The organism is Lachnospira sp. CLA-JM-H23, from assembly GCF_040096425.1.
In the GTDB taxonomy this organism is placed as follows: Bacteria; Bacillota; Clostridia; order Lachnospirales; family Lachnospiraceae; genus Lachnospira; species Lachnospira rogosae.
Genome location: NZ_JBBMET010000010.1, coordinates 1 through 115,343, shown reverse-complemented (window position 1 = coordinate 115,343; position 115,343 = coordinate 1). Strand labels below are relative to the sequence as shown.

The following is a 115,343-nucleotide window of genomic DNA, read 5'->3' as shown; positions in this document are numbered from 1 at the left end:
GCTATATGCCTTCTTCGTTCCCTCTTCAAGCCTTATCATCTGTTCGTCAGTTAGTCTTATATCTCTCTGTTCAAGTCTTGCATCTGCATGTTTAGTGAATTTAAGCCCATATGCTACACCTGAAGTTCTGTCTGCGACAAGCTCATCAATTGACTGCTGACGACTTAATATTTCAGTAAATGAAGGGCCATCATACGTGGCATTAACATCCTGTTTCTTTCTCTTACTGATAACCTCTGCCATTCTTTCAATTGAAGTAACGCTGCCATTGAGTATATTATTCATAGACATCTCCCATCTTACATCAATTAAATTAAAGCATTATGTACATTCAATCCCTTTCCTGTACGAATTCTATTCTTCTGACCCAGCTGCTTCTGACTTATCAGTAGAATCTGTGCTGTCCTTTTTATCATCTGTTGAATCAGTACTGCCTGTTGTGCTGTCTGTACTTCCAGATGAACTATTAGAACCATTAGATGCATTCCATTTTTCATAGTAATCTTTGTCAATCACCTGATCAACATCATTAATATCATAAAGACCGCCGTTAATACCAAGATATATTATACCATCAATCTCCTGCCAGCCATTAACCACACCACCAGCATAGCCAGATGTATTCATATCTGTCTTTACAATAACAGCTTTACCAATAAGATTAGATGCTGTCTGGCTAAGCACTTTTTCATTCATCTCTGTTGTAGCTTCTACCTGTGAGAATGTTGCCATCTGAGCCATATAATCTGAATTACTTGTTGGTTCAAGCGGATCCTGATTCTGCATTTCTGCTACTAAAAGGCTCAAGAAGTTCTCCATATTAAGTGTGTTAGACTTCTTAGTATTCGTTGTCTTAGATGTAGAACTGATAATCTGGCTTTGCGATACTGCATTAGATGAATCTACTGCCATATGTGTTCTCCTTTCTTTATTCAATTAAAATAGTAATTTAATACATGTCTTTGTTCTATGCAAGATATTCAACACTGCTTCCCTCTGCCTTAGGTGCTGGAGCTGTACTCTCTAAATCTTCTTCTAATTCATCATCAAATGAAGAAAGATCAAGCTTTCTATGCACCTTGCTTTCGCCCTGCTTTCTTTCAGATTCACTCTGTCCGAAATTCTGGCCTGCTTCAAAGCTATGTGCCATAACTGTAATCTCCACAGCATCAACTTTAAGTCCCTGACTTTCAAACTGCTCCCTTAATGTAACCATCTGGTTCTCAAGTGCTGTCTTTACCTGCTCATTCTGAGCTGCAATCTGTGCAGAGACAATTCCGTTGCGGGCTGTAACTGTAATGTGCACGCTTCCAAGATGTTCTGGATTAAGCATAACTTCCATACTTGTAAGTTCTCTTGATGCCATAAGCTTTACACTGTCTATAACCTGATTGACGATGTCGGCTTCTTTAACCGTTGAAATATCTTCTGTTATAATGTCAGCAAATGTATCTGTAATATTAGATATCATATTATCCGCAACATCAGCATATGTAACTTTGTTGTTGGCTTCGTTAGACTCCGACATATTATTCTTTGCCTTGCCATCGCTTTCTGTTGTAATCTTCTTAGCAAGAACTTCACTTAAGCTTTCCTGATTATCTACTGTCTGGTTAATATTATCATCTGCATTCTTAGCATCTGATTCTTTAACATTATCCTGCTTAGCTGTATCTTCTGAATTAACTACAGGTGCTATATCGTTCTGTCCAAGAACAATTCCAACTTCTTCCGTCTTAACTCCAAGCATACCTGCTATATCAGCATTAGCTTCATCCACAACATTGATAATGTTATTAAAGCTCTGCATCATATCCTCATTAGTTATTAGTGTAAGTGCATCTGTTCCTGTAAGCTGTTCAATAAGCTCTGCTACTTTGGCAGTTGAAAGAAGATCCAGTGCTGTAAGCCCAAGTAACTCCATAGCCACTTTGATGTCTTCATCTGATACATCGAATTCTTCTTTAATAGCATCTTTAATATCTTCGCACACTTCTTTTACTGTATCTGTGACATCTTTATTATCTGCCTTGGAATTAACATCTGATATACTAGATGTATCAGCATTCTTAGCCGAACCTGTAACACTGCTCTTATCTTCTGATGTATTATTCTTTGCAGATATCTTATTAGTGTTAGTATTCTGAACATTAATAAGGTTATCTTTGATATTAGTCTTGCCAATATTACCATTAGTTGCCCCATTTGCAAGAGAATCTGCCATCACTGACTTGAAATCGCCCGATTTCTTAGCTGATGCCTTAGTCTGTGCAGTTCCAGACACCTTATTGGTGCTGCCTGTTCCAACTACTGCTGGACTAACCATATGTATTCCTCCTTTCTTGTAATGATTATATGTAATAAGACATTATGTCTGATTACCAAAATATTATGGATGAGTAATCTTTGTAATCTTAGCTGCATATACCGGATCCATCTCTGCAAGTACAGCTGCTCTCTGCTTAGATGTCATACACTGTAATATCTGTGATACAAGGTTCGTATCACCTGTCATCTCTTCAAGAATTGCAGCGGCACTGGCTGCATCCATCTTAGCATATGCCTCTGCCCAGTCCTTAATCTTCTGAGAATACTCAAGATCTTTTATAACCTGCTTATATAATTCTGCCGCATTATCTGCATCTATAGACTCATACCACGATTTGTAATTGGATATATCTGGTGCATTATCTGTGTAGACAACTTCCCTGTCGAACTTATCCTTTAAATCCTGATAATACTGTGCGTTATCTTCAAATACTTTTAATCTGGCAATCTCTGCCTGTAAATCAGCAATTGTTGATGAATCAGCTGTTCCTGCATCCTTATACTGTGCAAGTTCTGCTTCGAGTTCATTAATTCTGTCTATTGCCTCAGCAAGATTCTTATACTTGCTTCCTGTCTCTTCAGCTATCTCTTCATCTGTTGCCTCTGGAAGAATTCTGTTGATAACTGGAACATTCTTAAGGAATGGTCTTAGCATACTTCCTATTCCACCGACATTCATCTTTATCAACAAGCCAAATATGACAAGCCATATAGCAATTACAACCACTACAATAAATGCGTTAAGAAGCTTATTGCCGCCTGAACTTTCTTCTTCATCATTCAGATCTAAGCTGTCATCAATATCTAATTCTTCCTTGGATTTCTTCTTTGCCATAGTAATCTGCTCTCCGTTTATTCGTCTTCTTCTCTATCATTATAATTAAAGCTTACAACTTCATCAATCTCTTTCATCTCCTGTGCATTAAGCTCCTGTAGGAACTGCTCAAAAGCCTTTTCTTTCAGCTTTTCCTGAACTTTTCTTTCCTTAACTGCATCTGCAAGACGCTTCATTGAAGCCTCAACATTTCTTTCCGCCAGCTTAACCATTACAGCCTGGTTCTTTGCCATATCTTCTGTAATCTTAATAGCTTCATTACATCTTCTGATCTTAGCTATATCAAGCTTTCCTATAGATAGCTGCGAAGCCTGTACCTTATACGAATTAAGTGTTGACATAATATTGTGCATCTTCACTTCCTCATCATGAAGTGCTCCAAGCATCTGGGCATATTCTGTCTTAGCCTGCGTCTCCATTCTTTCTTTTATGTTAAGTACATTCTGCATACTATATATGAATTTTGCCATATTATATCAGCCCTCATACCTGTTATATTTTATCACAACTTATCGATAATTGGTATATATTTACATTAGATATATTAAGATTTCAACATTTATCGTCTTGCCTGTGCTCTCTGTGGTGCTTTTGGCTGTTCGCCAAGCTTCAGGCTTCCATTCTCAAAATCCTCATAATCACTGAACAAATCATATAAAGCATTCAATTCTTCATCCAGTGAGAACTTCTCATCTGTCTGCTGCATAAGAAATCTGTTAACAGCATCTATCTTGGATATCGCATAATCAATATTCCTGTTCGAGCCGCTCTTATAAGCCCCAATATTAATAAGGTCTTCCGCTTCATTATATGTAGCAAGCACTGTCTTTAACCTGCCTGCTGCTTTCTTATGTTCCTTGGATACTATCTGGCTCATACATCTTGATATACTTTGAAGCACATCAATAGCAGGATAATGATTCTTATGTCCTAACTTTCTTGAAAGCATTATATGACCATCAAGGATACTTCTTGCCGTATCTGTAATAGGTTCATTAAAATCATCACCATCAACAAGAACTGTATACAGACCTGTAATTGAGCCTTTATCTGACATACCTGCTCTCTCAAGCAGCTTAGGCATCTCACTATATACACTCGGTGGATAACCTCTTGTAACAGGTGGTTCACCAGATGCAAGTCCAATCTCTCTTTGTGCCATAGAGAAACGTGTCAATGAATCCATCATAAGAAGAACATCTTTTCCCTGATCCCTGAAATATTCTGCAATAGCTGTCGCTGTCTTAGCAGCCTTATTTCTTATAAGTGCCGGTTTATCTGATGTAGCAACTACAAGAACACTTCGTTTCATACCTTCAGGACCTAAATCCCTCTCAACAAATTCTCTTACTTCCCTGCCTCGCTCGCCTATAAGTGCAATAACATTAATATCTGCCTTTGTATTTCTTGCAAACATACCTAGCAATGTACTCTTACCTACACCACTACCTGCAAATATGCCAATTCTCTGTCCTTTACCTACTGTAAGCAGACCATCAACTGCCTTAACTCCAAGTGGAAGAATTTCACTGATAATCTCTCTTTCCATAGGATCTGGTGGTGCAGCTTCTACCGAATAAGCACTCTCAAGGTTAAGCTCTGCACCGTCTGTAGGATTGCCAAGTCCATCTAAAGTATGTCCTAAAATATCATCTCCAACCTTAACCTCTAATGGTTTTTCAGTATTCTCAACAATACTTCCAGGTCCAATTCCATCAACAACATCAAATGGCATAAGAAGAACTCTAGAGTCCTTAAATCCTACCACCTCTGCAAATAACACCTGACTTCTGTCAGCTGAGTAAATTTTACATAAATCATTAAGCTTGGCATCCGGCCCTATTGACTCTATTGTAAGACCTACAATCTTAGTAACCTTTCCAAGCTTCTTATAGAAAGATTTCTCTGTCAAAGAATAATATTTATCTATATTTAGTAGTGACAAATCTTCTTCCTCCCTGTATCTGTATAACAATATGCCAGAGTACCTGCCATATAATTATCATTTTATATAGCTTTATAACTTACATACAGCTTAACAACTTAATATCCTTAATAAGATTGTTAAGTTCTATATCAAGGCTACAGTCAAATACACCTGCATCTGTCTCTATTATACATTCATTCTTCTTCATTGTTGTATCTGCAACAATATCAAGATTAATCTCTTTAGATACCGCACAATATATCTTGCCCTGATTATTTGTTAAGAACTTATAATCTTCTGGTGAAACCTTAATAACAAAATCATTGCTTGTCTCTGCATTCTTAAGGACATTACCGATAAGGCCAAGTATTATATCCTGATTATCATCAGATACAACTCTTGTAACTTTTCTGAATACATCAGTTATTGTATTAACAAGCTCTGGCTCAATAGCTGCTTTAAGCTGTTCATATTCATTTGTTAACTGTTCAGCCTTTGCTTCATAATCTCTTGCAAGCTGAGCCGCCTTATCTTCGTATTCCTGTCTTGCACCTTCTGCACCTTGTTGGTATCCTTGCTTCTTAGCTTCTTGTAAAAGCCTGTCCGCCTCCATATGTGCCTGTGCAAGAATTTCATTAGCCTCATCCTTGATACTCTGTGCTTCGTTGCTGGCATTCTCTATTATTGAAGCAGCTTGTGCTTCATAACTGGCATCAGTTGCCGCTTCTTCATTCATATCGTCTTCTGAACCTGTGAGCAGCTGTTCTACAACATCTGCCTTAAGTCCATTAACAAAACCGTCTGCATCAACATTATCTTTGTTATTCTGAATTTCTATAATATGCTTTAACTTACTTTTAACAAGGTCGTTATAATCTATAACTCTCTCATCACTACTTACTGTAGTGCCTCTTTTTAACAGATTAGACAATTATCTCGTCACCTCCGCCTCTTGCAATAACAATCTCTGCTGAATCTTCAAGCTTTCTTATAATATTAACAATCTTCTGCTGTGCCTCTTCAACATCCTTCATACGAACAGGTCCCATATATTCCATATCTTCCTTTATCATAACAGCAAGACGCTTTGAAAGATTATTAAGAATAACATTCTGAACTTCTTCTGCAGCTCCCTTAAGGGCAAGAGCAAGATCTCCATTATCAACATCTCTAAGAACTCTCTGGATTGCTCTGTCATCAAGCGAAAGAATATCTTCAAATACGAACATTTTCTTACGGATTTCATCAGCAAGCTCTGGCTCTTCGACTTCGAGAGTTTCCATAATATGTCTTTCTGTTCCTCTGTCAACAGAATTGAGGATTTCAACAATGGCATCTACACCACCAACAATTGTGTAATCCTGATTTACTAAAGAAGCAAGCTTCTTCTCAAGTACCTTTTCAACCTGCTTGATAACATCTGGTGATGTTCTATCCATCTGGGCTATTCTCCTTGCAACATCTGCCTGCTTTTCAGGTGGCAAAGATGATATAACTGCCGATGCCTGTGAAGGTGGAAGGTATGATAATATAAGAGCAATAGTCTGTGGATGCTCATCCTGTATAAAGTTGAGCAGCTGTGAAGAATCTGTTCTTCTGATAAATTCGAATGGACGTACCTGAAGGCTTGCTGTAAGTTTTCCTATAACAGCCTTTGCCTTTTCTTCTCCTAAAGACTTCTCAAGAAGCTCTTTAGCGTATCCGATACCACCTTCTGCAATATACTGCTGTGCAAGACACACTTCATAGAAATCATTGAGCACCTGCTCTTTTGTCTGTGGAGATACACTGCTAGTATTAGCAATTTCAAGTGTAAGCTGTTCTATTTCGTCTTCTTTAAGATGCTTGAAAATCTGTGCTGATTTCTCAGGTCCAAGTGCTATAAGAAGTATCGCAGCCTTTTCAACTCCATCCATATTTTTTTCGCCGTTAGCGTTCTGTCGTGCCATTTATCCTCACTCCCAAATCAAATCATTAATTCCAATCTTCATTAAGCCAGTTACGCAATAGCAATGCAACAGCTTCTGGATTCTCGTCCACGAACTTCTCGATTGCCTTTCTCGTCTCTGACTTCTCCTGTAAGTCAATATCGTCAACTGATGGCTGGTTCTCTCTCGTAGAAGCAAGCATTTCCTCAACAGAAAGCTCTGGTTCTTTTTCTTCCACTGTAAGAGGTCTTGCACTTCTAATAATCACAAGCACAAGGATTCCAAGTATTGCAGCTGCAAGTACAATCTGTACCCAGAACGATGCCTTGCTTAATATATTGCTTGAAGCCTTATCCTGGAATGAATTCTTCTGGTAAGCCACTACTGATATATTAGCCGGGTCAATACCTGTACCCTTTGATATAATATCCACCCACGAATTATCAACATTAAGTGTTACTGGTTCAGAATTCTCACTCTTAAATGTATCCCAGTCTTTTCCATCAAGATAACCAAGCTTCTTAGCCTGTGTCTCTTCATATGTAACATTCTTAATAAGTGTTACAGCTATAGATGAACCATTTTTCACTATAGCACCTGGGTCTGTATTAGTTGTTGTTACAAGCTCGTTAGGAAGATAATCATATTCCTTAACAGTATATGTAGATGTTGATGTTGTACCATCTGTAATATCATATGTTGTTCCACTGTTACTTGTTGTACCAGGTGTACCACTTGCACCATTAGTACCTACAGACTCCTGTTCATAAGAATGACTGTATAACCCTTCTTCTCTTCCTTCCTGTGCTGTATATTCTTTTGCAATTGTATTAACTGTATTCCAGTCAAGTTCATAATTAAGTGTTATAACAGCATCATCATATAATCCTGTTGAAACAATATTTCTAAGAAGCGAACTGCTTGTTGTAGCTTCAATCTGTGATTTGTACTTTAACTTGCTGTTCATTCCCACACCTGATGTTGAATTATTACCAGCAGCTCCATTAAATAATGTATTACCTTTGTTATCTATAATAGTAATGCTCTTAGTTGAATCATTGCCAACCGCCATAGCAAGAAGCGAAGCCATACTCTCAGCTGCATCTTCATTAATATCCTTTGTTGTAACGAGTTTAACTGCTACTGTAGCATCTGATGCTGCCTGATAAAATGAATTAGTCTTCTCAGGCATATTAATTGTAACGGAAGCATCCTTAACTCCGTCCATATCCTTAAGATCGCCCTCTAGCTTAGTCTCAAGATAATGGGCATACTGCTTGGTACTGTCCGAATCTGTTGTTGTAAAGCTTCTCTTCATAGCATCTTCAAATGTATAGCCATCTGACTGTATATTCTGGCTTGCAAGAAGCATTTTACAGGCTGTAAGCTCTTTGGAATTAACACTTACTACCATATTATTAATTTTATATTTGTGATTATTGTCCGTAAGCAGTGTAGTTACCGAATTCATCTCTGTATAATCTTCACACGTTACAAGTACCTCATACTTAGGTCTTGTAAGCACAATTGCCACTATGCTCACAACCGCTATAAAAGCAACGATTGAACCTATTATTAATACTCTTTGTTTTACTGACCAACTCTTCCAGATGTCTAATAACTTCTGAGGGATCTGTTTCAATTTATCTGCCATTATTAACTCCTAAGTAATTATATCTGCATATTCATTATTTCTTTATATGCCTCAAGTGCTTTATCTCTTATTGCAACTGTATATTGCAGGGCAATATTAGCTTTCTGCTGATACACTCCTAACTCGTGTGTATTAGTCATATTACCAAGTGCATAATCAACTTCCGCCTGCTGCGCCTGCTGAATATATGAATTGGTACTATCCAATAGTCCCGAAACAGCATTAAATACTGAATCAAATGATGAGTCATCTGTTGTGCCTGAAGCTGTATTAGTCTTATTAGTTAAAAGGTCAGACACCTTATTAACATAATCACTCCCAAGCGAATTAACTGCTGTTGTTAAATCCATATCACAATTCCTCCATCCAATCTATATTAATTAATCTTTTATCTGATGATATAATTCAATCCCTGAATTATGACTGTCCGATAGTAAGTCCCTTTGATGCCATATCTTTACTTGAGTTAAATGCTGAAATATTAGCTTCATATGACCTTGATGCATCTATAAGGTCTGTCATCTCCTGAACAACATTAACATTAGGATATGTAACATATCCATTCTCATCTGCATCCGGATGAGATGGGTCATATACCATATTCATATCTGTAGAAGTATCATCATATATAGATGTAACTTTAACACCGCTGCCCACTACTCCACCATTAGCTGCTCTTAACGCATCTGCAAATGTTGTTCCTGATGATGAATAAACTGACCTTCCAGCCATACCTGATGTAACAGTCTTTTCTGTAAATACAACCGACTTCTTAACATATGCTGTTCCGTCACTTGTTCTTGTAGTATTAGCATTAGCTATATTCTGTGAAATAACATCTGTTCTTAACTGCTGTGCTGTCATTCCTGATGCACTTATATTAAATGCCGCAAACATTGACATATCAATAATCCTCCAATCCCGCTTTAAATAAATATTAACTTCTTTAGTAAACTAACCAGTCTTATTACTTAAGTACCGCTTTAAAACGTGTAAATTCATTATTCATACTGTCAATCAAGCCATTATAATTAAGCTGTTCTGATGCAAGTTCAACATTCTCTGTTGATAAATCCACATTATTACCATCTAATCTGTATGATAAAGTAGAATTATCAGTATAAGTTCTCATAGTAACATCATTATAATTAATATTGTTAACTCTGTTAGTAAGAGATGTTGAATCTCCTCCTGAACGGCTCAATGCAGACTTTAAATAAGTAGTAAATTCCACATCCTGTCTTTTGTAATTAGGTGTATCAACATTAGCTATATTATTAGTCAATACTTCCTCTCTCGCCCAGCTTGCATCAGCTGCGGTCTTTAATACATCTACATAACCAAACATTCCCGAGCTCATATATACCCCTTTCCAATTATGGACATTAAACATAATTACACTAACTACCATTATAATAATTTACGACAAAAAAACAAGTTTTTTTTAATCTTTTTGAATATTTTGCTGTATTTTTACAAAAACACTTAATATTTTATTACTAAAATAAAAAAGAAAGAGCTGACAACAGCTCTCTCCCTCTATAACCATACAAACAATCCATTAATAATTGCTTTATATATGCAATTACCCATCCGCATATATCATAAATAATTAATCATCAAGTTTAGAAAGCTCTTCAAACACATATTCATTAACGACTTTTATATATGTTCCTTTCATTCCTGATGACTTGCAGTCAATAACACCCGCACTCTCAAATTTTCTTAAAGCATTGACAATTACTGATCTTGTTATGCCGACATTATCAGCAATCTTACTTGCGACAAGCGTTCCTTCATTGCCATCAAGTTCTTTAAATATACTCTTAATAGCATCAAGTTCAGATGTTGACAGTGTATCAATAGCTGATCTTACTATCTTCTTCTTTCTGCTTTCTTCTGCAGTCTCTTCATTAACTGAACGCATCATCTCAAGTCCAACTACTGTCGTGCCATACTCGCTTAAAATAATATCGTCTATTTCATATGAGCTGTCACTCTTATACATAAATAATGTTCCAAGCCTCTCTCCAGCTATCTCCACAGGAGCAATTAACGCCTGAAACTTCTTTACATTCTCAATTGTAAATCCTAATGTTGAAAGATTAACATTCTCCTTGGTTGACAATACACTTAACAATCTTTCGTTAAGCATCTCATCAACAAAGCCGCCTACCTTATCATATACAAGCTCACTGATTACTTCAACACCCTCATAGTATCCAGTGCCAAGGACTTTACCTTTTCTGCTTATAACAAGAATATTAGACTCAAGTATACCGCTTAACACTGCACACATATCATTGAATTCAACTCTTGCAGAATGATTGTTATGCAGAAGCTTGTTAATTTTTCTTGTCTTATCCAAAAGTTGTACACTCATCTTTTATTCCTCCATATATTAAATTACACCGATAAACATCTGTATAATCAAATACTATCACACAACTTTTGAATTTTCAACTAATTTACCACATTTTATCTGACAATTCTCTGTAAAACATACCCAAATTGTTCATTATCACTTTTTAATTTGATATATGTTACATATCAATTATCATTTTTAGCAGTATCTAATATATAACCGCACTCTTCATTGGCACATACAAGCTTGTTGCCTTTTATTAGCATTATGCCACCGCACTTAGGACACTTCTTATCCGATGGTCTCTGCCAGCTCATAAAATCACATTCCGGATATCCCTCACAACCATAGAACATCCTTCCTTTCTTAGTCTTCTTAAGAATTATATCCTTACCACACTTTGGGCAGGCAACACCAATCTTTTCAAGATATGGCTTGGTATTGTGGCACTCTGGAAATCCAGGACACCCTAAGAACTTGCCATGTGGACCATATTTTATAACCATATTACGTCCACATTGGTCACATATTACATCTGTAACTTCATCTTCTATCTTTACATTTTCAAGATCCTTTTCTGCCTTATCAACAGACTCCTTTAAATCTGGATAGAAATTCTTTATAAGCTCTTTCCACTTAACATCTCCGTCAGCAACTCCATCAAGAAGCGACTCCATATTAGCTGTAAAGTTGACATCAACTATCTGCGGAAATGCTTTCATCATTGAGTCATTAACAGCCTTTCCAAGCTCTGTTACATAAAGATTTTTCTGTTCCTTAGCGATGTAATGTCTTGCAATTATAGTTGATATTGTAGGAGCATAAGTACTTGGTCTTCCTATTCCAAGCTCCTCAAGAGCCTTTACTAATGAAGCTTCCGTAAAATGTGCTGGTGGCTGTGTAAAATGCTGTACTTCCTTAAGTTCTTCCAAAGAAAGCTTTGAATTCTCATCAATACCTTTTACTAAAGCATTAGCCTCTTCCTTGTCATCATCACTCTTGTATACAGACATAAAACCATCAAATGAGAGCTTTGAAGCTGATATATTAAAGCGGTAATCACCAGCAGCTATCTTAACAGAAGTTGTCTCATATACAGCCTGTGCCATCTGGCTTGCAACAAATCTTTTCCATATAAGCTGATATAATCTGAACTGATCCCTTGACAACGACTCTTTAATAACAACTGGAGTAAGTGTAATATCAGTTGGTCTTATCGCTTCATGGGCATCCTGTATCTTTTTATCTTCTTTTTTCTTAAGGTCATCTTTCATAAGATACTCTGCACCATAATTAGCTTCAATATATTCCTTTGAAGCTGCCTGTGCTTCCTCTGCAACTCTTGTAGAATCAGTTCTTAAATATGTTATGACACCAATAGTCCCCTTGCCGGCAATATCAACGCCTTCATATAACTGCTGTGCAATACGCATAGTCTTGGCTGTAGCAAAGTTAAGTGTCTTTGAAGCCTCCTGCTGTAATGTACTTGTTGTAAATGGAAGTGGGGACTTCTTAATCTTCTCCCCTCTCTTTATGCTGTCAACGCTATACTCACAGCCTTCAAGCTTTTTCTTGATATCTTCCATCTGTTCTTTATTCTTGATATCAATCTTTCCATTGACATCACCATAGAACTTGGCAGTTACTGGCTTTTTCTCTCCCTCTACGTCTAAGACTGCATCCATTGTCCAGTATTCTTCTGGAATAAAAGCATCTATTTCATTCTCCCTGTCACATATTATTCTCAATGCCACAGACTGTACTCGTCCTGCACTAAGACCTCTCTTTATTTTAGCCCAGAGTACAGGGCTTATACTGTAGCCAACAACTCTGTCAAGAGCCCTTCTTGCCTGCTGTGCATCAACAAGATTCATATCTATCTTTCTTGCATCTTTTATAGCTGCTTTAACTGCTGTCTTAGTAATTTCGTTAAATGTTATTCTGTATATATCCTTATCTTCCAACTTTAACGCCTTAGACAAATGCCACGATATAGCTTCCCCCTCTCTATCGGGATCGGTTGCAAGATATACTTTATCAGCCTTCTTGGCTTCCTTACGAAGTGCGGCAAGTATCTCGCCTTTACCACGGATTGTAATATATTTAGGCTCAAAATCATTATCCACATCTATTCCCATCTGGCTTTTCGGAAGATCTCTTACATGCCCTTGAGATGCCATAACTTCATAATTAGAACCCAAAAACTTTTTAATTGTCTTCACCTTTGCTGGTGATTCCACTATTACAAGATACTTTGCCATTAATATTAACTCCTTTAATATATGCTACCACAATGCCTAATCTCTAACAAAACAATATATTCTACTGTCTTTTAGTATTAACCAAAAGCTACACTCTTGCATAACAATTATGTGCAGTCTCTTTGATTTTACCCTCTAATTCCAATTCAACTAAGGCACCGCTTACTGTCTGTAATGATAATCCTGTCTTATTAATTAGTTCATTAATACCCACTGGATACAAATCCACACAACTATACACCATATTTTTAGGTGTTGCAAGTTCAAATTGTGATACAGATTCCAACTTTTGCAGATATTCCGGTATACCGTTAATGCCTGACAGCTTATTTTTTATCCTGTCACACTCTAATATATCCTCAGCTTTAGTCATTATATAAGCTCCTGATTTTATAAGTTCATTACAGCCCTCACTTAATGAATCTCCAACTCTCCCCGGTATAACATATACATCCTTATTCTGCTCTAACGCCTGGTCTACAGTTATTAACGAACCACTCTTTGCCCTTGCCTCAACAACTACAACTGCATCAGACAGACCGCTTATTAATCTGTTTCTTTCCGGAAACTGTCCACAGACCGGTTTTACTCCTGCCGGATATTCTGACATTACACCACCAGTCTTTTTTATATCAGTAAACAGCCCTATATTACAAGCTGGATAACAAATGTCAACTCCACTTCCTAATACTGCACAAGTATATCCTGAATTATCAAGTGTTCCTTTATGTGCGGCAGTATCTATCCCAACAGCCATGCCACTTATAATCTGTATTCCATATGAAGACATCTCATATGCCAGCCTGGCCGCTACCATCATTCCATATTGACTTGCCTGCCTCGAACCTACAATTGCCACTGAAGGCTTATCACTGTCAGGAAGCTTTCCATTATAATATAGTCCATATGGATAATCATATATTTCCATAAGCTGTGCAGGATAGTCCGCTTTCCCCGGATGTGTGAATTTAATACTGCTTTTCACTAAGGCATTATAATCCCTATATATCTGTTCATCTTTAACTGAGCTGATTATATTTTCTGCATCTTTGCAAGACAATCCGCAGCATTTTAAATATTCTGAGCCAGCGTTATATATTTCCTTAGGGGAATCGAATCTTTTCAACAGCTTACTAATCTTTCTTCTTCCTATGTTTCTAATATTATTAAGCCAATACCAGTAATATTCTTCAAGAAATTCATCATATTTTATCAACTTTTCACCTCACAGTTCTTATAGAATAATGCTTCCGTAAGGTGCTCTTTTTCTATATTAACACTTCCCTTCAGATCAGCGATTGTCCTTGCTGTCTTTAGAACTTTATTATATGCCCTGGCACTCATATTGTGCTGCTTATACATTCTCTCCATAAGCTCATTGCACTCCACATTCAATGTACAGTATTTATGTATTTCCCTCACTCCCATCTGCGAATTATAATTAATATCAAGCTTTTTGAATCTGTCCTTTTGCATTTGTCTTGCGGCTTCAACTTTATTTTTCATATCGGTAGAATTATATATAGTATCCACATTTCCCTTATTCCTCATAACTTCATAGGATACCTCATCAACCTTAACACACATATCAAATCTGTCCCACATAGGATTGCTTATTCTTCCTATATATCTTCTTATGTCATATTCCGAACAATGACACCTGTTCCTGTCAGGATAATAGCCGCATTTACACGGATTGATAGCTGCTGCAAGCATAAAATGTGCTGGATATGTATACGCTGCATTAACCCTTACAAGCGTTATAACCTTATCCTCCAAAGGCTGTCTTAACGCTTCCATAATAACCTGATTAAATTCCGTCATCTCATCCAAAAATAATACGCCACCCTCCGATAACGTTATTTCTCCCGGTCTTGGCACAGCTCCTCCTCCAAGCAACGCCGCCTGTGTTATTGTATGGTGTGGATTTCTAAATGGTCTTTTTACCATAATTCCACACTCACTATCCAGCAGTCCTGCGACACTATATATCTTCGTAAGCCTTAACTGCTCCTCATAATCCATATCCGGCATTATTGTCGGTATTCTCTGGGCAAGCATTGTCTTGCCGCTCCCTGGTGGACCTATATACATTATATTATGCATACCTGATACAGCTATCATCGTTGCACGCTTTGCAGCTTCCTGCCCTGATATATCACTATAATCAATATTATAACTGCACGAGTGATTATTATTTTTCACTTCTGAACCATATGTAAACTTAACCCGCGAGCGTTCCAATACATTATAAGTATCATTATTAATGTTGCCATCTGACTTATTACATTCACCAGATTTCACATCAGCCTGCTTTATATTCTTTCTACTTCCATCTATTACGGCTATATTCTTTAATATCTCTATAGTCTGGCTTAGCGTTTCAACTCCATATATATTAATATTATTGATAATTCTGCCCTCTGCTATATTAGCCTTCGGAATTATGCAGTTGTCAATTCCTGCCTCTTTAGCCGCACATACCATAGGAAGCACTCCTTTAACCGGATTAATGCTTCCGTCAAGACTTACCTCGCCTATAATCAATACATTTTCCAATATCTTTAAATCAAAACAGCCATTTGCCGCCAGTATCCCTATTGCAATTGGAAGGTCGTATATTGTGCCCTCCTTTCTTATATTGGCTGGCGATATATTAATAACTATCTTCTGCGGTGTAAGTTCAATACCCGAATTCTTAATCGCCACCCTGACCCTGTCTTTCGCCTCTCTTACCTTAGACCCAAGTGCTCCACTCATATCAAATGTCGGAAGTCCAAAACCAACATCTGTTTCTACATTAACAATATATGCATCAATTCCGTATACAGCCGCACTTATCACTCTGCTAAACACATCTCACCCTTTTCCTTTCTCAAACTTATCACTACAACTATAACTAAAGCTATAGCCATAACTAAAACGATTATAATAACTACAATAATCATAAGTCCCTGCAATACTATTTAGTTGTAACATTTTAAATAATTGGGAATGTAATATTATAGAGCATAATATTACCAAAGAATATTCATTAATAACTGCTCAGCAATTATTAACAACAACTCACTAATCATCAATATCAGCCTGTTAATTGTTAATATTAACTAATTATTCATTAACGATAACTCACTAATCTTAAGACATACTGCCTAAGATTACTAATATTGAAATATTATTATTATCGACTGGCATAATATGTATTTCAATATATTATATATATCATATGTATACATATTATGCAAGTCTTTTTTATTATTTATTTACTTTATTAACTTCTGACATAAATCTGTTTTTTATGATTTCTCTTATGCCTGCGGCATCTTTTCTTTCTAACTTATCATAGCTTATAAAACCACCAGCCATATGCTCGTGTCCGCCACCATTACCTATATCACATAATGCTTTATTAGATATTCTTCCCGAATCGTAGCTTCCATTACTTCTTATTGACAGCTTTATACCCTCTTCTTTAGCCGAATATACTATTGCAAGATTAACACCATCCAAAGACATTATAAAATCGCATATAGAGGCAATCAATGACTCCTTGCAGTTGTCCCCTGCACTGGCAAAACAGATGTCATTCTGTATATCAACATTGGCAATTGCATAGGCATAAGCTTTTAAATCGTCATACTGTCTTACGCTTGTGTCAAGATTATTAAGAACTTTATGGTCTGCACGGTTGTAAAGATAATAGAACATATCAAGATCCAGCTTTGTAACACCACGCTTCATATCTGCTGTATCAACCTTTATTCCATAGAGCAGTGCCGTTGCCATATGAATATCAATAACAACATCATTTTCTATATAATACGAAGCTATGATTGAAGCACATGCCCCGACATCTGGTCTTATGTCCTTAAATACATATTTGCTGTCATTATATACTGGGTGATGGTCTATACAGATTGTCTTGTCTGAGTGCATATCTATTATGTTGGCATTGCCATTCTGTGCATCAACAATAATAACTTCTCTGTTACAATCCAGTTCCCAGGCACTTTTTACTTCAAGAATATCAATATTAAGAAGCTTTACCATCTTTGCGGTAACTGTATTTTCAATACTGCCCTTATATACAATCTGTGCATCTATCCCTTCTGCTCTTAAAAGATACTTCATACCATATGCACTTGCTATAGCATCAGGATCTGGAAAATTGTGCATCTGTACATACACACTGTTTCCTTTAATACAAGATATTATTTCTTCAAGCTTTGTCATCTTAACCCTCATTTTCTTAATTAATCTTTAATATCTCAAAAGAAGCCTTTATGCCATATTTATCCTGTTGTATTAACTTCTGTGACACAACCATTTTTAAGACTTCCTTAAGCTGTGTATTTATCTTCTCTTTCTCTGAAGGAGGAAATTCATCAATAATGCTCTGAATTATATCTTTAGTACCAGCGACATCAACAGCAGCAATAACAAAACTTCCTGCTTTAGCCGCTTTTATTACTGCTTTAACCGTATCTGGCTCACTCATTCTTCCAACCTGAATCACATCTACATCTTCTCTTATTGCAAGCTTAAGCCCCTCATCATAAGAAGCCACATCTATGCCTACCTCACGCTGGTTCACAATAGCATTTTTATGGGTGTGTACATACTCAATAGGGTCTTCCAATGTCAGTATATGAACACATTTATTCTCATTAATATAATCAATAATCGAGGCAATTGTCGTAGATTTACCGCTTCCTGCCACTCCGCCAAGAATAACAAGTCCGCTTTCGCTATCACATATGTCAATCAACTCTTTAGGAACACCTATATCCCCTGGTGCTGATACACTGTCTGTTACAAGTCGTATTGCACAGGCAGGAAGCCCTTTTTGCATAAATGCACTGACTCTGTATCTTCCTGCCTTAGGCACTGACAATGCAAATTCAATCTGCTTATTATCCCTGAACATTTCTATCTGCCTGTCATCCATTATACTGTATATTATCTTACTACAATCTGTCTCTGACAAGCTTGGATAATCAAGATTAGCAATTCGTCCGTTCACTCTCATTCTTGGAGGCACACCAACTGTAATATGCACATCTGACGCGCCTTCTTCCCTCGCTGTCATCAAAAGTTGTTCTACTGTTATCAATTCAACTTCCTCCCACTGTATCCATAATTACTATCTGTTCTTAGATTACTTTTATTAATTCTTCTGCACACTATAACAGCAGATATTAATTATTATCTATTCTTCGACTGCTTCTATTAATTTCTCTGTATGCTGTAACGCCAGCTATTAATTATTATCTATTCTGTCTATGCTGTAATTATCTGAAAGGGCGCCTATATACTCCTCATACAGTACCCCTCTGTCTGTTCCGCATATAAAACGCTTATTCTGGTTATCGTGTCCTACATTAAAATCACCATCAACTGTGATATACGCATTAGCATATCTGAATACATAGCTGACAGGCTCACTGCTCTCATTATCACTTACAACAGCCGATGCCTGAACGATAATATAATTATCCGCTTCCTGTCCTGCTGCCAAAGCCTTAAGGAAATACGCCGCATCAATATTGACATCAGATACATTTTCTTCATTAAGATGATACAGGTAATCTGTGTTGCCTGTTGCCACATACAACATTCTGTAGGTTGCATCTTCTGTTTCTTTAGTGATAGTTTCCTTAATCTCTTTATATATGTCAGCCATAACATCTTTATTAACTTTAGTATAATCATCGCAGTAAGCAGCAAGTTTATCTGCTGTATAAGTCATCTCACAGGCTTTGGCAAGTATGCCGTGCCTTGCCATATCTTCATAAGATACATCACAGCTTACCTTAATACTGTCATTAAGCTTAATTGAAGATGCCTTGTCCGCAGTAAATGTAAGTGTCTTAAGATAATCATCATCCCAGTCATTGTCTATTATAACTCTGGCATCAGGGCTTATTCCTGAAAATGTTACATCAACCCCGCTGTATATATCTATCTTTGCACCTGCATTAATGCCTTTAGCCTTATAAGTATACTGCTTCTTATTAATATCAACACCTGCATTATCTGCATAAGTATCATTAAATTCTATCTCGCAGTGGACTTTATCACCATTTTTAATATCGGTATCTGTTGTGTATACATTTATTGATTCAATGAACTTTCTAACATAATATTTCTTATCGTCATCAGCTTTCTTTCCTAAAAGCTTATTAGACAGTGCATCTTCATCTACAACAAATGTCACCGAAGCATATCCGTCAGCACCTGTATACACAGGCTTTATATAATCTCTTATGTCAAATTCATTAACCTTTATAAATACTGCAACTATCAATATCACTGCAAGGACTATTCCACCAACAGCAAAATATACTTTATTGCTCAAAGACTTATCCTTCACATCTACTTCTTTTTCTTTAAACTCTTTAATCTGCATACACCAAAAGCCTCCTTACAATTCTCTTGTGCTATATACAAGCTGTTCTAATTCCTCACCTTTCATATATGGGCTTAACACATTATACACCTGTTTATTATAATTATTAAGCTGTTCTATATCTTTATAGCTAAGATATTGTACATCAACAAGGTCTAAATCCACAGGAACCATAGTAAGCATTTCAAACTTAAGCCACCTGCCATATTCATTTTCCTTATCCTCTGTAACTATTATTTCATTCTCAATTCTTATTCCAAATCTGCCATCAGCATACACTCCTGGTTCATCTGATGTTACCATACCCGGTGTTAATACAGCAAGGTCATTTACCCCCTGTATATGCTTCCACCTAAATCCATTAGGTGCTTCGTGGACATTTAAAAGATAACCAACTCCGTGACCAGTTCCACATCTGTAATCAATATTCTCATTCCACAACGGAGCTCTTGCCATTATATCAAGATTATATCCGGTACAGCCGTGAAGAAACCTTGTATTGGCAAGATTCAACATTCCCTTAAGTGTCAGCGTATAGCACTTCTTCATCTCATCTGTAACTTCACCTAACGCAATAGTTCTTGTAATATCTGTTGTTCCACGCATATATTGTCCACCCGAATCAACTAAAAGCATCCCCTCCTGCTTTAGCGTACTGCAGTTATCCTTTGAAGCCTGATAGTGCATCATTGCCGCATTATCAGCGTATGCACTTATTGTATCAAAGCTTAATTCAATGTAATCCTTTATACCACTTCTAAGATTATCAAGATATTCTGCCGCTGATGCTTCTGTTATTGTCTGTCCTGATTTAACTGCCTTCTTAAGCCAGAATATAAATCTTGTCACGGCAAGACCATCATCAATATGTACATTCTTAAGGTTGGTTATTTCTATGTCATTCTTCACTGCCTTAAGGAGAACCTCTGGATTTTCCTTTTCGACAAGTTCTATCTTATCATTGTCCTTAGCATAAAGATATAATCTTGTATTAACCCTCTTTTTATCAATAAGCACTTTATGTCCTGCTATGCTTCTTATATCCTCATATATATCATTATAAGGCTTAACCTCAACGCCAGCCTCTATAAGTTTATCTATACAGTCATCAAGCCTGTCTATATCTGTATACAGAACAGTCTTGTCCATATATACTGCCGCATATGCCATAATAACAGGATTACAATGTACATCCCTGCCTCTTATATTAAAAAGCCAGCATATATCATCAAGCGAGGCAATAATATGTACATCTGACATATTGTCTTTCATTGCACAACGCACATCAATAAGCTTATCTTTAATAGTCTTTCCTGAATACATAGTATCAAGATAAAATGCCTTGCTGTGTGGGAATTCTGCCCTGTCATTGTATATTTGTTCTATCGCATCAAATGAATAGTTACAATGTGCCTTGTTAAATTCAGCCATTTTCTTAAATTCTATTCCCTGTCCTGCCTGTACACATCTTCCGTCAAATCCTATTGTCATTCCCTCTTTTAAAAGTTCCCTGCAATATTCATTGAGTGCAGGTACCCCTGCACTTCCCATTCTCATAAGCTTATACTCTGTACCGCTAAGCTGTTTCTCAGCCTGCACAAAATATCTGCCATCTGTGAAAAGCACTGCAGTGTCACTTGTTATAACTGCTGTTCCTGCTGAGCCTGAAAAGCCAGAAATGAATTCTCTTTCCTTAAAGTAATCACCTGCATATTCAGAAATGTGGTAATCGCCCGTTACTACAACATAGATATCCACGCCTTTTTCTTTCATTATGCCACGTACTGCCTCAAGACGTCTGCTTATAACTGTATTATTATTACTGCCATTATTCGTAGCATTATCGTTAATTATTTTATCATCAGAGATATTATCCATTTTAAATGCTCCTTTTATCTATTACGGCAGTATTATCCGACTGCGGCGGACATCTTAGCGATATATTTCTCCGCCACAGCACGACTTACTGCTTAAGCATAAGTATACCATACCCTGCTGTCGATTTTGTAGTTTTTATGTTAAGTTTTGCTATCCTATTAACTTTTTATTCTCCAAAAGGGCATATAACTTGTTAAGAGCGTGCCTTTCTATACGGCTTACATAACTGCGGCTTATGTTTAACTTTGCCGCAAGTTCATTCTGGGTCATTTCCTTACTTCCAAACAGCCCAAATCTTCCTATTATTATCGTCTTTTCCCGCTCTGTCAATATATTATCCATATTGTCATATATGCACTTTAACTGCTCTGCTGTAAGCATCTCGCCTACATCATCTCTTGTTTCATCACCGACAACATCTATAAATGTTATATCATTGCCCTCTTTATCCGTGCCAATCGGCTCATATAAGGACAGCTCCTGCATTTTCTTCTTATCATTTCTTAACATCATCAATATTTCGTTATCTATACATTTTGCCGCATATGTCGCAAGACGGATTTTCTTATCAGGGTTAAAGGTATTAACCGCCTTTATCAGTCCTATTGTTCCTACTGATATTAAATCCTGTGTATCTTTCTCTGCACAAGCATATTTCTTAATCATATGTGCTACAAGGCGCATATTCTTCTCTACAAGTATATTCCTAGCCTCTATATCCCCATTACGGCTTCTTATTAACATCTCTTTTTCTTCCTGCTCTGATAATGGTTTCTCAAACACCTTCAAGAAAAAGCACCCCTACACATATTTCTATATTTTATGCGTAGGACACACCTTTATTGCATATCCATATAATTTATTGCATATTGCTCAAGTGTGCATCATCGGCACATAGTGCCTTTTATGCAACTTTGAATTCCTATTACATAAAAATACGCCAGTATGGACTATTCATTCATACTGACGCACATAAATCTTAATATATTATTCTTCTTTTCTTCTTAAAATGTCATATCTTTCAAGTTCTACACCAAGGTCAATATAAAGCTGCTGTTTAGGATGTGGACAGCTTTCCATATCAACGCCCTTTTCGTCAGTTATCCGCTTAACTGTAACTAAAAGATTAGTTCCGTCCGGCTTCATAACTTCAATCTCCTCACCAACCGAGAACTTATTACGCTGTTCTATATTGTAAAGACCTTCTTCGTTCTTATCTCCTACAATTCCAAGATAAGTGTATTCCTTAATGTATGTGTTGCTTTCATATATCTGTGTATTTTCATCTGGCTTTCCAAAGAAGAAACCTGTTGTATACTGTCTGTAAGTACATTTGCTTATCTCTGACTTGTAAAATGGAATTCTTGACTTATAAAGTTCTGGGTCTTTTAAGAAATCATCAATTGCAAGTCTGTATGTTCTTGCAACTGTAGCTACATAAAGGGCTGTCTTCATTCTTCCCTCTATCTTAAAGCTGTCAATTCCTGCCTCTATAAGCTCTGGAATATGCTCAATCATACATAAATCTTTAGAGTTAAAGATATAAGTTCCTCTTTCATTCTCATATACAGGCATATATTCGCCTGGTCTGTTCTCCTCAACAACAGCGTACTTCCATCTGCAAGGATGTGTGCAGGCACCTCTGTTAGCGTCCCTTCCTGCCATAAAACTGCTAAGAAGACATCTTCCTGAGTATGATATACACATAGCACCATGTATGAATGTTTCTATCTCCATCTCATCAGGAATATTCTTTCTTATATTCCTAATCTCATTCAATGAAAGCTCTCTTGCTGTTACAACTCTCTTAGCACCCTGTTTCCACCAGAACTGGTATGTCATATAGTTAGTATTATTAGCCTGTGTGCTTATATGAATATCTATATCGTGAAGTTCTTCCTTGGCAATTGTGAACATTCCCGGATCAGATATAATAACTGCATCTGGCTTTATAACATCAAGCTCCTTAAAATATTCCCTTGCTCCGTCAAGGTCATAGTTATGTGCAAGTATATTAGCTGTAACATACACCTTAACATCTCTTTCGTGGGCAAATTTAATTCCTTCTACCATATCCTCTTTTGAGAAATTCTTAGCCTTAGCTCTTAAGCCAAAAGCCTCTCCACCGATATATACTGCATCAGCACCAAATATAACTGCAATCTTTAATACTTCAAGACTGCTTGCTGGTATTAAAAGTTCAAGTTCCCTGCCATTATAATAATGTCCTGCCATATTATTTTCCTCCATTTATTTTTTAACACTCAATGTAATTCCGTCTCCAATTGGTACAATTGAAGTTATAAGATTATCATTATGTGTAAGCTCATATACATACTCTCTAATTCTTGTATGTATTGTCCTGTCCCTCCTTGTGACAACATATCTGGACTCTACAAGCTCACCCTCCTGAAGTATATTATCTGTTATAAGAAGTCCGCCCTTAGGCATAAGCCTTAATATTTCAGGCAGATAATTAATATACTGTCCCTTGGCGGCATCCATAAATATAAAATCATATGGACCTTCCAGCTCTTTTAAGACTTCCATAGCATCGCCCTCTATAAGCCTTATACAATCCTCTTTTCCTGCCCTCTTGAAATTATTGCGGGCTATAGGTATTCTTTTATCATAATTCTCTATTGTATCAATTATACAACCCTCAGGCATATTCTCACTCATAAGAATAGATGAGTAACCTACTGCCGTTCCTACTTCAAGAATCGACTGTGGCTGCTTTAATTCAAGCAGCACCTTTAGCAGATTGCCCATCTCTTTTCTAATAATCGGGACATCGTCCTCAATTGCTTCCTTTTCGATTGTATTACAGATTGGTGAATTACCTCTATCAAGAGAATTAATATAAGCTACTATTCTTTCGTTGACAATCACCTTAGTAAACCTCTCATTAATATTTATTCACTATCACCAGTATCAGTTGTGCTGATGCCAGCTAATATCTTCATCATATCTGTTGGCTTCATACCTGTATTAAGACTGTATGTTCCCGCCTTAAACTTATCTTTATAATCAGATAACTTTACCTGAAAATAAAATATTTTCTCATCACTAATAAGACCTTTTTCATATAACTGGCTGGCTAACTTCTTAGCTGTTACACCATCAGCTATTGTCACTTCAACTACTTTGGCATTATCAACTGTGTCTACAGACTTCTCATTAAATATATTGTTACCAAATGTATAGGCTTTTGTTCCAAACATAACAACCACTACTACAGCAATTGCAATAAACAATGCATTAAGTGACAATGAAACAACCATTCTTATAGATTTATTATTCATAATCAAATATCCATTCCCGTCCGACTAAATATAGTTATGATGATTAATTATTCAAGAAATCAACATCGAATTCAATTGTCTCAACTACAGTTCTGCATATATCCTGAACCATACGGCACAGACAGACCTCAGACAGCAGATATCTGTTGACCATATTCTGTCTTCTCATATCTGCATATCTATTATTAAGATCCTCCTGTGCGGCAAATATATCATCAACCTTACCACTATTCTGTATATCAAAATTCTGTCTTCTGAACTCATCAATACTTCTCTTTAAATTAGGGTCTTTATCTATAATAGCCTCTAGTCTTTTATATTCAATATATTCAGGGCTTTCTTTTATAGCTTTGCTTAGTTCAAGCTTTAACTGCTCAATTCTCTGCATTAATATCTCCCATTATAACTGATTACATCTGAGCTTCCATAATAATTGGAAGAATAACTGGATTTCTCTTCATCTTCTTCCACAAATATTCGCTGAGATCATCTTTGATAATGTTCTTAATCTTACTCCAGTCAGTGATATTCTTATCAAGACATCTAAGAACAGAATCTGTAACTATAGCTCTTGCCTCATCAAGCAGTTCTTCTGCCTCTCTTACATATACAAAGCCTCGAGTTACAATATCCGGTCCTGCAACAAGCTGTCCTGTATACTTCTCAAGTGTGAGAACAACAATTATAATACCATTCTCTGCAAGATTCTGTCTGTCTCTTAATACAATATTACCTACATCACCAACTCCAAGTCCATCGACAAGAATAGCTCCTGTGTGAACCTTTCCAACGATTGCAGCCTTCTCATCACTAAGTTCAATAACATCACCAGATTTGGCTATAATAACATCTTCCTTATCATATCCAAGTGACATTGCAACTTCCTTCTGTGCTATAAGGTGTCTGTATTCACCGTGTACTGGTATAGCATACTTTGGCTTAAGAAGTGAATATACAAGCTTTATCTCTTCCTGACAGGCATGTCCAGATACATGTGTATCCTGGAATATAACCTTAGCGCCCTTCATTCCAAGTTCATTGATAACTCTTGCTACAGACTTCTCATTACCAGGAATAGGTGTTGATGAAAATACAACACAGTCGCCCGGCTGGATAGATACCTTTCTATGAAGGTTAGCTGCCATTCTTGAAAGGGCTGCCATTGACTCTCCCTGACTACCTGTTGTAATAAGCACAATCTGCTCAGGTGTGTAATTCTTCATAGCCTCTGTCTCTATAAGAGTACCATCTGGAATATGAAGATATCCAAGGTCTTCAGCAACATCTATAATATTGACCATACTACGGCCTTCTACGCATACTTTTCTTCCATATGCAACTGCCGCATTAATAATCTGCTGTACTCTGTCTACATTAGAAGCAAATGTTGCAATTATAATTCTGCTGTTCTTATTATCATTAAATATCTTGTCAAATGTACTTCCTACAGTTCTCTCTGACATTGTAAAGCCCGGTCTTAAAGCATTAGTACTATCGCACATAAGTGCAAGCACGCCCTTCTTTCCAAGCTCTGCAAATCTCTGTAAATCTATTGGTTCACCATTAACTGGTGTATAATCAACCTTAAAGTCACCTGTATGGACAAGAATACCTGCTGGAGAGAATATTGCAAGTGCAGCTGCATCTGCAATACTGTGGTTAGTTCTTATAAATTCCACCCTGAAATCACCAAGAGTAACTGACTGTCCATATCGTACAACTTTTCTTTTAACTTCACGAAGCATATTATGTTCTTTTAGCTTAGACTCTATAAGTCCCATTGTAAGACGTGTAGCATATATAGGAACATTAACTTCCTTTAATACATAAGGAATTGCTCCGATGTGATCCTCGTGGCCATGTGTAATAACAAATGCTTTAACCTTATCAATATTCTCCTTAAGATAAGTAACATCTGGAATAATAAGGTCAATACCAAGCATTTCTTCTTCTGGAAAGCTTAAACCGCAATCCACAACAACAATACTGTCATCGTATTCGATGGCAGTTATGTTCATTCCAATCTGTTCAAGGCCTCCAAGTGGAATCACCTTAACAGAACCGACATTTTCTTTTTTCATTAAGCACCTCATTCTTTATTCAATTATATAAGTTCAATATCATCATCCATAAGTTCCGCAAATATTCTGCTGATTGCATCAAATTCTGTATCGTCCTCAACAAATTCATATACTGCATCTGCATCTGCTTCACTTGATGTGTCTTTTAAAATGTAACATTCCGCATCTGTATCTTCTTCATCAGAAGAATCTGTTACTAATAAATAATTAACTCCATTCGCTCTTGTCTCTTCAATAATATATAATTCAACATTCTCGTTATCATCTGTAACAAATGTGAGCTTTTCCATATTAATTTAAACCACCTTTATTAATTCATTTACCTGCCTGCATTAGCCTGACAGTCAAGATAACCTTGTAATATAAACACAGCAGCAATCTGGTCAATAACTGCCTTTCTGTTCTCTCTTCTTACGCCGCTTTCCATAAGTGCCTTCTCTGCTGAAACTGTTGTAAGTCTTTCGTCCCACATAATGACTTCAAGCCCTGTTCTTCTCTCAAGATTCTTAGCAAACTCTTCACAGGCTATAGCTCTCTCACCTACAGTATTATTCATATTCTTAGGGAGTCCGACAACTATCTTCTCAACGTCATTCTCTTCAATAATAGCTTCTATTCTGGCGTATGTCTTTCTAAGCTTATTCTCTTCTTTTCTTGTGATTGTCTCAACAGGCTGTGCTGTAATGCCAAGTGCATCGCTTAACGCCACGCCCACTGTCTTTGTTCCATAATCCAATCCAATTATTCTCATAACTTAATTATAAACCCTTACCCTCTATGAAGTACTTGATAACCTCTTCTACAAGTTCATCTCTTTCTACCTTCATAATAAGGCTTCTTGCATTGTTATGACTTGTAATATATGTTGGATCTCCTGACATAATATAACCTACTATCTGGTTAACAGGGTTATATCCTTTTTCTTTTAATGCAAGATATACTTGTTCAAGTATTCCTTCTACTGATATTGTCTTTTCTGGCTGTGTTCTAAAAAATTGTGTATTATTATCTATCATATCTACCACGTCCCTTTCGTATACCTTATTATAATATAACATATCACCAAATAAAACAAGAGAAAAATCAAAAACCACCATCTGATGAATAACATAATACTATCATTCATCAAATGGTGTTTAATTTGTTATACTATATAATCTTCCACTTAATATGTCAACATTTAATTCAATGCCGATACGCTGTTTTCTGGCATAATTCCTACTGATATATTAAGATTTCCATTTCTTACCCTTAATTCGTCAATGAAATCTTTTTCTGCATCATCATTTTTTAATCTGATTTCATATGTAAGCTCATACATTGTGCCCATATTAGTTGTCTTAACTTTATTTAATCTGTTCTCAGACGTGTATTTATCAAACAGATCATCAAATACCGAATTATAGTTAAGGCTTTCTGGAATAACAATTTTAAGCTGCTTACGTCCTTCATTCCTATCTACAAAACCTAATGCTGATATAAGTATTAAAAGCAAAAGCATAACTGCTGTAAATGCTGCTGCAAATGTTACATATCCAAGACCACAAGCAAGACCTGCTGCCATTGTAAAGAACACAATTGAAATATCCTTAGCACTTCCCGGTGCACTTCTGAATCTTACAAGTGCAAATGCTCCTGCCATCGAAAATGCTCTTGCAACATTGCTTCCCACAAGAAGAATAACGACTGATACAACCGCTGGAAGCATTAAAAGACCAATTATAAAATTCTTCTGGTAACCTTCTTTTTTGCTGATGTACATATATACAATTGCAATAATAACTCCGATTACGATTGATGCACCTAAAGATATTGCCGCCTGGCTGATATTTATTGAATTATCCGCTGTTGATGTAAATATTGATTCAAACATAATATTGCTCCTTTTAATTTATACTTTTATTATTAGATACATATTGCACTTTTTCCATACTGTCCATACTGACAGCCATATACATTACCGTATTCCTTTGCATATTCATTAGGTGCTATCTGGTTACTCAATTCCTCTGTATCTTTATCATAACCTTCAAGCACATATCTTTTATATTCTGTTCCATATTTAGAGAATGAAACAGAATATATATGCAGATCCGAAAGACATCTTGTAAACCACATCGGTACTGCACCGCTTATTTTAATCTCCATAAGATACAATCTGTCAGGAATAAGCTTATTGCCATAGCTTCCGCTCTCAAGCCTTACATTGCCTCTCCTTGTTGTTATATTAGTATCAAATGTAACTCTGAAATCACCATCATTTTTTTCAAAATAAGCATACCTGTCATATGAAAGATATACCTTTGGCTTTAATGTATACATTTTCTTAAAATAATCAATCTCTTTAAGCACCTGTGTGTTAATACATTGTGTGTCACTCTCAGGATACACATCACTTTCCATATACTTATATGCGTCTTTTAGTACAATTGATGTTCTGCGTTTATTAACAATGCCATTATATTTCTTCTTAATCTCAAGAAATACCCTGTCTTCTCCACAAGGAGTACCATAGCTTCTCATTCTGAGTTTCTCCTTGTATACAGGCTTCTCAATTGAACTTCTTATAAGCCTGTTGTCATCAGTATCATAATAAATGTTACATATACTATAAAATTGTCCATTAAGATTATATTTATCCGGCTCCATATAATCATTTATTCGTTCAAGCAGCCTTCTGAAAGTGTGTTCATCAAGTATATATTTTTTCTCATATCTGTTAAATACTTCAATTGCCATACACTGGTCTCCAATCTTTCCTGCACATCTTAATATCCTCTGCAAGTTACTTCACAACGCGTTTTCCTGTGAACAATTGTATATTACTTGGAAATTGTGACCAAATGATGTAAAAAATAAGTAAAAAATGTGATATTGCTGTGTATTCTGGCATTCGCAATCTTAATATCCCAACGACTTAATTCTTTATGACTATATGAAATCACTCTGTCTTCTAAATATATCCATACAACTATATAAAGGAACAAAAAAATCCGGCAGTACACTGCTTAAACGCAACATACTGCCGGAGTATTTATAAGTATTAATCTTAATTCAACTGCTCACTAACTGGTCTATTCTGCCAATTAATATATACATTCTAGTAACCTACCGCTGGTGCGAAGGTTTCCTTAACTGCACAATACTTGTCAGCAAGGCATACAAGCCAGGCTTCCCTGCACATAGGTGGAACTATCGTAAGAGGAAACATATGTCTTGAGATTATATTTCTTTCTATATCGCCAAGATTATATTCCTTCTCTGCATTCCTTAGTGCTGTTGCAGGATGTGTAAAGCCGTGGAAATGATGTCCCTTTCTCTTTATGTGCCAGTCATATAAGAAATAATCGTGTAAAAGTGCTCCTCTTATAAGTGCTTTCTCATTCACCTTTAAATGAAAGAATTCTGCAAGCTTAAGACTTGCTCCTGCCACACCTACACTATGCTCATATACTGTTGTTAAACCGTGCTGTATAGCATTCTTCTCGTGTGCAAGATTGCCTTCCTGCTCTAATTCAGAAAGCACAAAATTAAAAAGCTGCTGTCTTTCTTCTGATAACTTCAATTCATTCTCCATTCTGATACTCAGCCATTAATCTTCATATCATATTAATATCCCACATACAATAAGTTACTTTATATGAACAGGAAATTCAAGTTAGTCTATATGAACCATTCATCCCATCCGGCAACATTATAGCACACATATATTCATATAACAATATATTATCACACAATATTTATACAATATGTACGTCCATCTGGTTAAATGGAATTTCTATGCCGTTCTTATCAAATTCCGACTTGTATTCTTCAAGAAGTGCAAATCTTGTATCCCAGTAATCTTCTGTCTTTACCCACGCTCTTGTCTCAAGTGTCACACAACTTTCATCAAGGCTCTTTACTATAACCTTCACTTCCTTATCCTTAAGGATTGAATTATCAGCTGCAAGAATATCACTTAATATATTCTTGGCAAGCTTTAAATCAGATGAGTAACCTATAGGCATCTCGATATCAAGACGTCTGTTATCTTCAGCACCCACATTTACAATATTAGAATTAGATAATGCACCATTAGGAAGCATTACCACCTTGTTATCAACTGTTGTGAGCTTAGTGTAAAGAAGCTCTATAGTTCTAACAGTTCCCTCAAGATTACCAACTACTATATAGTCACCAACCTTAAATGGCTTAAATATAAGTATAAGCACTCCGCCTGCAAAGTTAGAAAGCGAACCCTGTAATGACATACCTATTGCAAGAGCTGCTGAACCAAATACAGTTACAAGTGAAGTTGTCTGTATTCCAAGTTCATCAATAACCATAAGTATAAGCACTGAATAAAGTGCAAATCTTATTATTGACATTGTAAAATTAACAACACCTGGGTCTAAGCTTCCTTTATCAAATACTTTCTTTAAGAATTTCATACAAAGTGCTATTACTTTCTTACCAACAAACCATATGATAATAGCGAATAAAATCTTCCATATTCCAGTAAGTCCCCAGTGTGTAATCTGTTCAACTATACTTGTTATCTGCTCCATAACACATATGCGTATATCGTAAACACCTTATCTTTCATATTTACTAATATACTTTCTCCTTCCTTTATAATATTGCTGGTTCTCATACTATCCAGTTTTTTAATTTCCAATGTCAGGATTATATGTCTGTCCTGTCCCCATATGTTCCAGTTTATTTTTTAAGCTGACTTAACCTAAGCTTCATTTCCTCGTCTATTCTTTCGCTTTCCTTAACTGCTTCTAAAGCTTTCTTCTCAGCTTCCTTTCTTGCATTCTGTGCAAGCCTTAAGCTTTCCTTGGCTTCCTTCTCAGCATTTGCCGCCCTCACAGCCTCTTCTTCCGCCTTATCAGCAAGTTCTATTGCTAAATCAACTCTTTTTTCTGCTTCAACCTTAGCCGCCTTAGCTTCATTTTTAATCTGGATTTCTTTAATCTCAATATCAGTATATGGTTCATACTTATATACAACCATTGCTGATGCTGGTATATCAACAAACATCTTATACCTATCATTGCTGTCAGCTTCAACCGCTGACTTCACAACAACAGCTTCCACCTTGCCATCACCGCCATATTCCTCATTGTCACTGTTAAATACAAGCTTGTACTTTCCAGCCTTAGGTACATTTAACTCATAAGCCTTTCTTTCAACCGGAGTGAAATTAACTGCCACTATGTCCATATCATTATCTGACGAATATCTTGCATATGAATAAACTGTTAATTCTGCATTATAATTATCAACCCACTCAAAACCATCTGATGAGCTGTCTGCCTCATACATTGAATTATCTGTTGTATACAATGTGTTGAGTGCCTTTATATATGCTTTCATCTGCTTATACGCCGGTTCTTCAAGTCTGCTTAAAATCTGCATTTTATCATCATCTACAGACACTAATGCACCTGTATCATTGCCATAAGACACACATACTGGTCCTGGGTAAGTATATATATATCCTAATACTGCCCTTATATCAGAAAGTCTCTGCTTATCGTCATTGCCAGATACCATTGCATATAAAGTATCATCTTTTAATGCCTCGTAAGTAAGGTTGGTAATAAAATGTTCCTTATAATGATATAACATTTCATAAGTAACCCTGTTATACATTCCCTTTCTAAACAATGGATCCTGCTTTACGAACTCAAAGAATTCCTCATTAAAGCCATCATTTAACTTATAATCAAAACCAAGACTGTCCTCATTATCATTATTTCGTGTAACGTCTGACCACAAGCTCTTTTCATCTGCTATAGTTATCACGCCGTCATTTCTCTTATGGACATATTCATTCATCTGCTTTATGAATTCTATGGCATCAAGATTTTCATTGCCGCCATACATATTAGGCGTCCATTCGCCAGGATTCTTGCCATAATCAAGATATAACATCGTTGCTGTGTCTGTAATCTTAATTCCGTCTATATTATATTCATCAAGCCACATAGCTATAGCTGATATAAGGAAGCTTCTTACCTCGCCCTTCTCATAGGCAAATGTTGTTATATTCATCTGAGGCTTTTCAATTATCCTTGGCTTAAGATAACCATAACAGTCACCACCATCATAATTAACTATACTTCTTATATCAATGCCAAAATAAGCTACATTAAAATCAATAATTACACCTATTCCGTTATTATGAAGTTCCTTAATCATATGCTTGAAATCTGTAGCTGTTCCATACTGTGATGATGGTGCATAATAACCTGATGCACCATAACAATAACCTGTCTTTTCAAAAATACTGTCACTGCCCTTTATAAGAACATAAGTATATCCTGTATCTTTAACATACTCTGTAATATATCTGGCTATATCCATATAATTAACCTTAGCCTTATTCACAGGAATATTATCATATGCAATCTCAAGTATAGACAAAGGCTTATTAACACCCTTTATCTGTTTTCTTTGCTTTACCCATTTAACATTATCTTGTACAGCCTGTGGCTCACCTGTTACAGAGTGTGCATCTGCGTACTGTGTAATCTGTCTGGCATACGGATCAAGCTTTAATACAGTATTAGTACCTTTGAACTTTATCTCATACATATATTCCTGTCCAGCTTCAAGTTGTGGAATGAATATTTCATATATACCATTGTCGGTAATACGCTCCATCTGGTATATCCTTCCATCCCAGCTATTAAATTCGCCTACAACACTTACTCGTAACGCATTAGGTGCCCATGTTCTAAAAAGCACACCTGAAATGCCGTCTTTTTCGCACACCTTATTACCAAGAAGGTTATATGCATTGTATTCAGTTCCTGCTGCGAACTTGTTAAATATAACTTCTGACTTATCAAATCTGCCAAATGAATATGGGTCACGTAATCTTGTAATATGCCCATTCTTATCTTCAATATTAAGAACATATTTAACATTTTTCTTAATCGGTATTAATGCCGCAAAAAATCCAGCATCATCAACTTTTTCAAGTTGTATGGCTCTTTTTCTTTCACTTACTGATACACTTACAGATACAGCATCCGGTCTGAACACCTGTATAAGATACCCCTCTTTTACAAGGTGGCCGCCTAATATACTGCAAGGCTGACTGCTTTCCGAATACACAATTTCTTCAATCGCAGGCCAATCCATAAGCTTATATAACTTATTATCCATACCCTTCTCCATTTCTATGGCTGTTTCTTATGCCATACGGTTCATCCACTGTTCAAACAACTTAGTCCATTCATATACTTCCGGCTGATAATGTTTGCCACCCTTTGTAGCAGTTTCTTTAGTTCCAAGTCCCAATCCATGACAGCCATCTGGAAATACGTGATATTCAAACTTAACATTATTCTTTCTTAATGCTTCTACAAACAAAAGTGAATTCTCTAATGGAACAGAATTATCATCAAATGTATGCCATACAAAGCTTTCCGGTGTATCTTTAGACACCTTATTCTCTAATGATATATCATCTATATATTTATCATAGTTTTCACCAAGCAGCTTTACAAACGAACCCCTATGTGAATTTTCCCCAGCTGTTATTACAGGATAACCTAAAAGAAGTCCATCTGGTCTTACATATTCCTTATCACATCCCAGATATTTTTTTGCAAATGATGCAACCATATCACCACTCCACATAGTACCAAGACATGCCGCAAGATGTCCTCCAGCTGAGAAGCCTGCAAGTATAATTCTGTCAGGATTAACATCCCATTCCTTAGCGTGATCCCTTACCCACTTAACTGTATAAGCCGCTTCATATACCTGTGTCGGATATACATATGGTGCAAGGCTGTATCTTAATACTACCGCATTATACCCAAGATCCAGCATTTTAATAGCCATAGACTCGCCTTCTCTTGGTGAATGATGGTCATATCCACCACCTGGACATATTATAACAAGTGGTCTGTTAAATGGGTCCTGATAATCCGGGTACATTTCTTTAATATATGTTGTTATTGTTGCTTTTTTATCCGGTGTCTTTAACCCAAGTTCCTCATATGGAAGTTCAATATCGTATACTTTATGTAACATAATAATCCTCTTTTCCATTCTATATTCTTTACATCTATTTTGAACCATATACTTATTCTTCAATCTTATGTATAAACAATCCACTTCTTAACTTTGGCTCAAACCATGTAGACTTTGGTGGCATAAGCCTGCCCGCATCGGCTACTGCAAAAAGCTCTGCTATGGAAGTTGGATACATTGAAAATGCCAGCACGCAATCAGTATGACATCTTTTCTCAAGCTCCAAAAGTCCTCTTATTCCGCCAACAAAATCAATTCTCTTGTCCGTCTTAGGGTCATGTATACCAAGTACAGGCTCTAACAGGTTATTCTGAAGTATTGCAACATCAAGCCCATCTACAGGATCATCTGATAATATATCCTTCTTAGCCTTAAGCTTATACCACTTCTCATCAAGATACATTCCAAATTCCGCCTTATAAGCCGGTTCTACTGCTGCAGCACTTTCTTCTATTTCAAACTTTTCTTCTATCTTCTTAATAAATTCTTCTTTACTGTAGCCATTAAGGTCTTTTACAACTCTGTTATAAGGCATTATCATAAGTTCTTCATCTGGGAAAAGAACTGAAAGGAAATAATTAAATTCCTCCTCACCTGTATAATCAGGGTGTTCTTCCCTTCTCTTTAAACCGACCTTAACTGCTGATGCCGCCCTGTGATGTCCATCTGCTATGTAAATATCATCTATTCCTGCAAATGCTTTCTCAATATTTTCTACTGACTGTGCATTTGAAATCTTATACACCTGATGTCTTATACCGTCTGGTGAGGTAAAACTGTAGAGCGGCTTTGTTTCCTTGGCTTTGACTACTTCATTTCTTATAACCTCATCAGCCCTGTAAGCAAGGAATATAGGTCCTGTCTGTGCAGAACATCTGTCAACGTGGTTAATTCTGTCCTGTTCCTTATCAGCCCTTGTATTCTCGTGCTTTTTAATAATATTGTTATTATAATCATCTATGGAAGCACAGGCAGCTATTCCTGTCTGTGTTCTGCCATTCATTGTAAGCTCATACACATAATATGCCTTATCTGTATCAGTAATAAATGTACCATCTGCAATTCTGCTATCCAAAAGCTCCCTTGCCTTGTCATACACACAGTCTGCATATGTATCTACACTGCTGTCAAACTGTGTCTCAGCCCTGTCTATCGCAAGAAATGACAATGGCTCACGTTCTACTTCCTTTAACGCTTCCTCTCTGTTGTATACATCATAAGGAAGTGCCGCCACTCTGTCTGCAACCTTTTCATCCGGTCTTATACACTCAAATGCTTTAATAACTGCCATACTGCCTCCAATCTGCCCTGCATAACAGGGCTTTATCTTATTTTATACTTAATTATCTTATTCATACTAACATTGTATATCAATAATTCGTATAACATATTATACAAATACACAGGTAGTGTCACTTTACCTAATGGCTGATATGTAATAATTCGTGTGCCTTGTGTGATAATGGCTCACCAAAATAATCTTTGTAGCACTGCATTACTGATGGATTTTCGTGTGAAAATCTGAGATTATTGACTTTATCAAGTCCATAAAGCACCTTGCTTCTATTGGCTACTTTGTTATCATCATCTTTAATAGGCTGTCCACCACCATTAATACATCCACCAGGACAAGCCATAACTTCAACAAAGTCATAATGTGCCTTGCCTGTTGCAATAGCTTCCATAAGCTTTCTTGCATTAGAAAGACTGCTTGCAACCGCAACCTTAAGTATATTGCCATTAATTGTAAACTTAGCTTCCTTCCAGCCGTCAAGACCTCTTACACACTGGAAAGCATCAGGTTCAGGATTAGTCTTATTAACAAGGTAATAAGCACTTCTAAGTGCAGCTTCCATAACTCCGCCTGTAGCACCAAATATAACACCTGCTCCGCTTCCTACACCTAATGGGTCGTCAAATTCTTCTTCCTCAAGTTCCTGAACCTTTATAAAGAAAGACTTTAACATACGTTCCACTTCTCTTGTAGTAAGAACCGCATCAACATCTTTACCATTATCCCATGTACATTCATCTTTCTTGGCAAGACAAGGCATAAGTGATACACAGAATATTCTTTCAGGCTCTACGCCCAGCTTTTCTGCATAATATGACTTAGTCACCGCTCCAAACATCTGCTGTGGTGACTTTGCTGTTGAAAGCCTGTCCGCATACTGAGGATATTCCTTCTTTATAAAGTTGACCCAGCCCGGACAGCACGATGTAAACATTGGAAGTCCTGATTCCTTAATCTCTGGAAGTCTTTCAAGAAGTTCGCTTCCCTCCTCCATAATAGTAAGATCTGCTGAAAATGTTGTATCAAATATGTAATCAAAGCCAATCCTTCTAAGTCCTGCAACAAGTCTTTTGGCTGTTGCGAAATCTTTAGAAAGTCCAAAGCCTTCACCCCACGCTGTTCTTACAGCTGGGGCTATCTGAACGACTGTTATAATATTCTCATCTTCAACTGCATCAAGAACACGGCCTACATCATCTCTTTCCCTTAATGCACCTACTGGACAGTTCACAACGCACTGTCCACAAAGAGTACAGTTAGTCTCCTGAATAAGTCTGTTCTTAGCCACATTCACAGTTGTTCTTGAACCTGTATTAACTACGTCCCATACGTGCATACCCTGAACATTATCACATATCTGCACACAACGCATACATTTAATACATTTGTTATTCTCTCTTATAAGTGGAAATGTCTTATCCCATTTATTCTTTTCAAGAATAGAGTCATAAGGCATCTCAGATATATTAAGTTCATTGGCAAGTGACTGTAATGTACAGTTACCGCTTCTTACACAGGAAGCACATTCATAATCGTGCTGTGAAAGTATAAACTTAACATTAGTCTTTCTTGTTGTACGTACCTTTCTTGTGTTAGTACGGATAACCATACCTTCCTGAACAACATTATTGCACGCCGTAACACATCTGTCCTGTCCCTCAACCTCAACAACGCACACACGGCACGCACCTATTTCATTAACTTCCTTAAGATAGCAGAGTGTAGGTATCTCAACGCCTACTTTTCTTGCAGCTTCAAGGATAGTTGTACCATCTTCTACTGATATAGCTATACCATTAATTGTTGCATTTACCATTGTTCTTCTCTGCCTCCTCTGAATGCTCCAAATCCAAAATGGTCACATCTTAGACAGCGTCCAGCCTCCTGACACGCTTCCTCACAAGAAAATCCATATTCGATTGGCTCAAAATCATTCTTTCTTTCTGCCGCATCTCTTAACGCAACCTCAACTCTTCCACAGGCAACCTTATCTTCATTGCTTGCATACGGAATTTCAACATCACATGTAATCTCGTGGTTAAATCCTAAATATTCATCTATATTAGCCGCCGCAACTTTACCTGCCGCAATAGCCTTAATAACTGTCGCTGGTCCAGTTACACAGTCACCACCTGCAAAGACACCCTCAGACATTTCTCCGTCCTGTGGTGTAATATTACCTGTATTAAGTGCTGATATAACACCTCTCTGAACCTTAATACCGTGTTCCTCGAAGCTCTTAGTCTCTATACCTTGTCCGATAGCAACAACTATAAGGTCACTTTCTAATAAAACCTCATCTTTAGCCGCTGCCTTAGGAGCTGGTCGTCCGTGTGAAACCCTTGATATCATCTGTGGCTTTACAATAAGTCCTATAGCATTACCTTCTTCGTCCTGCTTAATACGCACTGGTGACATAAGTTCAAGAACATCACAGCCTTCCGCCTCTGCACCCTCAACTTCTTCTTCAAGGGCAGTCATATCTGCTTTACGTCTTCTGTATACAATGCTTACCTTGCTCGCACCAAGTCTTATTGAAGAACGTGCAACGTCCATTGCCACGTTACCACCACCGATAACGATAACCTTCTTGCCTGTATAATCTGGCATATCTCCATCACCGATAGCACGAAGCATCTCTACAGCAGATGTAATGCCACTCTTGGCATCCTCGCCTTCTATACCAATCTTTTTATCAGCGTGTGCTCCAATTGATATGTATGTAGCATCGTATTCTTTGGTTATATCATCAAATGATATATCCTTTCCTACGCTTATATTCTTCTTAACTTCTATTCCTGTTGAAAGTATTGAGTCAATTTCCTCGTCAAGCTTCTTTCTTGGAAATCTATAATTAGGAATACCATATCTTAACATTCCGCCAAGCTGCTTTCTCTGCTCAAATATAGTAACCTTATGTCCCATAAGTGCAAGATAATAAGCTGCACTAAGACCACCCGGTCCACCACCGATAATGGCAACCTTTTTGCCTGTCGGTGCTTCACATTCCGGAACCGGAACAATGCCTGAATTATCAACAGCCATTTTCTTAAGTCCACGGATATTAACAGGTGCATCTATAATTGTTCTTTTACATCTGTTCTCACAAGGGTGCTCACATATATAAGCACAGGTTGTTGGCATTGGGTTATCCCTTCTTATAAGTCTTACCGCATCAGCATATCTTCCCTGCTGTACAAGTGCTATGTAACCTGGAATATCAACACCTGCAGGACATGACTTAACACAAGCAACCGGCTGGTTACTGTTGCATGAACAGAAACCATTATGTATATGTGATTCAAAATCATCTATACAGCCATCAACTGACTTTAATGCAAGCTTTGCAGCTTCATATCCAATTGCACAGTCTGCTGAATAATATATACCTTCTGCTGTAAGCTTAATATTCTCTACTGTCTCCTCATTTGCCTCACCATCAAGAACATTATCAAAAAGTCTTGCAAGCTGTCTTAATCCTACACGGCAGGGAACACATTTACCACACGACTGTGCAAGACACATTTTTATAAATGACCTTGTAAGGTCAACCGGACAAAGCCCAGGAGGACTGGCTACAATTCGTCTTTCAAGATCCTGATATAAAGACTCCATCGTAACCTGAGCCTTATCTTTAGTTAATATCGTTAATCTACTCACTAATAAATAGACCTCACTTTCTATATAATATTACTACTTTCAATCTGCAATCCGACATCAATATACCTCTTAATATCAATATATAATTAGACACCAATGTATCATTTAATATCAATATATAATCTGATATCATCATTGCAGCTTTCTTCTATATCCAAACTATTATAGTGTAACATTACCATTAATAATTGACAACAAAGGTTATTTCTTTAACAAACTAACACAAATACCATATTTTACATACAATTCTTAATACAATGTGCTGTCCTGCAAACTTTTACAACTAAACACCTTATTATCCATATAATACACGATATCACTATAAATACACCATACAATTAACTTAATCTAATATTATACCGCCACGCACTATTATGCAAGCAGAAACGATTTCGGCATTTCACACTACTATGCAGGAAAAAAGCAGGTGCAAAACGAATTTCACACCTGCCAAAATAAATTATATAACATTTATTATTCTTAATTATCCATAATAAATTGTTGCTGCTAAATTTTGTAATTACTTAACAACTCTTACCTTAATAACACCATCTATAGCTGAAAGCTTAGCTGTTACATCTTCTGTGATAGCTGAACCTGTATCAAGAACAGAGTAAGCATAATCTCCTCTTGACTTGTTATCCATAGATTCGATATTAATACCTGCATCACCCATAACGCTTGTAAGCTTGCTTATAATTGCTGGAACATTCTTATGGCATACTGTAACTCTTCCTGCTGATGTACATACACCACAATCACAGTTAGGATAGTTAACTGAATTAACAATATTACCGTTCTCTATGTAGTTTCTTAATTCCTTAACTGCCATAACAGCACAGTTATCCTCAGCTTCCTCAGTTGAAGCACCAAGATGTGGAAGTACGATAACCCCCTCCTGACCTGCTGTTGTTGTGTTAGGAAAATCTGTAACATACTTAGCAACCTTGCCAGACTTGATAGCATCAAGAATAGCTGGCTCATCAACAAGTACATCCCTTGCACAGTTAATAACTACTGTACCCTTCTTCATCATATCAAAGGCTGCCTTATTAATCATACCCTTAGTGCTGTCAAGTGCTGGTACATGGATTGTGATATAATCACATTCCTTATATATATCCTCAACATTAACAATATGCTTAACTTCGCTTGAAAGATTCCAGGCTGCATTAACTGAAAGATATGGGTCATATCCATATACTTCCATTCCAAGGCTTATAGCTGCATTAGCAACTAGCTGTCCGATAGCACCAAGTCCGATAACACCAAGCTTCTTGCCTTTGATTTCCTTACCAGCAAATGCTTTCTTAGCCTTTTCTGCTGACTTTGCAATATCTGCATCATCTTTATTATCTTCTACCCACTTGATACCGCCAAGTAAATCTCTTGAAGCTAAAAGTAAAGCTGCAAGAACGTGTTCCTTAACCGCATTAGCATTAGCACCTGGTGTATTAAATACAACGATACCCTTATCTGCACATTTATCAAGTGGAATATTATTAACACCAGCTCCAGCTCTTGCTATAGCAAGAAGATTATCTGGTAATTCCATATCGTGCATCTTAGCACTTCTTACAAGTACTGCATCCGCTTCTTCAAATGCTGCATTAGCATTATAATCGCTTGAGAAAAGGTCAAGACCTACAGAAGCTATATTATTAAGACAATTTACGTTAATCATTAGGCATTCTCCTTTTCGAACTTCTTCATAAATTCAACTAACTTCTCAACGCCTTCGATTGGCATTGCATTATAGATAGAAGCTCTCATACCGCCAACTGTTCTGTGACCCTTAAGATTTACAAATCCAGCCGCTTCTGCTTCTTTAACAAATTTAGCATCAAGTTCTTTATCACCTGTTACGAAAGGAACATTCATAAGTGAACGGTCTTCCTTAACAACTGTTCCCTTAAACATCTTAGACTCATCAAGGAAATCATAAAGAATTTTAGCCTTCTTTTCATTGTGTTCTTTCATAGCTGAAAGTCCACCCATCTTCTTAATCCACTTAAATACCTTGCCGCAGATATAGATATTGTAGCAAGGAGGTGTATTATAAAGAGAATCTGCATCTGCCTGTGTCTTCCACTTTAACATAGTTGGTGTTCCAGGAAGTACATCATCTGTTATAAGGTCTTCTCTGATAATTGCAATAACAACACCAGCAGGTCCGATATTCTTCTGAACTCCGCCGTATACTACACCATATTTTGTTACATCAATTGGTTCTGATAAGAAACAAGATGAAACATCTGATACAAGTATATGTCCCTTAGTATTAGGGAGTGTCTTATACTTTGTTCCATATATTGTGTTGTTCTCACAGATGTATACATAATCTGCATCCTCTGGAATATCAAGATCTGAACAATCTGGTATGTATGAATATGTCTTATCCTCTGAGGAAGCTACAGCAACAGCCTCACCATAGATTTTAGCTTCATTAAATGCTTTCTTAGCCCACTGGCCAGTGATAATATAAGCTGCTTTTTTGTTCTTCATAAGGTTCATTGGAACTTCTGCGAAGAACTGCGATGCACCACCCTGAAGGAATAATACCTTATAATTGTCAGGTATATTCATAAGCTCTCTTAAGTCTTTTTCAGCTTCTTTGATGATGTTATCGTAAACCTTGGAACGATGGCTCATCTCCATAACCGACTGACCAGAACCCTGGTAATCTAACATCTCATCTGCTGCTTCCCTTAATACTTCTTCGGGTAATACTGCTGGACCTGCACTAAAGTTATAAACTCTTGCCACTTTCTCTTCCTCCTGATTCATTTCAATAATTAATCATAAACATTTAATCATAAGTAAATATATTCAAAATAACTTAATATATTAAAAATTTATTAACATTTATTCTATTCCTGCTAAATCGCTCTGTCAAGTTAATATTTTATCATAATAAAGTATTTGCTGTACTTTTTTTAATACCAAAAGGCTGATGCTTAATTAGCACTCTCCTTTTTATTAAGATCATCTCTGTCAAATGCTTCTGATATAGGTGCTCCAGGTGCAACCATAGGGAATACCTTATCATCTTTGCATATATCACATTCAATGACGCAAGGTATATTAAGCTCGATAGCTTCTTTAAGAGCCTTCTCAAAGCTTTCTATATCTGCTACACGGTATGCCTTAGCTCCCATACCTTCTGATACCTTAACAAAATCAACCTGATCGTTAAGTACTGTTGCAGAATAACGCTGTCCATAGAAAAGATCCTGCCACTGGCGTACCATACCAAGAACGTGATTATTAAATATAACCTCGATTATTGGAATATTGTAACGTGTAGCTGTTGCAATCTCATTCATATTCATACGGAAACAGCCATCTCCTGCTATATTAATAACAACCTTATCACGACAGCCAACCTTAGCACCTATGCTTGCACCAAGTCCATATCCCATTGTGCCAAGTCCACCTGATGTAAGAAGTGTTCTTGGACTTTTGAACTTATAATGCTGTGCAGCCCACATCTGGTGCTGTCCTACATCTGTAGATATAATTGCATCTCCGTTAGTAATCTCATATATCTTTTCCATAATATATGGTCCATTAAGAACATCTTTTCTATACTTCATAGGGAACTTTTCTTCATAATTTTTGATATGTTCCATCCATTCTGTATGCTCTGACTGCTCAAGCTTGGCATTAACTCTCTTTAGTATCTCAGCCGCATCACCTATTACAGAAGCATCTGTATGTATATTCTTATTAACCTCAGCCGCATCTACATCAAACTGAAGAATTTTCGCATTCTTTGCAAATTTCTTTGTATTTCCTGTAACCCTGTCAGAAAATCTTGCACCGATTGTAATAAGAAGGTCACATTCTGACACACCAAAGTTAGATGTCTTAGTTCCGTGCATACCAAGCATACCTGTATAATGAGGATCTGAACCATCAAATGCACCTTTACCCATAAGTGTATCGCATACAGGTGCATCTATCTTTTTAACGAATTTTCTTAATTCATCAGAAGCTTCTGATGCAATAACACCTCCGCCAACAAATACATATGGCTTCTTAGCGGCCTTAATCATAGCAACCGCATTTTCTACATCTTCTTCTGTAATTGTATCTGTAACTCTCTCAATTGGCTTAGGAGTTTCTTTAATGTAATCACACTCATTAGCTGTTGCATCTTTAGTTATATCAACAAGAACAGGACCCGGACGTCCTTCCTTAGCTATCTTAAAGGCTCTTCTTAATGTAGCAGCAAGATCCTTTACATCTTTTACAATAAAGCTGTGCTTAGTAATCGGCATAACTATTCCAGCTATATCTACTTCCTGAAAACTATCTCTACCAAGGAGTGGAAGTGTAACATTACATGTAATGGCAACGATTGGAATTGAATCCATCATAGCTGTTGCAATACCTGTTACAAGATTAGTGGCACCAGGTCCTGATGTCGCAAAACATACACCAACCTTTCCTGTTGCTCTCGCATATCCGTCTGCGGCGTGAGATGCACCCTGTTCGTGAGATGTAAGGATATGTGTTATCTCATCTGAGTGCTTATATAACGCATCGTAGACGTTAAGAATGGCTCCACCTGGGTATCCAAATACAGTATCTACGCCCTGTTCTTTTAAACATTCAACTATAATCTCTGAACCATTTAATATCATTAGTCTGTCTTCCTTTCATTATATTTATCATTCTATTTTATCTAAATATACTTATTATGCCTCTGGTGTCTTTAAAACGGCACCTCTGTTACCTGATGTAACCATTGAAGCATATCTCTTAAGATATCCTGTTGTTACCTTAGGTTCTCTTGGCTGCCATTTTGCTTTTCTTGCAGCAAGTTCTTCATCAGAAACTTTGAGTTCAAGCTTTAAGCCTGGAATATCAATACTTATGATATCGCCTTCCTCTACTAAAGCAATAGGACCGCCTACTGCTGCTTCTGGTGAAACGTGTCCGATAGAAGCACCACGGCTTGCACCTGAGAAACGTCCATCTGTAATAAGTGCAACTGATGAACCAAGTCCCATACCAGCAATAGCTGATGTTGGGTTAAGCATTTCTCTCATACCAGGGCCACCCTTAGGGCCTTCATATCTGATAACAACAACATCACCAGGTACAATCTTTCCACCCTTGATAGCTGCAATAGCATCTTCTTCGCAGTCAAATACTCTTGCTGGACCTTCGTGTACAAGCATTTCATCAACAACTGCTGAGCGCTTAACAACCGAACCATCTGGTGCAAGGTTACCAGAAAGAACTGCAAGACCTCCTGTCTTACTATATGGCTTATCAACTGGTCTTATGACTTCTTCATCTTTATTATAAGCCGTAGCAATGCACTCACCAATTGTCTTTCCTGATACTGTCATACAATCTGTATTAAGAAGTCCAATATCAGCAAGCTCCTTCATAACTGCATATACACCACCAGCTTCATTAAGATCTTCCATATATGTAGGACCTGCTGGTGCAAGGTGGCAGAGGTTAGGTGTCTTTTCGCTTATTGGATTAGCGAACTTAATATCAAAATCAAAACCAATCTCGTGTGCAATAGCTGGAAGATGTAACATACTATTTGTTGAACAGCCAAGTGCCATATCAACAGTAAGTGCATTCATAATAGAATCCTTTGTGATAATATCTCTTGCTGTAATACCCTTATTAACCATATCCATAACAGCCATACCAGCGTGCTTAGCAAGCTTAATTCTCTCTGAATATACGGCTGGGATTGTTCCATTCCCACGAAGTCCCATACCAAGAGCTTCTGTAAGACAGTTCATAGAGTTAGCTGTATACATACCTGAGCAAGAACCACAAGTAGGACATACCTTTTCTTCAAATTCAAGAACATCTTCTTCTGTCATTGTTCCAGCGGCATATGAACCAACTGCCTCAAACATAGATGAAAGACTTCTCTTCTTACCCTTTACGTGACCTGCAAGCATAGGACCACCTGATACAAATACTGTAGGAAGGTTAAGTCTGGCTGCTGCCATAAGAAGTCCCGGAACGTTCTTATCACAGTTAGGTACCATAACAAGTCCGTCAAACTGATGTGCAATAGCCATACATTCTGTAGAGTCAGCTATTAAATCTCTTGTTACTAAAGAGTACTTCATACCAACGTGTCCCATAGCAATACCATCACACACTGCGATAGCTGGGAATACTACTGGGACACCGCCAGCTTCTGCTACTCCTAACTTAACTGCATTAACAATCTTATCAATATTCATATGACCTGGTACTATTTCATTATATGAACTTACAATACCAATCATAGGTTTCTTCATCTCTTCTGCTGTGAAGCCAAGTGCATTAAAAAGGCTTCGTGCAGGTGCCTGCTGCATACCGCTTCTTGCGTTATCACTTACCATAACTATTCTCCTTGTAAATCTAATTCTTTAAGTTAAAATGTTCTCTTAGCTCTCATATTTACATAAAATACATAACTTATTCCAATATTCGTTAAGCCTTCATACATTATACTTCTTCACTAATTATCCAGCTTTTATACATTATGCTGCCAGGGAACATTTATCATTACTGTCTATACTTTATTTATACTCTCTCTGCTATAAGGTCACCCATCTTGTCTGTTCCGACCTTTGTGCAGCCTTCTGAATAAATATCTGTTGTTCTGTAGCCTTCCTTAAGGACTGCTGCAACTGCTGCCTCAATGGCATCTGCTTCCTTATCAAGGTCAAGTGAATATCTTAACATCATAGCTGCTGAAAGGATAGTTGCTATAGGGTTAGCTATATTCTTTCCTGCTATATCTGGTGCTGAACCATGGCTTGGCTCATATAAGCCTAACTTAGTCTTACCAAGGCTTGCTGATGATAACATACCGATAGAACCTGTTATCATACTAGCTTCATCTGAAAGAATATCACCGAACATATTCTCTGTAAGAATTACATCAAACTGTCCCGGATTCATAACAAGCTGCATAGCGCAGTTATCTACAAGCATATCCTCTAATTCAACTCCTGGATAATCTTTAGCAACTTCGTGTACAATCTTTCTCCAAAGTCTTGAAGAATCAAGTACATTTGCCTTATCTACACTTGTTACTTTCTTTCTTCTCTTCATAGCAATTTCAAAGCCCTTGATTGCTATCCTTCTAATCTCTTCTTCATTATATGTAAGAGTATCTACAGCAGTCATAAGTCCGTCAACTTCTTCTGTGTGTCTTTTACCAAAGTAAAGACCACCAGTAAGCTCTCTCATAATAACCATATCGAAGCCATCTCCGATTATCTCTTCCTTAAGAGGGCAGGCTGCCTTTAACTCATTGTATAAATATGCAGGACGAATATTAGCAAATAACTCCAAATCCTTACGAATCTTTAATAATCCAGCCTCTGGTCTTAGGTCAGGTGCAACATCATACCATCTTGAGTTACCCACGTTGCCACCAACAGCACCAAGAAGCACTGCATCTGAAGCCTTAGCAATTGCTACTGCCTCATCTGTAAGAGGTACTCCACACTCATCAATAGAGCAGCCTCCCATTAAAATCTTCGTATAATCGAACTTATGTCCATATTTATCAGCCACTGCATTTAACACTTTAACTGCTTCTGCGACTATCTCTGGTCCGATTCCATCACCGGGAATTAAAGTTATTTTACAATCCATAACGTATCCTGCCTTTCCTTCTTGTACTAACACCCTACTTAAGTTTATTAACCCACTTTCAGGCTATTGGTTAATATATTACTCCATAATAGTGCATTTTTCAAGTATTTGTACAATATCGACAGTACCAAAACGCCCATTTTTATCAAAATAGAAAAAGCTCATTCTCGCACCGTATTCGGTCGTTTGCATCAACCCACATCTTCGTGCGGACGCATATTATCGTCATATGATATTTTTTGTATAACAGAGAATCCTATCAGAATTTCCTATTACACAAAAAGCTTCCAGCACCATTTACCGGCACTGGAAGCTAAATCTTTTAATTCTGATTTATTATTCTCTCTGATTATTCTTCTGATGAAGCTGGCTTTTCTACCTGAGCAATTGCTTTCTTCTGCATTGTTATACGGCAGTTCTTATTGTTACCAAATTCAACGATAACATCATCTTCTGTTATATCAAGAATAACACCATAGAAACCACTTGTTGTAAGAACATAATCACCTATCTCCATAGAGTCCATAAGCTGCTGCTGTTCTTTCTGCTGTTTCTTCTGTGGCTTAATTGCGAAAAAGTACATTAATGCACCAAGTGCAACTACATATACTACAATAATACCAAGCTGTCCCATATATATTCCTCCTAATTACTTGCCTTCATACAGGCTCAATATTGTTATAATACCTTAATTGTGGTCATATGTCCATTGTTTAATGATAAATTTATAGCATTTTTATGATTTTAAATATTTATGCACTGCCATTAATTATTTCTTATCATAAGTCTTAAGCAGATACAATCTCTCATCCTTAAAGCTCTTGTAATTTCCTGCATCAATAGCACCCCTGATATCTTCCATAAGATGATTATAGAAGTAAAGGTTATGAAGCACGCAGAGTCTCATTCCAAGCATTTCCTTAGCCTTAAGCAGATGTCTTATATATGCTCTTGAATAATTCCTACAGGCTGGACACTGACAGCCCTCCTCGATAGGTGATGTATCCTTTTCATACTTTGCATTGAAAAGATTAATCTTTCCAAACTTTGTATACACGTGTCCGTGACGTCCATTTCTTGATGGATATACACAGTCAAAGAAATCAATACCCCTGTCAACCGACTCTAAGATATTAGCTGGTGTACCAACTCCCATAAGATAAGTTGGCTTGTTCTGTGGAAGGTATGGAACAACCTCGTCCAGAACGTGATACATTTCTTCGTGTGTCTCACCAACCGCAAGACCGCCAACTGCGTATCCGTCAAGATCAAGCTCTGATATGCGCTTTGCGTGGTCAATTCTTATATCATCATAAATTGCCCCCTGATTAATACCGAATAACATCTGACTCTTATTTATAGTATCTTCAAGTGAATTAAGACGATTCATCTCCTTCTTACAACGCTCAAGCCATCTTGTAGTTCTCTCAACTGAATTAATAATATACTTTCTATCAGCCTTAGCAGGCGCACACTCGTCAAATGCCATTGCTATAGTCGAACCCAGATTAGACTGAATCTGCATACTTTCCTCTGGCCCCATAAATATCTTATGTCCATCTATATGTGACTGGAAAGTTACTCCTTCTTCCTTAATCTTACGAAGTCCCGCAAGTGAGAACACCTGAAATCCGCCCGAATCTGTAAGAATAGGCTTATTCCAGTTCATAAACTTGTGAAGACCTCCAAGCTCTTTTATAAGCTTATCACCCGGTCTTACATGGAGGTGGTAAGTATTGGATAACTCTATCTGTGTTCCTATTTCCTGTAAATCTGTTGTAGCAACTGCACCCTTAATAGCAGCCACTGTACCAACATTCATAAATACAGGTGTCTGCACAGTTCCATGAACTGTTGTAAATTCAGCTCTTTTTGCTCTTCCATCTGTCTTTAATATCTTGTACATATTCTCTCTTTCCTTATATATAATCTTAAATTAATTGCCCTTAAATATACAACCTATATTTCTCAACAAATATATATAATCTGCATCTCTTAATAAAATGCAATCTATATATCTAACAAATATATAACTCTTAATCACTCTGTTCTATAATAAATAATTCCTGATTAATCTCTCTTATAAAACTCTGTTATCCTGTCAATTCTTGATGTCATATTGGCAAATATCATATCCACAAGCGTAACTGCTGTCATCGCCTCGACAACAACTACAGCTCTTGGAACTATCATTGGGTCGTGTCTTCCCTTTATTGATACCTCTATATCTTCGCCAGATTTGCTGACCGTCTCTTGAGTTCTTGCTATTGAAGGTGTAGGCTTGACTGCCGCTCTTATGATTATATCAGAGCCATCGCTCATACCACCAAGCACACCGCCGCTGTGATTAGTCTTTTTGACAACTTTTCCGTCCTTAATAGTAAAGCTGTCATTATTCGTACTTCCTGTACTGTCTGCTGCTGCAAATCCATCACCAATTTCAAAGCCTTTTACAGCACCAATGGACATTATAGCCTTTGCAAGATTAGCATCCAGCTTCTCAAATACAGGGTCTCCAACACCAACCATCATACCAGTTACAACACACTCAATTATTCCACCCATTGAATCCTGCTCTTTCAGCTTCTCATCTGCGTACTTCTCAACCTGCATAGCAGCATTACTGTCTGGCATATTAAATGCGTTATTATCACGTTCTTTCAAATCAAAATTATTATAGTCTATATTAATTCCGCCAATTCTTGATGAATATGCGCATACATTTATTCCAAGCTCCTCTAATATCTTAACAGCTATCGCACCTGCAGCAACCCTGCCTATAGTCTCTCTTCCAGAACTTCGTCCGCCGCCTCTGTAATCCCTGAAACCATATTTTTCATCAAATGTATAATCTGCATGTCCAGGTCTGTAATAGCCTGCTATCTCAGAATAATCTGCTGAACGCTGTGTTTTATTATATACTACCATAGAAATCGGTGTTCCTGTCGTCTTTCCTTCAAATACACCTGACAAAATACTTACTTTATCATCTTCTTTCCTAGGTGTAGTATACTTTGACTGTCCTGGTTTTCTTCTGTTAAGAAACTTCTGTATATCTTCTTCACAAAGAGAAATTCCCGCAGGACAGCCATCAACAACAACTCCGAGTCCCTCTCCGTGAGATTCACCCCAAGTCATAAATTTAAAAATATTTCCATATGTCGAACCTGCTGCCACTTATCTGCCTCCCATTCTGTATACATCTATATAAAAAACTGATATTATCTATAAAATAACACTCTATAGATAATATCAGATTTCCATTAATTATTCAAAACATTTTCAAGATTAATTCTAAGTTCATCTAACTGATGTGCCAAATCAGCATTCATCTTCTCTGGCTTACACTTGACAACAATTCTTTTCAACTGGTTCATAGCTTCCTTTACAGCCTTCTTCTTAGCTTTATCCCATACCTTTTTATTCTGGCTGTATTCGCCCTCAGCTCTCTTTAAAGTATTCTCAGCTTCAATATGCGAATTCCAGTATTCCTCATTCTTCTTATCCTGCTCGCCATACACTTCCGCTTCCCACTTAGCTCTCTCAATCTCTTCCTCTGACATATTAGAGCTTGAAGTTATCGTAATAGACTGCTCTCTTCCAGTTCCAAGGTCTTTAGCTGATACATTGACAATTCCATTGGCATCAATATCAAATGTTACCTCTATCTGTGGAACACCTGCCATAGCCCTCTTGATACCATTAAGCTTGAAATTACCCAAAAGCTTATTATCCCTTGTAAATCTTCTCTCACCCTGAAATACCTTAATATCTACTGATGTCTGGAAATTACCAGCCGTAGTAAATATCTGGCTGTGTCTTGTAGGTATTGTAGTATTACGCTCTATAAGTCTGCTTGCAATTCCTCCAACAGTCTCTATTGACAAAGACAAAGGTGTTACGTCCATAAGTATAATCTCTGATGCCGCTGAGCCTGGCATAAGCTGGTTGCCAAGCTTGCCACCCTGAACCGCCGCACCAAGTGCCACGCACTCATCAGGATTAAGATTTCTTGAAGGCTCTTTGCCCATAATCTGTCTTACCTTATCCTGAACCGCCGGAATCCTTGTTGAACCTCCAACAAGAAGCACCATTCCTATATCATTCTTATTAAGTCCTGCATCATGGAGAGCATTTTCAACAGGAATAACTGTCTTATCAACCAGATCAGCCGTCAGCTCATTAAACTGCTGTCTTGAAATATTCATATCCATATGATGTGGTCCATCTTTAGCCATCGCAATAAATGGAAGATTAATATTGGCATTAAATGCAGACGACAATTCTTTCTTGGCTTTCTCAGCCTCTTCTCTTAATCTCTGCATAGCTGAGGCATCTTTAGAAAGATTAATTCCGTCAGTTTCTTTAAAACGGTCAACAAGATAATTGACAAGCCTTGCATCAAAATCATCTCCACCAAGATGATTATCACCTGATGTTGCAAGCACCTCAATAACATTATCGCCTATATCAATAACTGAAACGTCAAATGTTCCTCCACCAAGGTCATACACAAGTATCTTCTGAGGATTGCCATTATCAAGTCCATATGCAAGTGCCGCACTTGTCGGCTCATTAATGATTCTAAGAACATTAAGACCAGCTATCTTACCCGCATCCTTAGTTGCCTGTCTCTGTGCATCATTAAAGTATGCCGGTACTGTTATAACAGCATCTGTAACTTCTTCGCCTAGGAAATTCTCCGCATCTTTCTTTAACTTCATCAAAATATATGCCGAAATCTCCTGTGGTGTATACGGCTTGCCATCTATCTTCTTCTTATAATCCGTACCCATATATCTTTTGATAGAGAAAATAGTTCTGTCCGAATTAACCGAAGCTTGCCTTCTTGCTGTATCGCCAACAAGACGTTCTTTGTTCTTGGTAAATGCAACAACTGATGGTGTCGTTCTATAGCCCTCACTATTAGTTATAACTGTCGGTGTATCACCTTCTATCACCGCCACGCAGCTATTAGTTGTTCCCAAATCAATTCCGATTACCTTGCTCATAATTCCTCCATCACTCATAGATTATCAATAAATCACAATACAATTCCATTAATAATATAAGTGTATCACATTTATTGGGAATTACCATTAATAAAAGCGGAATTAATTAGAAAAATTATATAAACTTATTTACTTATATTCCATACTCTTATCTGTAACTATGATTAATAAATCTCACAGTTATAAATATATCCGCAGTCACAGCTTACAACAAACCTCTCACCTCTAAGTGTATTTGTAATTCTAGGCATTGTTCCACATTTGGGACATCTAACTTTAATTTCCCTGTTTTGCATCATTTCTCTTTCTGCTTGTCTTGCTAATATAATCGCCTCTTCCTGTATCATACAACCACTCCCCTACATTTATAAAACAATTGCTTTTTACCATTCAAAATAACATACTCCTAAAACACATCTGCAATTTTAATTTCATCTTTGTTTGTTTTGTTACCATTCAAAATAACATACTCCTAAAACTTACTGCTGTATTTCCAAGCAGGTTATAATGTTTTGTTACCATTCAAAATAACACACTCCTAAAACTTCATCTCGTTATGTATGACAGACTGCATAGTTTTGTTACCATTCAAAATAACACACTCCTAAAACTGCATAGTCTGGGGCAGAACGGCTAAGTTTGTTTTGTTACCATTCAAAATAACACACTCCTAAAACCATTCTCTTAGGTGTGAATTATGACAAGGGTTTTGTTACCATTCAAAATAACATACTTCTAAAACCAATATTCACAAGCCATTTTCATACCTCACGTTTTGTTACCATTCAAAATAACATACTTCTAAAACGCTTGATGCGTTATACGAAGAAAAAAGAATGTTTTGTTACCATTCAAAATAACATACTTCTAAAACGTAACACATATGTCATTTGTAGAGAGCAGCAGTTTTGTTACCATTCAAAATAACATACTTCTAAAACAGCCTGCTGCAACAAGTTTGTATCTATGCGGTTTTGTTACCATTCAAAATAACATACTTCTAAAACTTATTCTCATTTGTCCGGGAATCTGTTCGTGTTTTGTTACCATTCAAAATAACATACTTCTAAAACCATCAGATGTTGTATCATCATCATTTGTGAGTTTTGTTACCATTCAAAATAACATACTTCTAAAACTATCTTTCTTCTCGTACATATCAATGCAATGTTTTGTTACCATTCAAAATAACATACTTCTAAAACCTCAAAGTTTTTCAGGTGCTAGCACCACACCTGTATTCTGAATAGTAACATTTTTATTTATTATACAACACAATTTCATCATAATCACTATCAATATACAATATTTTTTCATTTTCAAGCGGTTCTTTTTCTTCGCCTGTTTCTATAAGCAGTATATTAACCTTTTTGTACATAGCATATTTGTATATCTCATTTAATTCATCATCACTCGGATATAATTTTAGATTAACAAATACTAATAATTTAGCGACAGAAAGATATTCAACAACATCTATCAATGAAAATACCGTATCTATTATTTTCCCTTTATTATTTGATATCTTAAGCCCTAATAATTTCAAATACTCTTGTATCCCGATACTTTCCTTATAATTGAATTCAAACGGAAATTCATTGAATACATCTAATACATTTAGCTGTAATTTTTGAAAAATGGTCTGGAACTCTGACATCCTTTCAAATTCCTGCTTGTATATTTTTTCTATTTTATTATACAAAGCACTCTGTATTTTCTTTTGATTAAAATCAATATTAAATACATCAATAATCATCAGCACTTCTTTTTCAATCTTAATCTCTATGTCATTATCTAATATAATTATTCGTTCTTTAGTATCCTCAATATTGTTGATATTATCATTAAGACTGTTTATGACATTAGTAAATAATTTTTTATCCTGAATTTGAAGTACATTAATATATTCTTCTTTAAATATTATATCATTTTCCAGCGAAAATATCTTCATTATCATATAATAATCAGCCTTTCCTCTCCATCAACAATATTTTCCTGTTCACCACCTGACACATATTCAATTCCACTAAACTGCTTTTCAGTTATAACAAGCATTTCTACCAAACCTTCCTGTGGTTTATTCTTTCTTATCTTATTCTTCATAAGATTAACCATAGTTCCGTTTAGAACAAGCTTTGTATACACAGATTCCTGCATCATAATAAATCCTTCCTGAACAAGAAACTGCCGGAATTTTCTATAGTCGTGTCTGTTTTTATCTGTTATTGTGGGCAAATCAAAAAACACCATTACTCTCATAAATCTACTAATCATTCAAATTGATATATCATTGATGCAATAAAACTTTTCTGTTCTATCGCATTAAACATTTTGTCAAGATATATCTGAATAGCATTTGTAACTCTTTATTAAAATTTGATAATAGAATTCCATAGCCATAATTTAATGCCGCATTAATTGAATTGACATCATCTCTTGAAAATTCTTTGCCAAACAGACTATTAAAATACACTTTAGCTGCGTGTGCTTCCCTGTTTGTCATATCAAATGGCTCTATTTCTTCTGCATACTTCATTAATTTAATATTAGCTTCAAATCCATATTTAGAAAGCATTTCTGCCTGATTTAATATTTTCTGTTTCACAATATATGTCCATATTTCCTTGGCATACTCCATATCCCATTGAATCTGCTTACGTATTTTTTTACTAGAGTTATAAGCTCCATAATATGACATTAATTCACTGCATGGATTTCTTTTTTCATCACAGAATATAACTTTTATTTTTCTTTTAACCAGCTCACATAGAAGATATGATGTCAATGATACCTGAGTAGAATCAATTATAACAGTATTAATTTCACTCAGGTGTACCATCCTGACATCTTCACCTCTTGATATCATATAACCATTCTTATAACTTAATTTAACATGACTTTGTACTACTATCGTCCTCCAGCTCAAATGTTGTTCTCCTCTCGTATAAACCCGTAACTGACTTATCTACAAGCGTAATCTTTTTACCAACTTTTTCTCCAGTCTTTCGGCCCATTCTATTGGACAATCCTGTTGCATACTTTCCTAAATATGGATAGTCGGAGTCTGGCTGAACAAGCTTAATCATCTCTGCTATAAATTCTTTCTTATCCTTTACATCAAGTTTATCGAATGAATTATTTTCCTGTATCCTAACCGCTTCTTTAGAAAAGCCTTTGTATTCATCTTTAATTTTAGCTATAAGCAAATTATATAGTCCTATCAACTGCTCATCTAATAACTCTGTCTGAATATACTGCCATTTATCATTTTTACCATATTTAATATAATTCAACAGTCTGTTATATTGCTGATTAGCTCCGCCAAGCACAAATTGTTTTGAATTAATCACCTCTGTTGCACTAACAAGATAATATTCCTCTCCATTTTCTCCTATTATCATCTGATATTTAGGAACTTTATTTCGTAATATTTCAACATCTGCAACACTATTTTTATTAGCTTCATTTAAAATGTCACACACATAATCATAAAGATTAATATCATTGTTTTTAATACCTCTTGCAATATATACAGGTATTTCAACGAATTCCATATGATACTCTTTTTTAACACTCTTCTTCAGTGCCTTTTCGATACAATATTTTACAAGTACAAAATAAGCTTTTTCACCACCTTTATATCCTCCATACTTTCTTGTATCAAGTTCTTTAAGATTATTGGCACCACGCATATTATTGCCCTGTTTTAAAGGTACAAGCTTGCTGCCTGCTTTATCCTCTCTTGGATATTTAGTTTCACTATAAAATGCTCCCGTATTTTCTTCTACCTTTTTAGATATAAGAACATCTCTATAACAGAATATTTTTCTCATATAGGCTATAATATCTTGACCATACCAGTCTGCTTCCTCATTATTACTGCTGAATTTACCAAGCGTTGCAAACCAGTTTACTCCATTATTGTTCTTTGTATTTTCATAATATTTACGCCATATTCTTCTATACTGGGAATAATTAAGCTCTTTCTGCAAACGTGGATAATTCTTCTGTATATACAATCCTATGATATTAGCAAGATATGCATCGTGTGCGTGATGATAATCATTCATATCCCTGTTTTTATAAAACATACAATTATCTTTATTTTCTATCCAGAATCCATTATTATCTTTTTTCTCATATGTAAGCATTTTCCTGACACTTGTGCTTAGACTAGCCTTTACTTCTATTACGTCAATCTGTTCATTATAATAATCGAGTATAAGATTGGCTACTGACTTTACGATCTGCCTTGTTTCGACAAGCTGTCGGTTAATAAATCCTTTCGTAAGTATGTCATCAACATTATTTTTCTGAAGATTATTATATTTCTTTTCTGATATTAATCCAGCTTTTTTCAGGTTCTTCCAGTAATCCATCATCTCACTATCAGAAAATGATTGTGTAAATGCTTCTTTTACTATCTTATTGCCTTTATTCTGATTTTCTTTCTTTAATACCAATGCCTTATTATCCAGACTATCATCATCAGATAATGAATATGGAATTATATGGTCTATCTCAAGATTTTCTGGCTCATTAAGATTTAACTCTTTACCTGTATACAAAGATTTCCCATTCTGCATAAAGTAAAGATACACCTTTTCTTCATCTAAACGTTTCTCATATTGTTTTAATTCCTTATATACTTTTTCATTATACTCATCAACCACATCCTCTTTTAATTTCTTAAGTGCCTTATCAATAGCTCTTTTTCTTGAGTCAGCTCTTTTATTCTTAGCCTTAGGGTCATCTTCCCTTGCAAATTCAATATATATCTGCTGTGGTTTTTCACCCATATATTCAATTATCTCTTCGATTGCCTTCATTGTCTGCCATATACCACGCCTGTTAGCTGGTGATGTATGCATATCCTGTATAACATCTAACAAATCTTCTGTTCCATCATATCTTGGTCGGTTATCATCTATTATCTGCTTTATCTTCTCATCTTTATTAATAATCTGCATCAAATTAGGACAATAATTACAATATAAAAATCTATCATCTGCATCTTCTAGCATATCTATGATAGTTGTTCCCATATCACCTTTTATACCTGCAAGAAATTTTCTCGAAAATCTGCCCCAGCCTTTGAACTTGAGTTTTAATATTTTCTTCAATTGTTCATCTGTCAATCTATCCGGATATTGTTTATTTATCTTTCTTTTAACTATATCTTTATCCTCAAATACGGTAAGCCAGTATATTATATCTTCTATCATCTTTTCATTTCGTTCATCTACATATCCTAATACACGTCTGAACTTATTATAACTGCTTAATGCACAAGCGAATCCATCATCACTCTGATATCCTGTAACATCATATCCTTTGTCATTAATCTTGACATAATTAATTTTATTAAGATACTCTTTAAAATTTTTATCGCTTACTTTAGCCCTTCTTTCACCAATAAATAAATCATTTATTATAGCTTTTCTGTCTTCTTTACTAAGCTTATTGTCATCTATTTTTATCTGCGATAATTCCTCTAATAACATATATTTCTGATATAACAACGACTCTTTTGGAAGCACTTTCTCATTAGGAAGATATGTACAATAATTAGTCATTCTCGTAATAAAATCTTCTGCTGTAACATCTATATCAACAACTCCCTTGACATTCCAGGGATACAGCTTTTCACTTTCTTTTCCAGTTTTTCTAGTCATCCACGCAAAATTACGGTTGCCTTTATTATGATTATTAAGTGGCCCTACATAATAAGGAATTTTGGATATGAGCATTTTAAGTAACTGTTCTTTATTATCCTTTAATTCTTTGTAATATACTCCCTGTTGTGTTAATATCTTATCCATTTCCATTAAATTTAACTGATATGGTATTGCTGAGTTATCAACATTATTTATTTTTTCAAGAAATGTCTCTTCTTCCATCTCTTTTAATATTTTCTGATAAGTTTCATCTTTTAAAGCCCTATCATCTAATATTTTCCTTATGCTTATATATAGCTGTTGCTTTGCACTATAATTCTTATTATCTTTATTAGTTAGTCTCTTTATTCCTTTAATATAATTAGCATAATTCACAATATAATTGCCGCTTTTATCCTTTTCTTTATGAAAGAAATCACTATATTCGTCCTGACTTGCATATTTATGAAATAATTGCTTTAATTCTGACAACTGCTGTTTATGTATATTATATTTAGCAACCATTGCTGATGAGATATATGTATTGTCACCTAATATGCCATGAAGCACCTTCCATGAATATATCTTTTTAAGAGCTTCAATTATAGAATACTTTTCACCAAGTACAGAGCTTATATTTTCTTCCTGCTCTTCATAATTGGCATCTGAAAACTTAGTTTTAAGTGGTTTATTATCTTCACCTGTTAATTCATTTTCACCTACTATAATTCCAACATTAAACTCATAGCCCAGAATTGCCACTGCAACTTCTTTAGAATACTTTTTACTGTAGTCTGCCCTCATAAACATAGCTGCTATAAGTTCTTTTTTATCTTTATTTTTTATCTCATTATCAGCCAGACACTTTTTTATTTCTCTATATACATCATTATATTCATTGCCGTCTTTATCTTCACATTCTTTTATATATGCATTAACCAGATTATTCAACTCAACAAATACATCTTCTACATTATCTATTGATTCGAATGTCTGTCCTTCATACAGAAAATGTCCTCTATATTTCATCATATGATGCAATGCAAGATATATTAGCCTTGCATCAACCTTATTAGTGGTGTTTATCAAATATTTTCTTAAATGATATATAGTTTTGAAATCTTCATAATATTTTTTATCGTTATATTCCTTATCATTAAATAATAAAAATGGTGCTTTAGCTTTATCACTTTTATCTTCATTCCACAAAAATGCCTCATCTAACCTTGCATAGAAATTCGGATCAATCGGCATTATCATATCTGACATTATCTTTCTTAATTCTATAATTCTCGTCCGTCTTCTATTATAACGTCTTCTTGTACTTCTTTTAATCCTGCAATCAGCCGCTGTATCTGCCGACTCAAACAATCTTACTCCCCAAGCACTATTTCTATATGTGTTGCCATTATTACCTTTCCTATTTACTTTTAGCAAATACCCATTCTCATCTGTTAAACACCAGCCGACAGAACCAGTTCCTATATCTAACCCTATGTTATACATAATTTCTTTCCTCCTGTATTATTATATTACTTTTTATTTTCCTCATTTTCTGTATTTACTCATTTAGAGTTTACATATTAGTTTTGCTAAATATTTTGTATGTAACATCATAATTACAATATTTATCCTTAACCATTATCTGTTTATCAATTGTAATGATACTCCTTTTATATCATATATTCAATATTTCAATCCATATACAACAACATTATTTTCATTTTTATTTGCAGATAAAAAAAAAGTCCAAAAATGCTACTTTTCAGACTTCTTAGTTTAGTTGCCATACGCAACTGTAATCATTTAGTTTAAAAATTTATTTTAACCTGCTATGTTATTTTGAATGGTAATAACATTATTATAGTATAACAACTACAAATAAATGTCAACACTCATATTTCATAAACCTAAAACTATACAACAACAAATGTTTTATAACATATTATAATATAACCATATCTTAATCACCCTAAAACCTTATTAAATCAGATATCTCACATTCTACATTTCATTTAATCCAAACAATATAATATCCTAATATAAAATACAATTAAACGGCAATTCTTTCAAATAAATCATACATAGCTTTTGTCAATATCTATTATATAAATTTTTAGCAAAATTGCAAGAACAATATATCTTTTCTCTACTTATAACTATGCGGCAGTCTGACCCTGAGTACCTTCCTCTTAAGCATTTTCCCATCCCAGGGAATAAGCGGATATATATAACTCTTCCCCGTTATAGTCCTGTTAAATGCTATCATAAGCACAGATATTACAACTCCTGCAATAAATCCACCAAGATTAAATATCTGTGTGAGTATAAGAGTAAGCACCCTTAAGAACTTAAATGCATAACCCATTTCAAAGTTTGTCTGTCCATAAGTTCCTACTGTTACAACCGCCATATAAAGAAGTGCCTCCGGATTAAACCAGCCTGAACTAACTGCATATTCACCAACAACAATACCTGCTACAATGCTTAAAGGTGTCGATAACATAGTAGGTGTATTGACTGCCGCAAGCTTAAGACCGTCAACTGCAAGCTCAAGTATAAGGAGCTGTAAAAGCACAGGCACGGTTATATCATCTGTTATAAGCACAAATTTCATAAATTCAGGAACCCAGTCAGGATTGTTTACAAAAAGCAGCCATAACGGAGTTAATATCCACGTTACAATAGAGAAGAAAAATCTTGTAATTCTAAGATATGAGCCAATCATTGGTGAAAAGTTAAAATCATCTGCTTCCTCTATAATATCAAAGATAGATGCAGGAATTATCATAACTGCGGGAGAATTGTCTACCATAATTACAATATTCCCGTCAAGTATTGCCGCTGTTGCAGTATCTGGGCGTTCTGAGTATTTAAACTTCGGAAATGGGTTAATCCATTTATGTGTGAACATACATTCTGCAAGGCTTTCTATATTCATAGTGAGTGCATCAACATCTATTGATTGTATAAGCTTTCTCATTCTATTAAGAACACTCTGGTCAACAGAGTCAGATATATAACATATCGCAACATCTGAACGTGAACGTCTGCCAACTCCATATAATTCCATAGAGAATCTTGGGTCACGTATCCTTCTTCTTAAAAGTGCCGCATTAGATACAAGTGTTTCCACAAAACCATCCCTTGAACCTCTTAACACCCTGTCTTTCCACGGCTCTGATACTGAACGCATAGGATACGTTCTGCAATCTATTAACAGACATTCATCAAAACCGTCTATCGTCATAATAGATACACCTGACAGAAACTGTGTTATAACATAATCAACATTTCCACTCCTTGTAACCTCTGTATAAGGCATACCTTTCTCCAGAAATATATCAAGACTTGTTATGTCCGATTCTTTCAACGAATAAAAGAACTGCATAAGCTTCTCAGCCATATCTTCCCGAACAAATCCATCTATAAAAAAGAAGCCAGCCTTACGCCCCGCAATTATTACTTCTCTCTGAAGTATATCAAAATTACGTTCTACGTTAAGACTGGTTTCCAACCTTTTAATATTCTCTTTAACATTACAGCTAAAATCACTCATTATAGGCATCCTTTCAAACAATCTCAACCAGCTAACATTACCTCACAGTGCTGTGATGTAACATCACCACCAGCCCTGAACAGATAACTATAACATTAAGATTGCCCTGTTACCGTGATTTTATTCATATCTCTTAAGCTTATTACAACAGTGTATAAATGCCGGAATTAAGAATAAATCAGCTGCTATCCACGCCGCCGGATTGGCAAGACACGCACCATTAAAACCAATATGTGGAATTAAAAGTATTGCAACAAGTGTTCTTGCAAGCATTTCAAATACACCTGCTAATATAGCAAATACCGAAAAGCCCATTCCCTGTATACAGAATCTGTATACATTAACACCTGTAAGCGGGATATAGAACAATGCTGATGCCATTATAAATCTTCTTGTCAATTCTATAATTGCAGTTTCTCCTGCATCAACGAACAGGAGTGCAATATAATCAGCCGAGAAATATAACACCACAAGTGCAACAACACTGTATACTGCACCAATTAACATTGCAGCTTTTATGCCCTTTCCGAGTCTGTCTATCTTTCCAGCACCAACATTCTGTCCTCCGTATGTTGCCATTGTAGAACCAAGTGCATCAAATGGACAGCAGGTAAAGTTAAACATCTTAGAACCAGCTGTCATAGCCGCTACATATGACGAACCAAGTCCATTTACTGCCGCCTGAAGTATTGTACTTCCTATTGCTGTTATCGAATACTGAAGCCCCATAGGAACCCCTATAAAGCACAGGTTGCTTATATGTTTTTTACTTATCACTTTTTCCTGCTTAGTGCCCTTAAGTATGTCAAACTTCTTGTACATATATATTGTACAGCCAACTCCTGCTATAAGCTGTGATACAACAGTTGCAACGCCTGCTCCTGCAACACCCATCTTTACATATAATATAAGTATGAAATCCAAAGCTATATTTATGACTGATGACAACACAAGAAAATATACAGGTGTCTTGCTGTCACCAAGCGAACGAATTATACCTGACACAATATTATATAAAAATACGGTTGGAATACCTGCAAATATAATCACAATATAATTATAAGCATGCATAAATATATCATCCGGCGTGTTGAGCAGTCTTAATATCGGAGCACAGAATACAACTGACAATATCGTCATAACAACAGCAAATACTGCACTGCATACATACCCATTAAATACATATTTTCTAAGTTCACTGTATTTCCCTGCACCAAACTGCTGTGCAACCGGAATAGCAAAACCACTGCATATACCCATACAAAAACCAATAATCATAAAATTGATAGAGCTTGTTGCGCCAACACCAGCCAGTGCTGACACACCAAGCGTTTTACCAACTATCATTGTGTCAACAAGATTATAAAATTGCTGAAAAAGCATTCCAAGAAGCATTGGAAATGCAAATCCAAGAATTAATCTAAGGGGTGAACCCTTTGTCATATCCTTTGTCATTGTCTTTCTCCTTGTCCGCTAAAGTGTTCCGTTCTAATTAACCGTCACTCTGCCCATTGTTATTTTATCCAGCAGCTTGTGATTCTCAGTAACATCATATTTAATCTTAATCTTTTCTTTGTAGAAATCGCCATCATAATTAAACAACGAACTGTCGCCCTCAAAGCCTTCTTCCTGTACCTTCTGTGCAGCTCTTGTTACATATTTCTCAACAAGCTTCTTTCGACACAAGATGTTATATATATCGTCTTCTGTCAGCTTAGTATTATTATGAGCTTTTTCAGACATATCTTCATAGGTATCGTGTGCATTTGATTTGCACGATTGCTTATCACTATCTGTCAGATATAGATTATATACTGTTGACTCATATTCCATTATATAATCATACTCACATAAATCTATCGCCAGTTGTTTAGCATAATCCCTTGTAAACACACTGTCAAGTGAATTCTTAAAATGTGTATTCCAAAATTCATTAGCATCATCAGGATTATACTGTAACGCCATCTCATTTATCTTCTTTTCCACAACATACACATAATAAGAGAAATCTTTCAAAGTTATGTTCTCACTATTAATTGTTATAACATTTTCCTGTAAATGTTTCTCGTATATGAAATCTTTATTCTTATTATACCTGTATACAAGGAATCCAAGTGCAACTATAAAAGCCGCAAGGATTACCAATGCTATTACTTCTATTTTTTTGTTTTTTAATGCACCTTTTTCACTCATACAAGCCTCCAATCTTTTGTTTAAAAAAGAACCCCTTAACAATTAAATTATATGTTAAGGGGTTCATAACCATAATATCCGGATAATTATCTGTAAAGATAATTACTCAGGTATTTAATTTACAATTACTTGTATAAATCAACAAGCTTGAGTAAATGCTGATATCTCTCATTAGCAACTTCCTCAGACTTAGCAAAGAGTCTTTCTGCTCTTTCTGGGAATGGCTTAACAAGACGTGTATAACGTGCCTCATTGTTAAGGAAATCCTGATATGAGCCATCGCCTTCCTTAGATGTTAATGTGAATGGATTCTTTCCTTCAGCCTTTAATGCAGGGTTGAATGAGAAGAGATTCCAATATCCAGCCTTAACAGCCTTCTTCATTTCATCCTGGCAGTGGTTCATACCACCCTTAGCGATACCGTGAAGTTCGCAAGGAGCATAACCAATGATTAATGATGGTCCGTTGTAGCTTTCAGCTTCTTCGATAGCCTTTAATGCCTGTGCTGGGTTAGCACCAAGAGCAATCTGTGCTACATATACATAGCCATAGCTCATAGCGATTTCAGCAAGTGACTTCTTGCCGATTTCCTTACCAGCTGCAGCGAACTGGCATACTTCACCGATGTTAGAAGCCTTAGAAGCCTGTCCACCTGTATTAGAATACATTTCTGTATCGAATACCATAACATTTACATTCTCACCTGAAGCAAGTACATGGTCAAGACCACCGAAACCGATATCGTAAGCCCAACCATCACCACCGAAGATCCATACAGATTTCTTAGCAAGGTAATCCTTCTTAGCAAGTACTTCTGGAGCTGTTGGGCATCCATCTGCTGCTGCCTTTTCAAGTTCTGCAATAAGAGCTTCTGTAGCTGGTGTGTTTGCCTTAGTATCATTCTTTGTCTCAAGGTACTTAGCTGCTGCTGCCTTAAAGCTGTCTGTTGCCTTATCAGATGCAGCCATTTCTTCGATCTTGGCAATAGCCTGGTCACGAAGAACCTTCTGTCCAAGATACATACCAAAACCATGTTCTGCATTATCCTCGAATAATGAGTTAGCCCATGCTGGTCCCTTTAATGTATCCTTGTTTACTGTATATGGTGATGTTGCAGCTGGACCACCCCAGATTGAAGAACAACCTGTAGCGTTAGAAATATACATCTGCTCACCAAATAACTGTGTAATTAATCTAGCATAAGATGTTTCTGCACAACCTGCACAGCTTCCTGAGAACTCAAGGAGTGGCTGGTTATACTGAGAACCGATTGGTGTATTTACTAATGCTGGCTTAATATCCTTCTTACCTACGTTAGCTACAAGATAATCGAATACTGGCTGCTCTTCTGCCTGTGATTCCTGTGGAACCATCTTAAGAGCTTCTCCAGCCTTAGGACATACAGTAACACATTCGCCACATCCCATACAATCTAATGGAGATACTGACATTGTGTACTTCATTGTTGTGTCTGTTGCATGCTTAGAATCAGCAAGCTTAATCTGTGAAGGAGCTTCTGCCTGTTCCTTAGCATCAAGAATGAATGGTCTGATAGTAGCATGTGAACATACGAATGCACAGCTGTTACACTGAACACAGCTTGCTGGATCCCACTCAGGAACCATAACGGCTGTTCCTCTCTTCTCGTATGCTGAAGCACCTGTCTCAAACTGACCATCTGCAATATCCTTAAATGCAGATACTGGAAGGCTGTCACCATCCATCTTTCCGATAGGATCAAGAAGTTCGTTAACCATCTTAACTGTAGCAGGACGTCCTGTTCTTTCAACTGGCTTCTTATCATCAACTGCTGTTGCCCAGTCTGCTGGTACTTCTACCTTATGTACTGCATCAACACCTGCATCGATAGCCTTATAGTTCATCTCAACTACTGCATCACCCTTCTTGCTGTATGACTTCTTAGCAGCTGCCTTCATATATTCAACAGCTTCATCAATAGGCATTACGTTAGCAAGCTTGAAGAATGCTGACTGTAAGATTGTGTTAGTTCTCTTACCCATACCGATTTCAATAGCTTTATCAATAGCGTTGATTGTGTAAAGCTGGATATTATTCTTAGCAATATACTGCTTAGCTTCTGCTGGCATATGCTGATTAAGTTCTTCATCTGACCACTGGCAGTTAATCATAAAGATTCCGCCTGGCTTAACATCCTGAACCATCTTATAACCCTTAACAACATATGAAGGATTATGACATGCTACGAAGTCAGCCTGATTGATATAGTATGGACTTCTGATTGGGTTATCACCAAATCTTAAGTGGCTGATTGTAATACCACCTGTCTTCTTAGAGTCATACTGGAAGTATGCCTGAATATACTTATCTGTATGGTCACCGATGATCTTAGTAGAGTTCTTGTTAGCACCTACTGTACCATCACCACCAAGACCCCAGAACTTACATTCTACTGTACCAGGAGCTGAAGTAATAGGAGCTGGCTTAACCTCTGGAAGTGAAAGGTTAGTAACATCATCAACAATACCGATTGTGAATCTGTTCTTTGGCTCATCCTTCTCTAATTCCTTATATACAGCGAATACTGATGAAGGAGGAGTATCCTTTGAACCTAAACCATAACGTCCACCAACTAATGTGATATCGTTAAGACCTGCTTCACGAAGTGTTGTAGCAACATCAAGGTAAAGTGGCTCACCAAGTGATCCTGGTTCCTTAGTTCTGTCAAGAACAGCAACCTTCTTAGCTGTCTTAGGAAGAACCTTTAAGAGTACCTTAGATGACCATGGACGGTAAAGTCTTACTTTAACAAGACCAACCTTCTCACCCTTAGCTGTTAAGTAATCAATAACTTCTTCTGCAACGTCGTTGATAGAACCCATAGCTACGATAACTCTGTCTGCATCAGGTGCACCATAGTAGTTAAATAAGTCGTAGTTAGTACCAAGCTTCTCGTTAACCTTCTTCATGTACTTTTCTACTACTTCTGGAAGTTCATCATATACTGTGTTACATGCTTCACGATGCTGGAAGAATACATCTCCGTTTTCATGTGAACCACGCATAGCTGGCTTGTTAGGGTTAAGTGCATGAGCACGGAACTCTTCAACCTTGTCCATTGGGCACATTTCCTTAAGATCTTCGTAATCCCACTTTTCAATCTTCTGAATCTCGTGTGATGTACGGAAACCATCAAAGAAGTTGATGAATGGAACCTTGCCATCAATAGCTGCAAGATGTGCAACTGGGCTTAAGTCCATAACTTCCTGTGGGTTTGTCTCAGCAAGCATAGCAAAACCTGTCTGACGACATGCATAAACATCACTATGATCACCGAAAATGTTAAGTGACTGTGTAGCAACTGTACGAGCTGATACATCAAATACACAAGGAAGCTGTTCAGCAGCAATCTTATACATATTAGGAATCATAAGTAAAAGACCCTGTGAAGCTGTGAATGTTGTTGTAAGAGCACCTGCTGCAAGTGAACCATGTACTGTACCAGCAGCACCTGCTTCAGACTGCATCTCTGTTACCTTTACTGTGTTACCAAAAATATTCTTTCTTCCTGCTGCTGACCACTGGTCAACAACATCCGCCATTGGGCTGGAAGGAGTGATAGGATAGATACCAGCTACTTCTGTAAATGCATACGCAACATGAGCAGCGGCTGTATTACCATCCATTGACTGTTTTTCTCTAGCCATTGTTATATAACCTCCTAAATCGAAATATGAGATAATAATCTCTCTATATATGTATATTAGTATTATTCGACAAAAAAGTAAAGCCATTATCTAAAATCTATTGTACCTATTTTTGTAATATTTGATTATTCAGAATGCAAAAGTATTTTTACTATATTATTAAAATATATCCCAAAAAAATCTTTTTAAAAATTTAATATTTTTTCAAAAAAGTGTTAATTTTTTCTATAAAAAGGAATATAATGCTCTAGTTAGAATAATAAGTCAGGAGATAACACCTATGATTACAAAAGAACTTAAGAACAAAAAGCTTATAATAGTAATTACTTCTGTTGTAGTTGTACTATTGCTTCTTGTAATTTTATTTTTTTCCTTATTTAACATCAATATCATTGTAAATGGAAAAGAGAACGAAACAATAGAATATGGTGATACATATACAGAGGAAGGAGCTTCAGCTTCGTATAATACACTTTCTTTTAAGAATAAATCTGTTGATGTATCAATAAGCGGCGAAGTAGACTGCTCTAAACTCGGAACATACCATATACATTACAAAGCTAAGAAAGGCTTTCTTTCATCGACTAAGACAAGAGAAGTTAAAGTCGTTGATACAGCTGCTCCCGTGATAGAACTTAACACAGTTGAGGGATATTACCCTAAGACAGGTGAAGCTTATAAGGAAGAAGGTTTTACAGCCACTGACAATTATGATGGTGATATTACCGATAAGGTTACACGCCACGAAAAGGACAATGTCGTTACTTACACTGTCAGCGACTCCTCTGGCAATAAGACAACTGTTACAAGAACTGTTGAATATAATGACGGAATTGCTCCTTCACTCACACTCAATGGTGACAGCCATGTAACAATTAAAGCCGGAACTAAATACAAAGATACCGGTGCTGCTGCCACAGATTCCCACGGCAATGACATTTCTGACAGCATAACAGTATCTGGTGAAGTCAAGAATTACCGTTCTGGTGACTATACTTTAACATATACAGCTACTGACAAATTTGGCAACACCAACTCAATTGGCAGAACTGTAACTGTTGAAGCCGTAAAGCAGGCTGACTCTGCCGCTGTCAATCCCGGTTCAAAGGTTGTATACCTTACATTCGACGATGGTCCTGGTGCTTACACACAGCAGCTTCTTGACGTGCTTGCCAAATATAACATAAAAGTTACATTTTTTGTAACCAATGTAAACAGCGGATATCAGAATATGATTGCGAAGGAAGCCGCTGCAGGACATACAGTTGCAATACACAGTGCTTCCCATAATTACCAGCAGATCTATTCAAGTGTTGGTGCTTATTTTGATGATTTGAACGAAATGTCGGATATTATATATTCGCAGACTGGAAGCCGTCCAACATTAGTACGTTTCCCAGGTGGAAGTTCTAATTCTGTCAGCAAGAAATACTGCAAAGGAATTATGACAGAACTTGCAAAAGATGTTACTGACCAAGGCTATAAATACTATGACTGGAACGTATCAAGCGGCGATGCCGGTGGAACAACAAGCACAAGTGAGGTATACCAGAATGTAATCAATGGTATCCAGAGCCATAATGTATCCGTTGTATTACAGCACGATATTAAGAGCTTCAGCGTTGATGCAGTTGAGAGCATAATCCAGTGGGGACTTGCTAACGGATACACATTCCTTCCTTTGACAACATCAAGCCCTGATGTACACCACGGAATTAATAATTAATGAGCAGCAATCAATAATATGAACCCAAAATAATATCAATCAGTATTTAATATTAGAACAAAAAACTATGTATTACATCAGTCTTATCCAATCCTGATGTAATACATAGTTTTTTTATTTTATATCTTTCCTTATTTTCCTGCCCTGTTAAGAGCTGCAAGATAACCAACAGCTGATAGTGCCGCCACATTTCCTTCTCCTGCCGCTTTAACATACTGGTAAGGTACTCCTGTTATATCACCAGCCGCATATAAACCTTTTATATTAGACGCCATACTTTTATCTGTAATTACTTTGTTATCTTCTATCTTAATTCCCGGAACTAACTGGGCTGGCTTCATCGACTCCCTTAATACAAATATTCCGTCTGCCGCAAGTTCTCTGTCCTCCATAATAAGAACCATTTTATCCTCCCTACGCTCAATTGACAGCGGTTTTCCTTTAATAATATCAATATTATCTTTTAATGAATCTTTGCCTGCCTGTAATGTATTTATATCTTTATCCTTATTATAAAGAGGCATATAATACACCTTCTTAGCCGTCTGTGCAAGAAACTCTGCTTCGCTTAAAGCCTCCTCATTAAATCCTATAACTATCGCTTCTCTTTCTTTATATAAAGCGGCATCACAGGTAGCACAATAGCTTACACCACGTCCAAGATTTTCATATTCACCTGCATATGGCTTTGTAACATCTACACCTGTTGCAAGTATAACTGTAAGTGCCTCATAATTATTCTTTTTGCCCTGTATATGAAAATATTTTCCCATTGCATACACTGCATTCACCATATCTTCTGTTATATCTATTGAAAGACTTTTAAGGTGATTGTTAAATGCCTGTGACAGTTCCTTACCTGTAATATCAATAAAACCAGGATAATTCTTTATTATATGTGCCTTTGACACTTTATCACTAATCTTGTTATTACCTATAAGGAGTATTTTCCTGCCTCTTATCTTAGCAGTTATTGCCGCTGACACACCCGCTGGACCTGTTCCTATTATAGCTATATCATATCTTTCCATATCTTAATCCCTTTCCTGCCTTTTATGTTTAATTATATTATTATTAACAAAATGCTTAATATACCAAACATTACTTAATCGTTTTGTCTTTTAATATATTATAGACATACTAACGCATATTATAATAATTGTAAAATCAAAAAAGATGCAGACACATTTTATTGATATCGCACTGCCACTTAACAGCAGTCATATCCAAAATGTATCTACATCTTTATGGGTAATATTAAATCAAATTTATTGGGAATTAGTCATCTTCGCCCTGAAGTGCATCGTATCCTGTTTCACCTGTACGAACCTTTACTACATTTTCCACATCATATACGAATATCTTACCATCACCGATATGACCTGTGTAAAGTACCTTTCTTGCGGCATTGATAACATCCATTACAGGAACTTTGGAAATAACCATTTCAACCTGTACCTTAGGAAGAAGCTGCATTTCCATCTGAACTCCACGGTAATACTCTGGAGCACCCTTCTGAGCGCCACAGCCAAGTACCTGCGTAACTGTCATACCAGTTACTCCGATGTCGTTCATAGCCTTCTTTAACTTTTCGAAACGCTCCTGCTTCATAAGGATTTCTACCTTAGTAATCTTATTCTCATCTGGAATATCAGATGTCTTAATCATAGCTGGAACTGAATTTTCCATACTTTCTGAACCAACTGATACAACATCTTCATATGTTATATCTGGCATACCTGCTGTACCAAGTTCAAATCCTGCATATGCACTTGTAAGTCCGTGCTCACATATATCAAGACCCTTTATTTCCTCTTCCTCTGTAGCTCTAAGTCCAATTGTTGCCTTGATTACAAAGAATACGATTGTCATACATACAGCAGCCCATGCTGCTACTGATACAAAACCTAATAACTGAAGTCCAAGCTGTGTAAATCCGCCACCGTAGAATAAACCTTCTGCCTTAATCGCACCACTCTCAATAGCAATTGCATAACCAGGGGCTTTGCTTGTAGCAAATAAACCAACTGCGATTGTGCCCCATATACCATTCATCATATGAACAGCTACTGCACCAACCGGATCATCAATGTGAAGCTTATAATCAAGAAGCCATACACCAAATACCACCAAAAGACCTGCTACAATACCTATTACTATTGCACCTGCTGCATCTGTTACATCACAAGAAGCTGTAATAGCTACAAGTCCTGCAAGTGAAGCATTAAGACACATTGAAACATCCGGCTTACCATACTTAATCCATGTAAATACCATACAAGTTACAGTTGCAATTGCTGGTGAAACTGTTGTTGTAAGGAATACCGAACCTAAATCCTCAATTGTTGTACAAGCTGCACCATTAAATCCATACCAGCCAAACCATAATATAAATACACCAAGTGCACCAAGTGGAATACTATGTCCTGGGAAAGCATTAACCTTAACTACCTTACCATTTTCATCTTTAACAAATTTACCAATACGAGGTCCTAATATCTTAGCACCTATAATAGCTGATATACCACCAACCATATGTATACAGCAGGAACCTGCGAAATCATGGAAGCCTAACTGTGCTAACCAGCCGCCGCCCCATATCCAGTGTGCTTCAATAGGATATACAAGTGCCGATATAACACCTGAATATACACAATATGAAAGGAACTTTGTTCTCTCTGCCATAGCTCCTGATACAATAGTAGCTGTTGTTGCACAGAATACTAAATTAAATACGAAACTTGAAAAATTGAAATTATCATATGCTGTAAAAATATCAAATCCAGGTTTTCCAATAAAACCTAATAAATCTTCACCTAATAATAAACTGAAACCTATTACTATGAATACTACTGTTCCTATACAGAAGTCCATAAGGTTCTTCATAATAATGTTACCTGCGTTCTTAGCTCTGGTAAAACCAGTCTCAACCATTGCAAATCCTGCCTGCATCCAGAATACTAATGCAGCACCTATAAGAAACCATATACCAAATGTCTGGTCGCTTATCAAGCTTGTTAATTCTTCTATTGCCATATTCGTTTCCTCCCTGTTCGCGCCGGCACATAATATTTATTTATGTACCCTTGACAAATACTTTTTATTGTGGTTGATGAAGTTGATCAGGTTTCATCCGGTATCATAACAGTTGTTACTAAACGGCTGCTTTATTCCTATAGTTAAATAAAACAAAAAAAGACGTGTAACCATATATAATGGATACACGCCTTTGTGCAATCAACTGTTTGATTTATGTGTTTAATTATACATATCTTTCCAAATAAGTATTGAAAAAATCGGACATATTATTGACTTTTTTAATATTTGTTTTATTATTATTTTATAAATGTAATCAAATATACTACTTATCAACATTATTTTAATGTATATAATATCAGAAGTGAAATGACTTTGACACTGATATTATAATAATACCAATTAATGCAATTATAAAATCAGGAGGGTACTTATGAAAGACCATTTACACCAGCCATTATTATTTAATCCAGCAATATATAACAGCTCAGATGGTAAACAGCACATCAATTACAAATATATAACCATGCCACAGACTATGCTTGTATACGCCATAGACAACACCACCGGCTCTGCAAGTAGGAAAGTATCCACTCTTATTCCATGCTCTAGTGCAGAATGGATAATAGGATATAATAAGAATAACAGCCGTTCTTCCTTCTACTGTATTGGACCAGTAAGCAGACGTTTTGACTATACTTTTGGAGAGTTTGATTATTATTTTGGAATTCGTTTTGCGGATAAAGGCTGTTATTTTGCACCATCCGTTGATGACAGCGTGCTTCCAGCTTCAATTGCCAATCAGGTGTTTGAATACGAACCTGCCACAGAGTCTTTTGAATACAGACTTATATCTGAATTAATCCAAGCCAAAGATTTTGACGGACAACTTGAAGCTTTAATATGTTTCCTTAATGTCAGCAAGAAATATATAGCTGTCCCTGACAATATCATACATATGGCTAATGAGATAAAGAAAGCTTCCGGCAATATTCATATATCTGATTTATCCGAAATGTCAGGGTACTCTGAACGGCACATTAACAGATTATTCAAATCGGCATATGGTGCAGGTCCTAAAGATTACTGCAAGAATATCAGATTTCAGAAAATCATATCTGATATTATAAATGACCCATACAAAGAAAACAGCGATTATATTGCCAATGCCGGATATTCTGACCAGGCACATTTCCAGAGGGAATTCAAGGCTTACACAGGCATTACACCTAGAACTTTTATTAAGGAATTAACCGCATAATATATTATATAACTATACTGTCAATTAAATTACCTGACTGAATTTTTCAGAGTTATAAAATATGCGTGGTGTTTACCGCCATCCAGACGATAAGCACCACGCATATTTATTTCTACACAAAATCAGACATAACAGTATTGCTTATATCTATGCCTCTGTCTGTAAGTGCTATTCTTGTACCATTCTGCCACAAAAGACCTTTTGCTATATTATCTTTTATCTGCTCTTTATATACACTGTATATATCTTTTCCAAATATATCTTTAAAATCGCATATATCAATCCCAGCAGACTTTCTTAAACCAAGAAACATATATTCAGCCATCTCATCTTCCAGCGTGAGAACCTCTATATTTTCTTTAAGGTCCTGACAGTTATTATTTATTTCTAAAGAATTCTTAAGAGTCTCTTGGATATTCTTTATATTTTCCACAATACACTCTTTATTGCTTTCTTTATTATCAGCATATTCCACACATAATGCCTTAATATAATTATTAATATCGCTGATGTTAGTATACCTTTTATGATTACATAATGAAGCTGCACCAATTCCAAAACCGATATAATCGGTTCTATCCCAATATTTAAGATTATGCTTACATTCATAACCTGCCTTGGCATAATTGGATATTTCGTATCTTTCATAACCTGCCTGACCTAATATCTCTTTAGTAAGTGCATACATTTTCCTGTCGTCATCATCATCAGGAATATCCGGATAATTGTCTATGTTATCATACAGCCTTGTGCCTTCTTCTATTATAAGACTGTATACAGATATATGCTCTGTATTAAGTGATACAGCCTCCTTTAGCACTCTGGTAAAGCTTTCTATGGTCTGACCCGGAAGTGCTGACATAAGGTCTATATTGATATTAGTAAAGCCTGCATTCCTTGCTATGGCAAGGCTGTTCTTAAACTGTTCAAATGTATGAATTCTTCCAAGCATACGAAGCTCTTTATCATCAGTGCTCTGCAATCCAAAGCTTATTCTGTTAATCCCAGCTTCCCTGTAAATGTATGCTTTTTCACTATTTATTGTACCTGGATTACATTCTATTGTTATCTCTGCATTGCCATCAACACGATATCTTTGCTTTACAGCCTCTAATATATCTTTAATATATTCAGCATTTATTGCTGACGGAGTTCCACCACCGATAAATATTGAAGTTACATTTTTATCAAGACCAGCCTCACTTAATGCTATCTCATTAATTAAAGCTTTAACATAACTGCTTTTCGTCTTATCATCTGCTGGTGCAGATAAGAAATCACAATATATACATTTTTGCATACAAAAGGGGATATGTATATATATCCCCAGTTCGTTATTATTCTTCATCTAACTTTAATACACTCATAAATGCTTTCTGTGGTATCTCTACGTTACCAATCTGACGCATTCTCTTCTTTCCTTCCTTCTGCTTTTCAAGAAGCTTCTTCTTACGGGAAATATCACCACCGTAACACTTGGCAAGTACATCCTTACGAAGTGCCTTAACAGTTTCCCTTGCTATAACCCTGCTTCCGATGGCCGCCTGAATAGGAATCTCAAACTGCTGTCTAGGAATTTCCTGCTTAAGCTTCTCGCACATCTTTCTTCCACGTTCCTCCGCACTTCCTGCAAATACAATAAATGAAAGTGCATCAACTTCTTCCTTGTTGATAAGAATATCAAGCTTAACAAGGTTAGACCTCTCATATCCCTTCATTTCATAGTCAAATGAAGCGTAACCTCTTGAGCGTGACTTTAACGCATCAAAGAAATCATATATTATCTCATTAAGCGGAAGGTCATACTTAAGCAGTGCTCTTGTCTGTTCTATATATTCCATACCATTGTATACACCACGGCGTTCCTGACAAAGTTTCATAATAGGTCCAACAAATTCGGTTGTAACCATAATCTCAGCGCTTACCATAGGTTCTTCCATATAGTCTATCTCTGATGGATCAGGCATATTAGACGGATTAGTAAGGTCTATAACTTCACCATTAGTCTTATGGACTTTATATATAACTCCCGGTGCTGTTGTTACAAGGTCAAGGTTATATTCTCTCTCAAGTCTTTCCTGTATAATCTCAAGATGCAAAAGCCCTAAGAAACCACATCTGAAACCAAAACCAAGTGCTATAGATGTCTCAGGCTCAAACTGGAGTGAAGCATCATTAAGCTGAAGCTTCTCCAATGCTTCTCTTAGATCCTGATATTTTGCACCGTCTGCTGGATACAGACCGCTGTACACCATAGGGTTGACCTTCTTATAACCTGGAAGCGGCTCTGATACAGGTCTGTCATTATCTGTAACAGTATCACCAACTCTCGTATCCTGAACATTTTTAATACTTGCTGTAATATATCCAACCATACCTGCACTTAATTCATCGCAAGGTATGAACTGACCAGCTCCGAAGTAACCTACCTCAACTACTTCTTCTACTGCTCCGGTTGCCATCATTCTTATCTTAGTACCCTTCTTTACAGTACCCTCTACTATTCTTACAAATATAATAACACCCTTATATGCATCGTATAATGAGTCAAATATAAGTGCAGATAAAGGATTAGCTGCATCACCTGTAGGTGCTGGTATTTTCTTTACTATCTGTTCAAGAACTTCCTCGATATTAATGCCATTTTTCGCTGAAATTAACGGAGCGTCCTGAGCCTCTATTCCGATAATATCCTCAATCTCATCTTTAACTCTGTCTGGTTCTGCACTTGGAAGATCAATCTTATTAATAACAGGAAATACCTCTAAGTCGTGGTCAAGTGCAAGATATACATTGGCAAGTGTCTGTGCCTCTATGCCCTGTGCCGCATCTACTACAAGTACAGCACCATCACAAGCCGCAAGTGCCCTTGATACCTCATAGTTAAAGTCAACGTGACCTGGAGTATCAATAAGATTAAATATATATTCTTCGCCGTCCTGGGCCCTGTATACAGTTCTTACTGTCTGTGACTTTATTGTAATTCCTCTCTCCCTCTCGATATCCATATTATCAAGAACCTGCTCCTGCATTTCCCTGCTTGTAAGGAGTCCTGTCTTTTCTATAATTCTGTCGGCAAGAGTTGACTTGCCGTGGTCAATATGTGCTATAATACAAAAATTTCTTATGTTCTTCTGATTAATTACTGCCATTCGTATAACCTGCCTGTTCTAAGTATTTCATAATTCCATCAGCTATAAGCTTAGCTGTATTGTCTATATCTGTTGTTACAAGTTTATTATCCTTACTGCTGTACATATTGCCTAACTCTATTATACAGCTCGCTACTTTGCTGTGCTGGTTCAGGTAATAATCTTTGCTCTTATTATCAGGAGTACCCGTATTCACTCCCGATAAGCTTACATCTACTCCATTTAACTCTTCCATAATATCACTCGCAAGGCTTTTAGAGTTAGATGGGGAAGAGGTATGAATCCACGCACTTATTCCCTTACTGCTTCCTGACTTATCAGTAATATCCCTATGAAATGACACAAGTGCCGCTGCTTTGGCGTTATTGCATATCTCTATACGCTTGGTATAATCCACCGATGTATCAGTTGTTCTTGTCATAACAACTGTAACGCCAGCACTTTCAAGCTCATTCTTAACGCTGTCAGCTAAAGATAACATCTGTGTCTTTTCATAGTTAGTTCCGTCGTACTGTCCTGTATCACTTCCACCGTGAGGAGCATCTATACACACTATTGCCTTAGACGACCAGTTAATTGTCTTATTATTACTTTCTTTGTTATTATCCTCATTGTTCTGCAAAAGCCCATCATCAGTTACCTCATCTGATGTTGTCTTTCCTATATTCATAATTGACCTTATAGAAGCTCCACAGTCAATATATAACATTACGGCAAATATTAATATAGCTGCTAATGAAGCCACTCCGAATATTCTGTCCCACTTAAATGATGTATTATTCTTATTATTCATTTTTATCTCTCCAATCCATACCCTTTCTATTTTCTTAGAATACAAGCGGATTGTCAAGTAAAATGTTTAACAGCTTCTCACCATTTCTCTTTTTAATCTCTTTATAATCTTCTTTTCAAGTCTTGATATATATGACTGCGATATTCCAAGCATATCAGCGACCTCTTTTTGTGTCTTTTCCTCTCCATCTTTATCACTAAGACCATATCTTAAATCGACTATAATTCTCTCCCTCTCAGACAAATTGCCAATCGCCCTCTTTAATGCTTTCATCTCAACCTCATTTTCAAGGTCTTTATAACACACATCATCTTCAGTTCCAAGAATATCAGATAACAAAAGTTCATTGCCATCCCAGTCAACATTGAGTGGTTCATCAATTGACACCTCTGCTTTTACCTTGCTATTTCTTCTAAGATACATAAGAATTTCATTCTCTATACATCTTGAAGCATAAGTTGCAAGCTTTATATTCTTATCCCTGTCATATGAATTAATTGCCTTTATAAGACCTATTGTGCCAATTGATATAAGGTCCTCTACTCCAACACCTGTATTATCAAATTTCTTGGCTATGTATACAACAAGTCTTAAGTTATGTTCTATAAGCATTTTCTTAGCATAATCGTCATTATCAGTCTTTAACATTGCCAGCACATTTTTCTCCTCCTCAATATCAAGCGGTGCTGGCAGCACCTCTGTACCTCCTATATAATGAACTTCTCTTGTCCCCATCATATAAAAATTCTTAATAGAAGGTACCACCTTAAGCTGAAAACGATCTGCAACTGCCACTTTAATCACTATCTTACTCCTCTTTTCTACGGTGCTTTCTTTTGTCTTTACAGGAATACGAAAGCACCGCCGACATACCCTGTTTATTATTGCATCATATGTCCCGTGACGCTTTTTGGGGTGCATATGATGAGCATCTTTGTGCTCATTATTGCATCATATGTCCATTAATAAGTGCCTGATATTCCCCTGCCTGTGATACGCATACCTCTGACAATCCTATAAGCACATTTTTATAAGCTTTCGTCTTAACATCATTGGATATGTATATGTAATCCGCTGTAATTACCTCTATCATTCCTGTGTCCATACCTACACTCCTGTATGGAATAAGATGATATCTTATTCTGCTGTAATCATTTATCTTAGAAAGAACCTTGTCAAAACATTTCTTATCCATAACATTTACTGGTTTATTACAATAATAATCACTAAGCTGGTTTCCAGTGTCTATCATTCCCTTTAATGTAATACGTTCGTCCCCAATAACCACTGTTACTACATATATCTGCATTTTTCTATTGAGCTTCTCTTTGCTTCGTACCAGTATGATGAGCATAAGATACGCCACGACTGCATATATAACCAACTGCCTGTTGTTTATCATTATATTCTTTATTACAAAGCCAACATATGTATAGTACACGAGTAAATGTATCGCACCGCCAAGAAATACTGCTATGCCAATCATTACCGCTACGCCTTTTAACAAGTCCTTTATATAACTCCTTATAGCAAACCAATTAATCTTTCCTGAACTTCCCTTGATAATATTTAATGGACTATTAATTATCATAAGCATTAATCCAGTGATGATTAAATATGTGCACCAATTAACGAAAAGCCTATATTCATCCGGAATACATATTGCAATGACTGACCATATTGCCCCCAAAGTGGAAGAAAGCAGCAGACGGGGCAGCGATGTATGATAATGCATTATTTTGTTTACCATAACCATAACAATCAAATCCATACAATAATTAATTCCAAATAATACATCAATGTATATTACAATTCACTCTCACCTCCATTGCACAATCAGGTATACCCTGCATAATAGTTTACAGAAAATGCTTTCCTGCAACGAAAATAAGTATACATAACTTAATATGCAAAATTTGTCAAAAGCACAGAGTCACATTAATTTTCTAATATAATTCGCTATGAAATAAAAAAGAATGTGTGAAACACATTCTCGCACCGAGCACGGTCGCTTGCGACAAAATACATCTTCGTGCGAGTGTGCATCATCGGCATATAGTGCCTTTTATGTAATAGGGAATTCTATTGAAATTTCCTATTACATAAAAAAGGAACGCCGAAGCGTTCCTTAATATCAATATTTCATTAACAATAGTATAAGCCCAATAAGTATATGAACCGACAATCTATCTGTCAGATTAAATGATTATATTAATTACTTTCTGTTCTTCTGAAGGAAAGTAGGTATTGTAATACCATTAGACTTCACATTGCTTGTAACAGGGGCTGGCTGCTTAAGTCCTGGAAGTGGTGTCTGAGACTGTGTACCTGTCATACCGCCTGCTGGCTGAACTGGTGTCTGTGGAGCCTGATATGTATATGCTGGCTTTACTGCTGGTTTAACAGTCTGTCCAACTCCCTGTGTTGCCTGTGCCTTAGGTGAGAACTTTGCCATTGCAGTATTGACATTCACATCTTCAATACCTGTAGCAATTACAGTTATTGTTACGCTGTCTGTAGCTGTCTCATCATATATAGCACCAAAGATGATATTGGCATTATCACCTGCAAGTTCCTGAACATAGCTTGCAGCCTCATCTGCTTCAACAAGGCTCATATCACCAGATACGTTGATAATAACGTGTGTAGCACCCTCGATTGTTGTCTCAAGAAGTGGGCTTGTAACAGCCTGCTTAACAGCTTCAATAGCCTTATCATCACCTGTAGCATTACCGATACCGATATGTGCGATACCCTTGTCTGACATAACTGTCTTAACATCTGCAAAGTCAAGGTTGATAAGACCTGGTACATTAATAAGGTCTGTAATACCCTGTACTGCCTGCTGTAATACCTCATCAGCCTTCTTTAAGGCATCTGGCATAGTTGTTCTTCTGTCTACTATCTGAAGAAGCTTGTCATTAGGAATTACAATAAGTGTATCCACGTTCTCCTTAAGCTTCTCAATACCCGATTCTGCATTAGTCATTCTTGTTCTTGCCTCAAATCTGAAAGGCTTAGTAACAACACCAACTGTAAGGATACCCATCTGTTTAGAAATCTTAGCAACAACCGGAGCTGCACCTGTACCAGTTCCGCCGCCCATTCCGCAAGTAACGAATACCATATCCGCACCTTTGATAGCTTCTGTTAATTCTTCAACATTCTCTTCTGCTGCCTTCTCACCAATCTCAGGCTGGGCTCCTGCACCAAGTCCCTTAGTAAGCTTCTCACCTATCTGAATAGCTGTTGGAGCTTTACAGAACTGTAATGCCTGGCTATCTGTATTAATACCAATAAATTCTACCCCGCTTATATTCTCATCTATCATTCTATTAACAGCATTATTACCTGCTCCACCTACGCCGATGACTATAATTCTTGCTGATGAATCTGATTCGTTAATTATTTCTACCAAGGTTGTTGCCTCCTTTAATCAATCCTTATACATTTATCTATAATGATATAATTTTTCGCAATAAATATCAACTGATTTTTTCATTTTATTTCACTAAAAATTGAACTTTAAAGCGTACAATTCTGAATATTTACACATCATTTTAGTGTGTTTTAATTATATTCATCTTTTTTGAATATTATAGATGAACTGTCTTTTGTATAATCCTGCATATACAAAGAACCTTTAAGCCCTGCAAATTTGGTTTCCATCTGTTTTAACTCAAAAAGCTTGTCCGTATAATCATCACTCTTTCCAAGGTATACCTTAACCTCGTCTATATACAATATTACATTGTCCGATGAGTCAAAATATACTTTTGAAACATCAAGATTATACTTATCAAAGCTCTGTGTCAGATCAAGTATGTGCCTGAACACTTCATCATCTCCGACTTCAAGCTTGGAATCAAGCACTATTGAATTAAACTTAAGACCTATTATCTCAGGAACTTTTTCAAAAGTTTCTGTTGAACTTTCAACAACAATACCATCTTTGTCAAAATACATATTACAGCCCATATAACGTATATAACCAATAACGGCCTTTTCATAGACTGTTATGTACATACCTCTTGGCCACTGTATTTCAACATCATATTTCTGAATGAAAGGTATTGTCTTTTTCTTATTGCCAAACAGTGTATACAATACAGTGTTTGGTGTGTCATTTCCAAATATTCTGCTTGTCATTTCTTCATTAGAATAATGGGAATTACCCACATATGTTATCTTATCAGTTCTAAATCCAAAATAGACAGCCGCACACGCAGCTATCAGGGCTGCCACAATAATAGATATTATGAACAGCCTTTTTTTCTTTCTCGCCTTTGCCATAACTATCTCTCTAACCTAATCTGACTACTTATATTAAACACAATTCCTAACTCTGCCAGCAGGAACAGACTCGCCGTGCCTCCATAGCTTATAAATGGAAGTGTTACGCCTGTATTAGGAAATACATTGGTTACAACGGCAATATTAACTATTACCTGAATTGCTATATGGGCGAATATTCCAACTGCAAGAAGTGAACCGAACAAATCTGGTGAGTTCTGTGATATATATATAATTCTCCAGAGCATTATTATAAAAAGCATAATAACGCACGCCGCACCAAACAGTCCTAACTCCTCACATATTATTGAAAATATCATATCATTCTGTGACTCTGGTATGAAGCCCAACTTCTGCATACTCTTTCCAAGACCCTTACCAAAAAGTCCGCCAGAACCTATGGCATAAAGCCCCTGCATAGTCTGATAGCCTTTTCCGTCTATGTACTTTTCAGGGTCTACCCATACTAAAAGTCTTGTAAAACGGAACTTCTTAAACTGGACTCCATTTTCAACAGCCTGCTTAAGCCACTGCCTGCCTGCTATATAGCCTGCCATTATAATTCCGATAATTCCGCCGTGAACCCAGTAATTAGGATATACAACAAATGTCATAACAAACACAATTCCACATACTATGATTGCACTACTTAAGTTAGATGTAATTCCAAAAAGCATAGCCGCCGGAATTACTGCACAGCCCAAAAATATTTTCGCTATCTGTGACAGTTTTTTAATCTTTGTTCCTGACGCACACATCTTAGCCGCCGCCATAATAATAACACTTATCTTAACAAGCTCTGCTGGCTGAAAGCTTATCGGACCAATATATATCCATCTTTTAGCACCGTGGCTTTCACGTCCAAATGGAATAACTGCTAACACCATTAAAAGTGATATAACAAATATCCACGGAGCGGCCTTTTTTAAAATATGGTAATCTACAAATCTTGCTATAAAAAACATACACGCAAAACCTAACAGGTCAAATATAAGCTGTCTTTTAAAATAGTATTCCGGATTGCCATAATTAATCTGCGCTGTGTAAGAACTTGTACTGTATATCATTGTAAGTCCGAAACCTACAATGAATATAAGCACAAACAAAAGACTGTAATCAAAATAGAATCCATTCTTTCTTTTTCTTCTTTTCTTTGCCATAATTAAAGCTCATTGACATATTGCTTGAACATGTCACCTCTCTGTTCATAATTATCAAACATTCCCCAGCTTGCACACGCTGGTGATAATAATACTGCATCACCTTTGTCTGCGCTGGCTGCACATATATCTACTACCTCTTTTAAATCATTAGCAAATACATAGTCCTTAAATCCGTATTTATCACAGGTCTGGGCTATTTTATTAGCAGTCTGGCCTATAAGAACAAGCTTCTTTACCTTGCCCTTGAAGGCTTTTACATACATATCAAATTCAGAGCCTTTATCATAACCACCACCTATTAATATAGTTGGTCTTACCATAGCCTCAATTGCTTTTACAGAAGCTTCCGGATTAGTTCCCTTGGAATCGTTGTAATACCATACATCATTCTTGGTAGCTACATATTCTATTCTGTGTTCTACAGCCTTGAACTTCTTTACCTGCTGTACAATTATGTCATCAGGTATGCCTGCTGCCTTAGTCATTGCTATAGCAGCACATACATTTTCATAGTTATGTGTTCCAAGAAGGTTCATATCGTGTACATTAAGCATAAGCTCATCTGTGGTGCCATCTGTATATCTTATATCATCTCCCTGAACATATGCACCAATCTCAGGCTTTCTCTTGCTTGAGAACCATACAACCTTAGCTGGACACTCACTTCCAAATCTGTATAATTCTTCGTCCTCCATATTAAGGACACACACATCATCCTTTGTCTGGTTCATAGAAATGTTTTCTTTAGTCTTGGAATAACATTCCATTGTATGATGTCTGTTAAGGTGGTCTGGTGTAATGTTAAGTATCGCACTTACAACCGGATGGAACTTGTGTATTGTTTCTAACTGGAAGCTGCTTATCTCTGCTACTGTATAAGAGTCATTACTTGTATTAAGCACTTCTCCCGTATATGAATTACCTATATTTCCAACAACAAATGTCTTCTCATTATAGGCTTTCACTATCTGTCCTACCAAAGCTGTAGTTGTTGTCTTGCCATTAGTACCTGTTATGGCAATTATTCTGCCTTTATCATAATTATATGCAAGTTCTATCTCGCCCCATACTGGAACTTCTGCTTTCTTAAACTGTTCAACAATAGGACTGTCAACCGGAACGCCCGGACTTATTACAAGAAGGTCGACCTGATTAGTTATATCCTCTGGCAGCTTTCCAATAATAATCTCTGCTTTATTGCCTTTAAGTTTCTTTGATATATCTTCCCTTGAAAGCTTTTCGTTACCGTCATATATAATACAGTCTGCACCAGCTTTGTTAAGAAGGTCTATAGCACCGATTCCACTTATTCCAGTACCAACTACCATTACCTTTTTATTATTTAATTCCATAATGTTCCTCCATTACCACGCATATAATACGTTTTTTAAACAACTGTCTTTATTTTACTCTACACCTATCCATCTGTAAAGCGGATAAACACTGTTTTAACGCTTTATTAACGCATTTTCTTACTTGTTATTAAGGTACGGAAGTATATTTTCATATAACTCTCTTATGACCGGTGCTGCAATTGTACCGCCATAATATACCCCTTCTGGCTCATCAATAAGACACATAGCAATAACCTGTGGATTTTCCACACTTGAAAATCCTATAAATGAAGCGATATACTTTCCAGAGCCTCTCGGAAGCTTCTGTGATGTTGCTGTCTTTCCACCTATTGAAAAGCCCTCTATATATGCATTCTTTCCACCGCCTTCCTCAACTACCTGCCTTAATATGTCCCTCATAGTATCACTTGTTGATTTGTCAATTGTGCTCTCAGTTGTAGAATAATAGAACTCATTATAAGTCTGCCCCGAACCATCACTTGTCTTAACTGCAAAATGAGGTGTAACAAGGTTACCACCATTGACAATTGCTGCCGCCGCACGAAGCATCTGGATAGGTGTTATCTGAAATGACTGTCCGAATGACATTGTTGCAAGCTCTACTTCACCAACGTTTTCTTTATTGTGGATAATCGTTGAAGCCTCACCAGCAATATCTATTCCAGTCTTAGACAAAAGTCCAAGCTTGCCGCAGTAATTATAGAAATTATCAACACCTACCCTTCTTCCCCATTCAATAAATGCAGGGTTGCAGGAATTCATAACTGTATGTGTAAAATCCTGTGTTCCATGGCCCGTTGTCTTATGACACCTTATGCGCCTGTCACCAACAAGCGTTGAACCTGAACAGGTATAGGAGTCACTTAAACTTACAACTTTGGTTTCAAGTGCTGCTGTTGCAGTTACCATTTTAAACACTGAACCTGGCTCATAAGTATCATTAATGCAGAAATTTCTCCACATATTATTAAGAAGATCCATTTTATTGCCTGAACTGCCGTCATCTTCCACCTCGTAATTAAGTACATACGGCTCATTAAGATTATATTCAGGCACGTTGACCATTGCATACAACTCTCCATTATTAGGATTCATAACTATTATTGACACCCGCTTAGCATTTTTCTTTGCAAGCGTTGTATATGCTAACTGCTGGGCATATGACTGTATATTCATATCTATGCTTATATATAAATCCTGACCTCTCTGCGACTCTAACCTTCCCTCTTTTGCATTTTTTATCTCTGTACCCCATGCATCGGTAAGTGTAAGTATCCTGCCATTATTGCCAGCAAGATATACATCATACTTAGCCTCAAGTCCGACTATTCCCTGATTATCACTTCCTGTAAAGCCAAGCACCTTGGAAGCAAGCGTATCATAAGGATAATATCTTTTATAATCCTCATCTACCTTAACTCCGTTTAAGCCAGCTTTCCTTATTATATCTCCTGTATCTTTATCAACATTGGTCTTTATAGTTTCAATTGACGATACCTTTTCAACCTTTTTTCTTACAGCTGCTTCGTCCATATCAAGATTGTCACAAAGCATTTTAATAACTTCTTCCGGCTTATCTATCTGGCTGTGAATAACGGATATTGTACACACAGTCGTATTGTCAGCAAGGACAACTCCATTAGTATCAAGAATTCTTCCGCGCATAGCCTTTATGGCTCTCTCTCTCTCGTGAAGCTCTGTTGCACGCACGCTGTAATATTCAGCCCTGACGGTCATTATATATCCAACTCTTACTGTGAGCAGTGACATTATAAGCACAAGGCTTACTATAACCACCAGAAGCTTCTTTCTATGTCTTGTTCTTACAAAATAACCATATCTCTCATCTTCATTAAGCTTAATTCTTTCTGTCACTAATACAATAACCCCGAATAAACTTACTTATTATTATGAAAGTTTATTCAGGGTTATTCTTATACTTATTATTACTTAACAGCTTAATTAGATGAAGCTGTGCCTGCTGGTATCCCATCAACTGTTAATTCATCAGGACTTGAACTTGTATCCTCATATTCGTCTGAGGCATCCTTGTATACATTCATATATGGAAGAAGCTTTTCAAGTATATTGTGTGTAAGTGTAAGCACATCTGCTGAACTTCCTGATGTTCCTGTAGTTCCATATGGCTCATCAATAACTACATATATTGCAAACTTAGGATTTTCTGCTGGTGCGTGTCCTATAAATGATATAATCCACTTGTTATCCTTTCTATCACCCTTCTGGGCTGTTCCTGTCTTACCAGCAACTGAATATCCTGTAACGCCTGCTTTCTTGGCTGTTCCTTCTTCTACTGTATTCTTAAGATATCTTCTTAAAAGCTTTGATGTTGAAGCTGTAATTGTCTGTCTTACAAGATTAGCCTTATATTCCTTTACAACTTCACCATTGGCTGATTCAATTCTCTTTACAATATGTGGCTGGTAAAGCATACCACCATTAATAATCGAACAATATGCCGCCATCATCTGCATCATATTAACATTAATAGTCTGTCCAAATGAATTACAAGCCGCATCAATAGTTGTCATACGGTCACCATATACGATACCTGTTGTCTCACCTGGAAGATCTATTCCGGTTATCTTTCCAAATCCAAACAATGACTGGTAATATGCAAATCTGCTGTTACCCATCTCAAGTGCAAGATGAATCATATACGGGTTGCAGGAATTCATAAGTGCCTGCTCAACTGTAAGTGAACCATGTGAACCTATTGTACTGAACACATGACACTTTAATTTATAATCAGCTACAGTTTCAAAGCCCTTGCATACATATGTATCCCCATCCTTTACAACACCTTCCTCCAAAGCTGAGGCTACCGTTACTGGTTTAAATGTTGAACCTGGCTCATAACTTTCTGATACACAATAATTAGTCCATAAAGAATACAGGTTATTTCTGTATTCTTCATCAGACATATCTTTAATCTCCTCATCTGTATACATACCAGTTAATTTTCTTGGATCATTAAGATTAAAGGTTGGATAACTAGCCATTCCAAGTATCTCACCATTAGATGGGTCTGCCACTACTACTGCTGTATTCTTTGAAGGCTTTTCTTCATTATATTCTAATATGCATTTCTCAATAATCGACTGTACATTATAATCAAGTGTTGTAACTATATTATTGCCATCAACAGCATTTTTCTGTGTCTCTGTAACCTCAAGACCTTCATCTACATAGCTGTATGTTGTTCCATTAGTACCAGTTAATTCCTCATCATATTGGCTTTCAATTCCAAGCTCACCACCATTAGTGGCACTTGCAAATCCAACAACATCACTTGCAAATGTTCCAAGAGGATATTTTCTTATATAACTGTCCTCAAACCATACACCTTTAATATTCTTTCCCTCAGTTGAGTCTGCCATAAGATTTTTAAAATCAGCTATCTGATCTGTAGTAAGGTTTGATAAAAGCTTCTGATACCTGCTCTGTGAATTCTCACTCACCTTTTGCTCAAGCTCACTTCTGTTTAAATTAAAATATTTACAAAGAGCTGATAATGTAGGTTCTTTATATTCTCCGTCTGAAAGCATAAGCTTGACATCTAATATAAGATTATATACTCTCTCACTGTATGCAAGCACAGTTCCATCACCAGTTAATATCTGACCTCTCTTATAAGGTAGTTCTGTTGATGTATATGTCTGGTGGTCTAACACTGCCTTGGCATATGTCTCTCCGTGTGTATAATTAATTCTGAATACCTGTCCACCTAATGCCATAAGAATTACTACTACCATTACAAGTGCAACCATTCCTTTGGTGTGAACACGTTTAAGCATAACTTTTTTTCTTCTGTACTTATTCTTTTTTAACTGTTCATCGCTTACCATAAGTACCTCTTATTATATTATTTTACCTGAATATTAATTGCTTTCAGGAACATCTTTATACTGCTTTACATATTCGCTCTCTTTAGAATCGTATGTAATAACCTGCTTCTTTTCTGGATACACCATTCCTAATTCATTAACTGCTGTATCATATATAGCATCATAATCTATGCTTGCATTAATATCTGACTCTAATACGTCATTATTCTCCTTTAATGTGCTAAGCTCGCTCTTTAACTCAGCTATCACATCTGAATTAGTCTTAGCTGCTGCCTGAACATTAAGGTACTGATAACATATAAAGAAGACAACTGCAGCAACACTTGCAACTGCAACTGTATACATAAGATTGATCTTATTATTGCGTCTTATCTGCTTCTGTCTCTGCCTTCTTATTTCTCTGTTGATTTCCTTCTGTGTCTGCTGGGATTCATCTGGGGTTTTAAGTGGTTCAGCGATATTTAATTGTCTTACCGCACTACCATATTCATACGGCACTTTGCTTACATTTCTTGAATTTCTTCTGTACTCTGCTCTACTTCTCTTTTCCACTTTACACTACCTCCCATTATACCCTTTCAAATACTCTTAACTTAGAACTCTTTGATCTGCTATTTTCATTAATCTCTTCATCTGTTGGAACTACAGGCTTTCTTGTAATCACCCTGCCCTTCGGTACTTTACCACACACACACGCAGGAAAGCTTGGTGGACAGGTACAAGGATTCTCGTTATTCCTAAACCTTGTCTTTACTATTCTGTCTTCTAACGAATGAAATGTTATTATACAAAGTCTTCCTTCTGGCTTAAGCCTGTCAATCATCATATCTATAGAATTCTCTAGCACTTCCAATTCTTTATTAAGTTCAATTCTTATAGCCTGATAAGTTCTCTTAGATGGATGTCCACCTGTCGCCCTTACCTTCATAGGTATAGCTGCCTTTATAATATCGTTAAGCTCAAATGTTGTCTCAATTGGCTTTTCCTGTCTTGCAGCCACTATATGCTTAGCTATATTCTTAGCAAACCTGTCCTCACCATAATCTCTTATTATTCTGTAAAGATCAAATTCGCTGTATTCATTAACAATATCTTTAGCTGTAATCTCCTGTCTTTGATCCATTCTCATATCAAGTGCTGTGTCCACATTATATGTAAACCCTCTGTCAGCCGCATCTAACTGATATGATGAAACACCCAGATCCAGCATAATTCCATCAACTTTATCTATTCCTAACTCATCAAGGACTTTGTCCATATTACAGTAATTATTTCTTACGATTGTAACCCTGTCCATATATGGTTCTAATCTCTTACTTGCTGCCTTTATGGCATCTTCGTCCTGATCTATTCCTATCAATCTTCCACCCTCGGAAAGTCTTTTAGCGATTTCGTATGAATGTCCGCCGCCGCCAAGAGTTCCGTCAACATATATGCCATCGGGTTTAATATTCAATTCATCTACCGTCTCATATAAAAGAACTGACTTATGCTTAAACTCCATACTAATCTCCTTTCCGCCTGCTATATCAGCAATTAATTATATGGTGAATCCCAGACTGTCCATATTCTCTGCGACCTCGTCCATATTGTCATCATAATTGCTTATACTGTCATTCCAGCTTTCTTTACTCCATATCTCTATCCTGCTTCCAACACCTACAAATACTACATCCTTCTGTAACGAAGCAAACTCTCTTAATACAGATGGTATAAGAATTCTTCCCTGCTTGTCTAATTCGACATCTGCTGCTCCTGCAAGAAAGAATCTTGTAAATGTTCTGGCATTCTTATTAGTAAGAGGCAGTGTCTTAAGCTTCTCCTCGAATCTCTGCCACTCTTCATTAGTGTATACAAATAAACAGTTATCAAGTCCCTTAGTGATAATAAAATTATCCCCAAGGCTTTCGCGGAACTTCGCAGGAACGATTATTCTGCCTTTGGCATCTATTGTATGTCCATATTCGCCCATAAACATAGCAATCGTTCCTCCTTTCCCCCACTTGTAACCACTTGCTACCACTTTTCTCCACTTTGAGAACAATTCTATACTGATTTTGTGCAAAATACAAGTGTTTTCCACTAATTTATAAAATTTTTTTAAACTTTTGCACTATATTATGCCCGTAAAATATACAATCATATGTATATACACATAAAAATAGTAATTTTAACACTCACACCATCTGATTGTATGTAATTAGTTGAGCTTTAGGAAAAGATATGTTAAAATACAGGTTGCGTTACTGCGTATATTTACTAAACATAAATCTGCATATGATACACATTTATGTTGGAAATGAGGAGAATATATGAAACTTGGAATAGTTGGTCTTCCTAATGTTGGAAAGAGTACACTTTTTAATTCTTTAACTAAGGCTGGAGCAGAATCAGCCAATTATCCATTCTGTACAATAGATCCTAATGTAGGAATTGTTGCCGTACCAGATGAAAGACTTGATAAGCTTGCAGCACTTTATAATTCAGCAAAGATTACACCTGCCGTTATCGAATTCGTTGATATAGCTGGTCTTGTTAAGGGTGCTTCTAAAGGTGAAGGTCTTGGTAACCAGTTCCTTGCTAATATAAGAGAAGTTGATGCAATCGTTCACGTTGTCAGATGTTTTGAGGACTCTAATATTGTTCACGTTGATGGTTCTGTCAACCCTGTAAGAGATATTGAGACAATCAACCTTGAATTAATCTTTTCTGATATGGAAGTTCTTGAAAGACGTCTTGCTAAGCAGAAGCGTGCTTCCTACAATAATAAGGACATTGCTAAAGAATGTGACCTTATCGAAAGACTTCTTAAGTTCCTTGAGGCTGGTAATCTTGCCAAGAACTTTGAATGTGAAGATGAAGACGAAGAATCATTTATGAGAGAATACAATCTTCTTACAAGCAAACCTGTTATATTCGCTGCTAATGTATCAGAAGATGACCTTGCCGATGATGGTGCTAACAATGAATATGTACAGAGTGTACGTGAATATTCTAAAAAGGATAACTGCGAAGTATTCGTTATATGTGCACAGATTGAACAGGAAATCTCAGAACTTGATGATGATGAAAAGAAAATGTTCTTAGAGGACCTTGGAATTAGTTCTTCTGGTCTTGATAAGCTTATCGCTGCAAGCTACAGAATATTAGGTCTTATAAGTTACTTAACTGCTGGTGAGACAGAGACAAGAGCCTGGACAATAACTAACGGAACTAAAGCTCCTGGTGCTGCAGGTAAAATCCACAGCGATTTCGAGAGAGGCTTTATCAAAGCAGAAGTTGTCAACTATAAGGATTTACTTGACTGTGGCTCTTATACTAAAGCCAAGGAAAAAGGTCTTGTACGTATGGAAGGTAAAGACTATGTTGTTAAAGACGGCGATGTAATATTATTCCGTTTCAACGTATAATAATATTAGTACATTAATAATTATATATTTATAATAATATAAGTTCTACAAGTCAGATAATATAGGATTTGTTCCAACTTCTGAACTTCTGACAAAGAATTATATAAAAGATGGTGGCACGAATTAACGTGTCACCATCTTTTTATCTACAGGACATAATTTTAATATGTGCTCATTATCTCCTTAAATCTCTTAACATTAGCTCCTGCATCATTCTTAAACACAGCCGAACCTGCAACTATTACATTAGCTCCAGCTTCAAGCACTGATACGAGATTTTCTATATTAATTCCACCATCTATCTCAATATCTACGTTATAAAGACCTTTTTCTATAAGCTTTGCTTTAATCTGCTTAACCTTTTCTAATGACTCCGGTATGAACTTCTGTCCGCCAAAGCCAGGATGAACGCTCATAACAAGCACCATATCCACCAATGAAAGATAAGGCTCAATAGCCTTTACTGGTGTCTCTGGATTAAGTGTAATAGCTGCTTTGACACCACATTCCCGTATCTTTTCAATTGTGGCAACAACATCTTCGCACGCCTCAACGTGGACAGTTATTATATCCGCACCACATTTTACAAATTCTTCTATATAACGGATTGGTTCTTCGATCATAAGATGAACATCAAATACTCTGCTTGTACAGCTTCTTATTGATTTGATAACAGGCATACCATAGGAAATGCTTGGAACAAACCTGCCGTCCATGACATCAATATGTATATACTCTGCTCCTGCTTCATCAATTGCTTTAATATCTTTCTCAAGATTTTTAAAATCTGCTGATAATATTGAAGGTGATAATATAGTCATTATATTCCTCATTTCTGTGTAATTAATATTATTTAACCTATACAGCCAGCCCTGGCATATAGATAATCAATTATCGCTAATCTATAATTAATATTTCTTCTTGTTCTTTACCTCGTCATATATCTCTACATAACTTGTATAACGTCTTCTGCTTATTAATCCTGCCTCAACCGCTTCCTTAACCCTGCAGTCAGGCTCATTAATATGAACACAGCCATTAAATCTGCACTGCCCTTCATATTCACTGAATTCCTCAAAATAAAATCTTATCTGTTCCTTTTCAAGTTCTGGAATATTAAGAGATGTAAAGCCCGGCGTGTCGCATATATATGTAGCATCGCTCACATTAAATATCTCCGAATGTCTTGTTGTATGCCTTCCTCTTCCAATCCTGCTCACATCACCAGTTGCACTCACTTCCTGCGGAAGTATAAGATTGGTAAGTGACGACTTGCCAACACCCGAGGGTCCAGCTAATATTGTCGTCTTTTTCTCAAGCGTCTTAAGAACTATGTCTATTCCTTTATTATCATAAGTACTTATAAATATGACTTTACAGCCACATTTTTCATATATGTCAGAAAGCTCTTCTAATGTGTCATCTTCTGCCAGATCTATTTTGTTAAACACTACAACTGTAGGCACATTCTGATAATCCATCATCATTATAAATCTGTCCAAAAGATTATAATTAGGTTCTGGTGATTTTACAGCAAATATTACCATAGCCTGATCTATATTCGCAGAAGCTGGTCTTATAAGCTCATTCTTTCTTGGAAGTATCTGTATGATATTACCTGTCATCTTATCGTTATCTATTATATCTATAATAACATTATCCCCGACAAGCGGCTTTATCTTTTTATTCCTGAATATTCCTTTTGCCTTACATTCATATATACCACAGGATTCTATATGGACATAATAAAATCCTGCAATTCCCTTTATTATCTTTCCCTGCATAAGACTTCCTATACTCTAATTGCTTGTATTGCCCGTTCCTGTATTAGAACTGCCATTGCCACTTGATGTATTGCTTCCACTGCTATTGCCCGATGTGTTAGAACCACTATTATTGCCGTTACTGTTGTTATTGCTGTTACTATTACTGCTGCCTGAACCTGATGCTGTAGTAGAAGTTGTTGAGCTTGTATAGTGGCTTACATATATAGTTATCGTTGTTCCAGACTCTACAGTGTCACCACCAGAGTAAGGTGTCTGTGAAGTAACAGTACCATATGATGCCTTAGATGAAGTCTCATATTTTACTGATACCTTAAGCCCGGCTGCCTCGATAGACTGATTGGCAAGGCTTTCTGTCATTCCTATTACATTAGGAACTGTGGCTTTAGTTACCTGCTTTCCACGGCTTACTTCTATTGTAACTGTTGTACCTTCTGTTACTGTTCCAGATGGGCTGTATTTAACAACCTTTCCGGCTTCTACTGTACTGCTGTATACATAATCAACAGAGACGACAAGATTAACATTTTCAATAAGCTCTTTTGCTTCTTCTTCTGTCTTACCCTTTACATTAGGAACTGTGACGTTCTTAGTTTCCCTGCCACTGCTTATTGTAAGAACAATCTGTGAGTTCTTCTCAACCTTAGAACCACCTACATTGCCCTGGTTTATTACACTGTTCTCTGCAACTGTATCTGAACTCTGTGTCACGGCTTTATAGCCAAGACCAACTTTATTAAGTGCACTTATTGCATCGTCCTTAGTCATTCCAACTACATATGGTACTGTAACCATATCTGATGCCTTTGAATTGCCAGACACAGCAGTTGTAACCTGATTAGAAGCCTGACTGTTATTGTTAGATGAACTCTTGCCACTTCCTATAAGCTTTACAACAACAAATATTGTGATAATAAGAATTATAACTGCAATTCCTATACCGATACATTTCATAATAAGCTCTAACTTATCATTACTCTCATCATCAATATCGTTATCATCTTCTTCCTCATCTATATTATCATCAATATCTGCAAATGTATCCTCACCTAATAAGCCGTCATCTTCTTCCTGCTCATCTATATCCTCATCATCTGAATCAGTCTGTGCATAGTTATCATTAACTGATGTATCGTACATAGGAGCAAGCTTTACAAAATCGTCCTCCGGCATAACAAGTGACTTCTTTAAATCTACTATAAGGTCATAGGCAGACTGATAACGCCTGTCTGTCTTCTTCTGTGTACATTTAAGAACTATCTTATCAACACTTACTGGTATTCCCTCAACAAGCTGAGATGGTGCTGGTATTGTATCCTGAATATGCTGTACAGCTACTGATACTGCTGTATCTCCGTCAAATGGAACTGTTCCAGTGAGCATTTCAAATAATGTAATACCAAGTGAATATATATCACTTCTCTCATCCGAATAGCCGCCTCTTGCCTGTTCTGGTGATATATAATGTACAGACCCCATAGAAGCTGATGTATTAATTGTTGCTGTTGAAGCTACCTTGGCAATACCGAAATCAGTAACCTTAACCTTGCCCTCTTTAGATATAATTATATTCTGTGGCTTAATATCCCTATGGACAATATTATGTTTATGAGCTGCATCCATACCATTAGCTACCTGTATAGCAATGCTTACAGCCTCTTTATATGGAAGTTTGCCTCTCTTTTCAATATACTTCTTAAGGGTAACTCCCTCAACAAGTTCCATAACTATGTAATATATGCCATTCTCAACACCGACATCATACACATTTACAACATTAGGATTAGTAAGTCCGGCAGCTGACTGGGCCTCAGCCCAGAATTTGCTTACAAATGTCTTATCCTGGCTAAATTCTGACTTCATAACTTTAATTGCAACATATCTGTTAAGCTTGTGGCATTTGGCTTTGTATACATCTGCCATTCCGCCTGTACCAATCTGTTCAATTATCTCATATCTGTCAGCTAAAAACATTCCTTCTCTTAACATCATTAAATTACCTCTCTGCCTATGGTTCAATTAAAATCACTGATATGTTATCTCTGCCACCATTATCATTGGCCCTGCTTACAAGCCTTTCTGCGGCTTCCCTGATATCGTGGCTGCTCTTTATTATATGAAATATCTCCTGGTCTTCTAACATATTAGTCAATCCATCAGAACACATAAGTATCATATCTTCCTTTTTAAGATCAACTGAAAACATCTCGGCTTCGACGGTGTCATAGCCACCTATTGCCCTTGTGATAACATTCTTTTTCTCATGGGTTCTTGCAGCTTTTCTGTCAATTTCGCCCCGCTGTACCATTTCTTCCACCCACGAATGGTCTCTTGTAATCTGGATTATATCTTCTCCGATTACATACAATCTGCTGTCACCCACATTGGCTACTCTTAAAGTATTGTCAAATATGCTGGCTACCACTAATGTAGTTCCCATTCCATTATATTCTTCCGACTCGCCTGCCTTTCTAAGAAGCAGTGTGTTGACAAGCTTAATGTTATTATCTATTGTTGCTAAAGGATCTTTGCCTTCTGACTCTTTTAATAATTCAACAAGCGTTTCAACTGTATATCTTGACGCTGTGTCACCAGCTTTATGTCCTCCCATACCGTCTGCCACAATAAACAGATTAGGCAGACACCCTATATCATCAAGCTTTGCATAGACATAGTCCTGATTGACATTTCTTTCAATTCCTACATCTGTTGTTGCAAATGCGTTCATTTCATTCTCCATCCATTCTTTAATGTATCAGTTTTACTATTAATGAATAGTATCCCATATCAATATATATTATCATACCAGCTATAAAAATGCGACATATTTCAGCCACTTTTTATGCAGCTGGCTCTATATGGCAGAATTCTCATCTATATGATTCTGTCTCAACTGTCCACAGGCACCGTCTATATCGCGCCCCATCTCACGTCTGACAGTCGCATTAATTCCTTTTCTTTCAAGCATATCCCTAAAATTCTTTATAGAATTCTTCTCTGACTGCTCATAATCTCTTTCCTTAATCGGATTAACCGGTATCAGATTAATATGACAGTTAAGCCCTTTTACAAGCTCTATAAGCTCATTGGCACATTCTTTAGTATCATTAACGCCCTTAACCAGACTATATTCAAATGATATTCTTCGTCCTGTCTTATCAAGATAATACCTGCACGCATCCATAATCTCTGCTATGCTGTATTTATTAGCAATAGGCATCATAGTCTTTCTTAACTCATCATTAGGTGCGTGAAGCGATATTGCAAGTGTTATCTGTAACTTAAGATCTGCCAGTTCTTTTATCTTAGGCACAATTCCACAGGTTGATACTGTTATATTTCTCTGGCTTATATTAAGTCCTCTTTCACTGTTAAGCAGTTCTATGAATTTAATAACATTATCGTAATTATCCATAGGCTCACCAGAACCCATTATAACAACATTGCTTACTCTCTCATTAGTATCCCTGCTTATTCTGTATATCTGGTCAAGCATTTCTGATGGTGAAAGATTTCTTACACATCCATTAAGAGTTGATGCGCAGAAACGACAGCCCATTTTGCAGCCGACCTGTGATGAAATACATACCGAATTGCCGTGATGATACTTCATAAATACACTTTCTATAAGATTGCCGTCATAAAGCTCAAAAAGGTACTTTCTAGTGCCGTCTATCCTTGACTCCTGCATTTTTACAATCTTAAGACTTGTATACAAGGTATCTTCCTTTAAAGTATCCTTAAGCTTATCGGAAATATTGGTCATCTCATCATAACTTTCTGCCAGTTTCTCGTGCATCCACGAATATAACTGGGCAGCTCTGAATTTCTTTTCATTAATACTCTCGACATATTGTACAAGTTCATTGTAATTCAATGATTTTATATCAGTCTTATGCGGCATAGCCATACTCCATTCCATTTATCTGTTATTTCTTAAATATATTTACATTCCCCTGTTTAATTCTTAATAAGACGAGCGACAAAGAAACCGTCCATTCCTGAATTATTGGCAGGAAGCAGCTGATGATACTCTCCGTCTTTCGTAAAGCCTAATTCTTTACATATCCAGTCGGCATTATCCTCATTTTCTGCCCTGTTAATTGTACAAGTGCTATACATTAACACTCCACCACTCTTAACATAGCGTGATACAACCTTTAAAATATCTCTTTGAAGATCTACAAGTGACTGCAATTTTTCAGGCGAAGCATTATATTTTATATCCGGCTTTCTTCCTATTATCCCAAGACCTGAACAAGGAAGGTCAGCTATAACAATATCAGCTTTATTAATCAGACTTTCATCACAATCAAGTGCATCATATACCTGTGTCTGTATATTAGTGATATTAAGCCTCTTAATATTCTCATCAATAAGTGCAACCTTGTAATCTGACAAATCTCTGGCGATTACCCTGCCGCAATCCCCCTGTTCTGACATCTTAAGTGCGGCATTAATTGACTTTCCGCCCGGTGCACCGCATACGTCAACTATTGTATCTCCCGCTTTTGGTGCTGTGTATTCACCTGCAAGCATTGAGCTGATATCCTGAATCTGATACATACCATCCTGAAAGCTTTTAAGCCCTGCGATATAATCATAATCGGATATCTCATACGCATATGGTATATTCTCTACTTCTTTTACTGTCACATTCTCACGCTGAAGAAGTTCTTTAATCTGTTCCCTGGAAGCCTTTGATGTATTACATCTTATATATGTCTTCTTCTCACACTTCATACCCTCAAGCACGGATTTAACAGTATCTATTGACATCTGCCCTGACCACAGCTCAATTATCCACATTGGCATAGAATACTTAACAGACAGATATTCATATGGACTTTTATTATAATCTGGATATTCAATATTGTCTTTATTGCGTGATATATTTCTTAACACACCATTAACAAAACCCTTAAGCCCCGCAAATCCCCTCTTTACAGCAAGCTTGACAGCCTCATTACAAGCTGCACTATCAGGCACATTATCCATATATATTATCTGATATACACCCATTCTTACAATTCTTCTTATAACAGGCTTCATCTTCTTAACTGGTGTCTTTGAATACTTGTTAATAATATAATCTAATTCTATCTGGCTCTCTATAATGCCTAAAGACAGCTTATTGATAAATGATCTTTTACTCTTATCAAGATACTGGTACTTTAAAAGTGCATTGTTGATTATTATATGTGAAAATTCATTGTTACTCTCTATTTCTTCCAAAATATCGAGTACAACCGCTCTTAAATTAACTTCCATACAGATTATTCTCCATTATAATATAACTAATTACCCTAATGCAGTCCCTTCTTCAACGTGGCTTCCAAGAAGAAAGGCATCTGTTGACATTCTCTTCTTACCCTCAAGCTGAAGTTCATTAACCTTAAGATAATCTTTTCCGCATTTTATAATAAATGTCTTCTTATCTACATAACATACTGTTCCAGCTTCACATTCCTTTGAAACATTATTGTTATTTATAATATCATCACTGTCATTCACAACATCTGCATCCCATATTTTTAACATTTTGCCATTAAGATGTGTAAATGCACTTGGCCAGGGATTAAGTCCTCTTATAAGGCACTCAATCTGTCTGGCACTCTTAGTAAAATCAAGCTCTCCCATTGACTTTTTAAGCATTTTGACATATGAGCTTTCAGCTTCGTTCTGCTTTTCTGGTATAATGCTTCCAGTCTCAAGTCCTTCAAGTGTCTTAATAAGAAGCTTAGCACCAACTATGCTTAATCTGTCAAAAAGGCTTCCGCCTGTCTCTTTCTTATCAAGTTTAACCTTATCTACCAAAAGAATATCTCCTGTATCAAGCCCCTCATCCATCTTCATAGTCGTAACACCGGAATACTCACATCCGTCTATTACTGCCCACTGGATTGGAGAGGCACCCCTGTACTTAGGAAGCAGTGAAGCGTGTACATTAATACATCCAAGACGTGGCATATCAATAATACTCTTAGGCAATAGCTGTCCAAATGCAACAACAACAAACACATCAGCATTATATTTTCTTAATTCTTCAACAAATGCTTCATCTCTTGCTCTTTCTGGCTGAAGAACCTGTATATTATTCTTAACAGCTTCTTCCTTAACAGGTGAAAATACAAGCTCCTTGCTTCTTCCCTTTGGCTTGTCCGGCTGTGTCACAACAGCCACTACATCATACTGGTTATCAATAAGTTCCTTTAACGTCCCAACTGCAAAGTCAGGAGTTCCCATAAATACAACCTTCAATATTAATCTTCCTCCGTTTCAGTTTCCATAAGTGGACCTTCTGCCTTATCAACATACATTACTCCGTCAAGATGATCAATCTCGTGTAAAAGACATCTTGCAAGAAGTTCTTCACCCTCAACGATAATCTCTTCCATATCTTCATTAAGTGCCTTAACCTTGGCATAAGATGGTCTTGTCACGATACCAACCTTACCCGGAACACTAAGACAGCCCTCCTGTCCTGTCTGTGAACCACTTGTCTCAAGAACTACAGGGTTAATAAGCACTATTGGATCATCACCACAGTCAATTACTACTAATCTCTTTCTTATTCCTACCTGTGGAGCTGCAAGTCCAACTCCATTAGCCTCATACATTGTTTCAAACATATCATCAATAAGTTCCTGTATTCTAGGTGTCATCTCAGTTATTTCTTTTGCTTCTTTTCTTAATATCTCATCACCTAATGTTCTTATATTTCTGATTGCCATAACTTCCTCCATAATCAAATAACATATGCGTATGTTTAATTAACATCATATGCAATGTTAATATTCTTGTAATCTGAACTGCCATTAATATTATTATCCAGCATATCCATAATTAGTTCAAGTGCTTTAAAGCTTGAACTTCTTAAATATATCTGCTTCGTGTATATATCTTTAATCTTGTATATAGAAGCATTTGATGGACCAAGTACTATAATCTTGTCATCTTTAACAGTATTGTTATCCTGAATATACTGCTGTATCAAAGCTTTAATATTTCCTGCACGCTCTGATAACAGCTTCTCATTAATACTGCTTATGTTAATCTTTACCATATTATTAACAGGTGGATATGAAAGCAGCTTCCTGTAAGACATTTCCTGCTCATAAAAACTCTTATAATTCTGCTCCGCCGCACATAACAAGCCATAATTATCAGGTGAATATGTCTGTATTACAACTTCACCCTTTCTTTCTCCTCGTCCAGCTCTTCCTGCCGCCTGTGTTATAAGCTGGAATGTACGCTCAACAGCCTTATAATCACTTGCATACAAGGATATATCTGCCGCCACGACTCCGACAAGAGTAACCTTTGGGAAATCGTGTCCCTTTACTATCATCTGCGTGCCTATAAGTATATCTGCCTGTTCTGTCGCAAATGCACTTAATATATTCTCGTGTCCGCCTTTGCCTTTGGTTGTATCCATATCCATTCTTAATACCCTTGCCGCAGGAAACATCTTCTTAACTGCATCCTCTACAGCCTCTGTTCCTGCCTTAAAGCCAAGGATATACTTAGAACCACATTCAGGGCATAATGATACATTATGAGTCTCGTATCCACAATAATGACATACAAGCTTTCCATTCCTGTGAAGTGTCATAGATACATCACAATGCGGACATTTCATAACATAGCCGCACGACCTGCACGAAACAAATCCGGCAGTTCCCCTTTTATTAAGAAACAGCATTATCTGTTCGTGTTTATTAAGCCTGTCACTGATAAGCTCATACAGCTTTCTTGAAAATATTGTCCTGTTACCTGTCTTTAACTCCTGTCTCATATCAGCTATATATACCTGTGGCAGGCTTGCCTCTCCTGCCCTGTTATTAAGCTCTATAAGCTTATACTCGCCTGCTTCTGCCCTGTAATAGCTGTCAATTGATGGTGTTGCAGAGCCTAGTATAACAGAAGCTCCCGCCTCCTTTGCAATATGTATTGCAAGGTCTTTGGCGTGATATCTTGGGACTTGCTCTGATATATACGCACCCTCGTGTTCCTCATCTATAACAATAAGTCCAAGATTAGGAAACTGTGTAAACAATGCCGATCTTGGACCTATCATAATACTTATTTCACCTTTAAGTGCTCTTACGAACTGGTCATATCTCTCACCTTTTGACATTCTTGAATTAATAATAGACACTTTATCCCCAAATCTGTGATAAAATCTCTGAACAGTCTGAAATGTAAGTGCTATCTCAGGTATAAGCATTATAACCTGCCGTCCGGAATTAATAGTATGTTCAATAACATCAAGATACACTTCTGTCTTTCCGCTTCCGGTTACTCCTCGTATAAGATATGTATTGAACGCTCTATTATCATAATCCTCCACTATTGTATCAACGGCTCTTTGCTGTTCCTCGTTAAGCACAACCTTTTTATTAAAAATGTGCTTATCAGACACAGGATTTCTATAGTAACTTTCAACCTTGACATTTATAATTCCGTCTGCTTCAAGTGCCTTTACTGTTGCTGGCGAAATATTAAGCTTGTCTTTTACTATCTCCATATCAATAACAGGTTCATCAATAAGTGCACACATAAGCCTGTACTTAGCTTTCGCTTTTTTCTCATATATGCTTATAAGTTCTTGTGCCTTTTTAGTATCAACCAAAAGGCAGACAGACTTTTTCTGCTTATGTCCGACCTCGTCCTTAACAGGAATAACCGTCTTTAATGCCTGATTCATAGTACAGCCATAATGCCGTTTCAGCCACGCTGCAAGCTTTATCATACTTTTAGCGACATTTACTTTTCCTGTAACAACACTGTCAATGCTCTTTATCTTATCAACAGGATATGATGGCTTATCAGTTAAACCAATTACATATCCTGTTATAATTCTGTTACCTTTTCCAAAAGGCACTCTTACAGATGTTCCGATATCAACACTACCATCCATATCATCAGGCACAGCATATTGGAATGTCTTATCAAGCTGTTCGTGTGAAATATCTATTATTATATCAGCGTACATTTTTCTCCTTTAATTCTTCAAGAACTTCTGATATAAGAACACGTTCGTCCATAGGATATTTAACGCCTTTTATCTCCTGATAATCTTCGTGTCCCTTACCTGCAAGCACGATAATATCTCCAGGTTCACCATTCTCAATAGCATATTTAATAGCTTCTTTTCTGTCTGCAATATCAATATGCTTACCTGTAGTCCTGTTAATTCCAGTCTTAATATCTTCCATAATAGCAAGAGGCTCTTCAAATCTTGGATTATCAGATGTTATAATCGTAAGGTCTGCTAATCTTCCAGACACTTCACCCATCTCAAATCTTCTCTCTTTAGAGCGGTTGCCACCACAGCCAAACAGGCATACAAGTCTATGTGGATTGTACTCTTTAAGTGTCTTTAAAATACTCTCTAAGGACATCGCATTATGAGCATAATCAATCATAAGAGTAAACTTATCAGATACTGGAACAAGCTCTATTCTTCCTTTAACCTTTACATCTTTCAATACATTTTCAACAATAGCATTATCCACATTAAAATGTCTTGTAACAGCTATTGCACACAATGAATTATATACTGAGAACATTCCCGGAAGTGAAAGTTCCACATCCATATTGACAAGACCACTACACTTATAAGTAAGACCTATCTTTCCTCTCTCATGGAACAACTTGATATCACTTGCCTTTATGTCTGCATCTTCTGATATGCCATACTTCTCAACACTGCATACAGAGTCTCTTAATATATCAGCTGTATGCTTATCATCTGCATTGACTATTCCTGTCTTGCACTGCTTAAAAAGCTTAGCCTTACATTCAAGGTACTCCTCAAATGAAGCGTGCTCATTAGGACCGATATGATCAGGCTCAAGATTAGTAAATACTCCGATGTCAAATACAATACCTGCAGTTCTGTCAAGCTTTAAGCCCTGTGAGGATACCTCCATAACTACTGCCTTACATCCCTCATCAACCATTTTCCTGAAGGTTTTATGAATCTGTATTGACTCAGGTGTTGTATTGCAGGACGGAACAGCCTCATCTCCTATAACTGTCTCGATAGTTCCGATAAGACCTGTCTTTATTCCACACGCACAAAGAACATTCTTTATCATATAAGTTGTAGTTGTCTTACCCTTAGTTCCTGTAATTCCAATTGTAAACAACTTCTTATCAGGATTGCCGTAAAATGCTGCTGACATAAGTGCAAGGGCAAGTCTTGTATTATCACATTCTATAACTGCTGCCGGTATCTTCTCTGTATTATACTGTGATCCCTTCTGTACAACTATTACAGCCGCCTTATCCTTAACCTGCTCTATATATTTATGTCCATCGCTTACCGAACCAACTATGCAGACAAAGATACCTCCGTCTGTTACTTTTCTTGAGTCAGAAGCAATACCTGTAACAGTTGTATTAATATCACCATTAACAACTGTATATTCAAAATGTTCTACTTCATTAGCTCTGCATATATCCAAAATATCTTTTAACTGCATAACTGCTCCTTTCTTTTCAAGACACCTAGAATAATCCTGTTATCTTCTCATTCTCTTCATCATAATCAATGCCTTCTGCCGCTGGCACTTTAGGAAGTCCTGGCATAGTAAGAACTTTTCCTGTAAGTGCTACAACAAAGCCTGCACCAGCATCAACATACACTTCTCTAATATTAATTGTAAAACCTTCTGGTCTTCCTAACTTAGATGCATCATCAGACAAAGAATACTGTGTCTTAGCCATACATACAGGAAGATTTCCAAAGCCCATCTGTGTAATATGGTCAAGTTCCTTCTTAGCCTTAGAATCATATGTAACACCATCTGCTCCATATATTTCTTTAGCTATTGTCATAATCTTATCCTCTAATGGAAGTTCATCTTCATATAAAGGCTTAAAATTGCTCTTCTTATCAAATGAAGCAAGCACCTTATCTGCAAGTTCTATTCCGCCTGCTCCGCCGTCTGCCCATACATTAGATAATGCAAATTCACAGCCTAATTCTTCACAGTGCTTCTTTATGAATTCATATTCTTCCTCTGTATCTGTCACAAATGAGTTGAGTGTAACAACTACAGGTACACCATACTTGTGAATATTCTCAATATGTTTATCAAGGTTTACTATACCATTCTTTAAAGCTTCCATATCTGGCTTTGATAATTCCTGCTTAGGAACTCCACCATTGTATTTTAATGCCTTAACAGTAGCTACAATAACAACTGCATCAGGCTTAAGTCCAGCCTTTCTGCACTTAATATCAAAGAACTTCTCAGCTCCAAGATCTGCACCGAAACCAGCCTCAGTAACAGCAATATCTGCCAGCTTTAAAGCAAGCTTTGTTGCTCTTACAGAATTACATCCGTGTGCAATATTGGCAAATGGTCCACCGTGTACAAGCACAGGTGTATTCTCTAGTGTCTGAATCATATTAGGCTTTATTGCATCTTTTAATAAAGCTGCCATAGCTCCTGTTGCCTTTAAATCCTTGGCTGTAACAGGATCTCCTGCATAATTATATGCAACAATTATCTTGTCAATTCTTTCCTTTAAATCTTTCATATCCTCAGCAAGACAGAGTATAGCCATAATCTCTGAGGCTACTGTAATTATAAAATGATCTTCTCTTGTAACACCATTAGGCTTGTCACCAAGTCCGATTACGATATTCCTAAGAGTTCTATCATTCATATCCATACATCTCTTCCATACAATCCTCTTAGTATCTATTCCAAGAGCATTACCCTGATGTATATGATTATCAAGCATTGCTGCAAGAAGGTTGTTAGCTGATGTTATCGCGTGGAAATCACCAGTAAAATGCAAATTAAGATCTTCCATAGGAACAGCCTGTGCGTATCCGCCGCCGGCAGCTCCTCCCTTTATGCCAAAGCAAGGTCCTAATGATGGTTCTCTTAATGCAGCAATTGCACTTATTCCTTTCTGGTTAAGTGCTTCTGTGAGTCCAAGACTTATTGTAGTCTTTCCCTCACCTGCCGGAGTTGGATTGATAGCTGTAATAAGAACAAGCTTTCCATCTTCGTTATTCTCTACTCTGTGGATAAGCTCATCTGATAACTTAGCCTTATACTTTCCATACATTTCAAGTTCGTCTTCTGTTACTCCAACCTTTGCCGCAACATCTTTAATATTCTCTAAATGTGCTTCCTGTGCTATCTGAATATCGCTCTTAATTTCCATAATTTCATCCTTTCCCGCAGCGTAATTATAATGACAGGACTAATGCCCTGACTATGATACTTATGCTACTACATATATCATATATAATCTATTTTGTACATATATTCATTATATATTTTTAATAAATTCTTCAAATTCCTCTGCTGTCATAAGCACCTTCCTTGGCTTAGTGCCAATCTCTGGTCCTACAACACCGGCATCTGCTAACTGGTCCATTATTCGTCCTGCCCTGTTGAAGCCAATCTTAAACTGTCTTTGTAACATTCCAATTGAACCTCTCTCTTTCTCAATAACAAAACGTCCTGCATCTGCAAATAATGAATCTCTGTCATCCTGCTGTTCTGCTGCCTGTCCACCGGCTTTTGAAGCTATGGCAGTCTCCGTTATGCTCTCATCGTAATTAACCTCGCCTGACATATTATCTTTAAGGAACTGAACAACCTTTGACACTTCTTCATCTGACACAAATGCTCCCTGAACTCTGATTGGCTTAGGTATATTAGATGGGAAGTATAACATATCGCCTTTACCTAACAGCTTTTCTGCACCATTCATATCAAGTATAGTTCTTGAGTCAACACCCGATGACACGGAAAATGCTATTCTTGACGGTACATTTGCCTTAATAAGTCCAGTTATTACATTAACCGATGGACGCTGTGTTGCTATAACCATATGGATACCTGCCGCTCTTGCAAGCTGTGCAAGCCTGCATATTGCATCTTCGACCTCTCCTGGTGCTACCATCATAAGATCTGCAAGCTCATCAATAATTATAACTATCTCTGGCAGCTTTTCAACAGGAATTTCACCTTCTTTGAATTCCATCTTTGCAGCTATGTCATTATAGCCCTTAAGATTACGTGCACCAACACCTGCAAACTTCTTATATCTTGTATTCATCTCATTGACTGCCCAGTTAAGAGCACCTGCCGCCTTCTTAGGCTCTGTCACAACCGGAAGCAGCAAATGTGGTATTCCATTATATATGCTTAACTCAACAACCTTAGGGTCAACCATAATAAGCTTTACTTCATCAGGGCGTGCCTTATATAAAATACTCATTATAATTGTGTTAATACATACTGATTTACCTGAACCAGTAGCTCCTGCAATAAGAAGGTGAGGCATTCTTGCTATATCTGCAACAATGGTCTTTCCTGCTATATCCTTACCTGCTGCAAATGCAATCTTTGACGAAGTATTCTTAAATGTATCAGTTTCTATTAGCTCTCTTAAGAATACACTGCCTGCCTCTTTATTAGGAACTTCTATTCCTATGGCTGATTTGCCTGGAATAGGTGCTTCTATTCTTATATCTGCTGCCGCAAGGCTTAACTTAATATCATCTGCTAAAGATACTATCCTGCTTACCTTAACACCAAGCTCAGGCTTTAATTCGTATCTTGTTACTGATGGTCCGCAGCTTATATCTGTAATATCGACCTTAACACCAAAGTTCTGCAATGTCTGCTTTAATGTGATTGCTGTATCCCTGTTCTCACGCTCAAGATTAGAAGCTTTCGAATTAGTATTGCGGTTAAGCAGGCTGACTGGCGGGAACTTATACTGCTTAGAACTTTCAGCCGATGAATCAGCTGTATTTTCTTTAACCTGCATATCCTCTGTCTCAGATGGATTAGACACATCTGACGTATTATCCGTATCTGATGTATTAGTCATATCTGATACATTAGCCATACCTGATATATTAGCCACACCTGATATATCAGTCATATCTGTTACATTAGCCATACCTGATATATCAGTCATATCTGATACATCTTCTGACATATTATCATCTTTATCAGGTATGTCATATGACTCGTCCAAATCAACCATCTCGTCCCGATGTTCGCTTTCATTTTCTTCTGATGCACTATCTGTATGCAGCTCCCATACTGGCTCTCTGCTTATACGAGGCATAGGTGTAATCAACGGATCATATATATCATCACTATACATATCATCTTCATTATCCACGGCCTCTATCTCTGTTATATCTATATCTGAACCTTCATTCCTGTTATCATCATATATTGTAAGGTCATTAGTAACACCCCTAACAACATTATTCATACGTGCATTAGCAGAGGCTTCTTCTCTTGCTTCTTTCTGTGCCATTCTTACACGATTGGAATGTTCCTTATATTCTGAATAATCTTTTCTTGCCTCACTTACTATCCTCTCTCCGCTATTACGGATACCTTTGATAAATGATTTCTCTGTAATAACAATTATACAGATAATAGCAAGAATTATAAGTATAACTAAAGAACCTGCCATACCCAGTGGATTTAACATCTTACATAATATCCCTCCAAACAGGCCGCCTCCAGTCTTATACTCTGAACAATATGTAAAATATGTACCAACCGGCTCTTTTATATCCGGCACATTAGTAACTCTCTGCCACAAAGCTGCCGCAATAACCGACAATACATATGCCATAGCTGCTTTAATCTTCATAACTCCGATAATATCTTTATTGGCAAGCATAAACATAATACTTACAGCTATAATTACCGGAACTATATAAGCAGCAATTCCAAATAGTCCAAACATAAACCATTTAATTGAACGCCCAACAATTCCTGCCATATTAAAATTACTGAGCAGGAGGATAATTGTACACGCTAAAGCTATTAAAAGAACTATCTCATCCCTTAGCTGGTTATTCACCTGCGATGAATTGCTTCCTGTATTCCTTGAAGATGAGCTTCTGGAACCAGAACTCCTTGTATTAGAGCTTTTCGTGCCATTTCCTTTGGAATTAGAGCTTTTCTTAGTTGTATTGCTATTTCCTGAATATGAAGTTTTACCTGATTTGCTGTTAGACGTTGTCTTTCTTTTGGTACTGCTGGTCTTCTTGCCTGTACTCTTACTTCTGCCTGAAGCCATATATCTAACTCCTCCATATACTACTATTAAAATTAGGTAGTGACAACTTGTGTATACACACTTACATTGTATACATATGCTATCAACACCTGACTAATACTAATATATGGGGATGCCACATTCGTGACAACCCCATCCTAAGCATTAATAATTAATCTTCATCATCACTTGCAGCTTCTGCAAATCCCTGACGTTTTCTTGCCATCTCATCGCTCTCAAGATACTCATCGTAAGTTGTAATCTTATCAATAAGCTGCCCTGATGGAACGATTTCCATAATTCTGTTAGCTGTAGTCTGAATGAACTGATGATCGTGTGATGTGAAAAGTGCCACACCTGGGAACTTAATCAGTCCATTATTAAGTGCTGTAATAGACTCCATATCAAGGTGGTTAGTAGGGTCATCAAATATAAGTACATTAGAACCCATAATCATCATCTTGGATATAAGACATCTAACCTTCTCTCCACCGGAAAGTACCTTAACCTTCTTAACACCATCATCCCCAGCAAATAACATACGTCCAAGGAAACCTCTTACATATGTAGGATCTGGATCTGGTGAATACTGTGTAAGCCATTCAACAATTGTATCCTCTCTGTTGAACTCTGCCGCACTATCCTTAGGGAAATATGCCTGTGAAGTTGTTACACCCCATTTGTATGAACCCTCATCTGGCTCCATATTACCTGTAAGAATATTAAATAAAGTTGTAGTTGCTAATTCATTAGAACCAACAAATGCAATCTTGTCATCTTTATTAACAATAAATGATATATTATCAAGCACCTTAACACCATCAATTGTCTTAGAAATACCTTCAACCTGAAGTACTTCATTACCAATCTCTCTTGCTGGTCTGAAATCTATATAAGGATACTTTCTGCTTGATGGTCTGATTTCATCAAGTTCAATCTTCTCTAATGCTCTCTTTCTTGAAGTAGCCTGCTTAGACTTAGACGCATTAGCTGAGAATCTCTGAATAAAATCCTGAAGTTCCTTAATCTTTTCTTCCTTCTTCTTATTAGCTTCCTTCATCTGCTTAATAATAAGCTGGCTTGATTCATACCAGAAATCATAGTTACCAGCATAAAGCTGAATTTTGGCATAATCAATATCTGCAATCTGTGTACATACCTTATTAAGGAAATATCTGTCGTGTGATACAACGATAACAGTATTATCAAAATTAATAAGGAATTCTTCAAGCCACGCAATAGCATCAAGATCAAGGTGGTTAGTAGGCTCATCTAATAAAAGAATATCAGGATTACCAAATAAAGCCTTAGCAAGAAGAACCTTAACCTTCTCACTACCATTAAGTTCTGACATAAGCTTATAATGAAGATCTGTAGTAATTCCAAGCCCGTTAAGAAGCTGTGCAGCATCTGATTCTGCTTCCCAGCCATTCATATCAGCGAACTCTGCTTCAAGCTCACTTGCCTTATTACCATCTTCCTCTGTGAAATCTTCTTTAGCATATATTGCTTCTTTTTCTTTCATTATTTCATAAAGGCGTGTGTTACCCATAATAACAGTATCTAATACAGTGTACTCATCATACTTGAAGTGGTCCTGTTCAAGGAATGATAATCTCTGACCTGGTGTAATAGATACATCTCCCTTACTTGGTTCAATCTGACCAGTAAGTATTTTTAAAAATGTTGACTTACCTGCACCATTAGCACCGATAAGACCATAGCAGTTACCTTCTGTAAACTTAATATTTACATCTTCAAAAAGGGCCTTTTTACCTATACGAAGTGTTACATTGTTTGCACTAATCATTAATCATAACCTCCAGTAATGTTAAACATTACAATTATAGATGGAATTGGGATTAATTGCAAGTATTCTGATTGAATATATCATTGACAACATTACACACAATATCATCAGCAAGCTGATACATCTTACAATTCATCTCATAATTGTCCTCGCACTCCTCACAATCACATATAACACTTTCAAGCCAGCCACCTCTTTTGGGCAAATTCTTAATCTTAATATGGTTGTTGACTACATATAATTTAATCTTCCCCTGTTCTGATAATTTCTTAACAAGCTCCAGATAATATACTCCTTTAATGTCATTAAGCATTTCATATGATATAAATAACACAACATACCTGTGCTTAATAAACAGTTCATTATTCTTTCTTGTATTCATCTGCCACAGCAGATTATTAACCCTCCCTTCCTCAAATACATTCAATACATTAATACCCTTAAATTCTAAATGTTCCATCAGACTATCCATATCTGAATTCTTCTTTTGCATCCCCATTAAAAGCAAAACAACACCTCCTGATAATTATTATAACCATATTCTACCACATAATTATATATATTATCGAGAGATGTTGTAATTCATCAAATATATGTTGTAATTGAACCACTTATTGTTGTGCAGGTTCCATTATATGTCACCCAGTTAAGCTGTTATTGTAGTTCCTGCCTTTCCGTCTAAGCCTTCTTTAGCCTGCTCAAGATTAGCAATAACTGCCTTTCTGTCTGAATCAGCTGCAACAAATCTAATTGATGCATCTACCTTAGGGAATGTTGTCTTAGCTGGGAAATGTCCAGCTTTAATATACTGGTGAAGATCTGCTGCTGATACATTGTCAAATACCTTCTCGTCAGCTGTTCCCTTGCCAATTGTTAGCTTATCATAAGCTGTAAGGAATAATAATGTATCTGCTCCGACAAGTTCTGCAAGCTTAGCTGCTGTGTAATCCTTCTCTATAATAGCTGATGCACCCTTAAGGTGTGAACCTTGCTGTAATACTGGAATTCCACCACCACCGGCAGCAATAACAATCTGATCTGCATCAAGAAGTGCCTTAACAGCATCAATCTCATATATATCAATAGGCATTGGAGCTGCAATTATTCTTCTGAACCTGCCTGGTTCTTCTTCAACTACATAGTTACCCTTTTCTTCCTCTGCTTCAGCTTCTTCCTTAGTCATATATCTTCCGATTATCTTAGAAGGCTCAGAAAATGCTATATCAAAAGGATCAACTCTTACCTGAGTTATAATTGTTGAAACTGTCTTATAGATACCTCTGTTAAGAAGCTCCTCCCTGATTGCATTCTGTAAATCATAACCTATATAGCCTTCACTCATAGCACCACATACTGACATAGGAGCAACAGTCCTGTCTTCTGGCTCGAGTCTTGCAAATTCTGTCATAGCTGTCTGAATCATACCAACCTGAGGACCATTGCTGTGTGTAATTACTATCTGATACTTAGCTTCTACTAAATCTGCAATAGCCTTAGCTGCTTTCTTAACATTTGCCTGCTGTTCTGGGAATGTTTCTCCGAAAGCATTTCTTCCTAATGCAACAACAATTCTTTTCTTGTCCATAACGCAACCTCTCACTTTTCACGAATATTATACATATTATCAATGCCTTTAATCTTACATAAAAACTTTCTACTCGAAAATCTCAGATAAAAGCAATTCCAATTACTTAAATGTATTATGTATTTGAATATTATATAAGATTTTAATACAAAAAGCAAATATAAGACATCAATAATCAACGCACCAATCACAATTATTATGAATAAAATATTTATATAGAGCATAACTGAGGATAGATATGAATAATAATATAGGTGTTGCTGTACTTGATACAGGCATATATAAGCATATAGATTTTGGAAACCGGATAATCGCATTTAAAGATTTTATTAATAATAGAGTATTTCCATATGATGACAGCGGTCACGGCACGCACGTTTCAGGCATAATCGCAGGCGATGGCTATGCAAGTCACGGCCGATTCAAAGGAATAGCCCCTATGAGCCAGATTGTATCTGTTAAGGTGCTTGACTCCAACGGCAATGGCAATATAGAAAATGTTATTAAAGGCACTAAATGGATAATCAATAATAAAGATATTTACAATATAAAAATAGTAAATATTTCCTTTGGCACTACCCACAACCCCTCCAATACTTCTGAACTAATAAAAAATGTGGAAAATATGTGGAATGAAGGCATTATTGTTGTTGCCGCTGCCGGTAATAGCGGTCCAAAGTCCCACAGCATAACCGCACCCGGCACAAGCCGCCTTGTCATTACCGTTGGCTCTATTGATGATAAGACATTTAATTCCGGCCGCGGTCCTACTCTTGATGGCATTCTTAAGCCCGAACTTGTTGTCACTGGCTCTAATATCACAGCGTGCAGTAATAAAAAAAATGGATATTCCACCAAAAGCGGAACATCCATGTCTGCACCAATTGTAAGCGGTGCAATCGCCCGTGTTCTTAATAATCACGATTATACTCCTGACGAAATCCGCCAACGGCTTAAAAAATGCTGTCACAAAGTCAATCTTGCCACCAATCAGCAGGGCTGGGGACATCTTGATATAATACAATTTATTAAAGGCCCTTGACCTTATAAAGCCAGAATGAATAAGCAACACTTCCTATGCCTGTCACAAGAAATACAACCATAAATATAATAATTGTCACTTCATCACTTAATACATTATTAAGCAATGCAATTATTATTGAAATAACACCTGCTACAACATATAGCTTACCTGCCATTCTATGTGTCATATTCCAATTCTCTTCGCTATTTAATGTCCACGGAACTTTAATTCCTATTGTATAATTCTGTTTCAACTTTGGCATATAATTACCAAGCCCTATAAACATAACACCAATGATAAAAAATACTGCCATTGTCATACTTACTTTACCACCAAGTGCTATTATATATATAAGTACATTAATTAAAATGGTAATCAATGGAACAATCCATATTGATACAAGTACAGGTTTATGATGAATCTGCTCTTTTCTTGGGTCAATATATAATTTAATAAGTACACCAATCTGGATAATTGCACACAGACAAGGCATTATAAATATTCCCTCAGCCTTAGTCGCCAATCTGTCTACATTGCCTTTAATTCCCCAATGAACAGGCAATTCATCGGGAAGCTTATTCCACAACGCCAATCCTATAATAATTGGTAGCAATGTAGCGATAACCGATATTACTGCCATTGAAAGGCTTATATTAGAATTATTACGGCTATTATCATTTTGATAATCAGTATTATTATCTTTCATAGATACTCTTCCTCCTAATTTTCTTTATTCTTTAAATCAGATAACCACATCATCAGTTCCTCTAGTACTGTGAGATTTAATTCATAGTAAATAAAATTCTTTTTTCTATTTTCTCTTATTAAATCTGCCTTTTTTAATACTTTCAAATGATATGATACTGTGGCTTGTGTCATATCGAACTGTTTAGCAATCTCTCCCGCCGAAAGAGGCTTATTCTTTAACATCTCTAAAATATCCCTCCTTGCCGGATCAGATAATGCCTTAAAAGTATCTGCAAATGCCAAACATATCACTTCCTAACTTTGTCTAATTATTGTTCCATTCCGTGCTGTATTATAATTATAATTTATACTATTTAGAAAAATATCTAATTAGAAATCTATCTAAATAGTAATACATATTATTTATAAAGTCAATATGTATTATCTATTTTCTTACATTTGTTAATTATCTCTTTTATTTGAAATTGAATATAAGTTTTTTATCAATATATTTTAACCACCATCAAAGTTATTTCAAAAAAGATTAAACCGCCCTCAGCCATTGAAATTAAAGGTCTGAGGACGGTTTCTATCAACACATTTTGTCCTATAAGTCACATTTTCCTATAAGTCTATTTTGTCCTATAAATCTATCTTATCTTATAAATCTATCTTGTCTTATAAGTCTTAATTTCTATTTCTAATAACTCGTAAACTTAAACACATACAATTTAATATTGGGGAACAATTAAAATCAAATAAATAAGGTCTTAAAAATCAAAAACTGCATAATTCTCCTCCATCTCTAGGTGGGAATTTGCGTATTTTGACTTTTAAGACCTTATTTATTATAACCTTCTAAGCTTTGAATATTTTAAAATTTTAGCATTTTAAATTTTTCTATTTTAAAATGCTAAATGTTCTTTAAAGCAAATTATTGATTATAGGATATATATTAATAAATCCCTCTTTCTGCTGTTCTGCCATCTGTCTTGTATATTGAAGTACATCTAACATAAAATACTGAATTGCAATCATTGCAAGTGCTAATACTATAATTACAACAAGTGGTATCCACTTATGCTGCTTTAACCTGTCCATTAATTTGCCGTTATTCTTACCGCCCGCTCTATTACCATTGTTCTTATTATTCTTAAAATAGCTGCTGTCTACCATATACGCTCCTGAATATATTATTAATTATGCTATAATAATTGATTATATACATATCTTCTTAATGATAACATTATATTATTTCTGACGCAATATTTATAATTATGATTTACATAAGTTTAATAAATAGCTTTATCTTTTAGTCATATCGCATAAGTTGCTTTGACAATAAGCTGATAAACTTTATTTCATAAGATACTAAATTAAAATAAAAAAAGCTTTTACATTATCTCCTAATGCAAAAACTATCTTCTAACTTATATAAAATTATAACAGGGGTGGAGAGAATCGAACTCCCACCAAAGGTTTTGGAGACCCCTATGATACCACTTCACCACACCCCTATCTAAAGGAATAGATTGCTCCTTCAAAACTGCACATTAAATATATCTTATACATCCGTATCCTGTCAAGTACTTTCGTACTTTCCTTAA

The 115,343-nt window shown here is 36.5% G+C and carries 94 protein-coding genes, 1 tRNA gene and 1 CRISPR repeat array (1 of these 96 running past the window's edge); of the genes, 4 read left to right on the top strand and 91 right to left on the bottom strand.

Going from position 1 to position 115,343, the window contains the following annotated elements; translation table 11 throughout:
* The 56 genes from WMO42_RS12655 to nifJ form a co-directional block, all read right to left on the bottom strand.
* Nucleotides 1-285, bottom strand: the 5' portion of a protein-coding gene (locus WMO42_RS12655; protein ID WP_055174398.1) for a TIGR02530 family flagellar biosynthesis protein. Its footprint begins 144 nt before the window's first position; only the first 285 of its 429 coding nucleotides appear in the window; the start codon lies at nt 283-285; its stop codon lies off the left edge, out of view.
* A 69-nt stretch (nt 286-354) separates the two neighbouring features.
* Complete coding sequence (locus tag WMO42_RS12650; RefSeq protein WP_055174395.1) at nt 355-912, bottom strand: flagellar hook capping FlgD N-terminal domain-containing protein; 558 nt, start codon at nt 910-912, stop codon at nt 355-357.
* A gap of 55 nt (nt 913-967) precedes the next feature.
* Nucleotides 968-2,326 (bottom strand): flagellar hook-length control protein FliK, encoded by a 1,359-nt coding sequence (locus tag WMO42_RS12645; protein ID WP_055174392.1) that lies wholly within the window; start codon nt 2,324-2,326, stop codon nt 968-970.
* A gap of 63 nt (nt 2,327-2,389) precedes the next feature.
* Entirely contained in the window at nt 2,390-3,163 is a 774-nt protein-coding gene (locus WMO42_RS12640; protein ID WP_055174390.1) for a hypothetical protein, read from the bottom strand.
* Between the two features lie 17 nt (nt 3,164-3,180).
* Nucleotides 3,181-3,633 carry a flagellar export protein FliJ gene (gene fliJ / locus WMO42_RS12635; protein WP_022502709.1) on the bottom strand — a complete coding sequence of 151 codons (453 nt, stop codon included), beginning with the start codon at nt 3,631-3,633 and terminating at the stop codon, nt 3,181-3,183.
* Nucleotides 3,634-3,722: 89 nt separating this feature from the next.
* The gene (gene fliI / locus WMO42_RS12630; RefSeq protein WP_022502710.1) at nt 3,723-5,108 is read right to left on the bottom strand and encodes a flagellar protein export ATPase FliI; all 1,386 of its coding nucleotides are present in this window, start codon (nt 5,106-5,108) and stop codon (nt 3,723-3,725) included.
* Nucleotides 5,109-5,187: 79 nt separating this feature from the next.
* Nucleotides 5,188-6,021, bottom strand: a complete 834-nt coding sequence (locus WMO42_RS12625) for a FliH/SctL family protein (RefSeq protein WP_055307031.1) — start codon at nt 6,019-6,021, stop codon at nt 5,188-5,190.
* A complete protein-coding gene (fliG, locus tag WMO42_RS12620) occupies nt 6,014-7,039 on the bottom strand; it encodes a flagellar motor switch protein FliG (protein ID WP_055174387.1) in 1,026 nt (341 codons plus the stop codon). Before fliG ends, WMO42_RS12625 begins: the two co-directional genes overlap by 8 nt.
* Nucleotides 7,040-7,064: 25 nt before the next feature.
* Entirely contained in the window at nt 7,065-8,672 is a 1,608-nt protein-coding gene (gene fliF / locus WMO42_RS12615; RefSeq protein ID WP_022502713.1) for a flagellar basal-body MS-ring/collar protein FliF, read from the bottom strand.
* Nucleotides 8,673-8,689: 17 nt separating this feature from the next.
* On the bottom strand, nt 8,690-9,022 hold the full coding sequence (locus tag WMO42_RS12610) for a flagellar hook-basal body complex protein FliE (protein WP_022502714.1): 333 nt from the start codon (nt 9,020-9,022) through the stop codon (nt 8,690-8,692).
* A 67-nt stretch (nt 9,023-9,089) separates the two neighbouring features.
* On the bottom strand, nt 9,090-9,575 hold the full coding sequence (gene flgC / locus WMO42_RS12605) for a flagellar basal body rod protein FlgC (RefSeq protein WP_022502715.1): 486 nt from the start codon (nt 9,573-9,575) through the stop codon (nt 9,090-9,092).
* A gap of 64 nt (nt 9,576-9,639) precedes the next feature.
* Nucleotides 9,640-10,032: a flagellar basal body rod protein FlgB gene (gene flgB / locus WMO42_RS12600; protein WP_022502716.1), complete on the bottom strand. Its 393-nt coding sequence runs from the start codon at nt 10,030-10,032 to the stop codon at nt 9,640-9,642.
* 252 nt (nt 10,033-10,284) lie between these two features.
* Nucleotides 10,285-11,055, bottom strand: a complete 771-nt coding sequence (gene codY, locus WMO42_RS12595) for a GTP-sensing pleiotropic transcriptional regulator CodY (protein WP_022502717.1) — start codon at nt 11,053-11,055, stop codon at nt 10,285-10,287.
* A 167-nt stretch (nt 11,056-11,222) separates the two neighbouring features.
* Complete coding sequence (topA, locus tag WMO42_RS12590; RefSeq protein WP_349153089.1) at nt 11,223-13,298, bottom strand: type I DNA topoisomerase; 2,076 nt, start codon at nt 13,296-13,298, stop codon at nt 11,223-11,225.
* Between the two features lie 88 nt (nt 13,299-13,386).
* Nucleotides 13,387-14,514 (bottom strand): DNA-processing protein DprA, encoded by a 1,128-nt coding sequence (gene dprA, locus WMO42_RS12585; protein ID WP_022502719.1) that lies wholly within the window; start codon nt 14,512-14,514, stop codon nt 13,387-13,389.
* Nucleotides 14,511-16,154 carry a YifB family Mg chelatase-like AAA ATPase gene (locus WMO42_RS12580; RefSeq protein WP_349192430.1) on the bottom strand — a complete coding sequence of 548 codons (1,644 nt, stop codon included), beginning with the start codon at nt 16,152-16,154 and terminating at the stop codon, nt 14,511-14,513. The genes dprA and WMO42_RS12580 overlap by 4 nt, the downstream gene beginning before the upstream one ends.
* 399 nt (nt 16,155-16,553) lie before the next feature.
* Complete coding sequence (locus tag WMO42_RS12575) at nt 16,554-17,531, bottom strand: DHH family phosphoesterase (RefSeq protein ID WP_022502721.1); 978 nt, start codon at nt 17,529-17,531, stop codon at nt 16,554-16,556.
* Between the two features lie 16 nt (nt 17,532-17,547).
* Nucleotides 17,548-18,411: an ATPase, T2SS/T4P/T4SS family gene (locus WMO42_RS12570; protein WP_022502722.1), complete on the bottom strand. Its 864-nt coding sequence runs from the start codon at nt 18,409-18,411 to the stop codon at nt 17,548-17,550.
* A gap of 147 nt (nt 18,412-18,558) precedes the next feature.
* Nucleotides 18,559-19,707 (bottom strand): hypothetical protein, encoded by a 1,149-nt coding sequence (locus tag WMO42_RS12565; protein WP_349172039.1) that lies wholly within the window; start codon nt 19,705-19,707, stop codon nt 18,559-18,561.
* Nucleotides 19,708-19,722: 15 nt separating this feature from the next.
* A complete protein-coding gene (locus WMO42_RS12560; RefSeq protein WP_055307036.1) occupies nt 19,723-21,585 on the bottom strand; it encodes an aminopeptidase P family protein in 1,863 nt (620 codons plus the stop codon).
* Between the two features lie 150 nt (nt 21,586-21,735).
* Nucleotides 21,736-22,374 carry an RNA polymerase sporulation sigma factor SigK gene (gene sigK, locus WMO42_RS12555; protein ID WP_022502725.1) on the bottom strand — a complete coding sequence of 213 codons (639 nt, stop codon included), beginning with the start codon at nt 22,372-22,374 and terminating at the stop codon, nt 21,736-21,738.
* Nucleotides 22,375-22,572: 198 nt separating this feature from the next.
* Nucleotides 22,573-23,820 carry a U32 family peptidase gene (locus tag WMO42_RS12550; protein ID WP_022502726.1) on the bottom strand — a complete coding sequence of 416 codons (1,248 nt, stop codon included), beginning with the start codon at nt 23,818-23,820 and terminating at the stop codon, nt 22,573-22,575.
* A gap of 15 nt (nt 23,821-23,835) precedes the next feature.
* Nucleotides 23,836-24,477 carry an O-methyltransferase gene (locus tag WMO42_RS12545; protein ID WP_055174380.1) on the bottom strand — a complete coding sequence of 214 codons (642 nt, stop codon included), beginning with the start codon at nt 24,475-24,477 and terminating at the stop codon, nt 23,836-23,838.
* A gap of 23 nt (nt 24,478-24,500) precedes the next feature.
* Complete coding sequence (locus tag WMO42_RS12540) at nt 24,501-24,890, bottom strand: endolytic transglycosylase MltG (protein WP_349192429.1); 390 nt, start codon at nt 24,888-24,890, stop codon at nt 24,501-24,503.
* Nucleotides 24,891-24,933: 43 nt separating this feature from the next.
* A complete protein-coding gene (locus tag WMO42_RS12535; protein ID WP_349192427.1) occupies nt 24,934-25,278 on the bottom strand; it encodes a YlbF family regulator in 345 nt (114 codons plus the stop codon).
* 22 nt (nt 25,279-25,300) lie between these two features.
* Nucleotides 25,301-26,971 carry a ribonuclease J gene (locus WMO42_RS12530; RefSeq protein WP_055174379.1) on the bottom strand — a complete coding sequence of 557 codons (1,671 nt, stop codon included), beginning with the start codon at nt 26,969-26,971 and terminating at the stop codon, nt 25,301-25,303.
* Nucleotides 26,972-26,994: 23 nt separating this feature from the next.
* Nucleotides 26,995-27,261, bottom strand: a complete 267-nt coding sequence (locus tag WMO42_RS12525; protein WP_055307037.1) for a DUF1292 domain-containing protein — start codon at nt 27,259-27,261, stop codon at nt 26,995-26,997.
* A gap of 29 nt (nt 27,262-27,290) precedes the next feature.
* Entirely contained in the window at nt 27,291-27,722 is a 432-nt protein-coding gene (gene ruvX, locus WMO42_RS12520; protein WP_022502732.1) for a Holliday junction resolvase RuvX, read from the bottom strand.
* Between the two features lie 7 nt (nt 27,723-27,729).
* Complete coding sequence (locus tag WMO42_RS12515; RefSeq protein WP_055175014.1) at nt 27,730-27,987, bottom strand: IreB family regulatory phosphoprotein; 258 nt, start codon at nt 27,985-27,987, stop codon at nt 27,730-27,732.
* 164 nt (nt 27,988-28,151) lie between these two features.
* A complete protein-coding gene (locus tag WMO42_RS12510; RefSeq protein ID WP_055307038.1) occupies nt 28,152-28,844 on the bottom strand; it encodes a DUF4956 domain-containing protein in 693 nt (230 codons plus the stop codon).
* Nucleotides 28,845-28,876: 32 nt separating this feature from the next.
* Nucleotides 28,877-29,710, bottom strand: coding sequence for a polyphosphate polymerase domain-containing protein (locus WMO42_RS12505; protein WP_349172037.1), 834 nt, complete (start codon nt 29,708-29,710; stop codon nt 28,877-28,879).
* Nucleotides 29,711-30,071: 361 nt separating this feature from the next.
* Nucleotides 30,072-30,548 (bottom strand): HD domain-containing protein, encoded by a 477-nt coding sequence (locus WMO42_RS12500; RefSeq protein ID WP_055174376.1) that lies wholly within the window; start codon nt 30,546-30,548, stop codon nt 30,072-30,074.
* A gap of 163 nt (nt 30,549-30,711) precedes the next feature.
* On the bottom strand, nt 30,712-31,521 hold the full coding sequence (locus WMO42_RS12495; protein WP_349192424.1) for a mechanosensitive ion channel domain-containing protein: 810 nt from the start codon (nt 31,519-31,521) through the stop codon (nt 30,712-30,714).
* A gap of 151 nt (nt 31,522-31,672) precedes the next feature.
* A complete protein-coding gene (locus tag WMO42_RS12490) occupies nt 31,673-34,135 on the bottom strand; it encodes an alpha amylase C-terminal domain-containing protein (RefSeq protein ID WP_349192422.1) in 2,463 nt (820 codons plus the stop codon).
* Nucleotides 34,136-34,162: 27 nt separating this feature from the next.
* A complete protein-coding gene (locus tag WMO42_RS12485) occupies nt 34,163-35,011 on the bottom strand; it encodes an alpha/beta hydrolase (RefSeq protein ID WP_055307040.1) in 849 nt (282 codons plus the stop codon).
* Nucleotides 35,012-35,063: 52 nt separating this feature from the next.
* Nucleotides 35,064-36,302: a DUF1015 family protein gene (locus WMO42_RS12480; protein ID WP_349192421.1), complete on the bottom strand. Its 1,239-nt coding sequence runs from the start codon at nt 36,300-36,302 to the stop codon at nt 35,064-35,066.
* 130 nt (nt 36,303-36,432) lie between these two features.
* A complete protein-coding gene (locus WMO42_RS12475) occupies nt 36,433-38,121 on the bottom strand; it encodes an NADH-dependent [FeFe] hydrogenase, group A6 (protein ID WP_349192420.1) in 1,689 nt (562 codons plus the stop codon).
* Nucleotides 38,115-39,965 (bottom strand): NAD(P)-binding protein, encoded by a 1,851-nt coding sequence (locus tag WMO42_RS12470; RefSeq protein WP_022502742.1) that lies wholly within the window; start codon nt 39,963-39,965, stop codon nt 38,115-38,117. The genes WMO42_RS12475 and WMO42_RS12470 overlap by 7 nt, the downstream gene beginning before the upstream one ends.
* 520 nt (nt 39,966-40,485) lie before the next feature.
* A complete protein-coding gene (locus WMO42_RS12465) occupies nt 40,486-41,649 on the bottom strand; it encodes a phosphoglycerate dehydrogenase (RefSeq protein WP_116443534.1) in 1,164 nt (387 codons plus the stop codon).
* Nucleotides 41,649-42,731, bottom strand: coding sequence for a 3-phosphoserine/phosphohydroxythreonine transaminase (gene serC, locus WMO42_RS12460; protein WP_318255772.1), 1,083 nt, complete (start codon nt 42,729-42,731; stop codon nt 41,649-41,651). The genes WMO42_RS12465 and serC overlap by 1 nt, the downstream gene beginning before the upstream one ends.
* Before the next feature lie 191 nt (nt 42,732-42,922).
* Nucleotides 42,923-44,614 (bottom strand): biosynthetic-type acetolactate synthase large subunit, encoded by a 1,692-nt coding sequence (gene ilvB, locus WMO42_RS12455; RefSeq protein WP_055174368.1) that lies wholly within the window; start codon nt 44,612-44,614, stop codon nt 42,923-42,925.
* Nucleotides 44,615-44,668: 54 nt separating this feature from the next.
* Nucleotides 44,669-46,339 (bottom strand): dihydroxy-acid dehydratase, encoded by a 1,671-nt coding sequence (gene ilvD / locus WMO42_RS12450; RefSeq protein ID WP_022502746.1) that lies wholly within the window; start codon nt 46,337-46,339, stop codon nt 44,669-44,671.
* A 184-nt stretch (nt 46,340-46,523) separates the two neighbouring features.
* Nucleotides 46,524-47,606, bottom strand: coding sequence for a 3-isopropylmalate dehydrogenase (gene leuB, locus WMO42_RS12445; RefSeq protein ID WP_349192418.1), 1,083 nt, complete (start codon nt 47,604-47,606; stop codon nt 46,524-46,526).
* Nucleotides 47,607-47,955: 349 nt separating this feature from the next.
* Nucleotides 47,956-48,240 carry a preprotein translocase subunit YajC gene (yajC, locus tag WMO42_RS12440; protein ID WP_022502748.1) on the bottom strand — a complete coding sequence of 95 codons (285 nt, stop codon included), beginning with the start codon at nt 48,238-48,240 and terminating at the stop codon, nt 47,956-47,958.
* Nucleotides 48,241-48,375: 135 nt separating this feature from the next.
* On the bottom strand, nt 48,376-49,512 hold the full coding sequence (gene tgt / locus WMO42_RS12435) for a tRNA guanosine(34) transglycosylase Tgt (RefSeq protein WP_349153080.1): 1,137 nt from the start codon (nt 49,510-49,512) through the stop codon (nt 48,376-48,378).
* Nucleotides 49,513-49,676: 164 nt separating this feature from the next.
* Nucleotides 49,677-50,744 carry a chorismate synthase gene (gene aroC, locus WMO42_RS12430; RefSeq protein WP_349192467.1) on the bottom strand — a complete coding sequence of 356 codons (1,068 nt, stop codon included), beginning with the start codon at nt 50,742-50,744 and terminating at the stop codon, nt 49,677-49,679.
* 125 nt (nt 50,745-50,869) lie between these two features.
* The gene (gene dnaK, locus WMO42_RS12425; RefSeq protein WP_349192416.1) at nt 50,870-52,618 is read right to left on the bottom strand and encodes a molecular chaperone DnaK; all 1,749 of its coding nucleotides are present in this window, start codon (nt 52,616-52,618) and stop codon (nt 50,870-50,872) included.
* Nucleotides 52,619-52,782: 164 nt separating this feature from the next.
* On the bottom strand, nt 52,783-52,965 hold the full coding sequence (locus WMO42_RS12420) for a hypothetical protein (protein ID WP_022502752.1): 183 nt from the start codon (nt 52,963-52,965) through the stop codon (nt 52,783-52,785).
* A gap of 30 nt (nt 52,966-52,995) precedes the next feature.
* A CRISPR array of direct repeats spans nt 52,996-53,823; the repeat unit is 36 nt; unit sequence GTTTTGTTACCATTCAAAATAACATACTTCTAAAAC.
* 53 nt (nt 53,824-53,876) lie between these two features.
* Complete coding sequence (csn2, locus tag WMO42_RS12415) at nt 53,877-54,575, bottom strand: type II-A CRISPR-associated protein Csn2 (protein ID WP_349192414.1); 699 nt, start codon at nt 54,573-54,575, stop codon at nt 53,877-53,879.
* Complete coding sequence (gene cas2, locus WMO42_RS12410) at nt 54,572-54,892, bottom strand: CRISPR-associated endonuclease Cas2 (RefSeq protein WP_022501372.1); 321 nt, start codon at nt 54,890-54,892, stop codon at nt 54,572-54,574. The genes csn2 and cas2 overlap by 4 nt, the downstream gene beginning before the upstream one ends.
* A 40-nt stretch (nt 54,893-54,932) precedes the next feature.
* Nucleotides 54,933-55,484 (bottom strand): type II CRISPR-associated endonuclease Cas1, encoded by a 552-nt coding sequence (gene cas1, locus WMO42_RS12405; RefSeq protein WP_349192413.1) that lies wholly within the window; start codon nt 55,482-55,484, stop codon nt 54,933-54,935.
* A gap of 22 nt (nt 55,485-55,506) precedes the next feature.
* Entirely contained in the window at nt 55,507-59,781 is a 4,275-nt protein-coding gene (gene cas9 / locus WMO42_RS12400) for a type II CRISPR RNA-guided endonuclease Cas9 (protein WP_349192411.1), read from the bottom strand.
* A 643-nt stretch (nt 59,782-60,424) separates the two neighbouring features.
* Nucleotides 60,425-61,834, bottom strand: a complete 1,410-nt coding sequence (locus WMO42_RS12395) for a spore germination protein (protein WP_022501375.1) — start codon at nt 61,832-61,834, stop codon at nt 60,425-60,427.
* A 120-nt stretch (nt 61,835-61,954) separates the two neighbouring features.
* Nucleotides 61,955-63,289 (bottom strand): MATE family efflux transporter, encoded by a 1,335-nt coding sequence (locus WMO42_RS12390; protein ID WP_022501376.1) that lies wholly within the window; start codon nt 63,287-63,289, stop codon nt 61,955-61,957.
* Nucleotides 63,290-63,322: 33 nt separating this feature from the next.
* On the bottom strand, nt 63,323-64,027 hold the full coding sequence (locus WMO42_RS12385) for a hypothetical protein (protein ID WP_022501377.1): 705 nt from the start codon (nt 64,025-64,027) through the stop codon (nt 63,323-63,325).
* A gap of 125 nt (nt 64,028-64,152) precedes the next feature.
* On the bottom strand, nt 64,153-67,713 hold the full coding sequence (gene nifJ / locus WMO42_RS12380; RefSeq protein ID WP_349192409.1) for a pyruvate:ferredoxin (flavodoxin) oxidoreductase: 3,561 nt from the start codon (nt 67,711-67,713) through the stop codon (nt 64,153-64,155).
* A gap of 280 nt (nt 67,714-67,993) precedes the next feature.
* On the opposite strand from nifJ, the gene WMO42_RS12375 reads away from it, so the two are divergent.
* A complete protein-coding gene (locus WMO42_RS12375) occupies nt 67,994-69,439 on the top strand; it encodes a polysaccharide deacetylase family protein (RefSeq protein ID WP_349153076.1) in 1,446 nt (481 codons plus the stop codon).
* 131 nt (nt 69,440-69,570) lie between these two features.
* Here the strand turns inward: WMO42_RS12375 and WMO42_RS12370 are convergent, their stop codons facing one another.
* Nucleotides 69,571-70,470, bottom strand: coding sequence for an NAD(P)/FAD-dependent oxidoreductase (locus tag WMO42_RS12370; protein WP_022501380.1), 900 nt, complete (start codon nt 70,468-70,470; stop codon nt 69,571-69,573).
* 247 nt (nt 70,471-70,717) lie between these two features.
* Nucleotides 70,718-72,475 carry an ammonium transporter gene (locus WMO42_RS12365; protein WP_022501381.1) on the bottom strand — a complete coding sequence of 586 codons (1,758 nt, stop codon included), beginning with the start codon at nt 72,473-72,475 and terminating at the stop codon, nt 70,718-70,720.
* Nucleotides 72,476-72,908: 433 nt separating this feature from the next.
* On the opposite strand from WMO42_RS12365, the gene WMO42_RS12360 reads away from it, so the two are divergent.
* On the top strand, nt 72,909-73,736 hold the full coding sequence (locus WMO42_RS12360) for a helix-turn-helix transcriptional regulator (RefSeq protein ID WP_055307051.1): 828 nt from the start codon (nt 72,909-72,911) through the stop codon (nt 73,734-73,736).
* A gap of 112 nt (nt 73,737-73,848) precedes the next feature.
* On the opposite strand, the gene hemW is transcribed toward WMO42_RS12360, so the two are convergent.
* From hemW to mraZ, 14 genes are all read right to left on the bottom strand, one after another.
* The gene (gene hemW / locus WMO42_RS12355; RefSeq protein WP_022501383.1) at nt 73,849-75,084 is read right to left on the bottom strand and encodes a radical SAM family heme chaperone HemW; all 1,236 of its coding nucleotides are present in this window, start codon (nt 75,082-75,084) and stop codon (nt 73,849-73,851) included.
* The gene (gene lepA, locus WMO42_RS12350; RefSeq protein WP_349192406.1) at nt 75,074-76,888 is read right to left on the bottom strand and encodes a translation elongation factor 4; all 1,815 of its coding nucleotides are present in this window, start codon (nt 76,886-76,888) and stop codon (nt 75,074-75,076) included. Before lepA ends, hemW begins: the two co-directional genes overlap by 11 nt.
* Nucleotides 76,875-77,681 carry an N-acetylmuramoyl-L-alanine amidase gene (locus WMO42_RS12345; protein WP_022501385.1) on the bottom strand — a complete coding sequence of 269 codons (807 nt, stop codon included), beginning with the start codon at nt 77,679-77,681 and terminating at the stop codon, nt 76,875-76,877. Before WMO42_RS12345 ends, lepA begins: the two co-directional genes overlap by 14 nt.
* A gap of 66 nt (nt 77,682-77,747) precedes the next feature.
* Complete coding sequence (gene sigE, locus WMO42_RS12340) at nt 77,748-78,488, bottom strand: RNA polymerase sporulation sigma factor SigE (protein ID WP_055175005.1); 741 nt, start codon at nt 78,486-78,488, stop codon at nt 77,748-77,750.
* Between the two features lie 136 nt (nt 78,489-78,624).
* On the bottom strand, nt 78,625-79,482 hold the full coding sequence (locus WMO42_RS12335) for a sigma-E processing peptidase SpoIIGA (RefSeq protein ID WP_278320117.1): 858 nt from the start codon (nt 79,480-79,482) through the stop codon (nt 78,625-78,627).
* A 414-nt stretch (nt 79,483-79,896) separates the two neighbouring features.
* Entirely contained in the window at nt 79,897-81,099 is a 1,203-nt protein-coding gene (gene ftsZ, locus WMO42_RS12330) for a cell division protein FtsZ (RefSeq protein ID WP_055307053.1), read from the bottom strand.
* Between the two features lie 152 nt (nt 81,100-81,251).
* Nucleotides 81,252-81,974: a cell division protein FtsQ/DivIB gene (locus WMO42_RS12325; RefSeq protein WP_055307054.1), complete on the bottom strand. Its 723-nt coding sequence runs from the start codon at nt 81,972-81,974 to the stop codon at nt 81,252-81,254.
* Between the two features lie 2 nt (nt 81,975-81,976).
* Nucleotides 81,977-83,134 carry an FtsW/RodA/SpoVE family cell cycle protein gene (locus tag WMO42_RS12320; RefSeq protein WP_055174356.1) on the bottom strand — a complete coding sequence of 386 codons (1,158 nt, stop codon included), beginning with the start codon at nt 83,132-83,134 and terminating at the stop codon, nt 81,977-81,979.
* Between the two features lie 2 nt (nt 83,135-83,136).
* A complete protein-coding gene (murD, locus tag WMO42_RS12315; protein WP_022501391.1) occupies nt 83,137-84,489 on the bottom strand; it encodes a UDP-N-acetylmuramoyl-L-alanine--D-glutamate ligase in 1,353 nt (450 codons plus the stop codon).
* A 120-nt stretch (nt 84,490-84,609) separates the two neighbouring features.
* Complete coding sequence (locus tag WMO42_RS12310) at nt 84,610-86,367, bottom strand: penicillin-binding transpeptidase domain-containing protein (RefSeq protein WP_349192405.1); 1,758 nt, start codon at nt 86,365-86,367, stop codon at nt 84,610-84,612.
* Between the two features lie 83 nt (nt 86,368-86,450).
* A complete protein-coding gene (locus WMO42_RS12305; protein WP_055174354.1) occupies nt 86,451-88,361 on the bottom strand; it encodes a penicillin-binding protein 2 in 1,911 nt (636 codons plus the stop codon).
* Nucleotides 88,362-88,394: 33 nt separating this feature from the next.
* Nucleotides 88,395-88,913 carry a septum formation initiator family protein gene (locus WMO42_RS12300; RefSeq protein WP_349192404.1) on the bottom strand — a complete coding sequence of 173 codons (519 nt, stop codon included), beginning with the start codon at nt 88,911-88,913 and terminating at the stop codon, nt 88,395-88,397.
* Between the two features lie 16 nt (nt 88,914-88,929).
* Nucleotides 88,930-89,865: a 16S rRNA (cytosine(1402)-N(4))-methyltransferase RsmH gene (gene rsmH, locus WMO42_RS12295; protein WP_349153071.1), complete on the bottom strand. Its 936-nt coding sequence runs from the start codon at nt 89,863-89,865 to the stop codon at nt 88,930-88,932.
* A 36-nt stretch (nt 89,866-89,901) separates the two neighbouring features.
* Entirely contained in the window at nt 89,902-90,339 is a 438-nt protein-coding gene (gene mraZ / locus WMO42_RS12290; protein ID WP_022501396.1) for a division/cell wall cluster transcriptional repressor MraZ, read from the bottom strand.
* A 334-nt stretch (nt 90,340-90,673) separates the two neighbouring features.
* On the opposite strand from mraZ, the gene ychF reads away from it, so the two are divergent.
* A complete protein-coding gene (gene ychF, locus WMO42_RS12285) occupies nt 90,674-91,771 on the top strand; it encodes a redox-regulated ATPase YchF (RefSeq protein WP_022501397.1) in 1,098 nt (365 codons plus the stop codon).
* 161 nt (nt 91,772-91,932) lie between these two features.
* Here the strand turns inward: ychF and rpe are convergent, their stop codons facing one another.
* From rpe to arcC, 15 genes are all read right to left on the bottom strand, one after another.
* A complete protein-coding gene (rpe, locus tag WMO42_RS12280; RefSeq protein ID WP_349192464.1) occupies nt 91,933-92,595 on the bottom strand; it encodes a ribulose-phosphate 3-epimerase in 663 nt (220 codons plus the stop codon).
* Between the two features lie 84 nt (nt 92,596-92,679).
* A complete protein-coding gene (gene rsgA, locus WMO42_RS12275; RefSeq protein WP_022501399.1) occupies nt 92,680-93,555 on the bottom strand; it encodes a ribosome small subunit-dependent GTPase A in 876 nt (291 codons plus the stop codon).
* Between the two features lie 15 nt (nt 93,556-93,570).
* Nucleotides 93,571-95,547 (bottom strand): Stk1 family PASTA domain-containing Ser/Thr kinase, encoded by a 1,977-nt coding sequence (pknB, locus tag WMO42_RS12270; RefSeq protein WP_349192401.1) that lies wholly within the window; start codon nt 95,545-95,547, stop codon nt 93,571-93,573.
* Nucleotides 95,548-95,563: 16 nt separating this feature from the next.
* Nucleotides 95,564-96,283, bottom strand: a complete 720-nt coding sequence (locus tag WMO42_RS12265) for a Stp1/IreP family PP2C-type Ser/Thr phosphatase (RefSeq protein WP_055307057.1) — start codon at nt 96,281-96,283, stop codon at nt 95,564-95,566.
* Between the two features lie 126 nt (nt 96,284-96,409).
* Nucleotides 96,410-97,459, bottom strand: coding sequence for a 23S rRNA (adenine(2503)-C(2))-methyltransferase RlmN (gene rlmN, locus WMO42_RS12260; RefSeq protein WP_349192399.1), 1,050 nt, complete (start codon nt 97,457-97,459; stop codon nt 96,410-96,412).
* Between the two features lie 56 nt (nt 97,460-97,515).
* Entirely contained in the window at nt 97,516-98,832 is a 1,317-nt protein-coding gene (rsmB, locus tag WMO42_RS12255; RefSeq protein ID WP_090139880.1) for a 16S rRNA (cytosine(967)-C(5))-methyltransferase RsmB, read from the bottom strand.
* Nucleotides 98,833-98,856: 24 nt separating this feature from the next.
* Nucleotides 98,857-99,816 carry a methionyl-tRNA formyltransferase gene (gene fmt / locus WMO42_RS12250; RefSeq protein WP_055174350.1) on the bottom strand — a complete coding sequence of 320 codons (960 nt, stop codon included), beginning with the start codon at nt 99,814-99,816 and terminating at the stop codon, nt 98,857-98,859.
* A gap of 2 nt (nt 99,817-99,818) precedes the next feature.
* A complete protein-coding gene (def, locus tag WMO42_RS12245) occupies nt 99,819-100,289 on the bottom strand; it encodes a peptide deformylase (RefSeq protein WP_022501405.1) in 471 nt (156 codons plus the stop codon).
* Between the two features lie 35 nt (nt 100,290-100,324).
* A complete protein-coding gene (priA, locus tag WMO42_RS12240; RefSeq protein WP_349192397.1) occupies nt 100,325-102,553 on the bottom strand; it encodes a primosomal protein N' in 2,229 nt (742 codons plus the stop codon).
* Nucleotides 102,543-104,048, bottom strand: coding sequence for a UDP-N-acetylmuramoyl-L-alanyl-D-glutamate--2,6-diaminopimelate ligase (locus WMO42_RS12235; protein ID WP_022501407.1), 1,506 nt, complete (start codon nt 104,046-104,048; stop codon nt 102,543-102,545). The genes priA and WMO42_RS12235 overlap by 11 nt, the downstream gene beginning before the upstream one ends.
* A gap of 25 nt (nt 104,049-104,073) precedes the next feature.
* Nucleotides 104,074-105,744, bottom strand: a complete 1,671-nt coding sequence (locus WMO42_RS12230; protein ID WP_055174998.1) for a formate--tetrahydrofolate ligase — start codon at nt 105,742-105,744, stop codon at nt 104,074-104,076.
* Nucleotides 105,745-105,858: 114 nt separating this feature from the next.
* Nucleotides 105,859-108,651: a DNA translocase FtsK gene (locus tag WMO42_RS12225; protein ID WP_349192396.1), complete on the bottom strand. Its 2,793-nt coding sequence runs from the start codon at nt 108,649-108,651 to the stop codon at nt 105,859-105,861.
* 151 nt (nt 108,652-108,802) lie between these two features.
* Nucleotides 108,803-110,440, bottom strand: coding sequence for an ATP-binding cassette domain-containing protein (locus WMO42_RS12220; RefSeq protein WP_055174348.1), 1,638 nt, complete (start codon nt 110,438-110,440; stop codon nt 108,803-108,805).
* A gap of 52 nt (nt 110,441-110,492) precedes the next feature.
* Entirely contained in the window at nt 110,493-110,948 is a 456-nt protein-coding gene (locus WMO42_RS12215; RefSeq protein WP_147581263.1) for a hypothetical protein, read from the bottom strand.
* Between the two features lie 138 nt (nt 110,949-111,086).
* The gene (arcC, locus tag WMO42_RS12210) at nt 111,087-112,025 is read right to left on the bottom strand and encodes a carbamate kinase (protein WP_055307061.1); all 939 of its coding nucleotides are present in this window, start codon (nt 112,023-112,025) and stop codon (nt 111,087-111,089) included.
* 238 nt (nt 112,026-112,263) lie between these two features.
* On the opposite strand from arcC, the gene WMO42_RS12205 reads away from it, so the two are divergent.
* On the top strand, nt 112,264-113,067 hold the full coding sequence (locus WMO42_RS12205) for a S8 family peptidase (RefSeq protein ID WP_349192395.1): 804 nt from the start codon (nt 112,264-112,266) through the stop codon (nt 113,065-113,067).
* Here WMO42_RS12205 and WMO42_RS12200 read toward each other — a convergent pair.
* The 4 genes from WMO42_RS12200 to WMO42_RS12185 form a co-directional block, all read right to left on the bottom strand.
* Nucleotides 113,054-113,755, bottom strand: a complete 702-nt coding sequence (locus WMO42_RS12200) for an SdpI family protein (RefSeq protein ID WP_349192394.1) — start codon at nt 113,753-113,755, stop codon at nt 113,054-113,056. The genes WMO42_RS12205 and WMO42_RS12200 overlap by 14 nt on opposite strands.
* 14 nt (nt 113,756-113,769) lie before the next feature.
* Nucleotides 113,770-114,039: an autorepressor SdpR family transcription factor gene (locus WMO42_RS12195; RefSeq protein WP_022501415.1), complete on the bottom strand. Its 270-nt coding sequence runs from the start codon at nt 114,037-114,039 to the stop codon at nt 113,770-113,772.
* 621 nt (nt 114,040-114,660) lie between these two features.
* The gene (locus WMO42_RS12190; RefSeq protein ID WP_022501416.1) at nt 114,661-114,912 is read right to left on the bottom strand and encodes a hypothetical protein; all 252 of its coding nucleotides are present in this window, start codon (nt 114,910-114,912) and stop codon (nt 114,661-114,663) included.
* Between the two features lie 270 nt (nt 114,913-115,182).
* Nucleotides 115,183-115,253: transfer RNA gene (locus WMO42_RS12185), tRNA-Trp, on the bottom strand.
* Between the last annotated feature and the right edge of the window lie 90 nt (nt 115,254-115,343).

What these genes read in the sequence shown, in the direction of transcription:
- WMO42_RS12650 (WP_055174395.1), bottom strand. Translation starts at nt 912, where the DNA reads ATGGCAGTAGATTCATCTAATGCAGTATCGCAAAGCCAGATTATCAGT.
- WMO42_RS12645 (WP_055174392.1), bottom strand. Translation starts at nt 2,326, where the DNA reads ATGGTTAGTCCAGCAGTAGTTGGAACAGGCAGCACCAATAAGGTGTCT.
- WMO42_RS12640 (WP_055174390.1), bottom strand. Translation starts at nt 3,163, where the DNA reads ATGGCAAAGAAGAAATCCAAGGAAGAATTAGATATTGATGACAGCTTA.
- fliJ (WP_022502709.1), bottom strand. Translation starts at nt 3,633, where the DNA reads ATGGCAAAATTCATATATAGTATGCAGAATGTACTTAACATAAAAGAA.
- fliG (WP_055174387.1), bottom strand. Translation starts at nt 7,039, where the DNA reads ATGGCACGACAGAACGCTAACGGCGAAAAAAATATGGATGGAGTTGAA.
- fliF (WP_022502713.1), bottom strand. Translation starts at nt 8,672, where the DNA reads ATGGCAGATAAATTGAAACAGATCCCTCAGAAGTTATTAGACATCTGG.
- WMO42_RS12610 (WP_022502714.1), bottom strand. Translation starts at nt 9,022, where the DNA reads ATGGATTTAACAACAGCAGTTAATTCGCTTGGGAGTGATTATGTTAAT.
- flgC (WP_022502715.1), bottom strand. Translation starts at nt 9,575, where the DNA reads ATGTCAATGTTTGCGGCATTTAATATAAGTGCATCAGGAATGACAGCA.
- flgB (WP_022502716.1), bottom strand. Translation starts at nt 10,032, where the DNA reads ATGAGCTCGGGAATGTTTGGTTATGTAGATGTATTAAAGACCGCAGCT.
- codY (WP_022502717.1), bottom strand. Translation starts at nt 11,055, where the DNA reads ATGAGTGTACAACTTTTGGATAAGACAAGAAAAATTAACAAGCTTCTG.
- topA (WP_349153089.1), bottom strand. Translation starts at nt 13,298, where the DNA reads ATGGCAAAGTATCTTGTAATAGTGGAATCACCAGCAAAGGTGAAGACA.
- WMO42_RS12575 (WP_022502721.1), bottom strand. Translation starts at nt 17,531, where the DNA reads ATGACAAAGCTTGAAGAAATAATATCTTGTATTAAAGGAAACAGTGTG.
- WMO42_RS12565 (WP_349172039.1), bottom strand. Translation starts at nt 19,707, where the DNA reads ATGCAGATTAAAGAGTTTAAAGAAAAAGAAGTAGATGTGAAGGATAAG.
- WMO42_RS12560 (WP_055307036.1), bottom strand. Translation starts at nt 21,585, where the DNA reads ATGGATAATATCTCTGATGATAAAATAATTAACGATAATGCTACGAAT.
- WMO42_RS12550 (WP_022502726.1), bottom strand. Translation starts at nt 23,820, where the DNA reads ATGGCAGGACATTATTATAATGGCAGGGAACTTGAACTTTTAATACCA.
- WMO42_RS12540 (WP_349192429.1), bottom strand. Translation starts at nt 24,890, where the DNA reads ATGAATAATAAATCTATAAGAATGGTTGTTTCATTGTCACTTAATGCA.
- WMO42_RS12535 (WP_349192427.1), bottom strand. Translation starts at nt 25,278, where the DNA reads ATGCAGAGAATTGAGCAGTTAAAGCTTGAACTAAGCAAAGCTATAAAA.
- WMO42_RS12530 (WP_055174379.1), bottom strand. Translation starts at nt 26,971, where the DNA reads ATGAAAAAAGAAAATGTCGGTTCTGTTAAGGTGATTCCACTTGGAGGC.
- WMO42_RS12525 (WP_055307037.1), bottom strand. Translation starts at nt 27,261, where the DNA reads ATGGAAAAGCTCACATTTGTTACAGATGATAACGAGAATGTTGAATTA.
- ruvX (WP_022502732.1), bottom strand. Translation starts at nt 27,722, where the DNA reads ATGAGAATAATTGGATTGGATTATGGAACAAAGACAGTGGGCGTGGCG.
- WMO42_RS12515 (WP_055175014.1), bottom strand. Translation starts at nt 27,987, where the DNA reads ATGATAGATAATAATACACAATTTTTTAGAACACAGCCAGAAAAGACA.
- WMO42_RS12510 (WP_055307038.1), bottom strand. Translation starts at nt 28,844, where the DNA reads ATGTTTGAATCAATATTTACATCAACAGCGGATAATTCAATAAATATC.
- WMO42_RS12505 (WP_349172037.1), bottom strand. Translation starts at nt 29,710, where the DNA reads ATGGCAATTGAAGTATTTAACAGATATGAGAAAAAATATATACTTGAT.
- WMO42_RS12500 (WP_055174376.1), bottom strand. Translation starts at nt 30,548, where the DNA reads ATGGAGAATGAATTGAAGTTATCAGAAGAAAGACAGCAGCTTTTTAAT.
- WMO42_RS12495 (WP_349192424.1), bottom strand. Translation starts at nt 31,521, where the DNA reads ATGGAGCAGATAACAAGTATAGTTGAACAGATTACACACTGGGGACTT.
- WMO42_RS12490 (WP_349192422.1), bottom strand. Translation starts at nt 34,135, where the DNA reads ATGGATAATAAGTTATATAAGCTTATGGATTGGCCTGCGATTGAAGAA.
- WMO42_RS12485 (WP_055307040.1), bottom strand. Translation starts at nt 35,011, where the DNA reads ATGTTACATAAAGTATACGATATTGAACTTCCATATGAGGAACTTGGG.
- WMO42_RS12480 (WP_349192421.1), bottom strand. Translation starts at nt 36,302, where the DNA reads ATGGCAGTTATTAAAGCATTTGAGTGTATAAGACCGGATGAAAAGGTT.
- WMO42_RS12475 (WP_349192420.1), bottom strand. Translation starts at nt 38,121, where the DNA reads ATGGTAAATGCAACAATTAATGGTATAGCTATATCAGTAGAAGATGGT.
- WMO42_RS12465 (WP_116443534.1), bottom strand. Translation starts at nt 41,649, where the DNA reads ATGATTAACGTAAATTGTCTTAATAATATAGCTTCTGTAGGTCTTGAC.
- ilvB (WP_055174368.1), bottom strand. Translation starts at nt 44,614, where the DNA reads ATGATATTAAATGGTTCAGAGATTATAGTTGAATGTTTAAAAGAACAG.
- ilvD (WP_022502746.1), bottom strand. Translation starts at nt 46,339, where the DNA reads ATGGTAAGTGATAACGCAAGAAGCGGTATGCAGCAGGCACCTGCACGA.
- leuB (WP_349192418.1), bottom strand. Translation starts at nt 47,606, where the DNA reads ATGGATTGTAAAATAACTTTAATTCCCGGTGATGGAATCGGACCAGAG.
- yajC (WP_022502748.1), bottom strand. Translation starts at nt 48,240, where the DNA reads ATGGGACAGCTTGGTATTATTGTAGTATATGTAGTTGCACTTGGTGCA.
- tgt (WP_349153080.1), bottom strand. Translation starts at nt 49,512, where the DNA reads ATGTACAAGATATTAAAGACAGATGGAAGAGCAAAAAGAGCTGAATTT.
- aroC (WP_349192467.1), bottom strand. Translation starts at nt 50,744, where the DNA reads ATGACTTGGGGTGAATCTCACGGAGAGGGACTCGGAGTTGTTGTTGAT.
- dnaK (WP_349192416.1), bottom strand. Translation starts at nt 52,618, where the DNA reads ATGAGCAAGGTAATCGGAATTGATTTGGGAACAACTAATAGCTGCGTG.
- WMO42_RS12420 (WP_022502752.1), bottom strand. Translation starts at nt 52,965, where the DNA reads ATGATACAGGAAGAGGCGATTATATTAGCAAGACAAGCAGAAAGAGAA.
- csn2 (WP_349192414.1), bottom strand. Translation starts at nt 54,575, where the DNA reads ATGATAATGAAGATATTTTCGCTGGAAAATGATATAATATTTAAAGAA.
- cas2 (WP_022501372.1), bottom strand. Translation starts at nt 54,892, where the DNA reads ATGATTAGTAGATTTATGAGAGTAATGGTGTTTTTTGATTTGCCCACA.
- cas1 (WP_349192413.1), bottom strand. Translation starts at nt 55,484, where the DNA reads ATGATATCAAGAGGTGAAGATGTCAGGATGGTACACCTGAGTGAAATT.
- cas9 (WP_349192411.1), bottom strand. Translation starts at nt 59,781, where the DNA reads ATGTATAACATAGGGTTAGATATAGGAACTGGTTCTGTCGGCTGGTGT.
- WMO42_RS12395 (WP_022501375.1), bottom strand. Translation starts at nt 61,834, where the DNA reads ATGAGTGATTTTAGCTGTAATGTTAAAGAGAATATTAAAAGGTTGGAA.
- WMO42_RS12390 (WP_022501376.1), bottom strand. Translation starts at nt 63,289, where the DNA reads ATGACAAAGGATATGACAAAGGGTTCACCCCTTAGATTAATTCTTGGA.
- WMO42_RS12385 (WP_022501377.1), bottom strand. Translation starts at nt 64,027, where the DNA reads ATGAGTGAAAAAGGTGCATTAAAAAACAAAAAAATAGAAGTAATAGCA.
- nifJ (WP_349192409.1), bottom strand. Translation starts at nt 67,713, where the DNA reads ATGGCTAGAGAAAAACAGTCAATGGATGGTAATACAGCCGCTGCTCAT.
- WMO42_RS12375 (WP_349153076.1), top strand. Translation starts at nt 67,994, where the DNA reads ATGATTACAAAAGAACTTAAGAACAAAAAGCTTATAATAGTAATTACT.
- WMO42_RS12370 (WP_022501380.1), bottom strand. Translation starts at nt 70,470, where the DNA reads ATGGAAAGATATGATATAGCTATAATAGGAACAGGTCCAGCGGGTGTG.
- WMO42_RS12365 (WP_022501381.1), bottom strand. Translation starts at nt 72,475, where the DNA reads ATGGCAATAGAAGAATTAACAAGCTTGATAAGCGACCAGACATTTGGT.
- WMO42_RS12360 (WP_055307051.1), top strand. Translation starts at nt 72,909, where the DNA reads ATGAAAGACCATTTACACCAGCCATTATTATTTAATCCAGCAATATAT.
- hemW (WP_022501383.1), bottom strand. Translation starts at nt 75,084, where the DNA reads ATGAAGAATAATAACGAACTGGGGATATATATACATATCCCCTTTTGT.
- lepA (WP_349192406.1), bottom strand. Translation starts at nt 76,888, where the DNA reads ATGGCAGTAATTAATCAGAAGAACATAAGAAATTTTTGTATTATAGCA.
- WMO42_RS12345 (WP_022501385.1), bottom strand. Translation starts at nt 77,681, where the DNA reads ATGAATAATAAGAATAATACATCATTTAAGTGGGACAGAATATTCGGA.
- WMO42_RS12325 (WP_055307054.1), bottom strand. Translation starts at nt 81,974, where the DNA reads ATGGCAAAGGCGAGAAAGAAAAAAAGGCTGTTCATAATATCTATTATT.
- WMO42_RS12320 (WP_055174356.1), bottom strand. Translation starts at nt 83,134, where the DNA reads ATGGCAAAGAAAAGAAGAAAAAGAAAGAATGGATTCTATTTTGATTAC.
- murD (WP_022501391.1), bottom strand. Translation starts at nt 84,489, where the DNA reads ATGGAATTAAATAATAAAAAGGTAATGGTAGTTGGTACTGGAATAAGT.
- WMO42_RS12305 (WP_055174354.1), bottom strand. Translation starts at nt 88,361, where the DNA reads ATGGTAAGCGATGAACAGTTAAAAAAGAATAAGTACAGAAGAAAAAAA.
- rsmH (WP_349153071.1), bottom strand. Translation starts at nt 89,865, where the DNA reads ATGGAGTTTAAGCATAAGTCAGTTCTTTTATATGAGACGGTAGATGAA.
- mraZ (WP_022501396.1), bottom strand. Translation starts at nt 90,339, where the DNA reads ATGTTTATGGGCGAATATGGACATACAATAGATGCCAAAGGCAGAATA.
- ychF (WP_022501397.1), top strand. Translation starts at nt 90,674, where the DNA reads ATGAAACTTGGAATAGTTGGTCTTCCTAATGTTGGAAAGAGTACACTT.
- rsgA (WP_022501399.1), bottom strand. Translation starts at nt 93,555, where the DNA reads ATGCAGGGAAAGATAATAAAGGGAATTGCAGGATTTTATTATGTCCAT.
- pknB (WP_349192401.1), bottom strand. Translation starts at nt 95,547, where the DNA reads ATGATGTTAAGAGAAGGAATGTTTTTAGCTGACAGATATGAGATAATT.
- WMO42_RS12265 (WP_055307057.1), bottom strand. Translation starts at nt 96,283, where the DNA reads ATGAACGCATTTGCAACAACAGATGTAGGAATTGAAAGAAATGTCAAT.
- rlmN (WP_349192399.1), bottom strand. Translation starts at nt 97,459, where the DNA reads ATGCCGCATAAGACTGATATAAAATCATTGAATTACAATGAACTTGTA.
- def (WP_022501405.1), bottom strand. Translation starts at nt 100,289, where the DNA reads ATGGCAATCAGAAATATAAGAACATTAGGTGATGAGATATTAAGAAAA.
- priA (WP_349192397.1), bottom strand. Translation starts at nt 102,553, where the DNA reads ATGTACGCTGATATAATAATAGATATTTCACACGAACAGCTTGATAAG.
- WMO42_RS12235 (WP_022501407.1), bottom strand. Translation starts at nt 104,048, where the DNA reads ATGCAGTTAAAAGATATTTTGGATATATGCAGAGCTAATGAAGTAGAA.
- WMO42_RS12225 (WP_349192396.1), bottom strand. Translation starts at nt 108,651, where the DNA reads ATGGCTTCAGGCAGAAGTAAGAGTACAGGCAAGAAGACCAGCAGTACC.
- WMO42_RS12220 (WP_055174348.1), bottom strand. Translation starts at nt 110,440, where the DNA reads ATGATTAGTGCAAACAATGTAACACTTCGTATAGGTAAAAAGGCCCTT.
- arcC (WP_055307061.1), bottom strand. Translation starts at nt 112,025, where the DNA reads ATGGACAAGAAAAGAATTGTTGTTGCATTAGGAAGAAATGCTTTCGGA.
- WMO42_RS12205 (WP_349192395.1), top strand. Translation starts at nt 112,264, where the DNA reads ATGAATAATAATATAGGTGTTGCTGTACTTGATACAGGCATATATAAG.
- WMO42_RS12200 (WP_349192394.1), bottom strand. Translation starts at nt 113,755, where the DNA reads ATGAAAGATAATAATACTGATTATCAAAATGATAATAGCCGTAATAAT.
- WMO42_RS12190 (WP_022501416.1), bottom strand. Translation starts at nt 114,912, where the DNA reads ATGGTAGACAGCAGCTATTTTAAGAATAATAAGAACAATGGTAATAGA.